Below are 115343 nucleotides of genomic sequence, written 5' to 3' on the forward strand. Positions count from 1 at the left end.
TGGCCTCCGGCATGAATCATCTTTTGCAGCTCCCAGGTATAGGAGCGATGCGCAATGACCGGTGTCACGCGATGCGTGAGATCGCAGGCGTCGAACAGGTCGTGAATATTGGGCTTGCGAGCAACCGCGGTCTTGAGGTCGATGGTGGTCAAGTGGCCGCGCTTTTGATCCTCCAGAATCGCAGCGATGTAGGCGCTGCTCTTGCCATGATAGAAACCGATTTCGAGGATGTTCTCGGCCTGGTTCGCGATGATCAACTCCTTGAGGGCCGCAGCTTGCGCCTCGCGCATATAGGGAACAGACGCGAACTTCTCGGTCACGAGATCAAATTTGGACATTGACGGGAAATCCTTTGGCCAGCATCGAGGAAACAAGCGCGGGAGTCTCGCACATCGGCTTGCACTCGGCCAGTTTTCGTCCGGGGCGATCGCCGCAAAGCGACCGGTTTCTTCACAAGCGATCCGAGTGTGAAAAGCGCGCCGACTTCACAAGCTCTCAGTCCAACTCCGCCTCGAACAGCGACGACGCGCCTTTGGCCACGCCGCTTGGATGGCGCAGCCGCTGTAGGATTTTGCGCCGGTCGGCCCCGGATAGGCCGGCTTCTCCGGCCCGAAGCCAATACCACCGCGCTTGCACATCGCGCACGAGCACGAGCGCGTCGGGCTCCACCTGCTCTGGCGGCAGCGGGCTTACGAGGCCGAGCGCGGCCTGGCGCATGCAGCCGGTGACGCGGGCCTGTGCTCTGGCATCGAGCTGCGCAAAGCCCCTGAGGTCTGCGAGCAGGATACCCGACGACTGCTCCAGCGCGCTACATAGGGTGGCGACCGCGGCGGCGCCATCCGCGCCCGCCTCAAAGCCCGAGGCAACGAAACGGATCGACGGCAGGTCCGCCGAGGCGGTGGCTGGGGTGGGGTCGGCCTGCAACAGGATCGCCTGCAAGTCCAAGGCAAGGCCGCACCCGGGCTTGGCGCGCGTGAGCAGGTAGAAGCGCTCGCCTCGCCGCAGCATCGGCGAGCCGTTGCCGCCATGCAGATGGGCCGCGGCAAACGGCAGGGCTTCGGGCAGCGGCGGCGGCGAGCAGGGGCGGCGACCCTCCACCGCTGCGACCAGCAGCCGATACGCATTGATGTGCGGCGAAAACCGACTGAAGACCGTCACCGCCCGGAAGACATCGGTGGCGGTACCCAAGAGCTGTCGCAACAAAGCGGCATAGACCGCAAGCGTGGCCCAATCTCCACCGTCCAGCAGCAGGCCGCGCACGATGGTGAACAAAATGAAAGCGAGCGCCACGGCGCCGCCTGTCTGCATGGTCAGCGCGCTCAGCTCCAGCGCCCAAAAGCGGTTGTGCTGGGCATCCTGGTAGCGCACGGCGATGGGCAGCTTGTAGAAGCGATCAATGTCCTTCGCGAGCGCGGCATCCGGCGCGGTGCCGGGGGCCGATTGGTCAACGCGCGCGGCGAGACCCTGCAGCTTGCGCGAGAAGTCCACACGCGTTTGGTCCACGACGTTGGAGGCATGTGCCGCAAATAGGCTCGACGGGTATTGCGCGGCCACGAGCAGGAAGCCCAGCAGCACAACCAGCGACGTGACCCAGGGGTCAAGCCACAGCAGCAGCACGAAGGCCACCGCAAACAGCATCAGCGCCGGAAAGGCGTTGGCGATAAAGCGCATGGTCCAGCCGCAGCTGCGGGGGTACTCGATGTAGTAGGGACGAAGACCGGCTTCCCCGATGAGCGCGGCGATCTCCGGCGCACACGCATCCGGCAGGCGCCCCGTTAAGCGCAGCGCCGTGCGCGTGCTTTCCTCCTGATAGCGCTGATACATGCGCAGTGCGGCCGTGCGCGCGACGTACTGACTCACGGCAATGGTCGCAAGGCCCACCAATACCGTCGCGATGAAGACACCGAGCAGCAGCACCGACTCGCGCGGATGCAAGCTGACACCGGGCAACGCGATGGCCTGGTTCTGCTCCAGGAGCCGGACATAGAGGAAAATGGCGCCGAGCAGCGCGGCATTACCGCCAAGAAACATGAGCGTTGCCAGTACGATACGGCGCCACTCGGTAGCGGCGACACGCAGGCTCTCACGCAAGAGCCAACTGAAACCGCGCAAATAGCGGCTTGCCTGGCGCGGCAGTCGGCGCGGATCCAGCATCCGTCTCACCCCCACGCGAGTGCCTTGAGGCGCGTCGCCAGCGCGGCGGCGACCACCTCCATGGCGTGCACTGAGGGCAGGCGGGATGCGCTCGGACCACAGGCGTGGCGCACGCTCACGGCCTGCATCGCGGCAATGTAGGGCTCGCCCATAGGGACCACCGCGACGTCGCCGGGCGCCGCCTCGTCCGCCAGCTCCCCGATGCCCCCCGACTCGGGCGTTGCGATCACCGGCGCGCCGCAGGCGAGGGCCTCCAGGGCGACGTTCGGCATGCCCTCGAAGCGCGACGCGAGCAGCACCGCATCGGCACGCGCGTACCAGGCCCAGGGGTTATCGACAAACCCGGCAAAGTGGACGCGCCCGGCAACGCCGAGGGCTTCCGCCTGGCGCATGAGGCCCTCGCGCCCCGGGCCGTCACCGAGTACGATCAGACGGTCGCCGGGGTGCATGTGCGGCCAACACGCGAGCAGGCGGTCGAAGCCCTTCTGCGGCACGAGCCGGCCGCTCGCGACGAAGCACCGCGCCTCGCCCACGCAGACGTCATCTGTGAGCCCGCCCGGTGCGGGCAACGGCTGCGCGCGCGCATGCCGCCGCAGCGCCGACACGTCCACGGGGTTCGGCAGCAGCATCAGACGCCGCTCGCACACGCGATAGTGCGCCCGCAGCTCCTCGGCCATACGCCGGGACGATGCGATGACGAGATCGCAGCGCCCGTACGCGAAGCGCATCCAGCGGGACAAGCCGGCGCCGGCATAGGCGAGCGAGGGCAGATTTGCCTCGCGCGCGACGAGGCGCGGGCGCCGCCGGAACGGCAAGAGGAGCCCCGCCAGTGCCGCGGTGACATAGTCCAAGGAGCTGAACAGGATGTCCGGACGCTCGCACAGAATGTGCCGGGCCAGCGCGGGCAATGCCTGGCGCAGGCGGCGTCGATGCAGGACCTTGACGCTTAGCGACCTCGGCACTGCGGGCGCGAGCGGTCCGTTGCCATCGACGACCACAAGGCTGCTCGCGATGCCCTGCGCCGCCAGTGCCTCCGCCAAGAGCAGCGTGACGCGCTCGGCGCCGCCGCCGGCAAACGAGGGCAGGACACAGAGGCAGCGCAGCGGCTCAAGTCTGCGCATCGCCTTGGGCACCCCGGTAATTCTCGACGGTCTCCGCCATGACCGCTTCCCACTGCGCCGCCACCACCGGCAGCGCCATGCGCCCGGCGAGCTCGACCGCCGCGGCGGCGAGCCGCGCCCGCAGCGGGGCATCGGTGCACAGCCGCCGAATCGCGCCCGCCAGCGCATCGACATCGTCGGTGGCGACAACCAGCCCCGTCTCGCCATCGCGAATCAGCTCCAGTGGTCCCGGCGATGCATCCGAAACGATGGCGGGGAGGCCAGCGCCGAGCGCCTCAAGCAACGCATTGGGCATGCCTTCGAAACGCGACGGCAGAACAAACACGGATGCGCGGTACAAGAATGGGAAGGGGTCCTGCCGATGACCGTGAAAGTGCACGCGACCGACAAGGTCGAGACTGCGCGCCCGCTCGGCCAGCCGCTCGCGCAGCGGGCCGTCGCCGACCAGATCCAGCTGCCAGTCCGGCAGCGCGCCGGCGACGCGCGCGAAGGCCTCCAGAAGCAGGTCGACACCCTTCTGCTCCACGAGCCGCGCCACCAGCACCAGGCGCGGTTCCCCGACGGGAACGCCCTCGGGACGAGGGGGGACGGCGAGCGGGTTGTGAACGCGGCGCAGCTTCCCGGCCGGCACCCATTCTGCCAGCGTGTCGAGGGCGCCCGCGCTGTTCGCGCTCACCATATCGGCGCGCGCGTAGATCAGCGTGCGCAGCCGTTGCCACGGCTGCCCTAGGTGCTGCACGGCGGGGTCATTGCGCTCGGAGATGAGCACCGGCACGCCGAGCCCCTCCGCCGCCAGCACGGCCTGGATGTTGGTGGCGCCGAGAAAGCTCACGATGACGCGCGGCCGCAGCGCCCTGAAGCGCAGCCGCAGCCAGCGTACCTCGCGTTTGCCGCGCACGAAGCGCTCTGCGAGGCGCGGGCTCGCGGCGGTCACGGCCGTGACCACGCCCTGGCGCAGGGCGCGGAATCCGCGCAGCAGCGGCCCTCCCAGCATCGGCTTCCAGGAAGCCTGAACGGCGCTGAGGCGCGACAGCGAGCGCTCGATGCGCCGATTCGCGCGCCGCAGCACGCCGGCGCCGGCCTCATCGGGCTGGGCCCGCGCGTAGTCCTCGCGCAGCACGCTGGTATGCAGCGCGTAGGTGTCAGGGGTTGGGAAGAGCGTGAGCAGGCCGATGCGCCATCCCGCGGCCGCCCAGTGATTCAGCAGCAGCACCACGACGCGCTGCGTGCCGCCCGCACCGAGGTGGGGCACGACGAACAGCGCATCGAGCAGCGCCGGCGCCGGCTCGCCCGCCGCCGCGAGCCGTACTGACGCCGCTCCCGGGCCGTCGTTTGCCGAGGCCAGAGTCACGCCGGCAGACAGATCGGCGAGGGGCGAGCCGCCGCCCGGTGCTCCGTTCGCAGGCGCCGGGCTCAAGGGCGTTCGGGCTCCGCCGCGGCACTCGCAAGCCGGTCGTACAGCGCCGCGACCGGAAGCAGCAGCTGGGGCCAGGTCCGCTCGCGCTGCACCCAATCGCGCCCGGCGGACGCCAACCGGCGCACGAGCGCAGGCTCGTCCAGCAGGTGTCGCAGCACGTCGCACAGCGAAGCGGCGTCGCCCTTGCGGCAGAGGAGACCGGTGACGTCGTGTTGCACCATCTCGGCCAGGGCGGCGACATCGGACGCGACGACTGCCTTCTCCATGGCCATCGCCTCCAGCGGCTTCAGCGGCGAGACGAACTCGCAAACCTCCGCAGGCGTGCGCGGGTAACAGCAGACATCCATGACCGAGTAGTAGCGCGCAACATCTTGGTGCGGCACACGCCCGGGCAGCTGAACGACATTCTGGAGGCCGAGGGCGCCCACCTGCGCCCGCAACTCAGGCATGGCCTCCCCGTCGCCCACGAGGAGTACCCGAAAGCGATCGTCGCCGTCCCGGCGCAGCTCCGCCGCGGCCGTGACGAGGTCGTCGAGACCTTCGTACGCCGCGAAGGAGCCGATGAATCCGAACACCACGCGACCGGCCAAGCCGTGGCGCTCGGTCAGCTCCGGGTCTCGCGGCAACGGGGTAAACCCGCCCATGTCGACCCCATTGGGCAGCACAGAGATGCGCCCCGCGTCAACGCCCGCGAGGATCATGCTGCGTCGCACCGCCCCGGTAATGGCCAAAGCATGGTCTGAGAGCCCCGCGGCCGACGCCTCCAGCCGATGCGACAGGCGGTACTGATCGGAATGCTCATACTCCGGCCGCTTGGACGCCTGCGTCATGTGCCAGAGGCCGCGCATCTCGTAGACACACGGCACGCCGATGCGCCGCGCGGCCACCGCGCCGGCGAGGCCCACCAGATAGTTCGACGCGCTGTGAATGACCGCCGGGCGAAACACCTTCGCCTGGGTCACGAGAACGTCGGCGGCCTTGGCAACGTAGGCGCGCGGGTCAAGCTGCCGGGAACCCACCGCGTCGGGCATGAAGCAATAGCGCACGCCGTCCACATCGGACCACTCGTCGATCCTGCCGTCGCCATCATAGTCAAAACGATCCACCGGGTAGCCCGCGCGGGCGAAACCCGCGACGTCGTAACCCAGCGCCTTGAGCTGGCGCAGAATGTAGTGGGTACGCACGCAATAGCCGCTGCTATGCAAGGGCAGACTCTGGCTCACGACATACATGATCCGGCGCGGATGTGCTGGGGCGAGCCTGGACCCTTGGGGGGACTGGGCAGCGAAACCTTGTCGCAGGAGCAGAGCCTCCGCACGCAGGCGCGAGCGAAGCTCCACCATCTCGGGCGGATCGTCTCCCTGACCCTCAAGCAGCGCGAGGGGCGCCTTGATCCGGCCCGCGCGCTGACCCGCCTTGGCCAGGTCCAGTCGGGCTGTGATGGTGTCCGCTTGTGAGAGGCATTCCTCGCCAAAGGCCAGGCCCGCCGGAGCGTCCAAGCGGGAGACCTCCCTCAAGGTGATGCGGAACAGCCGCGCCGCCTTTGTCTCGGTGAGCAGCGGGTCTCGCGCACGCAGCACGATCCTGCTTGCCGCCACCATCGCCGCAATCCCGTGCTGGTCAAGCGCCTCTTGCACCAGCGTGACAACGGCAGCGTATTCGGACCCTGCCGCACACACAGCCAGGCGTTCGACAAGCTCCGGCGGCGCCGCAGCACCATCACGCTTAGCCTGCCACGAGCCGCGCGCGGCACGGGTAGCATTGCTCAAGGTGCCGGCGATGCCGCGGCTGGCATGTCCGAAGGGAGACGTTCGCATGGTATCGCAGCCTTTCTCCGCCGGCCGACGGACCCGAACGCGCGCACCGCCTGGCGGTTGGACGAGGATGCGTGCGGGCTCGCGTGGCCGATGTCTGAATACGTGGCTCGGCGGCGGTGCTCGCCGAACGCAGCGGTTCGGTCCGTGCCGGCAAGCGGCGCGAGGCACGGAGGGCGCGGGCGGAGACGCGTTTCCGGATGCTTACCCCCTGGCCCCCGTGGCCGACGGGATTGTATCGTATCGGGTGCGCGATCGCAGATCAGGCTGGTTCTGATCAGCGCAATTTGCTACACCCGCAGGCGGTCGTGTTGAATGCGCCGCACCGCCCGGAACCCAACGGGCCGCCGCAGCGGCCCGGCGCGGGTCGCGGCCTCGCGATCCCAGAACCTCGGAGACAAGCAGCAGCCGATGAACCTCGACGACGTCTGGATCATGGTGCCCGCGCGCGGCGGCTCCCGAGGACTCCCACGCAAGAACGCGCGCCTCCTCGGCGGCAAGCCGCTCCTGTGGTGGGTGCTAGACGCGGCCCTCGGCGCCGTGGCGGGCGAACGGATCGTGGTCGTCACCGATGACGACGAGATCGACGCCCTCGCCTGCGCCAAGGGCGTACGCGTCGTCCGGGAGCCCGAGACCACGGGCCGGGCAACGCTCGACGACGTCGCGCTGCGGACCGCCGCGGACCTCTTCGCGTTTGGCGCCAAGGCAACAGACATCCTGCTCACGCTGCAGCCAACATGCCCATTCGTGCGTAGCGCGCGCATCGGCGAGGCCGCCCTGGCCCTGGAGAACGGTGCGGGCTCCGTCGTCACCGTTGCCGATGACCGGCATCTGGGCTGGCGCCTCGGCGCGGACGGGCAGCCGACGCCGGACTATGCGGCCCGCGTCAACCGCCAGCAGCTGCCGGCGCAGTACCGCGAGACCGGGGCCGTGATCGGCTGTCGCCTCGGTGCGCTCCAGCAACAAGGCACGCGCATCTTGCCGCCGATCCGCCTTCTCGGGCTGGACAAGGCCGAGGCCCTCGATATCGACGACTTCCATGACTGGGCCATCGCGCGCGAGATCGCTTCGCGCCGCCGCATCCTCATCCGCGCCGACGCCGGCGTGACGCTCGGTATGGGGCATGCCTACCGAGCGCTGGCGTTGGCGCAGGAACTCGCGCGCCATGCCATCACGCTCGCTACGGCGCGGGCGGGGCGCCTCGGCCATGCGCTGCTGTCGCAGTATCCCTTTGAGGTCGTCGAGGTGGATGGGGATGCCGACTTCATCGCGCTGGCGGCGGAGCGTCGCCCCGACCTGATCGTGCTCGATCAGCTCGATACCACCGCGGCGTACGTACAGGCACTTCAGGCTAAGGAGCGGCACGTCGTCACCTTCGAAGACCAAGGGACGGGCGCGCTGCGGGCAGACCTGCTGGTGTCGGACCTGTACGAGAACCTGGCGGTACCGGGCGAGCGCCAGCTCTCGGGCATCGAAAACGCGATCCTCGCGCCGAGCTTCGAGACGCTGCGCGAGCCCGCGCCCTTTCGCGAAGACGTCGCGTCCATCCTGGTCGTGTTCGGGGGCACCGACCCGTCGAACCTCACGCACAAGGCGCTTGCCGCGCTGGCCGCAGCGCAGTTCGCGGGCGAGGTGCATGTCATCGCGGGGCCGGGCAACCGACAGGCGGGCGCACTCGACACGCATGGGCTGCGGGCCAGGGTTCACAGCGGCGTCAAGTACATGCCAGGCCTCTTCCGACAGGTGGACCTCGCGCTCTCGAGCGCCGGTCGCACGATCACCGAGCTGCTCTGCTGCGGCATTCCGGTGCTGTGCATGTGCCAAAACGACAAAGAGCTGACGCACACCCACGCCTCGGCCCGCCACGGCGTCATCAACTTGGGTCTGGGCTCGCTTGTGGACGTCCAGACACTCGCGGCGCACATACAGCGGCTCTGCACCGCATCGGGGCTCCGGCAGCTGCTGCGCGAGCGCGCGATCCACGAGACCCGATCACGAGCGAATGCCGCCGTGATCGGCCGGATCATGCAGCGCATTGGCTGGGCCGAGCCAGGCGCCTGCGGCTGACCCCGGGGCTCGACAGGGTGTCAGCTACAGGCTGTCGAGGAAGCGCCTCATATCCACAAACCGCTCGCGCATCCGTTCGATGCTGTGGGCGATGACCTCCCCGCGCGTGTCGAAAACGCTCTCCACTGCGGCGATAGCCGGTGCGACATCGGCCCCGGACAGGGTGACGCTCGGCGCCCCGAGCGCAATGGCCTGGGCGATGCCGCGCGCATCCTCATTGAGGAGCACCGACGCCTTGCGAACAGACAGGCAATGCAGGTGCGCATGCACGCGGTAACCTACGTGCAGATCCGCACCGCCGTAGAGGCGGCGCATCTTGGCCGCGCTGCCGGCAAGGCTAGCAACCCTCCAGCCCCGGCGCAGGGCGCGGGCCGCGAGCAACAGGTTTGCGCGCCCCGTTTCCCGACCGCGCGCCGTGTAGGCCGGGACCAGCCCGTGGTGGAAGCTCAAGCTGCGCGTCGCCCGCGGAAAACGCGCCGTCAGCCAGTCCAGCAGCGGCGCCGTGGCCGGGCTTGGCCGGGCTGGCATGCTCAGCACCACGGACCGCGGCGACGCGCAAAAGGCATAAGGTGATTCAAGATGCGCGAGGTCGTACCAGACCGGGCAGCCCGTCATGCAGACGTTGGTCGCACCCGCGCGGGCGAGCACGTCGACGGTGAGCGGATCGCGCGCGCTCGAGAACGGGATACGCGCATGCATCGCGCGCACGAAGTCCAGCGCCTCGTCGTTGAACCGGAAGGCGTCGACATCGGCCTTGATATTGGCCTTCCAGCCGAGCCCGTAGGGGATCACCGGCGGTTTGACGCGTCCGACCTCAAGCGGATAGATCCCGGGGTAAATATGCTTCTGGTATGCCGGGCCGCCGGTCAGAAGGACCGCCCGCGCGCGGTTGAAGAGCGTGTAGTGGTCAGCGGTGATGCTGGAGCGGTCGACATTGACGATATCGTCGTCCACATAAGTGCGCAGCAGGCTCCGCGCGCACTCCCCGATGAGGTGGTCGCCCGCGTTGCGATAGGCCCCGGTGATAGTGACGATCACAGCAGGTCCGCCCAGTCGAGCGGCACGCCGGCGGCAACGGCGTGGCGTAGCCGGCGCCCGACAACCCTGTCCCAATGCTGGATCTCGATGCCGAGGTTGGATCGCAGCGCCACGAGATCCTCCTCACGGAGCGCTTGACCCGCGGCGAGCCCGGCGGCGGCGACGATGCGCCGCCTGGCGTTGGCGATGGCGAGCGACTCCGCAGCGAGCTCGCGCGATCCGCCGTCGCCGTAGAGCTCTCGCAGTTGCGAGAGCCGCGCGACAAAGCGCGCCAAGTCGGTCGCGTTCATGGCGTGATAGTGGTCGTTGCCGGACGCCGTCTTGTCGTCGGTGAAGTGCTTTTCCAGCACCAGAGCCCCGAGCACCGCGGCGAGCTCGAGCGCCGGCATGGCGCCGTCCGCGCCCAGCTTGACATGATCCGAATAGCCCATCGCACAGTCGTCGCCGAAGAGCCGCGCTAGCCTCGGGATCTGGCCTAGCTGCGCGCGCTGCGGGGGCGTCGGATAGTTCAGCACGCAGTGCAGCAGGGCGCACCGCGGCGCGCCGTGCGCGCGCAGCTCCTGCACCGCAACGGCAATCTCATCGGGGCGCGACGCCCCCACGGACAGCAGCACCGGTTTCTGCTGCCGGGCCACCTTGCGCAGCAGCGGGATGTTCGTGAGGTCCGCCGACGCGACCTTGAGCGCCGGCCCGAGCGGCGCCAAGAGGTCCACGGCACCGAGGTCGAACGGCGTCGACAGGAAATCGATGCCGCAATCCCGGCAGTGCTCCGCGAGGTGGCAATAATCTGCATCGTCGAAGCTGTCCCAGCGTCGAAACAGCTCGAACTGGCTATCGGCGGGCTCCTCGGAGCGATCCCAATAGGCCGGACTGTTGTCGCGCGTGGCCAAGAGCTCGGCCTTGTAGGTTTGAAACTTGGCAGCGTGGCCCCCGGCCTGCGCCACCGCTTCGATCATCCGCTTGGCGCGGTCGAGGTCGCCTTCGTGATTGACCCCGATCTCGGCCACGATATACGGACGCAGATAGCCGGCGGTGAGCCCGCCGATGGTGAAGCCTGGCTCATGCATGGATGGACTCGTTTCGGTATTGGAGCTGCGCTCGTTGCTATTGCCATGCTCGCAATCGTGCGGCGTGCGATGACGGGAACGCTGGCGCAGTCCGATTGCGGCCGCAATGGCCAATGAATCGGCATCTCCTGAGGATGTACCGATGGATTGGCCTTCCTGGCCGTAACTCGGACGGAGCCGGAGCGCGGGAAACGCCGAGTCCTTTCGCATTCCCCTGATGTACCCCGGAATGCCGCGAGGTGCCATCAATGCCGCACGAGAGGCGAGACCGGCTCAGCGTAATAGTAGCTTGGGTCTGCTGCGGCGGGCGCATCGTCGAGGCGTTCCGCCAGCTCCGCAGCGGTGCACACCTGGATCGCGTCGCCACGCTCGACCACCGGCAGCATGTACTCGCTGCCCGGCAGTTCCACGACGACGGTTCTGGTGCCGAGACAGATACCCTCTAGCAACGTAGTCGAGAACGCCCCGACCTGGACGTCCGCCCTCGCCAATAGGTCAAAGATGACGGGCTCACGATGCGATAGGCGGAAGTTCGGCGGTTGCTCGCCGAGCTCGGCCACGAGGCGTTCATACTCGGCCAGCTCCTCGCTCGGGTGCAGGCGAAACAGTATCTTGCGGTCCGGGCGCAGCCGGGCCGTTTCCAAGGCCACACGCACGAGCACCTTGCCGATCACGCCCTGTGAGGTAAAGAGCACGAGACCCTGCTCCCGATCCGCCGACACCGCCCGCACGCGCGCTCGAACATAGGGCGCACCGATAATGCGCGTGCGCGTGGCGCGCGGCAGCGGCGTCGCGTCCGCCCAATACTGGCCGAAGCACCAAAGCTCGTCGGCCATGTAGGGCACCCGCTCCGTGCCGGGCCAGCTATAGCCCAGGTGCAGATGCGAGATGAAGCCATGCTGGAGCTCCACCGTGCGGGCGCCGGCACCCTGTGCGGCGGCCAGCACGGCGCAGTTCGCCGTGCCGTAGCCGTTGGTCAGAAAAATCGTCCGCACCGGATTCTGCTCGAATACCGCTGACATGCCCCGCTCTACCGCGCGAAAGGTCAGGAGTGCCTGGCGGCAACGCTGCGGCAGGTTGCCGATGTCCACGCCGAGCATCTCCCAGAAGCGTTCGCGAATGTCCGCGCAGAGGAGCAGATCCAGATAGCCGAGCTCGCCGTCCTGAGCTTGTCGCAGGTGTTTTAGGAAATGTGGCTGCAACGCGCGCAGGTCTAGCGCGCCTGGCACGGGGCGCTCGCTGGGGGTGCGATCAATGAGCAGCGCCCGTGGACCGAGCTCTGTTCGCAAGGCCTCGGTATATGGCTCGGACCCGTTCATTTGCCGAGTGGCCATCAAGACGGCATGGTCCGGCCGCGGCGCAGGTTGCCGCAGCTGTCGGGACAGCCAGCCTCGTTGCCTCTTGGCGGCCCGCGTGGTCACTGACTGCCACAGGCGCACGGCCTCGGCCCTGCGCTGCTCGTCGGGGGGCGCGAGGCGAGCGAGGTTCGGATGCGGTGCATCGAAGGTGCCGACGGCTTGCGTGATGGCGTAGTACAGGGCCATCCTCAGCAGCCGCCACGGATATACCCCTCGGACCTGCCAGTCCACGAGTCCCAGGGTGGACTCGATCTCCCAGAACGCGTCGCAGATGTCGGTCACGGTCGGCGCAGCGCCGGCTCTAACCGCTGCCCCCGGCCCCGTCTCTAGCGAGCCGAGGTGAAACCCCGCGGCGCAGCGATGGGTTACGGCGGCCTGAATCACCGCGCTCGCGAGTCGGGGGTCGTTTGGGAAAGCCGCCGAGGCCTTGTAGAGGAGCCGCGCCGCAGCCTCATGCGCGCCGAGCGCCGAAAGTGCCGCCCCCGCATGCCGGTAGTCATCGGCTGCGGCTTGGTCTGGGTAGGCGTCGAGGTAGCGCTGCCAACGGTCTGCGGCCTTCGGCCAGTCCTCTGCACTGCTCGCGGCGCGAGCGAGCTCGCGCAGCAGGGACGGCTGGGGTCCGAAGCGATCGAGGGCCATGGTCAGCAGGGCTTCGCGGGCGGCGTGCTCGCTGCTTGCGCGAACCGATTGCAGCAGCGCCCGCAGCACCCCAGCGGCCGGCACGGCGGCGGAGGCTGCGAGCGCCTGCTGCCAGCGCTCGCGCGCCATGGCCTGTTCGCCTCTCAGCGCCGCCAGCAGCGCGTACTCGCAGAGCAGTTGCACATCCTCGGGGTGCTGGGCCAGCGCGGACGCCAGTGTCGCCTCGGCCCCGAGGAGATCCCCGATCTCGCGCCGACACCGCGCAAGGCTCACGCTGACGCTCGCGGGCGCCGCGCAACCGACCAAGTCCAGTAGGCGCTGCCAGCGCGATTGCGCAAGCGCCCAATCGCCGGCGGCGGCGGCTGTCTCCGCCCCGGCGGCGAAGAGCTCCGACGCCTCCGGGAAGGCAGCCACTGCCCGAGCATGTGAGGATTCGGCCGCATCGAGTCGGCCCGCACGCCGCAGCGCGTTGATCAGCTCCGCATGATCACGCGCGCTCGGCGCACGCGCATCGCTCCAGCCGTCGCAAAGCACCCGCCAGCGCTTGGCGGCGGCCTCCCACTGCCTCCGCCGCATGGCCAGCCGCGCGTGCTCACGGCGCAAGGGCGCCGAGCGCGGAAACGCTCGCACGGCAGCGTCGAGGAGCGCTTCGGCCTCCTCGACGCGTCCGTCTTGCTCGCACGCCTTCGCGCACTGGCGCAATGCGTGCAGACGATCCTCGGCCACGGCGCCGTCCGCGAGGCGCTGCCAGCGTGCAGCAGCCAATGCCCACTCGGCCTGCGACGCCGCAAGCTCGGCCGCCGCCTTAAGGCTCGCGGCGTGCGTCGGGAAGCGTTCCAGGGCCTGCTCGACAGCAGCCGCGGCCAGGGCCTTCTCGCCGCTGTCGCCGAGCGCTTCGGCAAGCCGCACGAGCTCGGCAGCGTCGTGCGCTTCGCCGCGGCCCGCGCCTGCACGCCAGGCCGCGAGGGCCGCCTTCCAATCGCCTTCGGCAATGGCGTGCTTGGCCAGTTTGAGCGGGTCGGCCCCTTGTAAGTCTGTCATAGGTTTCGGAGTTGCCGAGTCTGCGGATTCAGGCGGCTGCGCCGGCGGTCAACAGACGCTGGCCACACTCGGGGAGCCTGGTCTGCCTCGCGCTGCGGAGCCCGGCCCCGCTTTACCGGGATTGTGGAAACAGCCCTCCTGGCAATGCATAAGCCAAAGTGGGACGCTTTCTAGATGCCGGCCAAGACAGCGTTCGGAGCCCTCAGAGCGCAGCCTCAGGTCCGTTGCCTGCCGTATAGTAATGGATTCGCCGACGCCTCACGCCGCCACAGAACGATGTCTGCAAGCTCCGCTCCCGCCGCGGCTCACGGTCTATGACAACCGCTGCATCGACCAGCAGCGCCGGGCTTGGGCCGAGGGTGCTGCACATCATCACCGACCTCGATATCGGCGGCGCGGAGCATATGCTCGTGACGCTGGTGTCAGCGCTCGCGCAGCAAGGCCTCTCGGCGACGGTGCTATCTCTGATGCGCGGCGGCGCTCTGGCCCAGACGCTCAGGCGCGAGCGGTTCGATGTACACGAGATCGGCATGCAGCCCGGCCGGCCTGACCCGCGTGCACTGCTGCGCCTGGCCCGGCATACGCGTGACCTACATCCTGACCTGATTCAAACCTGGATGTACCACGCGGACCTGCTCGGCGGGCTAGCGGCTCGCATGGCCACGCGGGTGCCGATCGTCTGGGGACTCCACAACACCGACCTGGACCCGCAACGCACCAAGCGTTCCACCCACTGGGTGGTGCGCGCCTGTGCCGCATTGTCGCATGCCGTGCCGGCGCGCATCGTCTCCTGCTCCGACACGGGCGCGGCGCTGCACGCGCGCCTGGGTTACGCGCCCGACAAGCTCCTGTCGATTCCGAACGGCTTCGACACCGAGGCCCTGCGGCCGAATCGGGCCTATCGCCTTGAGGTGCGCGCCGAGCTGGGCCTTCGATCCGACGCCGTGCTCGTGGGTCAAGTCGCACGCTTCGATCCGCAGAAGGACCACCGCAGCTTCATCCGCGCGGCCGGACGGCTGGCGCGGGAACGCGCGGATGTCGACTTCGTGCTCGTCGGCAAGGGCTGCGAGCCTGGCAACCGCGAGCTGGTGCGATGGATCGGCGATTCCGGCGCCGCGCATCGCTTTCATCTGCTTGGCCTGCGCCAGGATGCGCGCAGGCTGCTCGCGGCTTTCGACGTCGCCGCCCTCTCCTCGGCCTACGGAGAAGCCTTTCCGCTCGTGCTCGGCGAGGCCATGGCCTGCGGGGTTCCTTGCGTCGCCACCGACGTCGGCGATGCCGCCCGAATCATCGGCGACACTGGCCACAGCGTCCCCCCGGGCGACCCCGCGGCGCTTGCGGACGCCCTGCTGGCGCTGTTGAGGCTGCCCGCGCCCGCCCGCGCCGCGCTTGGCGAGGTCGCGCGGGCGCGCATCGTCGGCGAGTTCTCGCTGCCGGCGGTGGCTGCACGCTACGCCAGGCTCTATCGCTACCTGATGGAGACGCGCAGCCATGCCTGAGGCACCTCGGCCCGCTGTGCCGAGGCACGGCGCTGTGCTGCTCCACGTCACCGTGGACTGGTACTTCTGCCTGCATTGGCTGCCGCTCGCGCGCGCCGTGCTGGCCGCGGGCTACGACGTGGCGTTGATGACGTCCACCACGGACCCGAAACTGGTGCGGCGGATCGAAGCCGCGGGCCTTAGGCTGCATGCGATCCCGCTGTCGCGCCAGGGCATGCGCCCGCGGGAGGAATGGCGCTCGCTCCGGGCGATTCTGCGCGTGCTGCGCGTGGAACGGCCGGTGCTGCTCCATGGGATCGCGCAGAAGCCGGTGCTCTACGGCGCGCTCGCCACACGGCTCGGACGCGCACCGGCGCTGGTGGCGACCCTCGCCGGCATGGGCTATGTGTTCACGGCCACGAGCCCGCGGGCGCGTCTGTTGCGGGCGGGGCTCGTGCTCGCCTATCGCGCGCTCCTCGGGCAGCCGCGCGTGCGTGTCATCGTGCAGAACCCGGACGATCAGGCGGAGCTGCGGCGCAACGCCGGCGTCGACGCCGCGCTCATCCGCGGTGCCGGTGTGGACCTCGCGCGCTTCACGCCGGCACCGCCGCCGCCCGGCCCCGTCACCGTCGTGCTCGCCTCGCGCATGCTCTGGGATAAGGGCTTGCAGGAGTTTGTCGACGCGGCGGCGGTGCTGCGCGCACGCGGCGTGCCGCTGCGCATGGCGCTGGTCGGCAAGCCGGACCCGAGCAATCCCTCGGCCGTGCCGGAGGCGCAGCTTCGTCAGTGGCACGACAGCGGCGCCGTGGAATGGTGGGGGCACCGCGCGGACATGCCGGCGGTGCTCGCCGCGGCGCACATCGTCTGCCTGCCGTCCTACCGCGAGGGGCTGCCGACCATCCTCATCGAGGCCGCCGCGGCGGGGCTGCCGCTGGTGGCCACCGACGTGCCGGGCTGCCGCGAGGTGGTGCGCGACGGTGAGAACGGCCTGCTGGTGCCGCCGCGCGATGCCGCCGCGCTGGCGGATGCGCTGGCGCGGCTCGCCGGCGATGCGGCGCTGCGGTCCGACTATGGCCGCGCGTCCCGGCGCCTCGCGGAGGCGGAGCTCGGCATCGGGCGGGTGGCGGAGGAGACGCTCGCGGTCTACCGCGAGCTGCTCGGTGCGGTCAGCGTCGGTTAGGCTCGAGCACGTTCACCTATTTCGACTCGAGGCGTGCCGTAATGCCTTTGAGAGCAATGAACAGGGTTTGCGCCCCCGCAACCACGTTGAGACGGGAAAACCCATGGTGCTCATAGAATGCGACGGCACCCTCGTCCTTGGCATCGACGATCAGCGCGAACGCGGCGATGTCCGACTCGATCACCCTGCGGGCGGCATCCACCAGCAGGGCCGAGCCGAGCCCCTGGCCTCGGAAGTCCTGGTCAACGGCCAGTCGGCCGATCCGAACGGCGGGGATGGTCGGATAAGCTGGCAGCTTGCGTGTGATGTCGGCGGGCAGATCCGGCAACGGGATATGACAGGCCGAGAGGGTGTAGTACGCGCAGATTCGGTCGGAATCGCCGCAGATGGCGACGTAGCACGCGGTCAGGCGGCGACGTATGTCCTGGGAGACCTGGCGGTGGAAGTAACGGTCGAGCACCTTGACCCCGCAGCAGAACAGGCCGCGATGACGGTTCCCTAAAGGCTCGATTCGGAACGAAGAATCCTTCAAACTGGCCGTGTCATGCGCTTATGACGGTCAATCGCCCGCTCCATGGCCGGCGCCAGCGGTGGCGGGTTGATCAGCGCCTGGGCGAAGCGCAGTTGGTCGGCATCAGACAAGGCGATTGCGTCTGTCTGCGCAACCGTCTTCTCTGCGGCTACGCACGCGGCGGACACCACGAAGTCCGAAAGTGAACGTCCCTCGATCTCCGCCGCTCGCTTGAGGAGGTCGAGAACGCCCGGGCTGACCCATGCCTCCACTCTTGCGTGTTTAGCCATCATCAAACCCTTCTTGACCTGATCGCGACTCGATCGATTTTTGGCGATCTCCGTCGAAGTTTGCAAGTCGCCGACGTTGGGCAACGGCGCCACAGCGAATGATCGCCGGCAATGCGCTGGTGAAGGTCTGCCGCGGCACCCAGCCGAGCGTCTCGCGGAGCCGATCCGCCCGGTAGCAGGCGGACCCGGCGAGGCGCTGCCAGGCGGCGGTGTTGAGCGGCATCGGCCGCCCCGTGAGCGCCTCCAGCCCGTCGCCCACCCGCGCACCGAGGCGCAGCAGCCACTTAGGGAGCGTCCAGCGCGGCACCGGCCGGCCGAGGGCCGTGGCGATGGCGACGAGAAGCCCGCGGGTCGAGTACTGCACGCCGTCGGCGACGATGAAGGTGCCGCCGGCCGCGGCGGGCAGGTCCATGGCCAAGCGGGCCGCGGCGAGCAGGTCATCCAGCCCGACCATGGAGCGGCGGTTGCCGAGCTCCGGCAGCGGCGGAAACCGGCCCCGGTCCACCGCATCGATGAGCCGCGCGAGATTGCCCTTCACGCCGGGGCCGTAGACCAGGCACGGGCGCAGACAACAGGCATGCAGGCCATGCTCCGCGCCGGCGCGCAGCACCAGTGCTTCCGCCTCGCGCTTGGTGCGCCCGTAGGCATCCGCCGGCCAGGCGTCCCAGGTCTCATCGACGCAGCGCTCGCCGGGGTCGGCCGCGGCCTTGACGCTGCTGACGTAGACGAAGCCGCGCACGCCGGCGGCGACGGCGGCATCGAGCAGCGCTGCCGTGCCGGCAACGTTCACGCGCTCGTAGACGCTGTCCGGGATGCCGGCGATGTCCTGCACGTGCGCGATGCCGGCCAGGTGAAAGACGCCGTCGATGCCGTGCATGAGCCCGGGCGGCAGCGGGTCGGTGCCCAGCTCGCAGGCATGCGCCTCGTCCCAGGGGCCGTCGGCAGGCCGGCGCAGCAGCGCGCGCACGCGGTGGCCGTCCGCTTGCAGCCGCCGGCACAGCGCCGTGCCGACGAAGCCGCCGGCGCCGGTGACCAGATAGCGTGAACCGCTCATGCCGCGGTGCGCGCGGACAGCCCGCCGAGCCGAGCGCGCGCGCTGTCGAACAGCTCGCGCAGACAACGCAGCCCGATCCAGGCCTGCAAGAACAAGAATCCCTCGGCCGCGAAGCGCAGCCGCGTGAGCCCCATGGGCCCCGGCACGAACACCGTGTAGGCGGAAAAGAGCATGATGATCCACAAGAAGGCGTTTCCGGCGCGCAGGATCGCGACGGCGCCCACCAGCGCGAGCCCGAGCAGCAGCGCCCGCACCGCCACCTCGGCCAGCACGAGCCAATCCTGCCCGGCCAGGAAGGTCATGATCTTGCGCGCAAAGCTCGCCTCGTCGATGGTCGAAAAACGCACCCGCTCGGCCTGGTGGCCGTAGGCGGCGTAGGCATCGAGCAGGCCCGGGCCGAGCAGCGTCTTCAGCATGCCGATGGCCCAGCGCTGGGCGTAAGCCTCGGGCTGAGCCTTGAGCTGGTCCAGCGCCGCCGCCTGCGCGACCTTGAGCCGCTCGACGGCGTTGAGCGGTGCGCCGCGCTCGATCTGCGCGGTGGCGACGGCCTGCTCGGCCAGCGCCGCCGCCTGCCGCTGGCCCTCTTGAAACGGCAACCCCCGCGTCACCTCCCAGACATAGGGCAGGTGATAGTGCACGAACATGTTGCTCGCCTGGCCGGAGAGCGTCGGCGTGCCGAACAGGAGCACATTGCGCCCGAGCCAGGGGCTCAACGTCAGCGTCGCGACCAGCATCAGCAGGCCTGCCCGCAGGAAGGCCACCCGCCGAAACCGCCCGGCGACGATGAGCACCGGCGCAAATACCACCGGCAGCAGAAAGGCCGCCGGGCGCACCCAGGCGGCGGCGCCGAGCAAGAGCCCCGCCAGGATCAGCCAGGACCAGCGTTGGGAGCGCACATGCGCACCGAGCGCGAACAGCGCCGGCACCATGAGCGCGAGATTCAGCGTGTCGCTCAGGATCAGCTTCGGGTAGGCGAGGCCACCGGGCTCGATCAAGAGAAAGATCACCACGGCCCGCGCCAGCCCGCCGTCCAAGAGCGCGCGGGTGCCGACGAAAAACACCGCCACCGCGAGCAGGTACAAGAGCTCCTGCCCGACGAGGGGCCAGAAGGTGCCGGGCACGCCCTGCGCCAGAAAGGCCGCGAGATAGGCCGGATAGCCCGGCGTGCGGAAGACCTCCGGCGTGTAGACCTCGAGGTCCGCTGAGAACCACCCGGGCCCCGCGAGCGCTGCGGCCAATTGCAGGTAGAGCGGCGAGTCCGGCTGCAACGGCTCGCCGCCGACGGCCCAGAGCAGCAGCACCAAGAGCAGCCGCAGCCCCAAGAGCGCCAGCACGGCTAGGCCGAAGGCGCGCTCGCCGCCGGGCCGAAGCGGCCACGGCGCCGCGGCGCAGACACCGCTCATCCAGGCGTCCCGGGCGGCATCGCCGGCTCCGCTTCCGCCTCCGCCGCGACCTCGCGGAACGACAGGTGCCGTGAGGCCAGGTACAGCGCGCCGACCGCGGTCACCGGGATCCAGTGCCCGAGCAGGAACAGCACACTCGCCGCGAGCGCCGCCTCCCGCTCGATGCCGAAGGGCGTCAGCGCGAGCACGAACGCCGCCTGCATGGGGCCGACGAAGCCGGGCGCGCTCGGCAGCGCCACCGCGAAGGCGGTGATGCCGATGGTGACCATGGCCACCGGCAGCGCGACGGCGCCGGCGTAGGCGTAGATCGCGAGCCAGGCCAGCGCCACCGCGAGCAGCCAGCGGCCGATGGAATAGCCGATCAGGAGCGCCGCCAGCGCCGGCGTGCGCATTGCGGACAAGCCCTGCTCGAACTGCGCGAGGTAGATGCTGCCGCGTTGGCCGAGCCGCGCCGGCAGCCGCAGCGCGAGCCGGCGCCAGAGCGCGTCGATCTGCCGCGGCGCCAGCATGAAGGCCGCCAGCACCAGCGCGAGCCCGAGCACCGCCGCCGCGGCGAGCCAGGCGCTGGTGCGGAAGGCGGCCGGCGCCGCCGGCAGGAGCGCCAGCGCTGCGACGTAGATGACCAGGATGCCGATGAGATCGAGCAGCCGCTCCAGCGCCAGGTTCATCAGCACGCCGCTCTTCGCGAGCCCGGCGTCCTTCGCGAGCAGGTAGGCGCGGATCAGCTCGCCGACGCGCAGCGGCAGCAGGTTGTTGGCCGCGAAGCCGATCATCATCGACGGCAGGAGCTGCTGCGGCGAGAAGCGCCCGAAGGGCCGGAGCATCCAGGCCCAGCGCTGGGCGTTGCTCGCGAAGAACACCGCGAGCACGGCGAGGAACGGCAGCATCACCCACAGCGCGCCGCCCGCGAGCGTGCGCCACAGCGCGCCGAGATCAGCGCCCCACAGCGCATAGGTCAGCGTCGCCGCGGTCACGGCAGCGGCGACGCCGAGGCTCGCGGCGCGCTTCATGCCGGCAACCGGACGGTCTCGGTGCCGTAGATGCGGCGCAGGCAGTCGGCGGCGGAGGCGATGTCCTCGTCTGTTTCGATGTGGCGGAACTCGGCGTTACGCCCGACGCAGTGCAGGTTCGCGTAGCGCCCGAACAGCGCCTGCGCCTGGTCGCGGGCGGCCTCGAAGCCGCGGTCGTAGACCGGATAGCCGCAGCCCTCCTCCAGCACCAGGCTGTCCAGGATGTCCTCACGGCGAATCAGCCCGTAGCGGGTCAGCGCGGCGATGACGTCCGCCTCGGCATGGTCCGAGTCCATGGTCACCTCGGCGCACAGCACGCTGTGGTCGCAGGGCGGTAGGTGCGGGTGGAAGTGCTTGAACTCCGCCATGCGGTTGATGACGACGTCGCCGTCGCCGAAGTAGACCCATTGATAGGGCATGACCTCGGGCTTGGCGATGTCCAGATAGACGAGCTGGATGCGCTTGAAGCGGAGCTTGAGCTCCGCGCCCAGCATCCGCCCCAGCACCGTCGCCGGGAGGGTCGAGAAGACGCGGTCGCAGTCGAAGCGCTGTGCCGCGCCGTCGCGCCGGTAGTGCACCGCGGTGATGCGCCCGTCGCCGAGCTCGAGGCCCGTCACCGGCGCGCCGAGCAGCACCTCGCCGCGGATCTGCGCCTGCATCGCGTCGAGAATCGCCTGATAGCCGCCGCGCTCCGGATACCAGAAGGTGCTGAAGAAGGTCTTGGACTGGCGCTTCAGCACGTCGAGCAAGCCGGAGGAGCGGAGCTTCTCGCGCCCCCAAGTGACCGAGATCTCGGCCGGCGGCACACCGAACATCTTCTTCGTGTAGGGCTCGAAAAAGAAGTCGTACAGCCCGCGGCCGTAGCGGTTCAGCGCCAAGCTCTCGAAGGAGGTCTCCGGCAGCTTGGGCCGGTTCAGAAAGCCCCAGACCAGCGCAAAGGCCGTGCGCGGCGGGAAGCGCAGCATCAGCTCGATGGGGTTGATTGGGTCTTGGATCTGCTTGTCGCGCATGAGGATGCGGCTCACGCGCCGATGCTCGCGCAACGGCACCAGCGCCTGGACCGCGGACAGCACCTCCAAGTCGCTCGTGTGCAGCCGATGCGGGGCGATGTCGCAGGGGATGCCGCGCCAGTCGAAGGTGCGCGCGAGGCCACCGATGCGCGGCGCCGCCTCGAAGACGGTTACCTGCTTGCCGGCCTGCGACAGCAGCCAACCGAGGGCGAGGCCGGAGGCGCCGGCGCCGAGGATGGCGATGCGTTCATTCGCGGCGCCCGAGTCGCCTCCGTGCAGGGTGTCGATGTTCAATCCGATGTAGCTCCAAACGCCAATTCAATGTCTGCCGCCATCCGCGGCCGGGATCGGTGGCGTATTCTCGCATGTTGGCCAGGTGGCGATGGCCTTGACTATTGTTCCGGACAGTCGGTTGCGTTGCGCGCGGGCGCAGGGCTTGGCCCGGAGTCGGTCAGGCCAGGATGGCCTGACTACGCGGTCGGCGAGGGCGCTACCAGCGCCGCGGTACGAAACCCGCCGGATTCTGGACCTCCATCAGCTCATCGCCCACCGCGAGCACCAGAAAGCCGAGCTTGGTCGCGTAGCGGACGACGCTCTGCTCGGCGGCCAGCGTCGCCAGAATGCCGACCACGGGAACCTCGCGGTAGTCCGGAAAAAACTCGCGCAGCTCTTCAATGTCCGTGATCATCTGGTCCACGTCGGCACTGCGCAGCGTCGCCTTGGTGCTGTTCAGACAGACCAGGCTCGGCGTCACGGCAATGGCGTCGAATTCCTTGGAGCGACCATTCGGCAGCCTGCGCTTGCGCCGCACCGAAAGATCGTCGATGCGCTCCATCAGCGTCTCCTCGATGATTTGCGGCAGGCTCGGCACCACCAGATCCTCGACGATGGTGCCGAGGCGGTTGGCCATATCGCCCCACTTCTTGTTGAGCTCGCGGTGCTCGCGACGGGTCTCGTCCTTGAACGCGCTCATCTCGTCTTTGAAGTCGCTCATCTCGTCCTTGAAGTCCTTCATCTCGTCCTTGAAGTCCTTCATCTCGTCCTTGAACTCGCTCATCTCGTCCTTGAAGTCCTTCATCTCGTCCTTGAACTCGCTCATCTCCTGCTTGAAATCGCTCATCTCCTGCTTGAAATCGCGCATCTCACGGCTCAAGCGTGCCAGCTCCTCCTGCGTACGAGCGGACTGGAACGCCAGCTCGCGCATGGCGTCTTCCAGGGTCGCGACCCTGGGCTCTAGGGTGGTAGAAGCGGCCATGATTCGTCTCCTTCAGGCCAGGATGGCCTGACTACGTTGGTCGGCGAGGGCGCTACCAGCGCCGCGGTACGAAACCCGCCGGATTCTGGACTTCCATCAGCTCATCGCCCACCGCGAGCACCAGAAAGCCGAGCTTGGTCGCGTAGCGGACAACGCTCTGCTCGGCGGCCAGCGTCGCCAGGATGCCGACCACAGGAACCCCTCGGTAGTCCGGAAAAAATTCGCGCAGCTCCTCAATCTCCTTGACCAATTGGTCGACGTCGGCGCTGCGCAGCGTCGCCTTGGTGCTGTTCAGACAGACCAGGCTCTGCGTCACGGCAATAGCGTCGAATTCCTTGGAGCGACCATTCGGCAGCCTGCGCTTGCGCCGAACCGAAAGATCGTCGATGCGCTCCATCAGCGTCTCCTCGATGATCTGCGGCAGGCTTGGCACCACCAGATCCTCGACGATGGTGCCGAGGCGGTTGGCCATGTCGCCCCACTTCTTGTTCAGCTCGCGGTGCTCGCGACGGGTCTCGTCCTTGAAGTCCTTCATCTCGTCCTTGAACTCGCTCATCTCCTGCTTGAAATCGCGCATCTCGCGGCTCAAGCGTGCCAGTTCCTCCTGCGTACGAGCGGACTGGAACGCCAGCTCGCGCATGGCGTCTTCCAGGGTCGCGACCCTGGGCTCTAGGGTGGTAGAAGCGGCCATGATTCGCCTCCTTCAGGCCAGGATGGCCTGACTACGTTGGTCGGCGAGGGCGCTACCAGCGCCGCGGCACGAAACCCGCCGGGTTCTGGACCTCCATCAGCTCATCGCCCACCGCGAGCACGAGAAACCCGAGCTTGGTCGCGTAGCGGACAACGCTCTGCTCGGCGGCCAGCGTCGCCAGAATGCCGACCACAGGAACCCCTCGGTAGTCCGGAAAAAATTCGCGCAGCTCCTCGATCTCCTTGACCAATTGGTCGACGTCGGCGCTGCGCAGCGTCGCCTTGGTGCTGTTCAGACAGACCAGGCTCGGCGTCACGGCAATGGCGTCGAATTCCTTGGAGCGACCATTCGGCAGCCTGCGCTTGCGCCGCACCGAGAGGTCGTCGATGCCCTCCATGAACGTCTCCTCAATGATGCGCGGCAGGCTCGGCACCACCAGATCCTCGACAATGGTGCCGAGGCGATTGGCCATGTCGCCCCACTTCTTGTTCAGCTCGCGGTGCTCGCGACGGGTCTCGTCTTTGAAGTCGCTCATCTCGTCCTTGAAATCGCTCATCTCGTTCTTAAACTCCTTCATTTCGTCCTTGAACTCACTCATCTCCTGCTTGAAATCGCGCATCTCGCGGCTCAAGCGTGCCAGCTCCTCCTGCGTACGAGCGGACTGGAACGCCAGCTCGCGCATGGCGTCTTCCAGGGTCGCGACCCTGGGCTCGAGGGTGGTAGAAGCGGCCATGACTCGTCTCCTTCAGCTATCGGCACCTTGCCGGGAGGTTCGGAAATCCATGCGGAGCCCTAGGGAGGCAGAGCCTCAGACCGACCAGGGCACGGCGCCTCGTGTTGCGCAGCCCGCTCGTCGGGGCATGGAAACAAGGGCCAAGGGCCGAGGCGGGCTCCCTTTGCCCTCGGCCCTCGGCCCTTTTGCCTGCAAGCGCCTTGTCGTCGAGAAACTTGACTCATCTGCAAGCATTCGGCGCCGTCAAGCAATCTAGTACCGAGCGATGCTTTCCGCAGCGATCGATCGCCGGCGATCAATCCTCGACGATGGGTACCTTCCGCGCCCGATCCAGCGCGACCAGCCCCGCGAGCAGCGGCTTCAGGTCAGTGAGGCGCACCGAGTTGGGCCCATCGCTGGCGGCGTTGTCCGGGTCGTCGTGCACCTCCATGAACAGCGCTGCGACGCCGACGCCGACGGCGGCGCGCGCGATCACGGGCACGTACTCGCGCTTACCGCCGGAGGCGTTGCCGAGCGCGCCCGGCATCTGCACCGCGTGGGTCGCGTCCATGACCACCGGATAGCCGGTCTTGGCCATCTCGTAGAGGCTGCGCGGGTCGACCACGAGGTTGCCGTAGCCGAAGGTCACGCCCCGCTCCACCAAGGTCAGCTTGGTGCAGCCGGTGGACTCGAGCTTGGCGACGATGTTGGCCATGTCCCAGGGCGCCAGGAACTGGCCCTTCTTCACGTTCACGGTGCGGCCCAAGGCCGCCGCCGCGGCGCCGACGGCGAGGACGAAGTCCGTCTGCCGGCACAGGAAGGCCGGTATCTGCAGCATATCCACGACCTCGGCCACCGGCCGGCATTGGTCCTCGGTATGCACGTCCGTCAGCACCGGACAGCCAACGGTTTCGCGGATCTCGGCCAGGATCGCGAGCCCCTGGTCCAACCCGACGCCGCGCCGGCCGCCGAGACTGGAGCGATTCGCCTTGTCGAACGAGGCCTTGAACACGTAGGGGATACCAAGCTCGGCGCAGACGCCCGAGACCTCCCGGGCCAGCATCAGCGCGTGCTCGCGCGACTCGATCTGGCAGGGGCCGGATTGCAGCACGAACGGCAGGTCGTTGCCGAGGGTGACGCCTGCGGCGACGCAGATGTGCTTGAGCGGCTCGGTCATTGGGGGCATCGGTTGGGAACAAACGGTAACGCGTGGATGCTACAGGTCGCAGCAAGACCGGACAATGCTAGGCTTGGCTTGTCAAGGCAAGCAGCAGCCGCCACTGCAACGGCTCTATCCGAGGATCCGCGCCATGAGCACCGCCGTCGCGCCACCCGCCGAACCGACGACTACCCAAGACCAGCGCATCCTGCTGGAAGGCGTCCCCTGGGCGCGTTACGAGCAGTTGTCCGCCTGCTTCGAGGGCTCGCGCGCGCTGCGCCTGACCTATATCGACGGGAGCCTGGAAATCATGTCGCCAGTGGGACCGACTCACGCGAACTGGAAGCAGACGCTGTGCTACCTGCTGCAGGCCTTCCTGGACGTCAACGGCATCCGCTTCTACGGCCGCGGCGGCTTCACGCTGACGCAGCCGGGCCGCGCCGGCGGCGAGCCGGATGCGTCCTATTGCATCGGCACCGACAAGCCGGTGCCGGACCTCGTCATCGAGGTGGTGGACACCAGCGACGCGCTAAGCAAGCTGCCGCTGTACCAGTCGCTCGGCATTGCCGAGGTCTGGCTCTGGCGCCGGGAGCGGCTGGAGCTTCACGTGCTGGACCAGGCGGAACAGCCCAGCCAGTGCAGCTATCGGCTCAGCGCCGCCAGCCGGCTGCTGCCGGACCTCGACCCCGACCTGCTCGCCCGGCACGTGCGCATGCCGGACCAATACGATGCCGTGCGGGCGTTCCGGCGCGCCATCGGCGGATAAGGTGCACGCGCCAAGGGCCAAGGGCCAAGGGCCAAGGGCGGAGGATGACTCCTTGGCCCTCGGCCCTCGGCCCTCGGCCCTCGGCCCTCGGCCCTAAATAAACCGCCCCTCCGCTAGCCAAGATAAGTCGGCACCACGGTATCGATGTCCGTCGGGTGTATGCCGAGCTGCAACAGCCCGTTGTGCTCTTCGCACACGCTCGGCGTCTGCATCGAGAGGTAGTTGTCGAGGGTGATGGGCGCACCGGGCAGCCGGCCCAGCAGGTCGGCCATGAGCCGTGAGCGCTTGTCGTCCAGGCCCAGGATCCAAACGCGCTTGCCGAGCCGGCGCGCCGTGTACTCCAGCAGCTCCTTCAGCGTGAAGACGCGCGGCCCGCACAGGTCGTAGCGCGCGCCGTGCGTGCGCGGATCGGTGCTGCTGCGCACCATCGCCTGCACCACGTCATCGACCCAGACCGGCGCGAAACGGGCATTCGGGCAGGCCAGCGGCAGCAGGCCGGGCGCCATGCCCAGGAGCCCGGCAAAGCGGTTGAAGAAGCTGTCGCCGCGGCCGAAGATCACCGATGGGCGAAAGCTCGTCACCGCGAGCGCGGCGCCGTGGGCGACGTCCTCGCCCTCGCCTTTCGAGCGCAGGTAGGCGCTGCCGCCCTCCGCCGCGCTCGCGTGCAGCGCGCTCATGTGCAACAGCCGCGGCACGGACGCGGCCTCGGCGCCGGCGACGATGCGCCGCACCAGGCCTACGTGCACGGCCTCGAAGCCGGTGCCGCCCGACTCGTTCAGGATGCCGGCCAGGTTCACCACCAGCGCGCAGCCGGCGAACAGCGACGCGAAGTCCTCGCCGTCTTCCAGCAGACGCAGCTCCACGTCCGGGTAGAGCTTGAGGTCCCGGTGCCGATGCGCGCGCCGGGTCGGCACGATGCAGTGATAGCCGGCCGCGCGGAGGCGGCTCAACAGGTGACGGCCGACAAAGCCGGTTCCGCCGATGATGCAGGCTCGCTGTCGCTTCATGGATTGCAGGTCCGGTGCTTTAGGTCGTTCTTTGGAGCCCGGCTGGGCGTCGACGCTGGTCTGCGACGGCTGGAGCGCGGGGTCGTGCGGCGCGCTGCCGAGGCTTGCCAGGCCGCGCCGGCCGATGCGCGCGGCGCGCTATTATGCCGCAAGCGTCCGCTCTGCTCGCGCGCAGACCGCGGGCGGCATGATGCGAAAGCCGGTCGCGGCGTGCCGGTCACCGCCACCCGCCTGACCGGACCGCCCATTGGAGCCCGCCCTTGGAGCCCTTCGCCGCCCTCGCCTATGCCGCCGTCGGCGCCTGCGCCGGCCTACTCGCGGGGCTGCTCGGCATCGGCGGCGGCATCGTCATCGTGCCGGCCCTGTTGGTGCTGCTGCCGGCCTTCGGCGCGGACAGCGCCTGGACGGCGCATCAGGCGGTGGCGACGTCGCTCGCCGTCGTCGCCGCCGCGGGCGCGGCCTCGGCGCGCTCGCACCATCGCCGCGGCGCGGTGCGCTGGTGGCTGTGGGCGCGCCTGGTGCCGGGCCTGCTCGGCGGCGCGGCGGCGGGCGCAGTGATCGCCGGCTGGCTGCCGGGGCTCTGGCTGCAACGGCTCTTTGCGGTGTTTCTGCTCTACAGCGGCGTGCGGCTGTGGCGAGCATCGACGGCTGCGACGTCGGCACGGCCGCTGCCGGGCCCGGCCGCCACCACGGCCACGGGTGGTGCCATCGGCGCGTTGTCGGCGGTGCTCGGCATCGGCGGCGGCACCCTGCTGGTGCCTTACATGGCTCGCCACGGCGTCTCGATGCACCAAGCCGTCGGCACCTCCAGCGCCTGCGGTGTGCCGCTGGCGCTGGCCGGGACGCTTGCCTTTGTCGTGACCGGCTGGGACCGCGCCGGGTTGCCGGCCCACAGCCTCGGCTTCGTGCTCTGGCCCGCGGCGCTCGCCATTGCGGTCACCGCGGTGCCCTTTGCGACCATTGGGGCACGACTCGCGCACCGGCTGCCGACCGCAACGCTGCGGCGCGTATTCGCGGTGGTGCTGTTGGTGGTGGGGGTGCGGCTCGCCGTGTCTTGACGCGCGCCCGGCGGCGGTCAGCGGTTGTTGCCGGTCGCAGACGGTGCGCTTGCGGGCGTCGACGGCGCCTTGAAGGCCGCGTCGTCGACGCCCGCATCGTCGAGCCACAGGCGCCGATACAGGTAGACTTGGCCCGCCGGATCCCGCAGCACGAGCCGGCCCTGGTGCTGCGCAAACTCGTAGGGCCTGGCGATGTCGTGCTCGGGGTCGTACAGCGCGACGCGGTCGCCGCGCTGCTGGATCAAGCCCTCGATATAGTCTCCGCGGCCGGAATAGAGCCGAAACCGATGTGCCTGCACGATCAACAGCCCGCCGTTGGGGCCTTCCCAGATACCCTCCAGACTGGTGCGCTGCCAGCCCGGCAGGGTGGGCAACTGCGCGCCGGGCAACTGCTGCATCCAGGCCCCCATGTCGGGCATGCCGCTGGGCATGCCGCCCGGGGGCATCTGCCCCATGCCGAAGGGCATGGCGCCCGGCGCGGGCATGGGTGCAGAGGCGCCGTCGCCGAACATGCCCATGGCCTCCATCATGCGCGCCATGGCCTCGGCGAACACCCGCACACCGTCGGACGCGTCGGCCGCCGTCAGCGGCGCCGGGCAGAGCCCGAGCAGCGGCGCAACAAGGAGCGGCGCAACAAGGAGATAAACCGGCAAGGGGGGGCGGCGCGATGGCTTCGGGCGGCGCATGGTGTCAGTTGACGGGGCTCGGGGGTCCTTGGCCGGCGGGCCACCGGCGGCCGCCGATGCCGCTGCCTCCGGATCGAATCCCCGAAGCATACCAGAGCGGCCGGCGCGCCCGGCGCGAGCGCAGACAGTTGTGCACGCCGATAGCCCGGGCACCGCACGCCCGCACCCGGGACTGAGGCCGCAGCATGCTCCCGCCTGACAGCGACAATCCGCGCCCGACCTGGCGCCCGAGCCTGTCTGCGTTTCTCGCGGCGATGCGCGAGCCGCCAAGCTGGACCTTCGACGTAGACGGCTTCGGCGTCGGCATCGACAACGTCCACGTCGACGTGTACCTGAGCCCGCGCTTTCGGGAGCTCGCGGCCATCACCGTACGCAAGCTCTTCGCCCAGGAGATGGCCGAGGCCGTGGGCCAGACCCCGGCGCAGCGGATGGATCCAGAGGACCTCGAGCGCTTCCGCCGCCACTACGCGAACCTGTTCGAGCAGACGCTCGAACGCCACGGCTCCTCGCAGTCGGCGGAGCTGCTCGCGCTGTTGCAGCTCGCGCTGATGCGCCTGTTGTTGGAGCTGACGGTGCGCGAGCACCAGAACCAGCTCGCCGAGTGCCAGCGTGCCGGCCAGCAGTCGCTCGCGGCCGGCACCGGCCGCAGCCTGGCTCTGCACGAGAAGCTGGTGCTGCTCAAACGCCACGGCGCCGCCATCAACCGCCGCGTGCTGCGGCTGCTGTTCCGCCAACTGCGCAAGCTCGAGTCCGGCCGCCTGGGCAAGCTGCGGGCCGCGGTCAGCACCGATGCCTGGCCGCTGCCCACGCAGGCGCTGTTCAACCCGGTGCTGCTCGCCACGAACCCCGGCGACGCCGCCGAGCTGTCGCAGGACTACCTCATCGCGGCCGTTGGCGACGGCGGCGACGACAACTGGTTCAGGCTCGCAAACCAAGCGCTGTTGTCCACCTTCGCCGAGTACCTGCCGGAGTATGCGCGCCGTCAGGTGCGCCAGGAGCTTGCCCCGCAGCAGCTCACCGAGCGCCTGGGCGAACGCCGCGACCAGGGTGTGCTGCGCGGCTACCTCGCCACCGAGCTGTTGCTCAGCGGCTTCATGGCACCGGAGGAATATCAGGAGGCGCGAGCCTGCTGGCTCGACGAGCCCGCCAACATCCGCCGCTTGCTGCAGGTGCCCGAGCGCGACGCCGAGGCCGGCGACTCCGCGCTGCTGCTGGCGCCGGTGCAATGGAGCTCCAGCCGCTGGCTCGGCTTTCGCCGGGAGCTGCGTGCGCGCCTGCACCGGCGCCTGCTGCACGCGGGCTTTGTCGACCGTATCGTGCTCTGCTACTGGTTGCCGGCCCTGCGCACCCAGCTCGGCGCGACGCTGCCGCTGACGCTGGTGGCCGACCACTGCGCCGGCAACCTGTCCCGGCGCCGGCTCACCGAGCGCCTGGCCGCGCTGGAGAACGACACCGACCGCGGCGCCGCGCTGCGCCTATTGGAGCGTTGCCAAAGCGCACTCAAAAAGCTGGCCCCGGAGGAGCGCGCGGGCTACCTAGACCGCTTCGTCGGCGACTTCACGGTGCTTCGGCGCGACCTCAAGCTCGCCTACAAGACCTACCAGGCGATGGACCGGCTGCGGCTCGCCGAGAGCGCCGACGAGGTCACGCTCTCGCGCGCCAACGGCAGCCTGTGGGAGCTGGTCTCCCGCGCCGAGACCCTGCCGCAGGTGCGGCGCATGCATGCGCACGCCATCGTCAAGGCCGACATCCGCGGCTCCACGCGCATCACCGATGAGCTGGTGCGCCGCGGGCTCAACCCGGCCTCGCACTTCAGCCTGAACCTGTTCGACCCGGTGAACCGGCTGCTGCCGGAGTTGGGCGCCGAAAAGCTCTTCGTCGAGGGCGACGCGGTGATCCTGGCGCTCTACGACTTCGAGACCGACGCCGCCGACGAGGGCGCCTCGGCGCAGCCCGTGGCGCGCGCCTGCGGCCTTGCGCGGAGCATCCTGCGGGTGGTGGCGATGCAGAACGTGCTGAACCGCCGCCACGGCCTGCCGGAGCTGGAGCTGGGCTTGGGCGTCGCCTACTCGCCGCGGGAGCCGCATTTTCTGTACGACGACGGCCGGCGCATCATGATCTCCAGCGCCATCAATACGGCGGATCGCCTCTCCGGCTGCTCGGCGCCGCTGCGCAGCACCGGCCTCACCCCGACCGGCAGCGGCCACCGGGCAATGCTGGTGCGCCCGGTGGGCGCCGCGGCGATGGCGGCGGGCGGCGATGAGCTGCTCGCCTACAACGTCAACGGGATACTGCTGGAGCAATCCGCTTTTTTCCAACTGCAGCGGGAGCTGCGCATGCGCCAGACGCGGCTCGCCGTGCCCGGCGACGAGAACGGCATCTACTTTGTTGCCCGCTATAACGACCTCACCGGGCGCAGCCGCCGCCTCGCGGTGCGCTGCGCGCGGGTGCCGACCTGGGACGGCACCGGCCTCGGCGAGCCGGACACCGAGCACCGGCACTATTTCGAGGTCATCGCCGATGAGTCGGTGATGGGCAGGCTGCGCGGGGAGTTCGGCTGAACCAAGGCCCGGCGCTCACTCATCCGCTAGCGTCGGCGGCTCCGGCGCCGACACCGGCGCGAGCAACGCACCCAGCCGAAAGCCATCGAGCCCCAGTCGCCGGGCGTAGATGACGCGGTAGGTCAGCACGCGGCGCACGTAGTCGCGGGTCTCGCGGTACGGGATCTCGCTCAGCCAGAGGTCCGCGGCCACGGGCGCATCCGGCAGCCAGCGCGACACGGCACCGGGGCCGGCGTTGTAGGCCGCGGTGGCGAGCACCTGGTTGCCGCCGAAGCGCTCGCGCATCAGGGCCAGGTAGCGGGTGCCGAGCGCGATATTGAGCGCGGGGTCGATGAGGTCCATGCGCCCCGGCGCCGACAGCCCGGCGGCGCGGGCCATGTCGCGGGCGGTGCCGGGCATGAGCTGCATCAGGCCCACGGCCCCGGCGTGGGAGGCGACATCGGCATCGAAGGCGCTTTCCTGGCGGATCACGGCATAGACCCACTCCGGCGGCAGCCCGTGCGCCTCGGCACGCTCGCCGACCAGCTCGGTGTAGAGGAGCGGGAAGCGCAGGTCGATGTCGTCCCAGTAATCGCTGCGCGCGAGCGTGAAGATGGACTCGGTGACGAGCCCGAGCCGCTGGCCGACCAGTGCCGCGCTGCGTAGCGCTGCCGGATCATCGGTGCGGGTCAGCTCGCGCCATTCGCGGCTCACATCAGCGCTGCGCCCTAAGGCCTGAAGCTCGCGGATGCGCCGGGCGGTGTCCGATGCCATCAGGCGCTTGATCTCGGCCGGGTCCGCCGGCGTCGGCTGCGCGCGCAGCGCAGGCGGGCGGCCCAAGAGCTCCGCGGCGCGAAAGCCCCACAGATCCCGCTCTGCCGCCGCGCGGTCCAGCGCGTGCGCGGCGCCCACCAGGTCGCCGCGCTTGCCGAGCGCGCGGGCGAGCCAGTACTGCCATTCGCCGCGCTCGCGCTCCTCGGGCGGCAGCGCCTCCACCCACTCGGTGATCTCCGGCCAGGCGCGCAGCCGCAGCGCCGCGCGCAGTCGCTCGCGCTGCAGATCCAGGTTCTCGGGCAACGAGCGCAGCTCGCGCAGATACACGAGCCCGCTGCGCTCGCCGGCGCGCGCGAGCCCGGCACCGATGGCCGTGACGGCGCGATCCTTGGCCGGCGGCGGCACCAGCTCGCGCGCCTTGAGCACCGCCCAGTCGGCGGCGGCGAGCCGCGGGTCGTCGGCGGCCAGGCGCTCGATGCCGGCGATGAGCGCCGCCACGCGCTGTTGCGGGTCGTCCGGCAGCTCGGCATCCTTGAGGCGCTTCGGGTCCCGGTACAGCGCGAGCTGCTGATCCAGCCAGCGTTGCTGGCGCGCCGGCAGATAACGGCGCTGGAAGCCGGCCACGCCGGGATTGCGCCGTGCCAGCGCAAGACCCACCCGCCGCCAGACGAGGTCCGGCGTCAGGCCGCCCGCGGCATGCCAGCGGGCGAACACCGGGTCGCAGGCATCCGGCAGCGAGGCGCCGGTGAGGTACAGCTCGTCGAGCCCGACGAAGGCCTCCTGCTCCCGCCCGAGTGCGAGCAGCCCCTGGCGGTAGCGACAGGCCCGCTCGGCCGAGCCGTTGTCCGCATAGTTGCGGACATAGCCGGCCATGTCGCCGTCGGCAAGGAGCCGGTTGAGCCAGAGCAGGCGCAGCGTCTCGCCCGGCGCGGTGCCGGCGTGCTCGGCAATGAACTGCTCCACTGCGGCGGCGTTATCCGCGCGCAGGCCGCGCTTGAGCGCCGCGAGCCGGAGGTAGGGCCAAAGCGCATAGTCGCGCAGCCCAGCGTCGAGCGCGGCGAAGGTCTCCCGGTCGCCGGCGGCAAGTGCGCGCTCGGCGGCGACGAAGTCCAGGCGCTGCTGCGCGAGCGTCGCCGCAAGGCCATCCTGCGGCAGCAGCGCGGCGCCGAGGAGCCCGGCAAGCAGGAGGCCGAGCGCCCGCAGCCGCGCGGCCCGGCGGAGGATCAGACGAGCATGCGCCCGCGGGCGCGAAGGGATACGCAAAAAGTTACGCAGAAAGTTACGCAGAAAGTTACGCAAAGGGATACGCACAGTGATAGCAGTCGATGCCATAGCGGATGATTGCCGAGCGCTGCCCGCGCCGCGGCCCTGGCAGAGGCTCAGAACTGCCGCCATTATCGGCCGCACACCCCCGGAACGCAGCGCCGACTTGCGCCGCGTCCAAGACGAACCAGGAGCATGCATGCCGAGAACACCCACCGCCGCCGACCTGGAGCACCTCGCCGAGCTGTTGCGCGAGGCGGCGCAGAACGAGATCCTGCCGCGCTTTCGCAGCACGGCCGGCACCGCGAAGGCCGACGGCAGCCTGGTCACCGACGCCGACCTCGGCGTGCAGCGTCGGCTCACCGCCGCGCTCGCCGCGCGCTGGCCCGAGGTCGCACTGCTCGGCGAGGAGATGGACGCGGCGGAGCAGGCGCGCCTGCTCGCCGCCGGCGGGCCGCTCTGGTGTCTGGACCCGCTGGACGGCACCACCAACTTCGCCTGTGGCTTTCCGGGCTTCTGTATCTCGCTGGCGCTGCTGCGCGACGGCCGCACCGAGCTGGCCGTGATCCTGGACCCGCTGCGCGACGAGTGCTTTACCGCCGCCCGCGGCCAGGGCGCGTGGCTCGACGGTGCGCCGCTGGTGCCCTATGCGCCCGGTCCGGCGCTCGGGGACTGCGTCGCCGTCATCGACTTCAAGCGCATCCCGCCGGCGCGGGTGCCGACGCTGTTCGGCGCGGGCGGCTTCCGCTCGCAGCGCAATCTGGGTGCCGTGGCGCTGGAATGGTGCTGGCTCGCCGCCGGGCGCTTCCAGCTCTACCTGCACGGCGGGCAGAAGCTGTGGGACTACGCCGCCGGGCGGCTCGTGGCCGCGGAGGCGGGCTGCGCGTCGGGGCTGTTTGCGCCCGGCGGCGACGCGCCGGTCACGGGGCTCGATCTCGGCAAGCGGCTGGCCCTCGCCGCCGCCGATGAGGCGCTGTTCGCGCGCTGGCGGGCGTTTGTCAAGCTACCGCTCCTGGAGCCTTAGATTCCTTGATGGCGCCGAACGTTTGCTCAGACCAACCAGGGCACGGAGCATCTTCTTGCGCCGCCCGCTCGCCCACTCATTGGCGCATTGAACAAGGGCCAAGGGCCAAGGGCCGAGGGGGGGGCTCCCTTGGCCCTTGGCCCTCGGCCCTCGGCCCTTCAAGCGCCGCGTCGTCGTGAAACTTGACTTATCTGCCCTGCCTCGTAGGGTGTCCTGGTAACGGCGGGCTACGCCGACGCTACTCCGCCCGCGTCAAGGCCGCAGTAAAGTCCCGATACATATAGTCGTCGACGATCTTGACCTCGGCGCCGAGATCCGCCGCCCAGGCCTCGACCTCCTCAGGCGTGCGGTAGTTGAAGGTCCCCGAGCGGTCGTCGCCGTGCAGCACATTGAACACGAAGCCGCGCCGGGCGGCGCCGAAGCAGCGCTCGATGGCCGTGCGCGTCTCGTCTTGGGTCAGGTTGTTCAGCGCGCCGCTGCAGACGTACCAGTCGGCCTCCGGCAGCGGGTCCGCGAGCACGTCGCCATGGAGGATCTCCGCCCCGGTGCGCGCGCGCGCCACCTCCACCATGCGCTCGTGCAGATCGATGCCGACATAGCGGCCGATCTCGTCGCCGTGCTCGCGCAGATACAGCAGGAAATCGCCGAAGCCGCAGCCCAGGTCCACCATGCTCAGTCCGTGCAGGTTCTCCGGCAGCATCTCCCGCAGCACCCGAAAGCGGGTCTGCTGCGAGCCCGCGGAGTTGTAGTGCAGGCCCTCGGCGGTCTCGCCATAGCAATTGAGGACGTAGTCGTAGAAGTCGTGGACACTGATGCGGGGCATGTTTCGTGGACCGATGCGGCGGTAACGGTTGGTGTGGGTAGAATGGGGCGCTGATCATAGCGCCCGCGCCGCCGACCCGCAGCAGTCCAGGTCATTGACACCGACGATCTCACCGCACGGACCGACATGAGCCGGCACCGGCGCGCTGCCGAGCACTGCCAGCGAGGCAGAGACTCAGATTAACCAGGGCATGGAGCGGCGTTTTGCGCAGCCCGCTCGTTGGGGCATTGAAGCAAGGGCCGAGGGCCGAGGAGGGCTCCCTCGGCCCTTCGCCAAGGTGTCGTCCTAAAACTTGACTCACCTGCAAGCAGTTAGCTCCGTCTAGCAATCTAATGGAGACCGTGACCGACCTCGCCGACCTCGACCCGCCGCGCCGCCCGGTACGGAGCTTCGTGCTCCGCGAGGGCCGGCTCACGGCCGGGCAGCAGCGGGCCTTCGCCACCCTGTGGCCGCACTTCGGCGTGGACTGGGCGCCGGGTACGCCGCTCGACCCGGCAGCGCTGTTCGACGTGCGACGGCCGGTGGTGCTCGAGATCGGCTTCGGCAACGGCGAGTCCCTGGCGGCACAGGCGGCGGCGGAGCCCGACCGCGGCTTTCTGGGGCTGGAGGTGCATCGCCCCGGCGTCGGGCACCTGCTGCTGGAGATCGAGCGGCTGGGGCTGACCAACCTGCGCGTCCTGCGCGCGGACGCGACGGCGCTGTTGCGCCGCCCGCCGGGGACACAGGCAGGCCTACCGGACGGCTCACTCGCCCGCGTGCAGCTCTTCTTCCCGGACCCCTGGCCGAAGACGCGCCACCACAAGCGGCGCATCGTGCAGCCGGACTTCATGCGCGACATAGCTCGGGTGCTGGCACCGAGCGGCCTGTTCCACGCGGCGACCGACTGGGCGCCCTACGCCGAGCATATGCGCGCCGTTATCGAGGCCCTGCCGGAGCTGTTCGAGAACACCGCGGGCGCTGGCCGGTTCGCACCGCGCCCGGCGCGCCGCCCGCTCACCAAGTTCGAGCGCCGCGGCGAGCGCCTGGGACACGCTGTGCTCGATCTTCTCTACCGGCGCCGCTGACGCGACGCCGCACCCGCAGCCGCCGTCTCCAACCGCCATGTCCGCGCTTCGCCTCAGAACCCTGCGCCTGCGCCTGCTTGCGCCGGTGGACCTCGTGGTGGAAGCGGGCGAGCTCGTGTTCGTGTCGGGGCCGTCGGGCTCCGGCAAGAGCCTCTTGCTGCGCGCCATCGCGGACCTGGACCCGAACGACGGCGAGGCCTGGTGCAATGAGACGGCGCGCTCGTCGGTGCCGGCGCCGACCTGGCGACGCCGGGTCGGGCTCTTGCCGGCGGAGTCCGGCTGGTGGGCGGATCGGGTCGGTGCGCACTTTCCACCCGGTCTGCCCGAGGACGGCGACGCGCCGCGGCTGCTCGCGCGCCTGGGCTTCGACGACCCCGAGGTGCTGGACTGGGAGGTCCGGCGGCTCTCCACCGGCGAACGGCAGCGGCTCGCGCTGGCGCGACTCATCGCGAACCAGCCAGAGGTGCTGCTCTTGGACGAGGCTACGGCGAACCTGGACCCCGAGAACCGCGACCGCGTCGAGGCCATCATCGCCGACTACCGCGCCGAGCAGGCCGCCGCGGTGCTCTGGGTGAGCCACGACCCGGAGCAACGCGAGCGCATGAACGGCCGCCGGCTCGTGATCCGGGACGGCCGGCTGGAGCCGGAGACGGACGCGGACGGCCTGCTACCGTGAGCCTCGTCTCGCTCAACCCGTTCGACCTCGTGCTCGCCGCCCTGCTGGTGCTGCTGGTAGCCGCGCTGTCCTGGCGGCTGCGGCTCGGCGTCGAGCGGCGCATCCTCATCGCCGCCGCCCGCAGCACGGTGCAGCTCGTGCTGCTCGGGCTGGTGCTGAAGGTGCTGTTCGACACCACGCATCCCGGACTCATCGCGCTGCTCACGCTCGTGATGCTGTCCGTGGCGGGCTGGGAGGTCATGGCGCGGCAGACGCGGCGCTACCGCGGGCTCTGGGGCTACGGCATCGGTGCCCTGTCGATGTTCCTGTCGTCCTTCGGCGTCACGGTGCTCGCGCTCACGGTCATCATTCGCGTCGAGCCCTGGTATCAGCCGCAGTACCTGATCCCGCTGCTCGGCATGCTGCTCGGCAACACCATGACCGGCGTCGCCGTCGCCCTCGATGGCCTCACCCGCCAGGCGCATGACAACCGCATCAGCATCGAGGCGCGGCTCCTGCTCGGCGCGACCTGGGGCGAAGCCATCGCCGACATCCGCCGCGACGCCCTGCGCTCCGGGCTGATCCCCATTGTCAACGCCATGGCCGCCGCCGGCATCGTCAGCCTGCCCGGCATGATGACGGGCCAGATCCTCGCCGGCAGCCCGCCCATGGAGGCGGCCAAGTACCAGCTCCTGATCATGTTCCTGATCACGGCCGGCACCGGGCTCGGCAGCGTCGTCGGCGTCTGGATCGGCTCGCGCCGGCTGTTCGACAAGCGCGCGCGGCTGCGGCTGGATCGGCTGGCGCCGGGGCGGCACTGAGCGCCCCGCCGCCGGACGCACTGGATTTCCGCCTGGCGCGCGGCAGTCGTCATAATCGGGGCTCCACACGGACCCAACGGCTGCCCCCAGCCGGGAGCCGCCATGATCGAGCGACCAAGCGCCGACTTCTTCAACCTCTACCGCCAAGGCCTGATCCGCGCCGCCGTCTGCGTGCCGGAGGTGCGCGTCGCGGAGCCTCGGTTCAACGCGCGCGCGACCATCGCGCTGGCGCACCAAGCGCATGCCGAGGGCGCCGTCATCGCGCTGTTCCCGGAGCTTGGGCTCTCGGCCTACAGCAACGACGACCTGTTCCACCAGCAGGCGCTGCTTGATGCAGGCTTTGCGGCGCTGGCCGACGTGGTGGAGGCGAGCCGCAGCCTGCGCCCGCTGCTCGCGGTGGGCCTGCCGCTCGCCGTGGACGGGCGGCTGTTCAACTGCGCCGTCGCGGTGCACGCGGGCCGGGTGCTGGCCGCCGTGCCGAAGACCTACCTGCCGAACTACCGGGAGTTCTACGAGAAGCGCCAGTTCGCCGCCGCCGATGCGGCCGTCTCGACGGAGATCGAGCTGCTCGGCGCGCGCGTGCCCTTCGGCAACGACGTGCTGCTCGCGGGCGCGAACCTGCCGCATCTCACGCTGCATCTGGAGCTCTGCGAGGACCTGTGGGCGCCCATCCCGCCCAGCACCTATGCGGCGCTCGCCGGCGCCACGGTGCTGCTGAACCTGTCCGCCAGCAACATCACCATCGGCAAGGCGGCCTACCGCAACGATCTGATCGCCGCGCAGGCGGGCAAGTGCATCGCGGCCTACCTCTATTCCGCCGCCGGACCGGGGGAATCCACGACCGATCTGGCCTGGGACGGGCATGCGGTGATCTTTGAGCAGGACCGGCTGCTGGCGGAGTCCGAGCGCTTCCCGACCGGCGGCCAGCTCGTGCTCGCGGACATCGACTTGGAGCTGCTCAACGCCGAGCGGCTGCGCATGACGAGCTTCCACGACAACGCCGCCGCCCATCGCGAGCGGCTGCGGGCGCTGCGGCGGGTGGGCTTCGACTTGGATCTGCCGGTCGGGGACTTGGGGCTGAAGCGCCGCATCCAGCGCTTCCCGTACGTGCCGGCGGCGGCGTCGGCGCGCGATGCGCTCTGCTACGAGGCCTACAACATCCAGGTGCACGGGCTCGCGAAACGGCTCGCGGCAACGGGCATCGCGCGCATCGTCATCGGCGTCTCGGGCGGGCTCGACTCCACGCAGGCGCTGTTGGTGGCCGCGCGCACCATGGACCGGCTCGGGCTGCCGCGCACCAACATCCTCGCCTACAGCATGCCCGGCTTCGCCACCGGCAGCGAGACCCGCGCCAACGCCTGGGCACTGATGCGCTCGCTCGGCGTCAGCGCCGCGGAGATCGACATCCGCCCGTCCTGCGAGCAGATGCTCAACGACCTGGGCCACCCGTACGCGGCCGGCGAGCCGGTCTTCGACGTCACCTTCGAGAACGTGCAGGCCGGCGAGCGCACCAGCCACCTGTTCCGGCTCGCGAACCACCACGACGCCCTGGTGCTTGGCACCGGAGACCTATCCGAGATCGCGCTTGGCTGGTCCACCTACGGCGTCGGCGACCAGATGTCGCACTACAACGTCAACGCATCGGTGCCGAAGACGCTGATCCAGTACCTGATCCGCTGGCTCATCGCGACGGGGCCGTTCGACGCCGCCACCAACCGGACGCTGCAAGCCATCCTCGACACCGAGATCTCCCCGGAGCTGGTGCCCGCGGGCGCGGCGGGCGCCGACCAGCCCGGCCTGCAAAGCACCGAGGCCAAGATCGGCCCCTATGAGCTCCAGGACTTCAACGCCTTCCACATCACCCGCTACGGGCAGCGCCCGAGCAAGGTCGCCTTCCTCGCCTGGCACGCCTGGCGCGACCGCAACCATGGCGACTGGCCGGACAACCTGCCACCCGAGCGCCGCAACGCATACGACCTGCCGACCATCAAGCACTGGCTCGGCGTCTTCTGCCGGCGCTTCTTCGGCATGAGCCAATTCAAGCGCACCTGCATGCCGAACGGCCCCAAGGTCGGCGCCGGATCACTCAGCCCGCGCGGCGACTGGCGCGCGCCGAGCGACGCCGAAGCCGCGGTTTGGCTGGATGAGCTTGAGCGCAACGTGCCGGATGGCTAGCCGCCCGGGTACGCCGAGTGCAGTCGGACCGCGCGGCGGCCGCGCGGCGGGTGATCCGCCCAGCTCCGGGCGAGGTCGGCGAAGCAGGCGCCGGCGCTCAAACTCGTCGAGCACCTGACGCGCTGCACCAGAAGCACTTCCAGATCGCGTTCTTGCCTTGGCGTTCTTGCCTTGCCGTTCTTGCCTTGCCGTTCTTACCTTGCCGTTCTTACCTTGGCGTTCTCCCGTTGGCGCCTTTGCGTCTTTGCGCGAGCTTTCTGTTCATCTTGCTCGCGCCCTGACGTCCTATGTTTCACGGACATAGGTCCGCAGAATACGCTTCTTCTCGGACTCGGCGAAACGCGCCAGAACCTGTCGCATCAGAGGTTGATAGCCGATGCCATTGAGCTTGGCAATGAGCTTGAAATCGTCGATCAGCGACTTCTGCAGCCGGATGGAGATCGGTTGAAGCGCGAGCGCCTCGTCAATCTTTGCATCTTCCATGTCGTCGGCCGCTGCTGCAAAATTCGCATCGGTGCCGAGCTCGCCGGTTTCCCATGCGTCCTCAGTTCCCGGAATTTTCGCTTCGGTAACCATCATTATGGCCTCATACTTAAGCTTGCATAACGCCATCTAACAGCCGGAAAACGGCTCAGCCGCCGAACCTGCCGTATATTCGCTTCTCCGTGTCGTTCGGGTCATACGCGGTCTTCACAACGATCGCGAGCTAGCCCTGTTCATTTTTCTTGGGGACAAATACGACCTTAAGCTCACGGCCGTAGGGCCGTAGTGAGTCTGAGCGATAAACCACCGGGTTGGCGGATCTGTCCGATGCTCTTCCCGCATGTCCAGAAGGTACTTTCCGGATCGGTTGTCGAAACACTGCAGGATCTCTTCTTCGGTTACGGGCGGGATCTTGTTCGCAAGCTTTTCCCGAACACGTGTGGAAATTATTAATCCCATGCTACCTGCACCATATCCCGGAGACGCTGCGTCGCGGCTTCGACGGCTCACGCACGCTCACTGTATATACAAAGTTGCGATGTGACAAGGCTGGCAGGGCGAAGCGTGTCCGCGCGGCGCGCCGATAGTCCGCGTCGGGCGTCACGGGCCTGCGGTAGGCGTTGTTTCGATTGAAAAAAATAGACCGGACGTTGCAGACGATGGTCGGGGCCGGCACGGCGTCCACCAGCGATTGCAGGAAGGCGCGGTCGTCGCGCAGCGCCTGCTCGGCCCGCGCCGCCGCCACGAGCTGGCACACGCGATGGCGCAGCACGGCCCAGTGCACGGGCTTGGTGATGTACTCGTTGGCGCCGACGGCGAAGGCGCGGTCCACCGATGCCTCGTCGTTGAAGCCGGTGATCATGATGATGGGCAGGTTGGCACCGGCCGGCAGGTCGCGGATGGCCTGGCAGGCGGCGAAGCCGTCCATCTGCGGCATGGCGGCATCGAGCAGCACGATGTCCGGGCGCTCGGCGCGCACGGACCCGACGCCGGCGGCGCCGTCGGCACAGAGGCGGGTCGCGAAGCCGAGCTTCTCGATGAAGCGCGCGATGGTGAGCCGCAGCACCGGGTCGTCGTCGATGATGAGCGCCGTGCGCGCGTCGGCGGCGCTGCCGCGGGGCACGCGGTCGCCAGCGGCGGGAGGCGGCGCCGCGGCGTCCGCGTCCGCCGCATCAGGCCCGCTCATGCGCCCGCCCCGGACCGGCGCCGCGGCGCGCTCGCCGGCGCGTCCAGCAAGGCCTCCAGCGCCGCGCCGGCGCGCACGGCCTCCGTTTCGATCTGCGCCAGCGCCGCCGGTGCATCGCTCAGGTCGCAGGCCGCCGCGGCGTGCTCCAGCCGGCGCGCGGCGTCGGTGAGCCGCCGCGCGCCGAAGTTGGAGATGGAGCCGGCCAGCGTGTGGGCGACCATGCGCACCTGCTCAACGTCGCCGGCCACGACCGCAGCGCCAAGGCTCTGCACGCGCTGCGGCAGGTCTTCAAGCACCGCGGCGACGACCTCGTCGATGTCGCCGAGTGCATCGCGCAGCCCGTCGATGACGGCCGGGTCCAGCGCCGGCTCGTCGGCGGGCGGCTCGACCGGGGGCAGGTCTGCAGCCGCGCCGGCGCCGAGTTGCCCGGGCGCCTTGCCGTCCGCCTGCCACCAGTGCGCCAATGCCTCGCACAGCGCCGGCATGCGCACGGGCTTCGACAGGTAATCGTCCATGCCGGCGGCGAGGCAGCGCTCGCGCTCGGCCGGGATGGCGTGCGCCGTGAGCGCCACCACGACCTGGTGCCGATCCGGCCCCTCGCGGGCGCGCAGCTCGCGGGTGGCCGTGAGCCCGTCCATCTCGGGCATCTCGCAGTCCATCAGCACGACGTCGAAGCGCTCCGGGCCTTCCAGGCGCTTCAGCGCCTCGCGGCCGTTGTCGGCGAGCTCCACGGTGCAGCCGATCCGCTCCAAGAGCCGGCTGATGACCTCCTGATTGACGGCGTTGTCCTCCACCGCGAGGACGCGGCAGCCGACGAAGGGCGCCGCTTCCGGCGCTGCCGGCGCGCGCGGCGGGTCGCCGACGGTGGCGCCGCCGCAGAGCCGCAGCATCGCGTCCAGCACCTGCTGGCGGCGCAGCGGCTTCAGGAGCCGGATGGCGCCAGCGGCGAGCGCGCCGGCGTCGGCGTTGTCGTCCAACGAGGTCTGCAGGATGACCTTTGCGGTGGCCAGCGCCGGCTCCGCGCGCAGATCGGCCAGCACCGCGAGCCCGTCGATGTCCGGCATCATGCGGTCCAGCAGCAACAGCGCGTAGGGCTCCCCGGACGCGGCGGCCTCGCGGCAGCAGGCCAAGGCGCGCGCGCCGCCCTCGGCCTCGTCCGCGCGCATGCCCCAGGCGGCGCAAAGGCTCTGGAGATAGGTGCGGTTGGTGGCGTTGTCGTCCACGACCAGCACGCGCATGCCGGCGAGCACCTCCATGCCGGTGTTGATCCAGGGCGCGGTGGCCGGGTCGTCGTGGCAGGGCAGGCCGAGCTCGAAGCGGAACTGGCTGCCGCGCCCGGGCGCCGACTCCACGCCGAGCGCGCCGCCCATCATGGCGACGATCTGCCGGGAGATGGCGAGCCCCAAGCCGGTGCCGCCGAAGCGCCGGGTGGTGGAGCCGTCGGCCTGGGCAAAGGCATCGAAGATGTGCCGCTGCGCGTCGGGGTCGATGCCGATGCCGGTGTCGCGCACGCAGAAGCGCACGCGCGCGGCGGCGGCGTCGCGCCACTCCAGCACGGCCTGGAGGCAGACCTCGCCGCGCTCGGTGAACTTGATGGCGTTGCCGAGCAGGTTCACCAGCACCTGGCGCAGCCGGGTCGGATCGCCGCTGACGCGGTTCGGCACGTCGGTGCCGACGTAGCAGATCAGCTCCAGCCCCTTCTCGGCGGCCTTGCCGGCGAGCATCTGCGCGGTCTCTTCCACCAGGTCGGGCAGCGCAAAAACCGTCTCCTCCAGCTCCAACCGGCCGGCGTCGATCTTGGAGAAGTCCAACACGTCGCCGATGACGGCGAGCAGTGTCTCCGCGGAGGTGCCGGCCAGCTCGACGAAATGGCGCTGCTCGCGCTCCAGCCGGCCGGCGCGCAGCAGATCCAGCATGCCGAGCACGCCGTTCAGCGGTGTGCGAATCTCATGGCTCATGCTGGCTAGGAACTGGCTCTTGGCCCGCGCCGAGGCCATGGCCTCGTCGCGCGCGCGTTCCAGCTCCGCGGCCTGGTCCGCCATGACGGTCACATCCTGCACCAGCACCATCGGCTCGCCGCTGTGCACGGCCATGCGGTAGATCTGGAAGGCGCGCTCGCCGCCGTCGGCGCACGCGAGGCGGCGCGGCATCGCCGCCTGCTCGGCGTCCAGCGCCGGGTCGAAGGCGCCGAGGCCGCCGCAGTCGGCGGCGAAGCCGGCCATGATGTCGTTGAACGCGACCCAGCCGTCGTCGCTCGCGGACATGACGCCGATGCCGAGCGTCTCGGTGGCGGCGTAGAGCACGTCGAGCTCCTTTGCCTGCCGCTTGGCCCGCAGCGTGCGCATGATCGAGCCGATGCGCATGAGAAAAATGTTGATCGGGTCGTCCTTCCAGATCAGATCGATGGCGCCCGCGTGCAGCGCGTCCTCGATGACCTCCTTGCGCTGGGAGTGCATCACCAGCGTCATGTCGCGGGTGCGCGGGTCGCGGGTCAGCGCCCGGCACAGCTCGTCGCCGTTGCCGCCGGGCATGAAGAAGTCGATGACCGCGAGCTCCGGCTGCTCGCGGCGGGCGATGGCGAGCGCTTCGTCCATGGAGCTCGCCACCAGCACCTCGTAACCGTTGGCGGCGAGCAGATCGCGGTACTTGGCCCGCACCGTGGGCGAGTCGTCCACGAACAGAATCGAGCCGCCGAGCTGCTCGCGCGTGCCGAGCAATTGCCGCGAGCGCCAGTCGCCGAGACCGCCCATCTCGGTGTAGGTGGTCAGGAACTTGCGCATCCGATACGGCAGGAGCGTCAGGTCTTCCTTGAGCTGGATGTCGTTGTTGGGGCGCGCGCTGGCCAGCGCATAGGCGCGCTCGTCCGGGCTCTCGGTGAAGATCATCACCGCAAGGGAGTCGAAGGCGCGCTCCGCGCCGATGCGCTCCAGCAGCTCCGCGCCGCCCATGCCGGGCAGCAGCCAGTCCAGCAGCAGGCCGTCGAAGGGCGCCTTCGCGGCGATGGCCTCGCGCAGCAGCCGCTCGCCGGCCTCGGCGCTGGTGGCGTGCGCGCAGCCGATGCCCACACCGGCGAGCGCCCGCGCGCAGACCGCCGCCATGGTCGGCGAGTCCTCGATGATCAGCACCTTAAAGCCCGTCTGACCCATCACCTGGCCCCCTGTTGACTCAGCCATCGGCGCGCCGCCCGAGCAGACGCAAGGACGGGTGCGCCGGATCCAGCAGCGCGACGCGCCGGAGATACTGCGCGGCGAGGTCCCGGAGCCCCTTCTTGTGCAGCAGCACGGCCATGAGCCCGAGCGCATCGGCCTGCACCTGCCGGCTGCCCGCGGCCCCTGCCACCAGGGATTCGAGCGCCTCCAGGGCCTCGATGTCCTCGCCGCAGTCCGCGAGCAACCGGGCCTTGCCGAGCAGGGCCTCGGGCAGGTCAGGGCTGCGCCTGAGCACCTGCTCGAAGCCGAGCAGGGCCTCGGTGAAGCGCTTCGCGGCGTAGTCGGCTTCGGCCTGGCGGAGCTGGCGCTGCCGGCCGGCGTCGGACGCTTGTGCGCCGGCCGTGCGGCCCGGTTCGCGACGGCTCGGCGGCGCCGTCAGCCGGCTGCTCGGCGCCGGCCTCGGCGGGGTCCGGCCGGATGGTGGGATCGGTGCTGCCGGGGGCGGCGGGCTGGCCGATAACCCGCCCGCCGAGTCCGCCCGCTCGGCGCCATGCCCCGCATCCGCGCCCGCCGAGCGCCGCGGCCGAAAGCCGACCCGCCCGTCCAGCTCTTGCATCTCGAAGCGCTGCCGCGGCAGGTTCCATTCCGCATGGTCCACGAACAGCCAGCCGTCCTCGGCCAGCAGCCGGCCGATGACCGCGAGCGCCCGGTCCACGTTGGCAGCGTCGAAATAGATGAGCAGGTTCTCGCAGAACACGACATCGAAGGGGCCGCGCAACAGCCGCTCGGCATCGCGCAGCAGATTCACGCGCCGGAAGCCGACCCGCCCCACGATGCCGGGGTCGAGGCACAGCGCCTGCCCGGCGCAGGGCCGGAACCAGCGCTTGGCCCGCGCGGGGTCGGTGCGCCTGAGCGCGAGCGGGCCGAACACCCCGGCGCTGGCCGACTCGATGCAACCGTGCGCGATGTCGCCGCCGACGATCTCCACCAGCGTGGGCGGCAGGCCCGCCTCCTCGCACAGGATGGCGAGGCTGTAGGGCTCCTCGCCGCGGGCGCAGGGCAGCGACAGCACCCGCACGCGCCGGCCCGGCGCGCGCCGCAGCCGCTCCGGGATGATGCGCTCCACCACGAGCTGCATCTGCTCGCGGGCGCGGAAGAAATAGGATTCGTGGGTGGTGATCTCGTCGATGAAGCCCTGCGCGCCGATGGCGCCGCTCAGGAGTCGGGCGCGGAGCGTCTCCGGCGGGAGGCGCAATTGCTCGGCCTGGATGCGCAGCGCGAGATCCACCGGCGCCGCGTTGTCGTCGGTGATCAAGAGCCCGGTCACCTCGCGAATCCAGTGCCGCAGCTCCGCCGAGACCAGCGAGCGATTGGCGCCGATGCCGTAGTCCTCACGCGTGCTCATGGCCGGCTCCCGGCCCAGGCGCCGATCAGCCGCGCGAGGTCCACCAGGCCATGCCCGTAGCCGAGCAGCTTGCGGCGCAGCACGGCGCCCGGCATGCCGTCCACCGCCGCGCTCGCCGGGTCCTGCACCAAGAGCTTGGCGCCGACCTGCGCGAGCGCCGCCATGCCGTCGGCGCCGTCGTCGCCCAGGCCGGTGAGCACCACGCCGCAGGCGGCGCTGCCTGCCACCTCGGCGAGGCTCGCGAGCATGCGGTTGATGTTCGGATAGTAGACGGCCGCCCCGCTCGGCTCGTACGCGAGCCGCCAGCCCGGGCGCAGCAGCAGGTTGCTGCGCCCGCCGCGGGCCAGATACACGTGCCCGGCGGCGGGCACCGCGCCGCTCTCGGCGACGCTGACGGGGCGCTCCGACTCGCGCGCGAGCCAGTCCGCCAGGCCGGGCGTGAACTCGGCCTCGATGTGCTGGCTCACCAGCACCGGCGCCGCCAGCGTCCGCGGCAGCGCCGCCAGCAGCGTCGCGAGCGCGCTCGGCCCGCCGGTGGAGCAGCCGATGCCGACGATGCGCGTCGGCCGCGCCTCGCCGCCGGGCGCCGGCGCCGGGGCCGAGGCGCCGCGCTCGCCGCCCGCGCGGGCGGGCTCGGCGGCACCGGCGGCGGCGCGGAGCGGCAGCCCGAGCACGGTGCGCATCTTGCCGAGCAGCCCGCGGCCGGCGACGAGCAGGGCCTCGCGGCCGATGCGCTCGCCGGGGCGGGCGTCGATGCTCGGGGTGCGGCAGTAGTCCAGCGCGCCGGCCTTCAGCGCATCGAACAGGTAGCCGGTGTTGCGGCGGATGGTGGCGGTGCAGATCAGGATGCGCGTCGGCCGCAGCGCCAGCACGCGGCGCGTCACCTCCACGCCGTTGATGTCCGGCATGTGCATGTCGAGCAGCACCAGGTCCGGGCGCAGCCGCGCCGCCTGCTCGACGCCGACGAGGCCGGAGGCGGCCTGGCCCACCAGCCGGAAGTCCGGCGCCGCCTGCACCACCGCAATGATCACCGCGCGCGCCACCGGCGAGTCGTTGATGACCAGCACCCCGGCCTGCTCCGCTGCCTGCTTGCCCATGCCGTTCACCGCCTCAGGCTCGCGCCCGCGTCTCGGCCGCGCCGTGCTCGGCCAGCAGCTCCGCGACCATGCCCAGCATCACGTCGGTGTCGAACTGGGACTTGGTCACGTAGCGGTTGGCACCCGCCTCCAGGGCCTTGTCCCTGTCCTCGGCGCGGTCCTTGTAGGACACCACGACGATGGGCAGCGCGCGGAAGCGGTCCATGCCGCGCAGCGTGCGGATCAGCTCGATGCCGTTCATGCGCGGCATGTCGATGTCCGTGATCAGCATGCGGTAGTCGCCGCCGCGGGCCTTGTTCAGGCCGTCCATGCCGTTCACGGCGGTGGTGACCCGATAGCCGGCCTGCTCCAGAAAGTGTCGCTCCACCTCGCGCACCGTCGCCGAGTCCTCCACCACCAGCAGGTGCGGCTCCTGCTCCGGCGGCTCCGGCGGCGCCAGGCCAGCGGCCGGATACCGGGCCGGCAGCGGCGCCTGCGCGGAAACCCGACCCGCCTGGCCGGCGTGCTCGTGCATCTGCTCCAGGAGGTCCGGCACGTCCAGAATCAGCGCGAGGCCGCCGTCGTTGAGCAGCGCCGGCGCGGCGACGCGGCGCACCTTGCCCAGGCGCTCGTCGAGCGGCCGGCTCACCAGGTCCAGCTCGTCGGTGACCTCGTCCACGGCCAGCGCGTAACGGCTGTCCGCCTCGCCGAGCACGATCAGGTGCTTGCGCGCCAGGTCCGCGTGCACCGGCGCGAGCCCGAGCATGGCGCCGAGCTGAAACAGCGGCAGCGTCTCCGCGCCGATGCGCACGGCCATGCGGCCCTGCACCTCGCGCAGCCGGTCGGGGTGCAGGCGCTCCACCCTGGCTACGTCGTGCATCGGCAGGGCGCAGCGCTGCACGCCGAACAGCGGATGACGGCCGGCCACCACGAGCAGGCAGCGGGTCAGGGCCAGGCTGAGCGGCACGCGCAGCTCGAACACGGTGCCGCGCCCCGTCTCGCTGTGCACGCCCACCTGGCCGCCGGTGCCGTCGAGCACGGTCTTGACGATGTCGAGCCCGAAGCCGCGCCCGGACGTGGTGCTCACCTGCTCCGCGGTGCTCAAGCCCGGCAGGAACAGGAACTGCATCCGCTCCTCCAGGTCCATGGCCGCCCACAGCTCCGCGGTGGTGTGCCCGCCGTCGATGACGCGGCGCTTGAGCCTGTCCTGGTCGATACCGGCGCCGTCGTCGGCGACGCGGATGCGCATCATGGAGCCGAGTTGGCGCGCCTCGATGTAGAGCCGCCCGGCGGCGGGCTTGCCGGCGGCGGCGCGCACCGCTGCGGTCTCGATGCCGTGGTCGATGGCGTTGCGCACCAGATGCAGCAGCGGGCTCCTGATCTGCTCCAGCACGGCGCGGTCGATGCGGTTCTCGGTGCCGTCCAGGCGCAGCTCCACCTGCTTGCCGAGCTCCCGGCCCAGGTCCCGCACCATGCGCGGATAGTCGTCCAGCAGGTCGCTGAGCGGCACCAGGCGCGCCTGCGTCACCTCGCTCGCGAGACCGTCCACCAGATGCTGGAGGCGGCCGTCGAGGCGGTCCTGCCCCTCGGTGAGGGCATCCAGGCCGCCGCCGACCTCAGCGAGCAGCGGCAGGCGCTCGCGTAAGAGCTCCAGCAGCGCATCGCGTCCGCCGCCGTCGGCCACGACCCGATTGAGCTGCTGCGTGGTGCGCCCGAGCAGCCGCTTCAGCGCGACGATCTGCCCGCGCTGGGCGTTGAGCGCGCCCACCGCGACGGTAAGCTCGCCGGAGAGGCGCTGCAGCCGGTCGAGCTGCTCGTAGGCGACGCTGGTGCGCGCGCGGTTGGGGCGCTGCTCGGGGCTGACGCGCGTGTCGGAGACGGCGCCGGAGCTGGGCTGCGACGCGGCGGCGGGCTGCGGGCTGCGGGCATCCGCCGGGGCGAGCTCGGGGCTTGGCGCGACCGGCCGCGGGGGCGGCGCGGGGCCGATTGCAGCCTCCTGCGCGGCGTGCGGCGCGCCGGCCGGCGGCGGCGGGCAGTCGCCGGCGGTCGCGCCGGCGCCGAGCGCCGCGAGATGCTCCAGCAGCCCGGTGCAGGCGGGCAGCGGCCGGTCTGCCAGCAACGCGTCGAGCAGCACGCGCACCCAGCCCAGCGCGCAGTCGGCAGCGCGGCGCTGCGACGCGCCGGCCGGGGCCGCGTCGTCGGCGCCGTCCGCATGGAACAGCGCCTCCACCGCGCCGGCGACGCGCCGAATCGGATCGCAGCCGATGGCCCGCGCGGCGCCCTTCAGCGTGTGGAAGACCCGGCGCAGATCGCCGCCGGCCGAGTCGGGCTTGGCGAGCAATGCGGCGGCTTCATCGAGATGCGTCTCGGCCTCGGCGCGGAAGATGGCGATGAGATCAAGCCCGTCGCCCAAGTCGAAGCCCGGGTCTGCGGGCTCGGCGCCTGCGGCTGTCGTCTCCGGCGCCGCCGGCGGGCCGGCGCGATAGGCTGCGACCCGCGTCGCGAAGTCGCCGGGGTCCGGCAGCGGCTGCCCCGCGAGGCGGGCGGCGACCGTGTCGCGAAACAGGTCCACGGCGGCGAGGCTGAGATCCACCAGCGCCGGCCGCGGCTCGGCGCGGCCGTCGAGCACGTCGTGGTAGACGTCCTCCAGCAGGTGCGCGACGGTCTTTTCCTGCTCGAAGCCGATGGCTCGCGCCGCGCCCTTCAGCGTGTGGAAGACGCGCATCAGGGCCTCGGTGTCCGCGCGCCGCGGGGCGGCCAGCTCCAGCGCGAGCGCCAGGCGCGTGGCCTCCTTGAGGTTGGTGTCCACCTCGTCGCGAAAGATCTCGACCAGCTCGCTCACGGCGTGTCGCCTCGGGGTGCGCCGCAGGCCGGCTGCTCCAGGAGTCCGTTGAAATCGGCCTGTCCGGCGCGCGGCGTCAGGCCCAGGGCGGCGAGCTCGTCGGCGCCGAGCAGGCGCTGGAGCGCCAGCTCCTGGATCAGCTCGCCGTCGAGCTGCCACAGCGGCCCGCGGCCGTGCCTGCCGGCGCCGGCGCCGGGCGTCGCCTCGCGCCGCGCGGCGGCGTCCAGCACGACGATGCCGAGCACCGCGTCCACGGCGATGCCGAGGTCCGCGCCGTCGCCGCCGTCGGCGCCCTGCGCGTCCAGCCTGACCCGCAGGATGCGATTGCCGCGCACAAAGCCGGCGCGCGGCGGCAGGCCTAGCCCAAGTTTAACTGGTATGCCCGCAATCCCTTCCAGTTCATAGAGTTGCTTTGAAGAAAATCAGCGAGTGGCACTACAAGCGCGAGATTCTTCATGTTCGGCGACTCAGACGAGCATCTTGCGTACTCCGCCCGGACTGGGGTCGATGCCAAGGGCCTGGTAGATGCGGTACTGCTCGGGCTCGGCCTGCGTGGTCTTTCGCACATGCAGTGCACGGCCGTCGGGGCGGCGGAAGGTCGCGGTCACACGTACCTGGCCGTTGAGGGTCTCGCGCAGGCGCTTCCAGCTCTCGTGGATGCCCTGCATGGACAGGCGCCGACGGATCAGCTGCACGAGCTGATAGGCGAGCACGGTGATGAACAGATGCCCGTCGGCGCGCGCTTCCTTGTGGTGGAAGATCGGGCGCAGTCCCAGCTCCGATTTGAACGAGCGGAACACCGCCTCGAGGTCGGTGAGCATGATGTAGGTCCGCCACAGTTGCTCGCCGTCCCAGCCGAGCTCATTGGTGCGCAGGCAGTAGACCCCGGGATGGGTGTCCATGGTCCCCGCTACGGGCCGGCGCTCCCAGCGGATCGCCTGCGCCGTCTCGCCGCCGGCATCGGCGACGATCTCGATGTGGTAGTGCTGTCCGGCGCCGCGGCTGCGCTCCTTCAGGCGGCCGATGCGCTCCCAGAGCTTGTCGATCCGCTTGGTGGTGCGCGGGCGGCTCAGGCCCTCGTGCAGGGCTTGCAGCGCGGCCTCGAAGCGCTGGGCGAACCGCGCGCTGATGCCTGCCTCTTTGCGTGCGCGCGACTCGGAGTAACAGTACAGGCGCACCTCCCCGGCATCGGTATCCTCGACCCGCTGCACGGCGACACGCTCACCGCCGGCCGTGAGCAGATCCATTGCGTCGCTCGCGTCGAATTGGCGCCGGCGCTCGCGGCTGACCACCAGATAGCGGTAGCCCTGCGCGCCCAGCCAAGCGACGTTCTCTTCGGTGGCGATACCGCGATCCATCACCACCAAGGCCCCGGCCGGCGCCCCCAACCCCCGCAGCATCTCCTCCAAGGTGTCGCCTTCGACCACGTTGCCGTCGAACACCTGCGAGCGGCGCACGAAGCCGCTGCCGTCGAGCACCAGCCCCAAGGTCAGCAGCGGACAGTCGCTGCGTTTCTCCTTGGAGTGGCCGCGCCGGGCCTTGCGGTCGCTCGGCGCCTCGCCCTCGAAGTAGGTATTGGTCAAGTCATACAGCGTCACCGTCCAGTCGAGCCCGAACAGCTCGCTCACGCGGGCGAACACGGCCTTCTCCAGCGCCGCGCGATGGCGCATGAGCACATCGCCGGCCCGGTAGAGCTGCATGAGGCTCATGGCCTCGAAGTCCACATCGAGCAGCTCGCCCAAGGCGCTGCGCGCGCACAACCACCGTTGCGTGGCCAGCTCCGAGCCCGGCGCGGCCATGCGCCCCACGATCACGCCCACGACGGCGGCGCGTTGCGGCGCGGTCAGTCCCAGCCGTTCCAGCAGGGCGACGAAGTCCACCTGTGCCAGCGCCCACAGCCCGAGCGCCTCCACCCCCACGGTGCGCGGGCGCGCGAGCGTCAGGGAATCGATCTCGACGCTGTGCACCTCGGCACTCGGCTGCGCGCCCGGCGCCGGCTCGGCGCTCGGCGCCTGCGCGCGCGCCAACAACTGCGCCGCCAGGCGTTGCGCCTCGCGCTCGATCAGCAGCGAGCCGCAGCCGCCGAGCAGGACCTCTTGGCCGCTCTGGATCTCCTCCAGGCGCGCGCACAACGTTGGCCAATCCGCCTGCGGTATCGCGAAATGCCGGCCCAGGTTCAACAACGTGACTTGCCGGACCTTCCCCCCCACGCGCTGCGAGCGCACCAATCGATACGTGTAGTAGCGCTCGCCCGTGGCGGTGTTGCGCGTGTGGGTGCGGCGGATATACATGCCCCAAACGCTAGACCACGGCACGCCGCAAGGCAACCGGCCCCTTTGAATGTTATGGCACTACTTCGCCTGCCGAGGCACCTGTGTACAAAGGGATCGGGCACTTACCGGCCAGAAACGGCGAATATCAATGGGGCCAGGTTAAATATGGGCTAGGCGCGCGCCGAGGTCGATCACCGGCAGCGCGATGCCGCGCCGGTTCAGGAGCCCGAGCAGGAACGGCGGCGCCGCCGGCACCGGGCGCAGCGTCGCCGGCATCAGCACCTCCGTCAGGCCCGCGAGCGGCGCCAGGTAGGCGCTGCCGCCCGCGTTGAAGACCAGGGCCTCCATGGGCCGCCTCAGACGCGGAACACGGACACGGCACTCGCGAGCTGCGTCGCCATCGCGTTCAGCTCATAGGTCACGGAGCGGGTCTGGCTCGCGGCCTTGGCCACCATGTTGGCGGATGAGAGCATCTCGGTGGCGGTGCTCTGGACCATGCGCGAGGCGTCCGACTGGCCGCGCAGGCTCTCCAGGATCATGTCCATCTGCTCGCGGATGCGCTCCATGCCACGGTTGATGCTGGCGAGCGCGTCGATGGATTCGCGCACCAGGCCGACGCCGTGGCGGATCTCCTCGGAGGACTTGTCCATGGCCAGCGCCGAGGACTCGGTGGCGCGCTGGATGTCGCGCACCATGCCGTTGATGTTGCCGGCGGAGTCGATGGAGCGGTCCGACAGGCGCCGGATCTCGTTGGCGACCACCGAGAAGCCCTTGCCCATCTCGCCCGCCTTGTTGGCCTCGATGGAGGCGTTCAGCGACAACAGCGTGGTCTGGTCCGCGACCATGGAGATGGTGGCCACCGCCTCGTTGATGTCGTCCATCTTGTCGTTCAGCGCCTTGATGCGCTCGGCGGTCTGCTCCGTGGACAGCGCGATGGCGTCCATGGACGACAGGATGCGGGTGGAGGACTGGTCGGACTCGTTCAGCGTGTGCGCAATGTCGCCGACGCTGCCGCCGACGCTCTCCGACGAGGACAACAGCGTCGCCGCGCTCTGGGACATCTCGTTCAGCGACGCGGTGAGCTCGTTGACGGCGCTCGCCTGCTGCGCGGCGGAGCTCGCCTGCTCGGTGCTGGCCGCCTGGATCTCGTTAATGGATGAGGACAGTTGCACGCTCGCGCGCTGGATGCGCTGCACCAGCGCGAGCAGGTTGCGCCGCATGTGCTCGAAGGTGGCGGCGAGCTCGCCGAGCTCGTCGCGGCTGTCACTGCGCACCGGGCGCGTCAGGTTGCCGCGGGCGATCTCGCGGGTCGCGGCCACCAGCAGCTCCACGTTGCGGACGATGGGCCGCGGCACCGTCACCAGCACCAGCAGGCCCACCGCGGTGCCGATGGCGGCAGTGATGCCCACCAGCCAGCGCGCGCCCGCGCCGAGCGCGCGCAACGCCTGGCTCTCGTGGTGGATGTCCCGCCAGGCGTCGGCGGCGAGCTGCTCGGCGTGGGCGAGGAGCCCTTCGCCGCGACTCATGAGCGCGCGGGCCTGCTCGGCCAGGGCGGCGGCCTCGGCGGCGGCCGCCGCCCGGTCGGCCTCGGCACGTTGGCCGGCTTCGCGCAGCAGCGCGCCGTAGGCGAGCAGTTGCTGGCGCACCGTGGAGAGCCCGTCGCGCACGCTGCGGGTATCGGCCTCGCGCCCGAGCGCCTGTGCCTGCGCCAGCACCTCGGTCAGGCTGCCGCGGGCGGCCTCGGCCAGCGCAACGTCGTCCTCGGCGAGGAAGCGCTGCACGTCCTGTGCGATGCGCCAGAGCGCGCGCTCCAGCTCAGCCAGCCGGAGCCCGAGATCGATGTCGTCAGCAGCAGCGGTTGTACCCGCGCGCTGCCAGTGCGCGGCGCCGAGCGCGGCGAGCGCCTCCAACGCCGGGGCGAGCCGCGCCGCCAGCGCATCGCCCCGGGCCGTCTCGGCGGCCTGCGCAGCGGCGCGCCGTGCCGCGGCGGCATCCAAGACCGCGACCTTGGCCTCCACATCGGCGGCGTAGGCGTCGAGCAGCTCCGCCATCGCCGCATGGCCGGCGGCGAGGTCGCCCGCCGAGGTCTCGATCTCCGCCGCCCGGGTTTCAAGATCGCGCAACGCCTGCCGCGCGGCCTCCAGGCGCCGCTGCAGGCGCGCCTCGCTGCCGCTATCGCCCCGCTCCAAGGCCTGCTCGGTCTCATACAGGCGGTGGATCGCCGTGACCAGGTTCCCGGTGGCATGCGCGGCGTTCGCGTGGGCGCGCAGCTCCTCGATGCCGTTGGCGGCGATGTCGCGCAGCGTCAGCACCGACACCAGGCCGAGCAGCAGGATCACCGCCGTCAAGAGTCCCAGGCTCAAGAGCAGCTTGAGCCGGATGCTAAGCCCGCGCCGGGCGCGTGTCGCGCCGTCTGGGTCGCGCTCGAACAGGCCCCCGTTGAAGCCGCCCTCGTCGCGGTTGGCGGGCCTCGCCGGCGCCTGTTGCTCGGCATCGAAGGGGATGCCGCTCTGCACGCCGTCGGGCTCGGGCACGACGAAGTCGTCGCCTTGGTCTCTGTCGGGGTATTTCGGCTGGACGCTGTGCGATTCGCTGCTCATGGCGGCTCCTGTGCGGCCTGAATCGGCGCCCCGGTGCGTAGCCGGGCCGCCCTTGTCGTGCGGGGCCATCGGCTGGGGCCGATGTGCCCGGCTGCTGCTGTCGAGTGAGGCGCAGTGTCTGCCGGACCTGCGCAGCGCACCGTGCGCGGTGCCTCAGAAGCAGGCATCGGCGCCGGCACGCCTGAGGCCGCCGACGTCGAGCAGGGTCAGGGCGCCGCCCGCGTGCTCGCCGATGCCGACACGGCGGATCAGCGCCGCGGTGTCGTCGCCGCCCCGGGCCTCGAAGGCTTCCGGCGCCAGCGGCTCGATGGACTCGACCTGATCCACCGGCAGCGCGGTGCGCCGATCGCGGGTGTCGCGGATCACCAGGCTGCGGTTCTGCGGGCCGAGCCGATGGCTCGCGCGGGTGCCGAGGGCGGCGGCCGTGTCGAGCATCGGCACGATCTCGCCGCGGATGTTGACGAGACCGAGCACCAGCGGGCTCGCGTGGTCGAGCCCGATGCCCACCTCCACCTGCGCAACCTCGTCCAAGTCGGCGAGCGGCACCGCGAAGCGCTCGCCGCCGACCCGAAAGATCACATGCGCAGTGCCGGCGCCGGTGTCGGCAAGCTCGGTGTCGGTCCGCGCGTACTGCTCCGCCCAGTGCCGGAGCTCGGCAGCGGTCAGCGGACGCTGCACTGCCGCGGTAGCCGACGGCAGCGCGGTGCTCGCGGCAGGGTCGGGGGCCGACGCGACAGAGGAATGCGGCGGGATGGAAGGGGGCGGAGCGGAGTCGGGCACCGAAAAAGCCTAGCTGCACATCAGGGGTTTCCCCAACCAGTATAGACGTACCAACGGGGTACGGTTACTCGGCTGCGGCCGCCCGACGCAAGCAGCAGGGCGACGAGTCGTGCCCGGCGCTTGAGGCATTCAGCACGCGCAGCAAGAGGCGCAGGGTCTCCGCGGGGGGTTGCTGATCCGCTCGTCACGGCGAGGCACCCCCAACTTCAGGGACTGCGCGACGCGCGTCCGTGCCGGCGCGGACTGGGAGCGCCGGCTTTTAGCCGACTTCGCGCGCCGGGGGCTCGATGCCCCCGGCGCGCGACCTGCGGCGCTGGAGCCGGGCGGTCGCCCGTGCCGCTCAGCTCGGCGGGCGTCCCCGCATCTGCCCGCATACCAACCGGGACGGCGCCGCCGCGGCATTGAGCCGCGGCGGCGCCGAGCCGGCTGGAAAGCCGGCGATCCCAGTCGGCCGCGCGGCGGCGAGCAGGTGAGTGTCCAGGGTGGCGGGACGGGCCAGCTTTGCAGGTCTTGGACGCGGCGCGGGAGCGCCGGCGTCGCGCAGCAGAAAATTGGGCTGGACACCGTGCCGGCCCGCACTGGGAGCGCCGGCTTTCAGCCGGCTTCGCGCGCCGGGGGCTCGATGCCCCCGGCGCGCGACCTGCGGCGCTGGACCCGGGCGGTCGCCCATGCCGCGCCACTGGGCGGGCGTCCCCGCATCTGCCCGCGTACCCACCCAGACGGCGCCGCCGCGGCATCGAGCCGCGGCGGCGCCGAGCCGGCTGGAAAGCCGGCGATCCCAGTCGGCCGCGCGGCGGCATCACGCTGCCCGCAACAGAAACGCGACTTTCACGGTGTCGTAGGGAAACTCGATCTGCCCAATGCGCTGTTTCAGCCCGGCGTAGGCGTCCTTGCCGGCCTCGCCCAGGGTACCCCGCGGGCGAGCAGGTGGGCGGAGACGGCGATGGCGATGGGAGTTGGGTGGCGTCGAGCATGATGGCGGGGTCCGTGCGTCGGGCGAGCCCGACGACGCTTCTCCCCGCGCGCGTCAGCCGTGCGGGTCGGTGGCGGCACCGGCCGCGGCGGACTCGGGCCAGAAATCCGGCGCCAGCACTTGGCTCTGCGTGAATGGGCATCGCTCCGGGAAGGCGTCCTCGTCGAAGGGCGTCTCCTTCACGGCCTGCTGCACGGCGCTGAACCAACTGGCCTCGAACGCCTCGTCGAGCTGGGACTTGAGCCCCGGGTTCTTCCGGAGCAGGCGGGCAATGCGGTAGCGCTGTTCCTTGACGGTCGCGCGCCAGCTTTTGCCTTGCCGCTCGGGCTGGTGGCGCCACTTCAATAGATGGGCAATGAGGACGGCCAAGCGGCTTTCGAGCTCGCGCTCCTGGCTTGCGCCCATGTCCATCAGCTCCTCGATCAGGTGCTCGGTGTCGAGCTCATCCAGGCGACGCTCGCTCAGCAGGGCGGCCTGCTCGCGGGTCCAGCTATAGAAGTCTGCATCGTGCAGGGGCGTGCTCATGTGCTTGGGCTCTGCCTTGGGTTGCAGGACATTCTAAGCGTCATGCACGGTGGAGGCGACTGTAGACGGCGGCGATGGGATGTGGCGGCGGCGGGATGGACGCCGGCTCTGCGGGGGAGCCTGGGCTTGTGGAAGAGCCGGCTGAAGCCGGCGTACCAAGCAGCGGCCGGCTGAAGCCGGCGTACCCGGGGGCGGCCGGCTGACGCCGGCGTACCCGGGCGCGGGGCTCAGCAGACGGCGGCGAGCGGGGGTGTGGGCACGTCGCGGGTGTCTTCGTGGCCGCAAAGCAGCTCGCGCTCGAAGGCGGGCCAGTCGACGCGGGCCCCCAAGTGCTCGGCCACCAGGCGCATGTCCTGCTCGGCGTTGCCCAAGCAACTGGTGCCGCCGGGGGACGGGGTCATGTTGAAAACGATGCCGTGGCCGTCAATGATCTTGACCTCGCCCATCTTGAGCTCACGGGTGCGCCGGTCGATGAGCTGCGGGCGCACGCCGCCGAAGCCGTGGGCGTATTCGATATCTCCGGCCGTGAGGTCCGGCACGATCTTGCGAATCTCGCGCACGAAGAGCCGGCGGTTCAGCCACGGCACCTCGTAGAGGAAGTTGCGCAGCACGTAGTTGCGGATGTCCCGGACCTTCATGAGGTCCCAGAGCGTTGCGATGACGTCGCGGTCCAGGTTCAGCACCTGGAAGAAGTCGCGGATGGTGGCCGGGTTGTAGCGCTCCAGCATCGGCAGCATCAGCGCGGTAGGCCCGAAGCGGGTCTTGCCGTCGGTGGCGATGTCGCGGTCGCCATGCACGGCTGCGAAGGGCAGCTTCGGGTTCTGGACGGTGTAGACCTTCCCCTCCAGGGCCTCGGGTGCGAAGTAGAAGGACCCGGCCATGGGCAGGCAGGAGTATTCCGACCCGAACCCCATCTTCTGCGCCATCAACAGCGAGTGCCCGCCGGCGCAGACGACGACGGCGCGCGCGAGCATCGGGCCGCGGCTGGTCTGCAACACGTAGAGGCCGCCGTCCTTCTCGATGCCAGACACCTCGGTGCCGTAGAGTTGGCTGACGAGCCGGTCGCTGCTGCGGTCCATACGGACGCACTGCGCCGCGAAGGACTCCGCGAGCGCCTGGAAGTCCACGGCGCAGTAGTCGTCCGGCGTGCCGGTGGCGACGATCTCGTCCCTGCGCCAGGTACCGTCCACCAGCGCGACGTTCGGCTCGATGTCCGCGATGTCGCGGCGCTCCAACAGCCGCATGCGCGGGTACAGACTGCGGAAGGCCTGGAAGCGCCCGCGCAGGTAACCACATTCGCGCGCGCCGACGCCGAGCACCATTTTTGGCATCGTGAAAATGATGCGCTCGCGCTCGCGCGCCGGCAGCTTGGTGGCGTAGTTGACGATCATTGAGGCGGTGCGCTTCACCGCCGCGGCCTTCTCCAGGCTGTAGTTGGTCTCGATGTCGCCGCAGTGGATGGTCTGGCTGTTGTTGTGGGCGTGCGAGTTGACCTGCGCCGGGCGCTCGCGGCGCTCCAGCAGCAACAGGCGTTTCAGGTCCGTGAACCGCGCCAGCTCGTAGAGCAGGGCGGTGCCGGTGACGCCGCCGCCGACGATGATGCAGTCGTAGTGGGTGGATGCTGTCATGGCGCTTAAGGCTCCCCGGGCTAGCGCCGCTGCTCCGTGCCGATCACGGGCTTGCTGCGCTGCAACATTCCCTGCACGTTACCCGAGAGGTACCACACTAAAACAGCAAATTATTTCTTTTTTATGTATTGACTGAACTGATCATAGGCGCGTGTACACCTTGATTTGCGGGTAAGTCAAGCTTGACGACGACAGGTCGGGGAAAGGGCCAAGGGCAGAGGGAGCCCGCCTCGGCCCTCGGCCCTGCGCGAAGCGCTGCCCGCCCGTGCTGGTCTGAGGCTCCGCTGCGCTAGGTGCCGCCGCGCAGCGCGGCGCGATAGGCGCGGATGGCGTCGTAGGCGGTGGGCTGATCGAGAAAGGTGGCAAGCTGCGCCAAGTCGATGCCGGGCAGCACCAGGCTTGCCGCCACCGGCTCGTAGCGCGGTGCATCGGGCCCGTCGGTGCGCAGGCTGTAGGGGGTCAGGACGTCGCGCTTCCAGTACCAGACCTCGGCCACATCCAGTTTGCGATAGATCTCCAGCTTGTCGATGCCGCCGGAGGTCCAGACCACCTCGATGGCGAGATGCGGCCGGGAGGCGTCCTCCGCGCCGAAGATGTAGCACTCGTCCGGCTCCACTGCGCGCTCGTCCGGCTCGGACTCCAGCGTCCAGCCGCCCAAGGGCCGGAACGGGATCTCGTGCTCCAGGCAATAGGTCTCGACAAGGCGGCCGATCACGGACTTGATCGACTCGTGGCTGCGCGAAGGGCTCATGATCTCGACTTCTCCTTTGAGATACGCCAGTCGGGGCGCCGAGTGCTCCCCGCGCATCGCGAGCAGCCGCTGCCAATCGGCCCAGTCGATGTCGTGCAGGCGCACGATGTTGTCCGGCGCCAGGCGCGGGTCCTTGGGCTCTGTACGGATGGCAAGGTCGTTCATGATGTGTCCTGCATTGCAGCCAACGCGCCGGAGCATAAATCTGTCGCCCAAGCATAGCCCCAGGGACGGCGCGGACCAACCCGGCCGCCGGCGCTGGCGCCGCCCGGCCGCCGCGTCTCCCAACACGGGCCAGATGTCTGATAGTCTGGCCGATTTCCAGCGCCCTAGAGCCGCGCCTGCTGCACCGGCGCCGCCGAGGAACCCTCAAGCCGTGACCGATTACAAGCACACCCTGAACCTGCCCAACACCGGCTTTCCGATGAAGGCCAACCTGGCCCAGCGCGAGCCCGAGATGCTCAAGCGCTGGCAGCAGGCCGATGTCTACGCCCTGGTGCGCGCCGCCCGCGCCGGCGCCGAGCGCTTCGTGCTCCACGACGGCCCGCCCTACGCCAACGGCGAGATCCACATCGGCCACGCCGTAAACAAGGTCCTGAAGGACATCATCGTCAAGGCGCGCACGCTCGATGGGCTGGACGCGCCCTACGTGCCGGGCTGGGACTGCCACGGGCTGCCCATCGAGCTGCAAGTCGAGAAGAAAAAGGGCAAGCCGGGCCAGAAGATCAGCGCGGCGCAGTTCCGCCAGGCCTGCCGGGACTACGCCGGGCGGCAAGTGGACGGGCAGCGCGAGGACTTCAAGCGCCTGGGCGTCCTCGGCGACTGGGAGCGGCCCTATCTGACCATGGACTACCGCTTCGAGGCGGACATCGTGCGCGCGCTCGCTCGCATCTTCGAGCGCGGCCACGTCCACAAGGGCTCAAAGCCCGTGCATTGGTGCATCGACTGCGGCTCGGCGCTGGCGGAGGCGGAGGTCGAGTACGCGGACAAGGAGTCCATGGCCATCGACGTGCGCTTTGCGGTGCTGGACGAGGAGGCACTGCTGGCGCGCTGCCACTCGGTGCCGGAGGGTCACGGCGACGGGCCCATGTCCGTAGTGATCTGGACCACGACGCCCTGGACCCTGCCCGCCAACCAAGCCGTCGCACTGAACCCGGAGCTGGAATACGCGCTGGTCCAAACCGATGGGCAGGGCAGCATGGAGCATGGCCGCGAGCGGCTCTTGGTCGCCGAAGGCCTGCTCAAGGACACCATGGATCGCTGGGGCATCGAGCACTATCGCGTCATCGCCTACGGCCGCGGCGACGCCTTCGAAGGCTTAAAGCTCCAGCACCCGTTCTACGACCGCGAGGTGCCCGTGATCCTGGGCGAGCACGTGACGCTGGAGGCCGGCACCGGCGCCGTCCATACCGCCCCTGGTCATGGCCTGGAGGACTACGTGGTCGGCAGCCGCTACGACCTCGCCGTGGACAACCCGGTGGGCGGCGACGGGCGCTTCCTGCCGGACACGCCGCTGTTCGCCGGCGAGTCGGTCTGGGACGCCAACCAGCGGGTGGTGGACACGCTCAAGGCCCGCGGCGCGCTGCTGCTCGGCGCGCGATTTACGCACAGCTACCCGCACTGCTGGCGGCACAAGACGCCGATCATCTTCCGCGCCACGCCGCAGTGGTTCATCAGCATGGACCAGCAGGGGCTGCGCGCGGCGGCGCTGCGCGAGATCGGTGGCGTGCGCTGGATGCCGGACTGGGGCGCGTCGCGCATCGACGGCATGGTGCGCAACCGCCCGGACTGGTGCATCTCGCGCCAGCGCACCTGGGGCGTGCCGATCCCGCTCCTCGTGCACAAAGAGACCGGCGAGTTACATCCCGAGAGCGCCGAGCTGATGGAGACGGTCGCCGCACGCATCGAGCAGCAGGGCGTCGAGGCCTGGTTCGAGCTGCACCCGGCGGACCTGCTCGGCGAGGCCGAGGGCGCGATGTATGAGAAGGTGCACGACACCCTCGATGTCTGGTTCGACTCCGGCGTGACGCACGCCTGCGTGCTGGAGCGCAACGACGCCGAGCACGGCTGGCCGGGCTTAAGCGCCCCGGCGGACCTGTACCTGGAGGGCTCCGATCAGCACCGCGGCTGGTTCCAGTCGAGCCTCTTGACCTCGGTGGCCATGCACGAGCGCGCGCCCTACCGGCAAGTGCTCACCCACGGCTTCACCGTGGACCAGCAGGGCCGCAAGATGTCCAAGTCCTTGGGCAACGTGGTCAAGCCCCAGGACGTGATGAAGACGCTGGGGGCCGACATCATCCGGCTCTGGGTCGCGGCTACCGACTACCGCACCGAAATGGCCGTCTCGGACGAGATCCTCAAGCGCACCGCCGATGCCTACCGGCGCATCCGCAACACCGCGCGCTTCCTGCTCGCGAACCTGCACGGCTTCGACCCGGCGGAGCACCTGGTGGCACCCGCCGACATGATCGAGCTCGACCGCTGGGCCGTGGACCGCGCCTTTGCGCTCCAGCAGCAGATCATCGCGGCCTATCAGGACTATCAGTTCCATCTGATCTACCACCGCATCCACAACTTCTGCGTCGTGGACCTGGGTGGCTTCTATCTGGACGTTATCAAGGACCGCCAGTACACGACCAAGGCGGACAGCCTGCCGCGGCGCTCCTGCCAGAGCGCGATGTACCACATCGTCGAGGCCATGAGCCGCTGGCTCGCCCCCATCCTGAGCTTTACGGCGGACGAGATCTGGCAGCACATCCCCGGCGCGCGCGACCCGCATGTGTTCACGGCCACCTGGTACGAGGGCCTGTTCGCGCTCGACGCGGACGACGCGTTCGATCGGGACTTCTGGCAGCAGGTGCTCGCCGCCCGCACCGCCGTGGCCAGGCACTTGGAGGCCGCCCGCACGGACGGGGTCATCGGTGCCGCGCTGGACGCGGAGCTGGACCTCTACTGCGCACCGGCGCTCGCGGACATCCTCGGGCGGCTTGGCGATGAGCTCCGCTTCGTGTTGATCACCTCGGCGGCCCGCGTGCACCCGCTCGCGCGGCGCCCGCAGAGCGCCGCCGACACCGAGCTTGCCGGCCTCGCCGTGCAGGTGAGCGCGAGCCCGCATGCCAAGTGCGCCCGCTGCTGGCATCACCGCGCCGATGTCGGCACCCACGCCGAGCACCCCGAGCTGTGCGGGCGCTGCGTCGACAACGTGGACGGCGGCGGCGAGGTGCGGCGCTTCGCGTAGCTGCTCGGCGCACCGCCGAGCGCTGCCGCCGGCACCCCGACGCGCGCGCGGCCGGCGGCGCCCGCCCTGAATCACGCTCGCCGCCCCCATCCGTCGCACCCGTTGCACGCCTTGCCAGCATCGGCCTCGCGCTGCGATCACGCCATCGACCGGCCGTCGAATGACCGACCGGTTATTCATCAGCATTCGGTTATCTCGCCAACAACGCGTTCGGGAAATCGTATTGGGGTTTCCCGCTCTATCCTCGGGCAGTCATTGCAAGCCCGCAGGCCGCGCGATTGAAGCCGCTGAGGAGTCTCCGGGATCATTGCCGGCAGGAGCTCCATCAGTATTTACTAAACTAATTGATTAACGGAACGACAGAATAGGCGAAACGGATCAAGCCGATCGGAAATAAAACCCAAGCTCGCCTTGACTCCGGTCAATAGATCTATATCCTCATCAGCCACGCTTATCTGGACAAAACCGGACAGACAGGGCCGGCAGGTTACGGAAAACACTGAGCAGGAATCATGCGTTCGCTGCACAAGCAGCAGCTTGACCGACAAGCCGAGTTGCTGGTCAATGCCCGTTCGCTCCCCTGACCTCAGACCAGTCACCACGCGTCTAACGGACGACAAGCAACGGTTCCGCCGGACAGGTGCCGGCAAGACCGCCGCGGCGGGCGCGTGCCCGATCGGCGGCGCAGCAAAACGGCGGCGCCAAGCGCTCGCTGATAAGCCAAACGAAAGGTGGAGTGATTTCATGTCCGAAGTGAATAAGAGCAGGCGCGATTTTCTCGCCTTCAGCGGCCGGGCCGGCATGGCGACACTGGTCGCCCAGGCCGTCGGCATCAATCTCGGCATCGTCGATGTCGTCCGCGCCGAAAGCGGCGGCAAGCTCGACCCCTTCCGCTTCGCCATCATCAGCGATGCGCACCTCTACAGCATGGACAATCACAAGTTCGATCAGCAATTGATCGACGCCGTGAACAAGGTCAATGCGATGAGCCCGAAGCCGGACTTTGTCCTATTCGGCGGTGACGTGGCGCAAAACGGCACCGAGGACCAGCTCGTGAAGGGCAAGGAGATCCTGTCCAAGCTGGAGATGCCGATGCACATCATCCCCGGCGAGCATGACTGGTATCTCGACATGGGCGACGCCTGGCGCGGCCTGTTCGGTGACGAGACCTGGTCCTTCAACCACAAGGGCGTTCACTTCATCGGCCTCAATTCCATCCTGGTTCGGGACTTCTGGACCGAGGCCGGACTCTCGCCGAAGGAGCGCATGACCGTGATGGAGATGCTGGAGAGCCCCATCCCCGGCCCCTGGGGCGTGCACGAGCAGCAGTTGGAGTGGCTCGCCAACGACGTCAAGGACCTGGGGCCCGGCACGCCGATCGTCATCTTCACCCACTCGCCGCTGTGGGATTACTACCCGCGCTGGAACTTCCAGACCTCCGACGCGCCGGAGATCCGCGAGATTCTGTCGAAGTTCGACAACGTCATGTCCTACCACGGGCATGTTCACCAGACGCTCTACAACCGCATCGGCAACATGTCGTCGGTGGCGGCCATGAGCACCTCCTGGCCCTGGCCCTACCCGCCCGTCGAGCTGGCCTTCCCCGAGACCCGCATGAACCGCGCCGACCCGTCCATCGCCACCGATGGCCAGGGCGTGCAGATCATCGACCTCAACAACGAGTTCCAGGGCCTCGTGCAATACAAGCCCTTCGAGGATTCCCTGACACCGTTCATGCAGGACGGCTTCACGGTCTGATCGCGACGCCCCGCCCCCGACACCCGGGGGTACCGGCCGACACAAAGCGTCACGCCGGCGGCAGCAGCCGCGGGTTCGTGGGCGGCTACGCGCACGGGCAACGCTGTCGGTCGGCCATCACTTACTCGAGGAGCTAGTCCAATGACAACCAGCACTGCAATCCGCCGCGCCGTCGGCATCGGCGGTGTTGCCGCGGCGGCCATCGTGGCCAGCGGCGTCTTCGCCCGCGCCCCGTTCACCGAAGAGGAGCTTGCCCAGCAGATGGACGCGCTCTATGAGTCCGTCCAGCTTGGCTACGACATGTGGCACGGCACCAAGCCCAGCATGGCCACCAACGGCCTCGCCTGCGGCAACTGTCACCCGGACACCGCGGCCTCCAACCCGCAGACCTTCCCGAAGTACATGACCATGTACGGCAAGGTGGTGCAGTGGCCGGAGATGGTGAACTGGTGCATCGAGAACCCGCAGCTCGGTGAGCGCATCGACCCCGCCTCCGACGACATGACCGCATTGGCGGCCTACGCCATGTACCTGCACCGCGGCATCCCGATCCAGCCCGGTCTCGCATCCCAGCAGACCTCTGGCGTCGTGGTCGAGCACGGCACCGGCTTTAAGCGCGAGCCCACCGGCCTAGGGGTCGATTCACGCGACCACACGCCGACACCCAACTGATCGGCCCCGGGGCGACGGAGCGCCCCGCCCGACAGAACCAGCCCAGATCCATGACCGCAACCGGTGCCCCCTTGATGCGTGCCCTGCTGCCCCTTGCCCTGACCCTCTGCCTCGCGCCCCAGACCGGCGTGCACGCGGAGCAGCGCTGCGACACCAGCAGGTTCCCGCTGTCCGCGCCCACCGAGCGCTTCACCGACAACGGCGACGGCACCGTGACCGACACCGCCTCGGGGCTCATGTGGATGCGTTGTGCGCTGGGTCAGACCTGGACGGGCGAGACCTGCACCGGCGCGGCCGAGACCTTCGCTTGGCCCGGCCTCGCGGGCGCCGCCACCGCGATCAACGACGGCGGCGAGCACTTTTTCAGCGACTGGCGCGTGCCGGGGCTCCGCGACCTCGCGATGATCGCCGAGCGCGAATGCCAGGACCCGCGCATTAATCTGACAGTCTTCCCGAACACGCCGCCCGCCTTCTACTGGACCGGCACGGAGCGCAAGGGCGACCCGGACGACCGCGCCTACGCGCTCAGCTTCGGCCCCGAGGGCGTCGAGCCCCACGCCAAGGACATGGCCCACCTGCTACGCCTCGTGCGCACGGCGCAATGAGCCCGGCCACCGCCAACCACGCGGCCACCGGGCCGGGCGGGCTTGAGCGCCGCGGCTTCATCGCCTGCGGTATCTGGCTCGCGCTCGCCGGTTGCGGCCTCATCAGCCGGGCCGAGGCCAGTCTGGCGCCGCCGGTGGACAGCGTCGGCGCGGCGCTGGCGGCCATCGCCGGCAAGGGTGCGGCGTCCGATAACGCCGAGGCATCCGATAACGCCGTGGCATCCGATCTGGTTCAAATCAAGCTGCCCCAGCTCATCGAAGACGGCGCCGTCGTGCCCGTGACCGTCGGCACGCAATTGACCGGCGTGCGCGAGCTCTACGTGCTCGCCGACATGAACCCGATGCCCATTGCCGCGCAGTTCCGGCTCGGCGCCGGCGTGGCGCCGCGCATGGCGCTGCGCGTCAAGCTCGCCGGCAGCGGTCGCGTCTACGCCGCGGTGCGCACGGACGCGGGGTTGTTCTGGACCGCTGCCGACGCCGTCGTTGCCGTCGGCGGGTGTAGCTGAGGGGTTGCGGGCTTCAAGCTCGCACCATCGGAAGATGACCACGGACATCCGCATCCGCAGCCGGCGCCGCGACGGCGGCATCGACGTGACGGTGCTGCTGCGCCACCCGATGGAGTCGGGGCTGCGCAAGGACGCGGCGGGTCGGCCGCTGCCGGCGCACTTCATCACGGACGCGACCGTTAGCGTGGACGACCGGGTCGTGCTGGAGGCGACGCTAGGCATCGCGGTGTCGCGCGACCCGCTGCTGACCTTCCGGTTGGAGCTGGACCTGCCCGCCGACGCGCGCATTGCCGTGCGCTGGCGCGACAACCTCGGCACGGAGCAGCAGGCCGAGACCCGCATCGGCTGATGCGATGCGCGAGACCGAATTCCGGAGCCCCCGGCATGCACCGCCGGCGCATCCGGCCCATGCGCGACGCCGACCGCCTGCCGCGGGGCGTCGCCAGCACCAAAGCGATAAGCCAAATCGAGGAGTAGCACTGATGACCCCCAACAGCCGTCGCACCTTTCTGTTCCAGCTCGCCGCCGGCGCCGCGACGCTCGGCCTCGGCCGCTTCGCGCTGGCCGAAGAGGCCAAGCCCGCGCTCGACCCGAACGACGCCTATGCCAAAGCCATGGGCTTTGTCGTCAACACAGCCGACGCCGATGCCGCGAAGTTCCCGAAGCACAGCACCGACCAGTCCTGCGTTAACTGCCAGCTTTACTCCGGGGCGGACGGCGCCGAGCTCGGCCCCTGCTCCTTCTTCGGCGGTCGCCAGGTGCCGCCGACAGGCTGGTGCCGCAACCACAAGCCGAAGGGCGCGCCCGCCTGAGGCCCGCCCAAGCGCACCGCTCCCGGCTCCCCGACAGCGTTCGGACCCGGGCGCGGCGCGATCGAGCAAAGGAGTCGAGCCCACGGCGTCATGCCGTGGCCTGCGACGGCCGCTGCGGCAGGCGCGCCCACGGCAGGGACAGGATGCCGGCAGCCGTCAGATTCACTGGCAGCCTGAACGGTGCACCGAACGCGCACGAATTCAGGCTCACGGAAGGGGCGTAGGCGGGCGCCCGCTGCACACATTCAACACTCCCGCCGGATCGCGCCCGATGGCGCAACCGACCATTTGGAGGCTTCCCAATGCGGCGTCATGCAGGCTTCGCTGCCCGTCCGGCTGTCCCCGGCGACCCACCCGAATCATCACCCCGCGGCGCCGACCGCCGCGAGAGCGCCGCCCCGCGCCAGGCCGTCTGGATGCGGCTCCTGGCGGCGGGCATCGCCTTCGGCATCGTGCTGCTCGCGGGCTGCGAGCGCCCGGACAGCGTGCAATGGGGCCATCGCGGCTCGTCGATGATCCAGCTCTTCACGCCGAGTCGCGTGCGCGCGCTCGCGGACATCAACGCGATCCCGGAGCCGGAGCCGGATGATCCCTACGACCCGACCTTCCCGATGGCGACCGAGATCCACGAGAACGTCCAGGTGCTGACGGACCTGAATGCGCTCGAGCTCGCTCGGCTGATGAACGCGATGGTCACCTGGATCGCCCCCGAGGAGGGCTGTGCTTACTGTCACAACCCGGAGAACCTCGCCGACGACAGCAAGTACACCAAGCACGTGTCGCGACAAATGCTGAAGATGACGCGGGACATCAACGCAAACTGGTCGTCGCACGTTGCCGAGACCGGCGTCACCTGCTGGACCTGCCACCGCGGCCAGCCGGTGCCGTCCGACGTCTGGTTCACCGCCGCCGAGCCAAGGCGCCCGTCCGCCAATATCAGCGGCGCCAAGGCCGGCCAGAACACCGCCGGCATCCGCAACAACGGCAACACCTCGCTGCCGTTCGACCCGCTCACGGCCTTTCTGACCGACGACACCGAGATCGGCGTGCAGGGCTCTCAGGCGCTGCCCTACGGTAACCGCCAGTCCACCAAACAAACCGAGTGGACCTATGCGCTGATGATGTACATGTCCAACTCCCTCGGCGTGAACTGCACCTACTGCCACAACACCCGCGCCATGGGGGAATGGGACCAGAGCACGCCGCAGCGCGTCACCGCCTGGCACGGCATCCGCATGGTCCGCGCTATGAACCAGGAGCACCTGCAGCCGCTCCTGCCCCTGTATCCGGAGCATCGCCTGGGCCCCACCGGCGATGCACCCAAGGCCGCCTGCGCCACCTGCCACAAGGGCACGTACAAGCCCCTATACGGCGAGAGCATGCTGGCCGACTATCCGTCGCTGCAGGGCGTCTTGCCCGGCCGGTTCAGCCCGGACCCCACCGAAGGCGGGCTGATCCGCATCTCCACGGCACCCGAGGGCGCGACCATCGCCACCATGGAAGAGCGCACGCGCATGGCCGAGGCGATGCTGGCCATGGCCGCGGGCGCACCGGCTGCCGGGGCCGAGGCCGCACCGGCCGTCGCCCAAGCAGACGCGGCGGCAGCAGCCGCGGGCGCCGACACGGCGCAGCAGCTCGCTTCGGCCGACACAACCGACCCGGCGGAGGGCGCACCGGCCGACGCCGAGGACGCGGACGAGAGCGCCGAGGCAGAGGCCGTCGAGCCAACTATTGCGGACGTGCAGAAGGCCCACGCCAAGGCCATGACTCGGGCCGAGGGGCGCCTGCGCGCACTGCAGGCGCGCCTCGACCAGGAGCGCACGGCGCTGAACCAGCAGCTAGTGGTGGTCCGCAGGCAGCGTGACGCGGCGAAGGCCCCGCCCGCGGGCGGAGAGGCCGTCGCCACGCTCGCGCCGCTGACGCAAGGCGCAGCGGGCACGGCCGCGCCGAGCGCCATGCCGCTGCTGGCGCAGTCCGCGCGCACCGTGTCGACCGATGACATGACGGTCGGCGAGCTCGACCGGGCGCTCGGCGCGGTGCTCGGGCTGGTTGAGAAGCTCGGCGCCGTGCGCGCCCAACTGGACGCCGCGGCGGCACCGTCCGCAACGCTGCCGGCCGCCGCGCCAAGCGCACCGGACGCAACGCTGCTGCCCACCCCGAGCCAACCCGGCGATGCGGGCCATGGTGCGCAGCCGGGCGACCGGATCGAGCCGCAGCCGCCGACCAAGATCGAGGCCACCGCCAGGGGCTCCGGCGTTCAGCCCATGCCGCTGTACGCGCGCGTCGATCAGTCCCGAGTCGCGGCGGCCGCAGGGCGCGAGATCAACGCCATCGAGGCGCGCCTGGAGCAGCAGATCGGCGCCCTGGAGCAGCAGCTCGCGGTGGTCCGTGCCGAGCGTGACGCCGCGCTGCGGGCACTCACCGAAGCCGGCGCAGGCGCCGATGGCCCCACGCAGTCCGTAGACGCAGCCACGGGTCCCGAGCGGGATGCGGCCCTCGCCGCCGCGGAGTCGTCGCTGCGCACGATGAACGAGCGCCTCGAGCAGCAGACGCAGGCGCTGAGCGAGGAGATCGCGATCATCCGTGCGGAGCGCGACGCGGGGCACGCGGCGCTCGCCGCCGCCGAGGCGGAGCTGACCGCCATGGGCGCGCGGCTTGCGCAGCAGACCCATGCGCTGAACCAGCAACTGCACGTCGTGCGAAACCAGCGCGACGAGGCCGGGGAAGCGTTGCTGACCCGGGTGCCGGGCGACGCGCATCGCAAGGCGCTCGCCGCCGCCGAGGCCGAGCTCACCGCCATGGGCGCGCGGCTCGCGCAGCAGACCCATGCGCTGAACCAGCAGTTGCACGTGGTGCGCGACCAGCGCGACGACGCCGAGGGCGCCCTGCTGACCCGGGTGCCGGGCGACGAGCACCGCAAGGCGCTGGCCGCCGCCGAGGCCGAGCTGACCGCCATGGGCGCGCGGCTCGCGCAGCAGACCCATGCCCTGAACCAGCAACTGGAGGTGGTCCGCGGCCAGCGCGATGACGCCGAGCAGGAGGTGCTCGCGCGCATCCCCGGCAGCGAGCACCGCAGCGCGTTGGCCGCTGCCGAGTCCGCGCTCGCCGCCATGGGCGCGCGCCTGGAACAGCAGACCCACGCGCTCGGCCAGCAGCTCAGGCTGGTCCGCACACAGCGCGACGAGGCCCGGGAAGAGGTGCTGGCGCGCGTGCCGGCGAAGGAGCACACGGCCGCCATCGCCGCGCTGGAGGCACGCATCGATGCAATGCAGGCGCGGCTGGACCAGCAGACGCACGCGCTGAAGCAGCAGCTCGTCGTCGTCCGCGGGCAGCGCGACGGCAGCGCCGAGGACCCCGCCGCGCCCGCGGGCACGCGCGCGGCGCCGACGCCGCCTGCATCCCCGGCGGGGCCGGCCGCGGCAAGCGAGGCGCTGGCCGAGAGCGCCGCCGCCGTCGGCGGCGAGGTCACGGACACCGGCATCCGCGTCAACCTAGGCGGCGATCGACTCAGCTTCGCGAGCGGCAGCGCCACGCTGCCGACCGGCGAGTTGCCGGACCTGGACCGAACCGCCGAGCTGCTTGTGAGCCGGCCGGAGCTCACCGCCCGCATCGAAGGCCACACCGACAGCGTCGGCAGCGCCGCGCTGAACCTGTCCCTGTCGCAACAGCGCGCCGAAGCGGTGCGCGCGGCGCTGGTGGCACGCGGCATCGACCCGGCAAGGCTCACCGCCGTTGGCATCGGCCCCGACCGGCCCATCGCCGACAACGGCACGCCGCAGGGCCGCAGCCGGAACCGCCGCGTCGAGATCCTGCTGTCCTCCCAAGAGCAGGTTGCGGCGCAGACGGAGAATCAGGACAACTGACCTGAGCGCCCCGCCCCCGGGTACGCCGACTTCAGTCGGCTCCCTCCGGGGTCGGCGGACAACGGTCAGCCGGCCCCCCTCCTGGTGCAGCAGTCCGCAAATCCCGAGACCGTTTGCCCTCGTTGTGGTTGTCGTTGTCGTCATCGTTGTCGCCAGCAAGAGTCCACGGTAGACGATTACGACTACTACTACGACTACGACTACGACTACGACAACGACCCGAGACGCTTTCGGTTCTCTCGGGATTTCCGCGCCGAAGCACTAGCGGCTCTGCCGCTATCGCTATCGACGGTGAGCGATATCACACGACTCCCGAGTCGCAGGGCCGCCCTCCTCGGCCCTCGGCCCTCGGCCCTCTAAGCAGGCCTATTCCCCGCAGCGAACTTCGACCCGACGATTCAGCGAGCGGCCGGCCTCGTCGTCGTTGCTGGCGATGGGCGCCGCCTCTCCGCGCCCGACGGCGCTCAGGCGTGGCGCGGCAATGCCCCGCTCCACCAGCGCCGCCACCACCGCGGCGGCGCGCCGTTCGGACAAGGCCCGGTTGTAGGCGTCGCTGCCCTCACCGGAGGTGTGGCCCTCGATGGCGATGCGCGCGGCACCGGCCGAGCGCAGGCCATCCGCGAGCGCATCGAGCACCGGCGCGGACTCCGGGCGCAGCACATCCGAGTCGTAGTCGAAGCGCAGCGCATGGATGACGGCACCGCAGCCGAGCGCCGGCGGCGCAGGCGCCGCGCAGCGGGTGCCGGCATCCGTCACCGGCTCGCCGTCGTAGCGCCGAAACGGCGCCCCGTTGCTGGAGCGCACGCCGGCAAGGGCGCCATCGTGAACCATGAGCACGAACAGGCTCTCGATGCCGTCGTCCGGCGAGATGCCCCGGGCCCGCAGCACATTGCCGTCTACGGTACCTGCCAGATCACCGTTGGCGTCATAGCAGCCGGACACCACGGCGCCGTCCTGCGCGAGCGTCAGCTTGACCCCTTTGCCCTTCCACGCACCGCTGAAGGCGTCCGAGAGCGGCACCGACTCCTGCTCGCCGTTGCCGATGATCTCGCTGAATTCATAGAACATCGCGTCGCGCTGCACGTCGATGCCGCCGCCGAGCCGGAGCTTGACCCAGCGCACCGCGCGCGGCTCGGTCATCGTCAGCTCCGTGACCTCACCCTTGCCCGCGTGCGTCGCGAGGCTCGCGCTGCCGAGCGGCGCGAAGGGCCCATCCGGCCCCTCCGCGCTGCCGAGCACCTCGACCTCCCGCACAAAGGTCTGCGAAGGGCTCGGCGTCTCCAGCACGTTCGGCACCGCGAGCCGATCGAACGTCGTCGCCGCCGGCAGCCGATACACGAATTCCACCCGAGCATCCGCCGGCGCCCGGCTCGCGAAGACGAAGCCCTGCACATCGCCGTCGATCATCGCCAGCGCATGATCGTCGCGCACCTTGTAGGCCTCGCCGCCGAGGATCTGCACCGGCAGCGCACCCTGCGCAAAGCTGAGCAGGTCGGTGCGCGGATCGTCCGCGGCGCGAACGGCGCCTACCGCGCCGACGGCGAGCGGAATGCTGGCAAGCAGGCAGGCGATGTGCTGGGACTGTACGTGCATAGGGCGTCTCTCCGGCGCGGGTGCATACCTGCGTACCCTGACTTACCGGGCGCGCCGGCACAAGTAGCGTCGAGCGATCCGCGCACGCGGCTGGGCGAGCCGGACGGCGTCACCGACCTGCGCTTCGATCTGGTGCTCAAGGACCGCAGACGCCCGAACGGCGTATCAGTCGATGATCTCAGAGGCTGTGAAAAAACCGGCAGCCGAAAGAATCCGTCTCCGTAAGTCCCGGATTTATAAATGGAAATTTTCTGAGATGCCGGCGAGAAAAGGGTTTTTTCACAAACTCTCAGCTCGGGAGAGATCGAGGCGCTCTCGATGATCGGCGCCTTGATCATGGCGCGGGCCGGGCTCGACCTGGTGCTGGTGGACGAGCCGGAGCTGCACCTGCACCCCGCCTGGCATCGCGCGAAAATGGGGACAGACCACGTTTTCAATCGTCTGGCCAAAGGTACAACCCGAAAAACGTGGTCTGTCCCTGAGGTGTCCCCACAAAATCGCCTCCCACCCAACTGTTTATCCGGACAGTAGCGCATCGTGATGACTCGCGACCCATTGATCCGGCGGCCCGATGGCATCGGCGAGCGTCGCGACGGCCGCCTGACAGTGCGCCAACGTCAGCAGCAGCCTGGCGGAGGAAAATGGGGACAATTTTCGGGGCTCACCACCTTCAGGGCCGGCTTCACCCGTTACCTTTGCACCTCGCCTGCTTTCGTGCCTACGCATCGACGTGTCCGTTGCCGTCCACGCCGCAAGGCTCGATACTGGGCTCGCGGCTCACGATTACCCAGGCGGGACTTCCACCCGCTAGAACACGCGGCCTTGCCAGGCCGCACTGTCCCCTATTGTTCCTGTCCCCTATTGTTCCTGGCGCGGTGCCAGGGCCGCCAGTGCCCCCGCCTCTTGCTGCCGCCGCCAGGTCGTCAGGTGCGAGGAGTACAGCCCTTCCCGGCGCAGCAGGGCGCCGAGATCGCCCGGCTCGCAGCGATCGGCTTGCCGCAGGATCTCCAGCTTGTACTTGGCGCCGAAGCGCCGACGCTGCGCGCGCTCCACCACCTCCGGGTCCGGGGTGGACGCGGGCGCCCGCGACGCGGCCGCGGAGCCGACTTCGGTCGCCCTACGGGCTCCCTGCGTCGGCTCCGCGGCCGCGTCGCGCTGGGTCTCGTTCTGCGTGTCGGTCATTGGTGATTCTCCTTCCCGCCGCTACAGTAAATCGGCCAGGGGGAAATGTCTCACCTACATTGGCACAGAGGCCTGGCCGCGGAGGTGCTCGCCGATCAGTGCCCGCCGGAGCCGCTGCGTGCCGCCGCCTATCGCGCCGCGTTGGCGCTCGCGCGCACGCCGGACGACGTCGCGCAGCGCCGCGCCCTCGGGGCGGCGCACCCCGGGCTGCTCGCGGCGTTTCTCGGCCAGCAATAGACCCGCTGCCCCAGTGACCCCGCTGCCCGCGCCGGAAGCGAAGCGACGGCCCAGCAACGGGCGGTCGCAGCGGAGCCGCTTGCTAGGCGATTCATTGGTTTTGGGGCAGAAGCATGGTCTTTCCCCCGATTGTTAATGCTGACGGCATTTGCGTCCGGTGCGACTTCGCTAGCCTCCCGAGTGGGCGCCGCGTGGGATGGCAGCGCTGCGCATAACGATCAAGCCTGTCGATTGTTATATTTTGTTATGCTGCGCGCATGGACGTGACATGGACACCCAAGGCTCTGAAGCAGCTCAAGAAGTTGAACAACAAGCCGACGCAGTCGCGCATCCTGAGTGCCACCGCAGCGCTGGAGCGGTTCCCGGATGCCGCCAACGTGAAGGCGCTCACCGATCACCAGTACGGCTATCGGCTGCGGGTCGGCAACTATCGGGTGTTCTTCAACGTGCTGGCCGCCGTCAGCATCGTCAGCATCGAAGAGGTGAAGAAGCGCAATGAACGCACCTACTGAGTACCAGACCATTTTCCACGATGGACGGCCGGCGTATGTGCTGGTCCCGGTGGTGGACTGGGAGCGCATCAAACCCCTGTTGTCTGCGGCCCGTGCCGCCGACGGCATCCCGCAGGCCGTGGTCGAGGCCCACGTGTTGGGCGACGTGCCGCTGATCCGCGCCTGGCGCGAGCATCTCGGGCTGACGCAACAGGCCGTTGCCGATGCCGCCGGCATGGCGCAGCCCGCGTTGGCGCGGCTGGAGCGCGGCGAAGGCAACCCTCGGCCGGCAACGCTGGCGCGGTTGGCCGCGGCCATGGGCATCAACGCCGCGCAGTTCGCGGAGGAGAGGGAATAGGCGCGCGGTCCACCTGCACCAGCCGCATCGCCGGCATCGACCCCGGGGGCCACCGCATCAGCTCGACGGCGACGCCTCCGACGGCCCACCGCTACCGGCCTCAGCCCGTGGGCCGCATTCCTGCAAGCTGATCCGCGTCGTTCAGGTTCGCGAAGGGCCGATCGGCGTCATCGAAGCGCGCCGCCGCGACCCGCAGCCCCGCGAGCCAGCCGTGCACGCTGCGCCCGCCGGCGGCGAGTTAGGCGTCGAGGCTCCGGGCGAGGCGCGCCGGCAGCAGCGCGTGCGGAAGGGGCTGGCGCTCGGCATCGGCGGCCATGGCGAGCGGCCCTTGGAGGCCTTCGAGGCGATCGGCGACGACGCGCTCCGCGAGCGCGGCGGACTGCTCCGCATTGCCGTTGACGCCTCAAGTCGGTACGACAAGCCGCAGGGTTGCGGCACTGCGCCGACGCCGTACCTGACTGACGTCGAACCCGATCCGCTTCTGGCAGAACGAGTGGGCGCATCCGGATTCGGTCAGGAGCTGCAAGCATCGCTCCCGGTGCGCGATGTCGGACCCGCCCCTCGCACTTCGACCCGGGCCTTGGCCGACAGCTCGCGGCCGATCGCTCGCGATGATTGGTGGTACGTCCCCTATTTCTCCCCGTCCCCTATTTCTCCCCCGTCCCTTACTTCTCCCCGGGGATACTGGCCTAGATCATCGTGCGCAGCCGCGAGGTTTTTTCGACGCCTATTGAGCGGGGTCAGCTAAATGGTGACCCTGGCCCCTAGGGCCCTGCGCGTGCCCCACGCGAGCAAATTAAGTAAACTGTCCCGGGAACTCGTCCCCGGAACTCGAGTCCCCGGAACTCGAACTCGCAGTTTGGCGCCGGAGCTGGGCCGCTTGTTCTGCGTGTTCTATACGTACTCGAAGACTGGGGTCTCAATGACTCGGTCAGGACTCTTTCCACCCTTGATGAGTCTTTGAATGTGCTCGACCGTATCCGGCGAGAAGTACTCCTCTCCGGTCTCCTGGCAAACACGCGCCGGTACGTGTCGGACCATGTAGAGTTTCCCATCGTACTCAAGCGTGTAGGTCACCGTCGTCTCGACCATGGTTTCTTTCATGGATGCCTCTACATTCTCAGCTTATACTGATGCGATCATCAAACCACCGATCCCGGCCTGGCTCATAGATCGTGATGACCTTCAGTACTGGACGATTAGGGTAACTGCAGAGCACATGAAGCGCACGCCCCGAACTGGCGTAGCCGAGAACGAGGCAGCTCGGACCATACTTGTCATCAGGGTAATCCTCGACAATCTCGACCTTACCCAATAAGGCTTCTTCAAACTCGTTTACGCTGATGTCGCGACGAATGCTCTGATCCAACGCATGTCGGGAGAACTCGTAACACCGAGATCGGATCTTCTCTTGGATATCGTTAACGATCATCCCCGGAATCTACTTACCATGGCCGCTCAGCGCGAGCCTTTGCTGCCCAACGTCAACGTCGGCCTGCGCATGCTGTTGCGCCGCCCGCGTCAGCGGCGGCGAGGCACCATGCGGTCGGGCGGAGCCAATTGTTGGGCTTGATTGTGCTGGAAGTACGGAGCCGAGGCAACAAGTTACCGACCTTGCCAGGATGCTTGATTGCAAGACGTGACCCCGAGCTCCTTATTATTCAACGTCACGGGAAGTAAGCCGGCGCCTTGCCGTCGCTTAGGCAGATGTTTGCTTTGTTTGCCGCCTGGTTTCCCGGCGGTGCCGCAATATCTCTGCCATGCGACGGTTCGGCTCCCGGCTCCTCGCTGAACCGGACTTGGAGTGTTACACCATCCGGCTCCCGGCCCGAGCCTTTCGCCGTGGAACAGGGGGCGAGTCCAGCGCCCTGTCGACTCCGCGCGTGCGGCTTCCGCCGCAGCGCCGAGTGTGTCGCGCACCGCCACAGGGCGGGCACGCCGACGGCGTGAAACGCGCGAGCAGGGTTGTCACGGACAGAGTCCTCTCGGTGTAGGGCCGTGTTTCACCCGCGCATTATCTCGGGCCGCCACCCGCAATGCTGACCACGCATGACCGGGCGTCACAGCTCGTATGGGTGGCTCCGACTTCCACGCATCACCGCCCGTGTCCTCGCTTTTACGCTTGTTCGCGGGTGCCCGCTTCCCGCGGACCGATGCGCGGATCTCCCTGGTTACCGCGTGTTCTCGATCCCAATATCCACACGGTCAGGCTCGACACGGCCTCGGACCCCGGGGAGTATCCGTGCCGCTCGCCATGACGCGACACGGGTTGTTGCCTGCCGGGGGACAAACCCGTCGGCACTCCCGACTGTTCTTTTCGGGGCTCAACACCTTAAGGGTCGGCTTCACCCGTTACCTTTGCACCTCGCCTGCTTTCGTGCCTACGCAACGACGCGCCTGTTACCAGTCACGCCGCAAGGCTCGATACTGGGCTCGCGGCTCACGATTACTCAGGCGGGATTCACACTCGCTAGATCACGCGGCCTTGCCAGGCCGCACTGTCCCCGGAACTCGACCACTCGGTTTTCGGCTGCCGCAGGCCGAGGACCGCGCTCGGCTCGAATTCGGGCCAAACGGCGCGCGATCCCCGCTTCGGCCTGCCGCCGTCGCCGCAACGGCGACGAAGACAGCCGGTGGTGCGCCGGCCGCGGGTCCCCGCGGCCGGCGCACCACCGGCTTCATGGAAGATGTTTTCTATGCCCTCCCCGTGATTCCTCGACCCCGGGCTCGTCCAACGACCGGTTCAGATCGCGGCTCGCTTCGCTCGCGCGATCTAACCTTATTCGTTGGGCGTCTGTGCATTGGTTGCTCGCCGTTGTTGAACTCGGCCCATTATCCAATCGTCGTTGCGTTTAGGCGTTCGGCCGCCGACACCTCGGACATCAGTGCGGCAAGCCGCCCCACCCCGATTGGTCGCTGGCCATTCTTCTGCATCTTGCCAGCATGCTGCCAAGCTAGTGCGCCTGGGCCGTTGTAGATTTCAGAAACGGCGCCGTCTCCAGCAAGTTTCAGCACGATGAGATGCTCCGGCGCCGACCGAATGCCGACGACCGTCGCCTGGGTCGCCTTGATTTGAACCAAGCGCCCATCAGCCGCTGTTGCGTCGTGACCCTGAGCGGAGGCCGGAAGCAAATCGAGACCGTAACGGTGGGCAGCAAGAACCTCGCCAATGCTGCCAACCAAATGACCGTCGGGCGTAAACTTCCGCCCAGGAAAAAGCGCTTCGAGTTCCTGGACGATGCCGTAGAGCGAGCCCACGAGCCGCGGTATCTGGTCAATTGAGCTCACATCTCCCCCGCGTTGCGTTACTCCGCACGCCCAACGTCAAGGCTGGCGCGCCGCCCGTTGCCGCGCCGGAAGCGAAGCGACGGCGCGGCAACGGACGGTCGCAGCCGAGCCACTTGTTGGGCGATTCATTGGTTACGGGGAAAGAAACGTGGTCTGTCCCCTATTGTCTTTTTCAGGCTCCCGGCCCGAGCCTTTCGCCGTGGCACAGGGGAGCGAGTCCAGCGCCCTGTCGACTCCGCGCGTGCGGCTTCCGCCGCAGCGCCGAGTGTGTCGCGCACCGCCACAAGGGCGGGCACGCCAACGGCGTGAAACGCGCGAGCAAGGTTGTCACGGACAGAATCCTCTCGGTGTAGGGCCGTGTTTCACCCGCGCATTATCTCGGGCCGCCACCCGCAATGCTGACCACGCATTGCCGGGCGTCACAGCTCGTATGGGTGGCTCCGACTTCCACGCATCACTGCCCGCGTCCTCGCTTTTACACTTGTTCGCGGGTGCCCGCTTCCCGCGGACCGATGCGCGGATCTCCCTGGTTACCGCGTGTTCTCGATGTCAGGCTCGATACGGCCTCGGACCCCGGGGAGCACCCGTGCCGCTCGCCATGACGCGACACGGGTTGTTGCCTGCCGGGGGGACAAACCCGTCGGCACTCCCGACTGTTCTTTTCGGGGCTCAACACCTTAAGGGTCGGCTTCACCCGTTACCTTTGCACCTCGCCTGCGCATCAGCCGAAGCATCGACGCGCCTGTTACCAGTCACGCAGCAAGGCTCGATACTGGGCTCGCGGCTCACGATTACCCAGGCGGGATTCACACCCGCTAGATCACGCGGCCTTGCCAGGCCGCACTGTCCCCGGAACTCGACCACTCGGTTTTCGGCTGCCGCAGGCCGAGGACCGCGCTCGGCTCGAATTCGGGCCAAACGGCGCGCGATCCCCGCTTCGGCCTGCCGCCGGCGCCGCAACGGCGACGAAGAAAGCCGGTGGTGCGCCGGCCGCAGGTCCCCGCGGCCGGCGCACCACCGGCTGCATGGAAGATGTTTTCTATGCCCTCCCCGTGATTCCTCGACCCCGGGCTCGTCCAACGACCGGTTCAGATCGCGGCTCGCTTCGCTCGCGCGATCTAACCTTATTCGTTGGGCGTCTGTGCATTGGTTGCTCGCCGTTGTTGAACTCGGCCCATTATCCAATCGTCGTTGCGCTTAGGCGTTCGGCCGCCGACACCTCGGACATCAGTGCGGCAAGCCGCCCCACCCCGATTGGTCGCTGGCCATTCTTCTGCATCTTGCCAGCATGCTGCCAAGCTAGTGCGCCTGGGCCGTTGTAGATTTCAGAAACGGCGCCGTCTCCAGCAAGTTTCAGCACGATGAGATGCTCCGGCGCCGACCGAATGCCGACGACCGTCGCCTGGGTCGCCTTGATTTGAACCAAGCGCCCATCAGCCGCTGTTGCGTCGTGACCCTGAGCGGAGGCCGGAAGCAAATCGAGACCGTAACGGTGGGCAGCAAGAACCTCGCCAATGCTGCCAACCAAATGACCGTCGGGCGTAAACTTCCGCCCAGGAAAAAGCGCTTCGAGTTCCTGGACGATGCCGTAGAGCGAGCCCACGAGCCGCGGTATCTCGTCAATTGAGCTCACATCTCCCCCGCGTTGCGTTACTCCGCACGCCCAACGTCAAGGCTGGCGCGCCGCCCGTTGCCGCGCCGGAAGCGAAGCGACGGCGCGGCAACGGACGGTCGCAGCCGAGCCACTTGTTGGGCGATTCATTGGTTACGGGGAAAGAAACGTGGTCTGTCCCCTATTGTCTTAGTCTGTCCCCTATTGTCTTAACTGCGGCGACGCGCGAAGCGCCCGCCGCGGTTTGGCGTCGGGCTTGCGGGTTTGTTGGGCAAGCAGTACGGCGGTAAATCTATGAATTGTATGCGCTGTTGTACACAAATACATTAATCGTAGGGGTGATATACGGGTGCACGCGAGCGTATCGTGTCAGCGGCCACCTTCGACGACTCCTCTAGCGGCTCGTCTTGGCTCAGGTAGTTCAGTACATCTTCTGCTCGGGTCGAGGTGAAGCCGCGCTTGAAGTCATCCCAGTCATGACAGCTAGTGGTGTTTGCCAAATTGAACAGGATTCTCTCATGCAGTGGAAGGTCGCGGATCTTTCGCTCAACGGTGTCTTGCAACTCCGATATGGTGAATTCGCATAAGCCATGGTCACTGCCGTGATAGTTGATGACGCCCAAGAATTCCCAAGCATTGGTGATGCCCTCCTCGGGGTCGGGAGGTTCCGCCATTTTCCACTCTCTTACGACAGACTTGAAAAGCTTGTCGAAGATCGGCCGACGAGCGGAGGTCGCTAGTTCACCCATAACCTCAATCAAACAGTCAACTTGTTGCTCGTACGTGTATTCTGAGTCGTCCTCAGACTTATCATCGAAAAGTGATCTTTGTTCGAAGTCATGCATAGCTATACTCTAGCGCCGCGGGAATACCGGACGCACGTGGAGACGGGAAAAGACTGGCGCCGCGGCGGTTGTGCTCTGCTCGCAAAACGGGTACCAAAAAATTGCAGCCGTGCTAGCCACTAAAAGTCTTTCTGATCAGTTGGCGAATTTCCTCGCTTGACAACTTCTATAGAGACGCTTTGACGGTACTTAACCAACACCTGCTCCAATTCCGCAGTAACTTCAGTGGTTCTGACATAGATCTTAGTCGATTTCTTTCTGTTCGCCGTGCGAGCAGATACTACAGGCAGGACCGCTGCGAGAAGCGAGACTAAGTTTGCAGCAAGCGCGACATATGCTGTCACATTCTCGAGTGAACTCGCGTCGTCCAGACATACGCGACCATAGGTCACGTCGGCGTGTTCTAGTTTCTCGATCTCATCCAACAGTGCGTAGTCGTCACTCCAGACAGCCATTTCATGCATAGATGCTTTCTCCTAAATGCCCAACGTGTAATGGACAGAATCAGAAATATCAGACTATCCACAATGTGCCTCTCCCGAGCTAGAGACACTGTAACCAGTCGGTAAACTCAACCCTCGCTGGCGACCCGCTGGCATCCTCCACTCCCTGATCCTGTCCTACGAGGATGAAGCTAGTCTATGTCCGAGTCCGCGACAACCACCCAGCAGAGAATCGATGCCTTCTGGACCACATTTTTGACGCTGGTCAAAAAATTGGAGGGCGCGTGGGATTGGGGGAGCCCTGGTACTTGCTGCGCGCGGAGGGTTTGCTGAAGGCCATGCGGCCTCGGCGGCTGGCGGAGCTGACGCCAGCGGCCATCGACGGCTAACCTCGCCGCGCAGGGCCGCAACACCGGCCAGAGGCCGCGGCAGTTAGAGCCGATCGTCGATGCTATACAGATGCGCGCCCCAAGCTCGGCAACGCCGCCGGCCCACCGCCACTGGTATCAGCCTGCGGCCCGGATTCCCGCAAGCTGCTCCGTGTCGTTCAGGTTCGCGAAGGGCCGGTCGGCGTCGTCGAAGCGCGCCACTGCCACGCGCAGCCCCGTGAGCCAGCCGTGCACGCTGCGCCCGCCAGCGGCGAGGTAGGCATCTAGGTTCGGGGCGAGGTGCGCGGGCAGCAGCGCGTGCAGGGGGTGCTCGCGCTGGCTGTCTGCGGCGATGGCGAGGTCCGCCGCCGGGTCGGCGGCGAGCGCGGCGGCGAGCCGCGCACCGAGATCGACGGGGAGCCGCGGCGTATCGCAGGGGCAGGTCAGGAGCCAGGGCGTCTCGATGACGGCGAGTGCCGCCGCGATGCCCGCGAGCGGCCCTTGGAAGCCGTCGAGGCGATCGGCGACGATGTGCTCCGCGAGCGCGGCGTACTGCTCGGCATTGCGGTTGGCGCTGATCCAGAGCCGGCCCACCTGCGGGCGCAGCCGCTCTGCCGTCCAGTCCACCAGCGCGCGGCCGTCGAGCGTGACCAGGCCCTTATCGCGCCCGCCCATGCGCCGCCCCGCCCCACCGGCGAGGATCAGCCCGGTCAGCTCATCAAGATGCATCGGAGCCTCCCGGAGGGCCAAGGGCCGAGGGCCGAGGACCAAGGACCGAGGACCAAGGTTGCGCGAGCCCGCCGAACCGCCGCCTGACCCCCTAGCTCCCAGCCCCTAGCACCTAGCCCCTTCCCCTAAGGTGCAAGGCGCTCGACACGCCACCCATCCGCGTCGCGGCTGTAGCGGAAACGATCGTGCAGCCGGCTGTCGCGCCCTTGCCAAAACTCGATGCTCTCGGGCACCACGCGGTAGCCGCCCCAGAAGTGCGGCAGCGGGATCTCGCCGTCGCCGAAGCGGCGCTTCATCTCCGCGACCTTCTCCTCCAGCAGCGAGCGCGAGCTGATCACCTGGCTCTGCGGCGACGACCAGGCACCGATGCGGCTGCCGCGGGGTCGGGTCATGAAGTAGCGGAGCGACTCCGCCGTCGGGATGCGGGCCGCGCGCCCCAGGATCTTCACCTGCCGGGCGAGCGCCACCCACGGGAACAGCAGCGCGACGCGGCCGTTCGCGTCCATCTCCTTCGCCTTGCGGCTGTCGTAGTTGGTGAAGAAGACGAAGCCGTCGGCGTCGTAGAGCTTGAGCAGCACGGTGCGCAGGCTCGGCTGGCCGTCGGCATCGACGGTGGCGAGCGACAGGGCGTTCGGCTCCGGCAGGCGGGCGTCGATGGCCTGCTGGTACCAGCACTGGAACTGTCGAATGGGGTCGGCATCCAGTCGCTCGCGGTCCAGTCCCTCGGCCATGAAGCGGGCACGCAGCGCGGCCGGGTCGGCGTCGGTTTCGATGGGGCTGGTGAGGTAGGGGGTGCTGTTGTCGGGGGCGGTCATGGGTGGTCACCATGCGGCGGTCTGGGCCAAGAGATGGCGACCGTGCCGGGCCGGTAAAAGGCGCTCGTCGATAACGACACTCCGGTGTCCGAACGTCCGCAACGGAGCGCCTTCGGCTGGTGCACTGCCGTTCGCTCACCGCGCCGATCCGTGTCGGCCGGGAGGCCGACACTCCCGCCAAGCGCGCGTTGGCCCGCGTGCCGGCGGGGCCACTGTCGTTATCGTCAGTTACGACACCCCTGAGGACAGCGACGACGACGGAGCGCGGCCACGGGATCTGCGCCGCGAGGCACTCGGGGGACACCGATTGAGTGGGCATCCTGCCCAAACATCGTACGGAGCCGGAAGACGCGGTCTCCCGGCTCCTCCATTTTCAGTGCCTTAACGGCACTGACAATGGCCGGGCATCCTGCCCGGCGGGAAACGCCGAATACTTCGGCGTTTGCCTAGGCCCCTTTCGAGAGCATCTCGTCGATCTCGGCGACGGCGGCGGCCCAGTCCGCCTCCTCGCCGCCAGCCGCGAACCCGCGCTTCTCGGCGCGGTAGTAAGCCGCCTCCTCGATCATCCGATAGCGCTGCTCCGGCGTCACGTCACCGACCGGCTTCAGCAGCACGGCGCGATCAGGCAGCGGGGCACGGGTTGCAGACTCTGGGGCCGGCGCCTGCTTCGGGGCGGCCTTTTTCGCCGGCGCCTTCTTGGCGGCGGTCTTCTTGGTCGGCGGTGCCGCCGGCTCCGCCGACGGTGCGGACAGGACCTTCTTGGCAACCACCTTCTTGGTCACCGGCGCGGATGATCCAACGGCCGCCGCCGCCGCGGTTTTCTTGGTCACGGTCTTCTTGGTTACGGTCTTCTTGTCCTCAGCCATCGTCGTTACTCGCCTCAGGTTTTGGGATAGAGCTTGAAGCCGCAACCGCCGCGCGCCCGATGGCGCCGCCTGCACTGCCGCCGGCCGTTCGCCCGAAGCATACACGACGAATCTCGCAAGCCGAATACCATAGTCGGGGAATTGGGCGAGACAGTCGCACGGACGAAGCAGAGCCTCTTTATGGGTAGATAAACCGGGACCCGGCGGGATATCAACAGGGTCACATCACGGCCAGCCGGCAGGCACCCGCGAGCAGCCGGACCGGGGCATGGCCGCTCAGCCCCGCGCCTACTCTTCGCGCAGCGCCTGCGCCGGCGCGGCGCGGGCGGCCCGTAGCGCCGGGTAGAGCCCGGCGACGATGGCCGCAAACCAGGCCAGCAGCACGCCGGAGACGAGTGTGCCCGGCGCGATCTGCATCGGCATGGTCCAGCCGAAGGAGCGCAGGTTGATCACTTGAATCAGCAGGTCCCCCATGACCACGCCGAGCGGCATGGCCAAGAGCCCGGCGGCGATGCCCATCAGCGAAGTTTGCAACAGGATCAGCAGCCTGAGCTGCCCGCGGGTCATGCCGGTGGCGCGCAGCACCGCATAGTCCTTCGCGCGCTCCAGCTCCAAGGCCATCAGCGCGCTCAGGATGCCGACGAAGGCGACGCCGATGGCGAGCAGCCGCAGCACCTCGGTGATGGTGAAGGTGCGATCGAAGATGTCCATGGACAGCTCGCGGATGCCGCGGTTGGTCTGCACGGCGGCGGGGGGCGAGAGCCCGGCGGCGAGGGCCTCCACGCGCGCCTCGACGGACTCGGCATCCGCATCGCTCGCAAGCACGACGCCCATGGACGACACGCCCGGATCATCCCACAGCACCGCATACACCGGCTTCGGCAGGATCACGGTGCCGCTGTCGCTGCCGTAGTCCTGGAACACGGCGCCGATCTCGAAGGTGCGCCAGCCCGCGCCGGTGAAGAGCTCGATGCGATCGCCCGCGGACTTCTGCTGCCGATAGGCATAGGGCTCCGAGACCAGCGCCAGCTCGCCCGCCTGCCAGCGCGGCCAGAGGTCGTCCGCCGTGTCCCCGCTGAAACGGAAGCCGCGCGGACGCCCGGTGCTGGACGTGAGCGCGAGCAAGGTCATCTGCCCGTCGCGAGTCTCCACCCGACGGCCGCGGCCCTGGCTCACGGCGGCGACGCCGGGCAGGGCCAGCAGCTCGTCGGCCAGTGCGGGCGGCAGCGAGGCGGGGTTGCCGGCGCCGCCTTCCGCGTCCGTGGCGATGTAGATGTCGGAGGTTAGCGTGTGCGCAAGCCAGTCCGACACGCTCGCGCGGAAGCTGCCGATCATGATGCCGACCCCGACGGTGGCCGCCACCGCCACGGCCAGCGCCGCCACGGCGAGGCCGGAGCGCGTGATGCTGGCCGTGATGCCGCGTGCCGCGAGCCGCCCGACGCTGCCGAACAAGGCGCCGAACAGCGGCGTCGTGGCCCAGGCGAGCAGGCGCACCACCAGCGGCATGCACAGGCTGGCGCCGACGATGACCAGGAACAGCGCGGCGAAGCCCCAGGTCATGGAGCGCCCGGACAGCGGAATCAGCAGCAGCCCGAGCCCGATCACCAGCCCACCCCCGGCGGCGAGCCAGGGCAGCAGCCGCTGCCCGCGCTGCTCCACCAGGGTGCGGCGGATCACGTCGCGCGGCTGCGAGCGCGCCGCCTCCAGCGCCGGCCCCAGCCCGGCGAGCAGCGTGACGCCGATGCCGAGTCCGACCCCTTTGGCCAGCGACAGCCAGTCCAGGTGCAGGCTGCGCACGCTGAGCTGGAAGTAGATGTCGTTGATGGTGCGCGTCACCAACTGCACCAGCCCGGCGCCGACGGCGATGCCGGCGAGCACGCCGAGCAGCGCGCCGATGGCCGCGAGCAGCAGCGTCTCAAGCAGCACCAGCGCAAAGAGCTGCCCGCGCGTGACCCCCTGCATGCGCAGCGTGCCGAGCAGCGGTCGGCGCTGCAGCACCGCGAAGGTCATGGTGTTGTAGACGATGAAGCCGCCGACCAGCATCGCCAGCAGGCTCATGGCGGTGAGGTTGGTGTGAAAGGCGCGGGTCATCTGCGCCAGCGCGTTGGTGCGCTGCGCCGTCGTTTGGAGCCGGAGCCCCGTCGGCAGCGCCGCGGCGACGCGCGCGGCTTCGGTGTCGGTGAGGATCAGATCGATCCGCTCCACCTGCCCGATGCTGCCCGTCACCTCCTGCGCCGTGGCGATGTCCGCGAGCGCGAGGCCCGCGAGGCCACGGCCGTCTGCGTCCGCCAGCACGGCGGCGACCTGCATGCTGCGCGTGCCGCTGCCGATCTCGGCCTGCACGGTGTCGCCGGCCGCGACGCCCAGCGCGCGGGCGTCCGCCGCGGCGAGCACCAGCGTGCCGGACTCGCCTAGCAGCCGCACCAGCGCCGTCGCGAGCCCGGCGGCGGCCTCGGCATCGGCGGCGCCGCCGGCCCCAGCCAGCAGCCCGGGGCGCATCGGCGCCGCGGCGATGAGATCGAGCCCGAGCAGGGTCAGGCTGCGCTCGCCGATGCGGATCGGCGCCTCGATCACCGGTGTCGCGAGGGACAGTCGCTGCTCAATGCGCAAGTCCACATAGGTCTGGTCGCTGATGCCGCCGGTGGCCGCCTGGATCTGGTGCGTCGCCGGCCCCGCCACCTGCTCCACCGAGAGCCGAAAGCCGCGCCGAGCGCTCTCGTTGGCGAGGTCCACGGCGATGACCACCGCCACGCCGAGGGCGATGCCGATGATCGAGAGCCAGGTCTGCCACGGGTGCCGCGTGAGATAACGGCGGCTCGCGGCGATCAGCGCGGGCGGGAGGCGAAACGCATCCACGAGCGCCGCGGTGCCGCCGGACAGGCTCACCACGACAGCGCCTCCGTGCGCTCGGTGAGCCGGCCGCCGTCCACCGCGAAGACGCGGTCGGCGATGGCCGAGACCTCGCGGCTGTGGGTGACCAGGATCAGCGTGTGGCCCTCGTCGCGGAACAGGTGCGACAGCAGCTCCAGCACGCGGTGGCCGGTCTGCGCGTCCAGGTTGCCGGTGGGCTCGTCCGCGAGCACCAGCGCCGGGTCGTGGATGATGGCCCGGGCGATGGCGACGCGCTGCTGCTCGCCGCCGGAGAGCTGGTCTGGGAAGGCGCCCTCGCGCCCGTCCAGGCCCACCTTGCCGAGCAGCGCGGCGATGCGCTCGCGCCGGCGCGCCGCCGGCACGCCGTTCAGCTCCAGCGGCAGCGCCAGGTTTTCGGCGACCGTGAGCGTCGGGATCAGATTGAAGAACTGGTAGATGAAGCCGATGTGCCGCCGCCTGAGCAGCGTCAGCGCCGGCTCGCCCATGGTCACGACGCTCTGCCCCGCGATGCGCACATCGCCGGTGTCCGGGCGGTCGATGCCGGCGAGCAGGTTCAACAGCGTGGACTTGCCGGAGCCGGAGCGCCCGAGCAGCGCGATGCATTCGCCGGGCGCCACCTTGAAGGCGACATCCTCCAGCACGACACGGCGCGCCCGGCCCTCGGCGTAAGACTTGCCGAGCCCCTCGACGGCGAGCGCGGGAACGGTTGCGTCATCCATGGGCGGCTGTGCAGACCAAGGCGGGTTGGGACGATGCCGGCGCGCGTCGCGTCGGCGGCTCAGGGCGTCAGGTGATGCGCCCGCGGCGCTTTGGCAAGTCAGGTGCCGTCCGTGCTGCCGAGGGCGGCATCCCGCGCCACCGGGTCGGCGTAGCCGGTCAGGTCCGGCGGCGGCGGCAGGCGCTCGGCGAGGGCGTCCGGCACCTCGCCGCGGCCGGCCTGATAGAGCGCGCCGGACTCCAGCATGATCAGCGCCATCACGGTCAGCAACAGCGGCACGACGCCAATGCGCGCCCAGATGGCCGCGCCCATATCCTGCGACGCCGCCTTATGGCGCTCCATCTCCTGCATCGCCGGCGGCAGGTCCGCGATGCGGGCGGCGAGCGCCGCGGTGTCGCCGTCGCCGCCGAAGAAGGCGAGGCTCACCACGGCCGCGCTGACCGCATAGGCAATCAGCAGCACCCGCCAGCGCCCGGCCGTCAGCCGCCAATGCGCGGCGGCGAACCAGGCGTCCTGCTCGGCCGCCCGCCGCGCGCGCAGCCAGGTGTAGACCATCACCGCCAGCGATGCCGCCAAGGGCACCGCCACGGCCGGCCACTTGAGCCGGGCCAGCAGCGAATCCGGCTCTGCCATGGAGCCCGCGAGCAGGACCACGCCGATCAAGAGGTTAAACAGCACCAGGTTGATCATGGCCAGCTCGTGCGGCGCGCGACCGCGGCGACGTTGGACCTCATCGACGGCGTAGAACATGGGGCATCGGCTTTTGGGCAGGATTTGCCGAGGCATTGTCCGTGAGCACCCGGCGGGCGGCAACCGAGTCTGGCGAGCTTCACGCTTGCCCGCGCCCGCGGGCGCCAACATACTGCGGCCGGGCACAGCAAGATCGAGGGGACGGCGCAATGGCAGACGGCATTTTGGTGGGTAAGGGCGAGCAGCCGGTGCTGATCCGCCCGCGCATGGCGAACCGGCACGGCCTCGTCGCCGGTGCCACCGGCACGGGCAAGACAGTGACCTTACAGCGGCTCGCGGAGCGCTTCAGCCGCATCGGCGTGCCGGTGTTCGTCGCGGACGTGAAGGGCGACCTCATCGGCATCAGTCAGCCCGGCGGCGACAACAAGCGCGTGACAGCGCGCGTGGCGGAGCTGGACCTCGTGGCCGAGGAGGGCTTCAGCTACGACGGCTGCCCCGTCGTGTGCTGGGACCTCTACGGCGAGCAGGGCCACCCCGTGCGCACCACCATCAGCGAGATGGGGCCGCTGCTCTTGTCACGCCTGCTGGAGCTCAACGACGTGCAGGAGGGCGTGCTCAACGTCTGCTTCCGCGTTGCCGACGACAACGGGCTCCTGCTGCTCGATCTCAAGGACCTGCGCGCGATGCTGAACCACATCGCCGACAACGCGGCGTCGCTGCGGACCACCTTCGGCAATGTGTCTGCCGCCTCCGTCGGTGCCATTCAGCGCCGGCTGCTGACGCTGGAGGAGCAGGGCGGGGATCTGCTGTTCGGCGAGCCGGCGCTCGACCTCGCGGATCTGATGCGCGTGGATGCGAACGGCCAAGGCTCGGTCAACGTACTGGCCGCGGACAAACTCATCCGCAGCCCCCAGCTCTACGCCACCTTTCTGCTGTGGCTTTTATCAGAGCTGTTCGAGCAACTGCCGGAGCTCGGCGACCCGGACAAGCCCGTGCTCGTGTTCTTCTTCGACGAGGCGCATCTGCTCTTCAACGGCGCGCCGAAGGTGCTGGTGGACAAGGTCGAGCAGGTGGTGCGGCTGATCCGCTCCAAAGGGGTCGGCGTGTACTTCGTCACGCAGAACCCGCTGGACGTGCCGGACAGCGTGCTCGGCCAGCTCGGCAACCGCGTGCAGCACGCGCTGCGGGCCTTCACGCCGCGGGATCAGAAGGCCGTGCGCGCGGCGGCGCAGACCTTCCGGCAGAACCCGGCGCTCGACACCGAGGCCGCCATCACGGCGCTCGGCGTCGGCGAGGCGCTCGCCTCCACGCTGGACGACGACGGCATCCCGAGCATCGTGGAGCAGGTCAAGGTGGCGCCGCCCGGCAGCCGCCTTGGGCCCATCAGCCCGGCCGAGCGCCAGGCGTTGCTGCGTGCCTCGCCGGTGGCCGGCGTCTACGAGCAGACCGTAGACCGCGACTCCGCCTACGAGACGCTCAAGCTCATGGCCGAGCAGGCGGCACTCGCCGCCGAAGCGGCGGACTTGATGCCGCCGATGCCGACCACCCGCGCCCCGAGCCGCAACGCGCAGACGCCGCTCGAGGCCTTTGCCGTCAGCGCCATGCGCTCGCTCGGCACGCACATCGGCCGGCAGATCGCCCGCGGCACCCTGGGCTCGCTGCTCGGCGGGGCGCGGCGGCGGTGATCGGAGCCCTGATCGAGTGCGACGGCGGGTACAGCATTGGCTGCGACTTCAGTTGCATCCCCAAGACGCTCTCCCTACTGAACCAAGCCGCTGCATAAAAAGGCATCACGACACACGGTAAGCCGATCACACAACAACGGACCCACAGGACAAGCAGCATGACGATGTCCATCCTCGACACATGCACACCGCGTAAGGACCTGCTCGCAGGGACCTTCAACCCCGAGATCTTCACCGCCAACCTGATGCAGGCCATCGGCCACTACCGGGGCGAGACCGATGTGATCGAGAACATCTACACGGACCCCGTCGCCTTTTTTGGCGAAGGCACCTACCCCACGGAAGGCATGCGCCAGGTGTTGCGCAACATCTTCGGCCGCCTCAAGGGCAGTGACGCCAGTTACCCCGCCATCCAGCGCCTGGAGACTGCCTTCGGGGGCGGCAAGACCCACACCCTGATCGGGGCCACCCATCTCGCCTACCGCGGCACCGAGGTTGCCGAGGCCGCCCGCGAGCTGATCGACCCCGCCCTGCTCTTGAACGCAGGCGAGACCACCGTGGTCGGCATCGCCGGCGACCGGGTCACGATCCACGAGACCAAAGGCTCGCGTCTGATCCCCTACACCCTCTGGGGCGAGATCGCCTTCCAGATCGGCGGCGAGGACCTCTACCGCGAGATCGGCGCCACCGCGACCTCCTTCGGCTCCCCCGGAGACGAATACTTCGACCTGGCCCTCAAGGGCCGGCGCGTCCTCATCATGCTCGACGAGCTGGCGGCCTACGCCGCCCGCGTCGAAGCGGCTCGGCCCGGCGGTCGCTCCAGCGTCGCCACCTTCCTGATGTCCCTGTTCCAGTACGCCAAGGACCACACCGGCATCGCCGTGGTCCTGACCCTGGCCAGCCAGAAGGACGCCTTCGCCCGCCAGACCGCGATGCTCGCGGAGATCATCTCCCAGGCCAAGGGCGAGGAGGTCAGCAAGACCGAGGCCCTGGACATTGCCCGCCGCGCCGACGTCGAGGTCCGCAGCGTCGTCGCCCGCGACGTCACCACCGTGACCCCGGTCCGCGGCCAGGAGATCTCGCGCGTGCTCGCACGCCGCCTATTCAGGCGCATCGACCAGGACGCCGCGGCCCGCACCGCCGACACCTACATGGACATGTACCGGCGCACCGCGACCCTGCTGCCCGAGGCCGCGCGCCAGGAGACCTTCCGCGAGCGCATGGTCACCCACTACCCCTTTCACCCGACCCTAGTCGACTACCTCACCGGCAAGCTCTCAACGGTCGAGACCTTCCAGGGCACCCGCGGTGTCCTGCGCGTCCTCGCCCTGACCGTCTCCCACCTCTGGAGAAAGCATGCCGCGGTCCCGGCGATCCATACCTGCCACCTGGACCTGAGGGATCATCGCCTCTCCGACGAGCTAATCAGCCGCACCGAGAGCGCCGAGCTGCTGCCCATCGTCACCGCCGACGTGGGCGGCGCCGACAGCAGCGAGCTCGGTTCCCGCGACAGCAACGCAGCCCTGATGGACAAGCACAACCCCCATCCCGAGGGCTTTCCGCTCTACGAGGACACCTGGAAGACCGTCTTCCTGCACAGCCTGGCCGGATTCGGCGACGGCCTCGCCTCCAACGTCTTCGGCATCAGCAAGCAGGATGCCCTGTTCGCAACCGCCTTCCCCGGCATGACCCCGCCCCAGGTCGAGACCGCCCTGGATGCCATCCGCTCCAACGCCTACTACCTGCGCTTCTCCGAGACCGAGGGCCGCTACTACGCCAGCACCGGCGTCTCCATCAACCGCGTGCTCGCCGACATCCGCCGCGGCCTGCGCGGTTCGGATCGCATCGAAGAGCTGCTGGGCCAGACCTCCCGCAAGGTCGTGACCGCCGGGCAGCACCACTTCGAGGTCATCCCCGAGGTGACGGTCCCAGAGCGCATCCCGGACAAGACCGGCAAGCCCACCCTGGCCCTGATCGCCCTGGATGCCGACAGCATCCGGCCCGAGGAGCTGATCACCCAGGCCGGTCCCAACCGGCCGCGCATCGAGCAGAACCTGGTCCTGCTTCTGATCCCGGACACCGTCAGAGTCACGGGGGACCAGCGTTCCGGCGACGACATGCTCGACAACCAGGAGACCCGCGCCCTTGAGCTGCGCGACCGTCTCCAGAGCATCGCCGTCGATGTGCTCGCCCGCCGCATCCTCAAGCAGGACCCGGCCGCCTTCGGCCTCGCCGAGTCGGCGCTGAGCGACCAGACCTTCAGCCGCGACACCAAGGAGCGCGAGCAGGCCCTGATCACCGTCGTCACCCAGGCCTATCGCAACCTCTGGTTTCCGGGGGGTGGTGGGGCAGGCGGGGGCGGCAAGATCATCCGCCGCGAGATCAGCACCGCCGGCGGCGAAGGCGGCGTGTCCGTCATCGAGCGCATCAAGGAGGTCCTGCTCAACGACGGCGAGCTGGTCACCTTGGATCTGGCCGGCACCACCACCGCCGGCGCCTCCGCGGCCAAGCTCTTCTTCACCAACCAGGACTACCGCACCCTGGCGGAGCTGCGCGCCGACTTCGCCCGCCGCCGCGATTGGCCCCTGCTTGAGGAGTCCAGCGTCTTCGACACCCTGATCCGTGCCGGCGTCAACCACGGCGCCTGGTGCCTGTTCCGCATGGGTGAGGCCGAGTCCGAGAAGCCCGCCGAGTTTCACTCCCGCGACACCGGCGAGATCCCCTACCAGGTCAATCTCACCGACCCCGGCTGGAGCATCGTCACGCCCCAGGGCGCCAAGAAGCGCAACTGGACCGAATCCGACAAGCCCGACCCCACCCGCATCCGCCAAATGGGTCCAGGACGAGATCAACGGCTCCGGCTACTGCTCCGTGGCCGAGATCGCCTCCAAGGTCGAGCAGGCGCATGGAAGCGTCCCGACCCAGGAGATCTGCAAGGCCGTCGACGAGCTGATCAAGGCCGGACACTTCTATGTCCACACCGCCGACAAGAACCCGGACCAGGAGCCCGACGCCCTGCGGGGTGCCAGCGACTGGGTCATGGAAACCGTCGGCCCCGAGTACAAGGTCGTCACCAAGCCAGAGGCCAGCAAGCGCGGATGGGTCACCAAGCCGCCGACGGGTATCCAGATCGGCGGCGACGAGGGCCGCAAGAAGGTGCTGCCGCTGCTTAAATCTCTCGCCCAGATCTACAAGAGCGGCGGCAAGTCCACCATCGACTACCTGGAGGTCAGCGGCCTCAAGCTCCCCCAGGGCGGCATCTTCAACATCCAGCTCCAGACCCTGGCGCCAGAGGACATCCGCACCCTCGACGAGCTGTTCGACATCGCCCTCGACCTGACCGACCAGCAACAGGCCGAGGTCCAGATCGTCATCAGTGCACCGCAACCCGACTGCAAGCTGGTCGAGCGTCTCCGGTCGTGAAGAGTTTTCACCACAGAGAACACAGAGGGCACAGAGTTGGAGACGATGTCTATTACGAGAGCGATGCGTGCCCAGGATCGCACCCAGGCAGCTTTCAGACCTTCAGACGTCCAGGAATCGATACAAGCAAAATCTTTTCCCCTGTGCGCTCTGTGTCCTCTGTGGTGAGCAAATGCAATGGAAAAGGATCCACTGAGCGGGGCTGTGATTGGTGCTGCGATCGAGGTCCATCGACACCTTGGCCCTGGACTGCTGGAATCGACCTACGAAGCATGCCTCGCATATGAGTTGCAGCAACGAGGTATCGGATTCCAACTCCAAGTGCCGCTCCCAGTTCGCTACAAGGGTGTCAGCCTGGAGTGCGGCTATCGGATCGACGCGATGGTCGAAGGCCGCCTGCTTCTGGAGCTGAAGGCCGTCGAGCGGATCTTGCCGATCCACGCCGCGCAGATTCTCACCTACATGCGCCTGGCCTCGGTCGATACCGGGTTGCTGATCAACTTCAACGTGACGCGTCTCATCGATGGCGTCCAACGGTTCAAACTTTGAAGAAATTTTTCACCACAGAGGACACAGAGAGCACAGAGGAAAAGAATCTTTATCTCTTTATCTCTTTATCTCTTTATCTCTTTATCTCTTTATCTCTTTATCTCTTTATCTCTTTATCTCTTTATCTCTTTATCTCTGTGTCCTCTGTGTCCTCTGTGTCCTCTGTGTCCTCTGTGTCCTCTGTATCCTCTGTGTCCTCTGTGTCCTCTGTGTCCTCTGTGGTTAATCTCCCATGCCAAAGAAAAAGCTCGACCTGAAGCAGTACCACAAGGAGCGCCTGGCCAAGCTCAACGCCAAGGCCCCCTTCGTGCTGCGCATCACCGAGTGGAAGGACAAGCCCATCCCGGTCCTGGTGATCAAGGAACGGCAGTTCCGCGACGACGAAGGGGACGCGCGGGATGCGGAAGGCCAGCGACGCAAGGCCCGGCCGGTCCAGATCGAGCGCGGCAGCCTCTACGGCGAGCCCCAGCACCGCTGCCTACCCGTGCTGCGGCGCATCTTGGAGCCGGTCACAGACACTGCCGGCATCCCCTTGGAGCTTGATCGCTACATGACTGCCGAGGGCCTGCGCCTGCGCGCCAAACTGCCGCTGAACGAGGAGGCCGGCGCCAAGCTCGGCCTGATCTTCCGCCTCCAGGACCGACTCAAGGACTTGGAACGGGTAGAGCTGATCGCCTACCGGGTCGCCCAGTTCACCCGCGAAGAGGCCGCCTACTGGCTCTCCCGGACCTCCAGCTTCGGTCCCAGCGCCAACCGCTGGGCTCTCTCCGGGCTGCGCATCATGCTCGGGGGGCATCCGAAGGACCCGGATATCGGGACCATGCTGGAGATGTTCAGATCGAGATAAGAGAAGAAGACGCCCCAGCGAGCCCGCTACGGCAATGGGGGCAGCTCGCCGCCGGGCGAGTCCCGGAGGCTGAGATAGTCCAGCGGAAACAGACGATGGGTGCACAGCAGGCTCATTGATGCCTCTTCTTCGTCCTGAACCCGATAGTCGACCACCGAAACCCCATCGGACTTCTCGTAGGCCGCTGCGATCTCACCGAACGCCTTCAGGAGCGCCTGGCGTTCCTCCTCTTCCAAGCCTTCTGCGACAAGCCCAACGAAGTCGATCTCGTAGACCTCGTCGTCACCCACCTCGTCCCAGGAGTTGAGGCTCACGTAGAGTCCGAGAAGGTGGGTGCCCGTCTTCTTCAGACGGTCCTCCAGCTTTCCTTGTGCCTTGCGGGTGCGATGGTTGAACGCGTCGGGAAAGGCCGTGCGCACGATCCGGTTGACGATCCAGCGTTGCAGAACCCGCACCGATGGCTCGGGCACGATGAGAGACAGGTCGGGATCGACACCCGCCAAAACATGTCTCGGCAGCAGCACCCGCCCGTTGGAGTGGATGCGGTACCAATGCTCCGTCCCATCCGAAGTGAAGGGAAGGTGCAGCTCCCGGGGATTCTTGCCCGCGGTCAGGTTTCCGTTTGGCAGGGCATCCGGAGCCAGCAGCTCGCACAGATAGGCCTCCGCGACCGGCTCGGATGCGTAGCAGTGATGCACCAGGTCGCAGCTTTGCGAGACCACCAGGAGCCGAGCATCTTTCGCCAGCTCCGGTGAGCCCGCCCCCAGCGACATCGCACGGAGCACCGACTGCACGTCCGGGGTGCTGACGAAGGACCATTGTCGCCAGCCTCGCTGCTTGATCGACGCCGGCTCTCCGCGCTCCTGCTCCTCGACGCTAAATGTCGCCTTGGGGCAAAGCAGCTTACGAATGCGATGCAGGAATGGCATGCGTCAGCGCATTCTCGTACCGATCCTTTTCGCTCAGCGGTGCGAGCCTCGCCCTTCGCGCCTGGCGCTGGCCCTCCTCTTCCGCGGCCCTCTTCGCCAAAGCTTCCAGGTGCGACTGGATCAGGGAACGATCTCCGGGCTCCTCACCCAGCAGATCCAGCAAGGATCGTCCCTCGGCAGTCTTCGCGCGCAGCAGGCGCCCGAGGGGACGGTTGGTCAGCGACCGCCAATCCAGGCACACCCGCCGCAGCCCCAGCAAACGATCGTAATTTGCGTCGCTCACCTGCCCGCCACCGATCCAGTCATAGACCGCCTGGCGCGAGACCCCAGCGATAGAGGCGAGATCGGTGATGCTGACGCCCAGGGTGGCCTTGATCTCCGCAATCAGATCGGCCCCCGCAAGCACATCCGCGGCTTCTGCCTTGGCCTGCGTGCCGATTCGCTCGAACAGCCCTTCCCAGGACTCGGCCGCAACCGCAGCCGTCCGATCTTCGCTGACCAGGCTGTCTAATGATCCGCCGGTACCAACCAGGGACTTGATCGCCATCGTTGGTGTCATGCCGGCAGTCGTGGCCAGTGTTGCGAGCATCGTGGCGACGATCCAGCCCGGCGGAGTCGAGGGAGAAGGCACCGACGCACCGGCGCCGGTCGCGGAGTAGCCAACATCCTCCGAGCCCAAGGACCAAGACTGCCAGGGAGATGGGGCACCGCATATCGACACCATTGCGCTCATCGCCAGTCCTCCAGTGCGAAATCGGAGACGGTCTCGCGGAATGCCTCCGAGAGGATTCCATGGAGATCGTTGAACCGATCCATGGCCCCTTCAATCGAAAACGCCTCGGATTTCTCGACGAAGTGGTCGTAATCCAGGATCCCGACCGGCTTGTTCGCGTCGAAGGCCTGCGCGGAAACCAGGTCTTGCGGGACCAGGTTCGGTGGCAGCACCCCTTCGGGGTTCAAACCGATGCGCACGACCAACCGGCCACCGACATCGGTCTCCATGATCAGGTTGGTGAACGACCTCGGCCGGTGGGCACCGATGTGCTCCAGTCCGACCCCGCGCAACCCCTCCTTGAGATAGTCGGCGAGGGTATGGTCGGCGCCGGCCTGAAAGGCATCGACATAGCGCAGCCCCAGCCGCTCGCTCGCCGCGATGCCCACGACATCCTGCACGATCTCCAGGCCCTGCCGCAGATCCGCGAAGAACGCCTCGTGGGTGTCGTAGGCGGTCGTATGGAAGGCGACGGAGCCCGTCTGGACCAAGAAGCCCGTGCGGCGATCGATCCGATCGAAGGCCCACTGCCGCGTCACCCGGGCCTCCGTCCCGCCAGGCCCAAACTCGAGCTCCCGGACCTCGTTCGGCCGGTAGAGCGAGTAACCGGCCTTGCGCATGCGCTCCTGGATCTCGGGGACATAGTCGGCCATCTTGAGGACCGCCCCGATCCGCACCTGGGCCACGACATATACGAGGGGGGATTTTGCGAGCTTCTCCATGGGTGTTTCTGTTGTACTATTTGGTCTGGTTGACACTCTACTTGACAAAGTATGGGCCAACCGGGACCGGAAGCAAACTTTTTCGAGGAGGCCAGATGGGCGACGGCGAGGATCTCAGACTGATCGAGGCGGGATTCCCCTGCCACCAGGTCGGCGCGGAAACCCAACGGGAACAAAGCGTCGGACTTCAGCCGCCGGTGAACCGCTTGCATGTCTGGTGGGCAAGGCGACCGCTGACCCCGAGCCGGGCCGCCATCGTCGCCTCGCTCGATCCGGCTGGAACCGACCCGGACACCTTCATCCGCCAGCTCGGCATCGAGCGCGTCCAGGCGCTGGTGCACGGCGAGCCCTGGACCATCACCGACAAGCTGTTGGATCGCATCGAGTCTCGAAATTGCGCTGAGGTCTTGCCGTTGGATGCGGTTGTTCTGCGTGCGCTGGATCGAGAGCAAGCCCGACGAGACAACAACCGGGCGCTGATTGATGAGTTGAGAGGAAAAAGCGCTGACTTGGCGGCCGACCCCGTCCTGGAGCGGTGGAGTCGAGAGAACAAGCCCTTGCCCATGCCGTGGCCCAACGAAGGCGATGCGCTTCCTGTTATTCGCGTTCCGGCCGATCCCGCCTGGGCAAACGAGCGCATTGCCTTCGAAGACGCAAACAAGATCCGGACACCAGAGGACAAATATCTCTACCCACGCGCCTATTCCCACATTGTGCCCTGGAAACCGTCTGGGCTAACGGTCTTGAAGACGCAAACAAGATCCGGACACCAGAGGACAAATATCTCTACCCACGCGCCTATTCCCACATTGTGCCCTGGAAACCGTCTGGGCTAACGGTCTTGGACCCGACAGCAGGCGGTGGCTCGATTCCCTTCGAGGCGTTGCGCGTCGGCCACCGGGGGCTCGCGAACGAGCTGAATCCAGTTGCGGCCGTCATCCTCTACGCAACCCTCGACTACCCCGCTCGCTTCGGCGGCTCTCTGGAAGGACAAATCGCAGACTGGGGAAACAGGCTCCTAGCCGATATGCGCTCGGAAATTGCCCCCCTGTTTCCCGCGTCGAAGATTCCCGAGCCGCACTACACGAATGTTGCGAAGCTCAACCTCACGGACCCTGATGAGCGACGGCTTCTCAGCTACGAAGCGCTCGATGGCTTCCTCTATGCCCGCCAAGTCACCTGCCCCCACTGCGGCGGCGACGCGCCGCTGCTGAACACCTGCTGGTTGTCGAAGGCGGCAAAGGATACCTGGGGCGTGCGCATCGTCCCGGAGGGCGGCCAGGTCCGGTTCGAGACCTATCAGGTTAAGGGCGGCCGTGGTCCAAACGGCGAGGACCCTGACACGGCCACGGTCAACCGGGGCACCGGACAGTGTGTCCACTGCAAGCAGGCCATCGACGGCGACGAGATCAAGCGGCAAGCCCGCGGCGAGTCGGCGCACGGCACCTGGAAAGACCGCCTCTACGCGGTAGTCGCCGTCCGCTTCGAGCCGCAGTTGGACTCGCGTGGGCAGCCACTGCGCTACAGCTCCGGCGCCAGAAAGGGCGAGATCAAGACGACAAAGGTTCGCTATTTCCGCGCGCCGAACGAGCGCGATCTGGATGCACTCGCCGAGGCTGAACGACAGCTAGCCGAACGCTGGGATGCTTGGGATGCCGCGGGGCTGATCCCGACTGAGCGATTCCCTGAGGGAAATGACATGCGGCCGGCAATATACGGAATGCCCCGCTGGTGCGACTTGTTTACGCCCCGCCAGCTCCTGGGACACCTCACCCTTGTCGAACGTCTGAACCAGATCAAGCCCGAAATCATCGCGGAGCTTGGCGAGGCGAGAGGCCGGGCAGTCGTGACCTATCTCCAGTTCGTCATCGACAAGGGCGTCGATTACAACAGCCGTCAGACACGCTGGCACTTCAGCCGCGGCGCCGTGGTTGGGACCTTCGGGCGGCACGACTTTTCGCTCAAGTGGACCTTCGGCGAGATGATCTTCAGTGGACCCGATTCCGGTGCCGCTTGGGGATTGTCCCAGATCGTCGATGCTTACAAGGGTCTCGCTGAGCTGACCGAGCCCGCTTTCGACACAACCGGTGGCGAGCCACCGGTGACGATCATAAACGGCACGGCGAGCCATCTACCTGATGTCGATGACGCATCCGTCGACCTGGTCTGCATGGACCCGCCCTACTACAACAACGTCCAGTACGCAGAGCTATCCGACTATTTCTACGTCTGGCAACGCCGCACCCTGCGCGACCTGTACCCAGGTCTCTTCGGCCGCAGGCTGACGGACAAGAAATCGGAGGCCGTCGCCAATCCGGCTCGCGATGGCAATGCAGCCGCGGCCAAGAACGAGTACGAGCGGCGGATGGGCGAGATCTTTCGGGAATGCCGCCGAGTGCTCAAGGCCAGCGGCATCTTTACGCTGATGTTCACGCACAAGACTCAGGACGCCTGGGAGACCCTGACGCGATCGCTGATCGAATCCGGTTGGGTCATCACCGCCAGCTTCCCGGTGGAGTCCGAGGGCGAGAACTCGATGCACCAGCGGGACATGGCCGCCGCGGCCAGCTCGATCTACCTCGCCTGCCGCAAGCGCAACACCGATGCTTCAGGCCCGGCCGTCTGGAAAGGCTTCGGCGGCCAGGGCGTCCGCTATGACATCGAGCGCGCCGTGCAGTCCGGTCTCGATGACTTCGCACCGCTCAAGCTGAACCCGGTCGATGAGATGGTCGCCAGCTACGGCAAGGCGCTCCAGGTACTCTCCAGTCACTGGCCGGTGCAGGACGGCGACGAGGTCGTCAGCCCCATGCGGGCGATGAACGAGGCCAGCCGTGTCGTGGCCCAGAGCCGGGTCAGCCGCATCACCAAGGGCAAGGTCCAGGTCGGGGATCTCGACAGCGAGACCGCCATGGCCCTGACCATCTTCGGCATCTGGGAGTGCGGGGAGGTAGCCTACGACGACATCCTGCTGCTGTCGAAATCGCTCGGCATCGCCCTGGTCAACAAGACCAGCACCTCGGGCACCACGGGCTACAAGGTCGCCGACCGCGAGATCGGCGTGAACACCGAGACTGCGGGGACGGGCCGCGGATCGAAGGCCGATCTGGTCCACGCCCCCCTGGTCCGCAAGGGCGGGAAGCTGCGCCTGGCGCTGCCGGAAGAACGGCAACCGGCCCGGCTCGCCAACCCGCAGACCGACTGGGACCGCCTCCACGGCCTGATCATGGCCTACCGCGAGGGCGACACCCCGGTGGCCCGGGCCTATCTGCAAGGGCATGCCACCGAGCACTCGGACCGGATCATCGACCTCCTGGAGGTCTGGGCCGCGGCGGCCCGGCACCCGGACCGCCAACGCGAGGCCCGCACCATGCTCTACGGTCTGGGCAAACAGCTCGGCTGAGGAAAATTTTCACCACAGAGAGCACAGAGGACACAGAGAAATGCTCCTTGATTTTGTTTTCTCCCATTCGTCTCTGTGCTCTCTGTGTCCTCTGTGGTGATGAACATGGAAGACCTACCGGGCTTGCTGGACGCGCTGATTCAGTCCTGGGAGAACGAGGTCCTGGAATTCAAGCGTGCAGGAGACGGCTACAGCACCAACGATATTGGAAAGTACTTCTCGGCGCTCGCGAACGAGGCCAACCTGCGCAACCGGGAGCGCGCCTGGTTGGTTTTCGGCGTCGACAACCGCAGTCGCGAAGTGGTCGGAACCGACTACCGCCCGGAGCCCGAGCGTCTGCAAGGGCTCAAGATGCAGCTCTCCGAGGGCGCGGACCCGAGCGTCACCCTGCGGGATATTCATGAGCTTCGTCATGAACGCGGTCGAGTGCTGCTCTTCGAGATTCCTGCCGCGCCGCTCGGTATGCCAATTGCCTGGAAGGGTCACTACTACGCGCGATCCGGCGAGAGTCTGACGCATCTCGGGCTGGATAAGCTCGACGAAATCCGCAGCCAGGTTGGCGCGGGTGACTGGTCCGCGCAGCTGGTTGCCGACGCAACGGCGGACCACTTGGATGCCTCCGCGTTATCGCGCGCCAGAGACTCCTTCGCCAAGAAACACGCCAATCGCTTCGACGCCGACGAGGTCATGCGTTGGCCTTTGGAGACGTTTCTGGATCGGGCGAAGCTGACCCGAGACGGTCAGATAACGCGGACCACCTTACTCTTGCTGGGCAAGCCGGAATCTGCCCACTTGCTGTCTCCCCATCCCGCCCAGATGACGTGGAAACTCGAAGGCCCGGAACGGGCGTATGAGCATTTCGGGTTGCCGTTCTTGCTGAACAGCAGCGCCCTCTACCAGAAAATCCGCAACATTCAGATTCGAATTCTGCCGGAGAATGAGCTGCTTGCGACGGAATTGGCCAAGTATGACCAGAAGATCGTGCTTGAGGCACTACACAACTGCATTGCCCATCAGGATTACGGTCGCTGTGGGCGCATTGTGGTCACCGAGTATCCGGATCGGATCGTGCTGGAGAACGAAGGGAGCTTCTTCGAAGGGCGTCCGGAAGACTATCTGACCGGTACCAAGACCCCGCGGCGCTATCGCAACCCCTTCCTGGCCCAGGCGATGGCCGAGCTCAACATGATCGACACTATGGGCTACGGCATCTACGCCATGCACCTCGCCCAGGCGAGACGGTACTTTCCAATGCCGGACTACGACCTGAGCGAGCCGCAGGCAGTGAAGATGACGATCCACGGGCGTATCGTCGACCCGGCCTACAGCCGACTACTGCTGCAGAAGACCGATCTGTCGCTGGTCGAGATCCTCGCCCTGGATCGGGTGCAGAAAAAGCTGCCCCTGGACGACGTGATGGTCAAGCAACTGCGCCGTGCTGGTCTGATCGAGGGCAGGAGACCCAACCTGCACGTCTCCGCATTCGTCGCGAAAGCGACCGCGACCCAGGCGGACTACATCCGCACCCGAGGGCAGGACGATGACTTCTACAAGAAACTGATTCTCGACTTCCTGGCCAAGTTCGGCAGCGCCAGCCGCAAGGATGTGGACCAACTCTTGTGGGGAAAGCTCAGCGACGCCTTGGACGAGGATCAAAAGCGCAACAAGATCAGCAATCTGCTCAACAACCTGAGCAGGGGCGGTGAGATCTGGAATGCCGGATCACGTAAAGCGCCGACGTGGAGGATTGCAGAAAAGGATGCAGAATAAATTCGCCACCATGCAGAATAAATGCAGGATAATGGCGTGTAACATGCCGATTTACCTATACTTTTCTTCCTTCCTTGGTTTGGCTGTTTCCTGTCGTTCCCGGTGAGACATCGCGCAAGATGGAAGCGAGAATCCCAACAGCCGCCGCCATCGATCAAGCCACAGTCGAGGCCGTTCGCCTGTTTGCCGAGCGGATCACGGCCAAGTCCGACGTGCTGGACATGATGCTGTTCGGCAGTCGCGCCCGCGGCGATCACGCCCGCGACAGCGACGCCGATGTCGCCGTGCTGCTGCGCGGAGATCACCAGCGCCTGCTGCCCACCAAGCTCGCGATGGCCGACGAGGCCTTCGACGTCCTGCTGGAGACCGGTATTCGCATCCAGCCCCTGCCCATCTGGGAATACGAGTGGGCCGACCCGGACCACTACATCAATCCCCGCCTGCCGAAGAACATCGCCCGCGAGGGCCTGCGTGCAACGACAGACTAGCCCCGCGGCATGCTCCGGTGCAGCTTGGTCGCATCGATGCGCCGGTCGATGTGCTCGATGAGCCGGTCGTAGGCCGGGCTCGACGGCGTGCCGATGGTGCGCACCAGCACGGCCTCCTGCATGCCCTCGGGCAGGCCCTCCGGGCTCGGCATGATGTCCGCCTCGGTGAGGCCGGCGCGGGCCATGCGGCGCAGGTGCAGAGCGCTGTCCGCGGAGCCCGTCGCCAGCTCGGCCAAGCGGATGCCCGCGCGGTTGGCGAGCATGTCCGGAAAGCTGAAACCGCTGCCGCCGTCGGCGTCGGACAACTCCTTCGCGAGGCCCACCAGGTGCGAGAGCCCGCTGCCGCCCTTCGCGGCGGTGGCCGCGGAGATGCTGAAGTGCTGTGCCAGGTCGTAGCGGCCGCGCAGCAGCACCGTGCGCCGCTCCGGCACCGCCCCCGCCGCCGGCGCGGGCAGTCGGCGGTTGTTGACGTAGGCGGCAAGCACCAGCAGGGCCGCGGTGTTGTCGGCCACCGGGTCCGGCCTGCCGTCGGCGCCGTCGATGCCGGTGGGCTCGGCGAGCAGGCCGGACAACAGCGTCGCCAGGTTCAGGTGCCCGGCCCGGTGCTGGCGCGCGACGATGGCCGCGAGCTGCGTCTGGCGCGCGCCGAGGCGGCGCTGCTCGGTGTCGCCGAGCAGCGCCACCGCGGCCTCCCTGGCGCCGTCTTTGAGCCGATAGAGCACCTGCACCTGATCCGGCCGAAAGTCCACGCGCAGTAACTGCCCGGCGGGGGCCAGCTCGTTCAGGCCGCGGTGCAGGAGTCCGTCCACCAGCGTTGCCGGCAGCGGCAGCCCGCCGAGCTGCGCCGACGCGACGGCCGGGATGCCGGCGGTCTCGCGCAGCTCGACGGACAGGTTTGAGAAGCCGAGCCCGTGCCCCATCGGGAAGCTTGCGTAGAGCGCCGCGCCGCCGTGCCCCGCGCGCAGCCGCGCATGGCCGCCCAGGCGGCGGGCGGCGACGTCGGCGAGGGCATCGAGCTTCGGCGCCGTCAGGGTCGCGGACTTGACGCCGGGTTGCTTGAGGGCGCTACCACGCACCAGGTGCGCCAGATCGCGCAGCTCCGTCGGCGCCAGCTCGGCGTCCACAGCCACCAGCGGCGTCGGCTCCGCCACCAGCAGCACGAGCCCGGCGCCGACGAGGGCGATGAAGGTCAGGAGGCCGAACAGGGCGCGCACGACTGCGAGCATCAGCCTGGCCTCCGCGCGCCGGCTGCGACCGGCGGTCCGCTGGTCGGCACGGTGACGGCGCCGAGGGCCAAGGGCTGGCGGGTCATGGTCTAACCTCAGGCTGTGACATCTGTCGTCAGCTCCATTCAACATGTGGACCATCAATGGCCCGTTAATCGACCATCAAACGTGGAGGTGCGCCATGACGGACATCGAAAAAGCCCTGGGCGATGACGCCCGCGACCTGCTTGAGCATCGCTGTGAAGGCATCCCGCAGGACATGCTGCACCTGCCGGGGCCGGACTTCATCGACCGGGTGCTGGCCGCTTCCGACCGGCGCCCGGGCGTGCTGCGCAATCTCCAGGCCATCTTCGACCATGGCCGCCTGGCCGGCACCGGCTACCTGTCTATTCTGCCCGTGGATCAGGGCGTCGAGCACAGCGCCGGTGCGTCTTTCGCGCCGAACCCGCTCTATTTGGACCCGGCCAACCTCGTCGAGCTCGCCATCGCCGGCGGCTGCAACGCGGTGGCCTCCACGCTCGGCGTGCTCGGCAGTGTCGCGCGGCGCTATGCCCACAAGATCCCGTTCATTGTGAAGCTGAACCACAACGAGCTGCTGAGCTACCCGAGCTTCTACGACCAGACGCCCTTTGCCGACGTGGAGCAGGCCTTCGAGATGGGCGCCGCCGCTGTCGGGGCGACCATCTACTTCGGCTCGCAGGAGTCGCGCCGGCAGATCGAGGAGGTGACCGAGGCCTTCCGGCGCGCGCACGAGCTCGGCATGGCGACGGTGCTATGGGCGTACCTGCGCAACAGCGCCTTCAAGCACGAGGGCACGGACTATCACACCGCCGCGGACCTGACCGGCCAGGCGAATCACTTGGCCGTCACCATCGAGGCGGACATCGTCAAGCAGAAGCAGGCGAGCGTGGACGGCGGCTTCACGGCCATCGGTTTCGGCAAGACCAGCCCGCTGATGTATGAGAAGCTTATCGGCACGCACCCCATCGACCGCGTGCGCTATCAGGTGGCGAATTGCTATCTCGGCCGCATCGGCATGATCAACTCCGGCGGCGCATCCAGCGGCGACTCGGACCTCGCCGCCGCGGTGCGCACGGCCGTCATCAACAAGCGCGCCGGCGGCATGGGGCTGATCACGGGCCGCAAGGCCTTCCAGCGGCCGATGCCGGAGGGCGTTCGGCTGCTCAACGCCGTCCAGGATGTCTACTTGTCGAATGCCATCAGTATCGCCTGAGTCCGAGCCGGTGCCCGAGCTCCCCGCGCGCCGGTCACGCGAGCCCACGCCCCTCGATGCCGGCACATTCGACGCCGTGCAGGGCCGCGGCGCCGTCGATTACCTGCTCCGCACCCAACAGCAGAATCAGGTGCAATTGCTGCTGCTGGCGGACCAGAAGGCCAACATCGTGTTGACCGTGACGCTGTTGATCTCGACCGTCGGGGCGGGCTCGCTGCTCGGCGGGAGCCCGCATCCGGTGCTGGCGGTGCTGGTGGCGGGCGCGGTGCTGGCCGCGGCTCCGGCGCTGGCGGCGCTGATGCCGAGCCTCGGCGCGCGCAAACGCGCGCCGCCCGCAACTGCGTCAACGGCCGAGGTCGGAGCGCCCCGGCAACCGAACCTGCTGTTCTTTGCCGAGGTGGCGGAGCTGGACCCGGTTGCCTACCGGGCATCGATGGCGCGGCTCATGAGCGCGGATGCGCGGCTCTACGACGCCATCACCGCCGACCTGCACGCCACGGCGCAAGTGCTGCGGCGCAAGTACCTGTGGCTCCGGCGGAGCTATCTGGTGCTGCTGCTGACGCTGATCGCCTGTGCGCTGGTGGGACTGGCGACGGTGCTGCGTCCATGGTCGGGCGGTTGGCCGGCCCCTTAGGAACCGGACCGGGGCGCAGAGCGAGGGCAGAGGGCAGAGGGCCGAGGATGCTCTCCTCGGCCCTCGGCCCTCTGCCCTTTGGTTCACTCGCGGCAACCAGCGGGCGGCGCAAGACGACGGTCCGTGCCCTCCGCCCCGCCGGGCTCTTATTCGCCGAACAATTCGTCGAAGAAGGCCTGCATCCGCGCCCAGGAGCGGGCGTCGGCCTGGGCGTCGTATTGCAGGTTCTCGATCCCGTAGTCGCCGACGTTCGGGTTCGTAAAGGCGTGACGGGCGCCGCCGTAGATGTCCATTTCCCAGTTCGCTTCGGCCTCCTCCAGCTTGTTCTGGAAGTTGGTCAACACCTCCGGCGCGACGAAGCTGTCTGCCTGGCCGTGTAACACCAGGATCTTAGGCCCGATCTGACCCTTGATCTCTTCCGGGGCCGCCGGCAGCGAGCCGTGGAAGCTCACCACGCCGAGCACGGGCGCGCCGCCGTAGGCCATGTGCAGCACCGTGCCGCCGCCGAAGCAGTAGCCGACGGCGGCGGTCTTGTCCGCGGCCACCAGCTCACTGGCCTTGAGCTGATCCAGGCCGAGCCCCGCGCGCGCTCGCCACAGCTCCACGTCAGCGGTGATCTCCTGCATCCAGTCGCGCGCCTGGTCGGGCTTGTCCGTGACCTGGTTGTTACCGTACATGTCGGCGGCGAAGGCGACGTACCCAAGCTCCGCCAGCATGCGGGCGCGCGCTTTGGCGTAGTCGTTCAGGCCCCACCACTCGTGGATGACCAGCACGCCGGGGCGCTTGCCCTCGATGCTGTCGTCCCAGTACAGGTGGCCGGTGAGGGGCACGTCCTCGTCCATGTACTCGACGGCCTTGGTCTGCACCTCGGCAAAAAGCGTGGCCGGCACGATGGCGGCAAGCAGCAGCACGGAAGCGGCGATGTTGCGCATGGGTGTCTCTGTCTCCGGTTGCGGGTAGGCAATTCAAGCGGGTTGCGCCTGGCGCGAGGGCCGAGGGCCAAGGGCCGAGGCGGACCGCCTTGGCCCTCGGCCCTCGCCCCTTTTTCCCTCGGCCGGCGACGGCGCACCGAGCCCATCACATAGCCATATCGAGATCGTCCTGCACCGCAGCGACGCCGGCCTTCGCGCACTCCTCGTCGGTCTCGCCGGCTGGCGCGCCGCTGACGCCGACGCCGCCGATGAGCGAGCCGCCGCTGGAGACGGTCACGCCGCCGGCGGACATGACCAGGAAGTCCTGCCGGCCGATGGGGGTGTCCGCGCGCTCGGTCATGGCCGAGGTGTCGGCGTTGAAGTTCACGGCCGTGTAGGCCTTCTTGAAGCTGATGGGCACGGTGATGGGCGCGGCGATGGTGTCGCGCAGTTGCACCTGCACCACGCCGTCGCGGTCCACCACCGTCACGCCGATCTGGATGCCCTGCTCGCGGCAGGCATCAATGGTCGCCTGCGCGATCTTCTGGGCGGTATCGAGCGTCAGGCGCTTCACGGAGACCGTCAGCGCGTCCTCGGCGACGGCGGGAAGCGCAGCGGCGCCGGCCAGCAGCGCGGCGGTGAGTGCGGTGGTCTTGGTTGCGGCGCGGGTGGCGTGCAAGCGCATGGAGGCTCCTCAGTCTCGGTTGACGTGGTTGGTGGTGATTCTTTGCAGCCGGGAAGGCGCAGCGGGCCTAGATTGCTTGACGGCGGCGAATGTGTGCAGATGAGTCAAGTTTCACGAGAACACCTGGGGAAGGGCCGAGGGCCGAGGGCAAAGGGAGCCCGCCTCGGCCCTTGGCCCTTGGCCCTTGTTTCCATGCCCCGACGAGCGGGCTGCGCAAGACGAGGCGCCGTGCCCTGGTCGGTCTGAGGCTCTGCCTCCCTAGCCCCTAGCCCCTAGCCCCTAGCCCCCAGCCCCCGGCCCATACCGCTCCACGACGTAGTCATCCACCATCTGCTTGAAGCGCGCCGCGATGTCGGCGCCCTTCAACGTGGTGACCTTCTGGCCGTCGATGTAAACCGGCGCCGAGGGCAGCTCGCCGGTGCCGGGGAGGCTGATGCCGATGTTGGCGTGCTTGCTCTCGCCGGGACCGTTGACGACGCAGCCCATGACGGCCACCTGCATGGTCTCGACGCCGGGATGGGTGTCGCGCCAGACGGGCATCTGCTCGCGCAGATAGGTCTGGATATCCTCCGCCAGCTCCTGAAACACAGTGCTGGTGGTGCGCCCGCAGCCGGGGCAGGCGGCGACCATGGGCGCGAAGGGCCGTAGCCCCATGGTCTGCAGGATCTCCTGCGCGACGATGATCTCGCGCGTGCGCGACTCGCCCGGCGCCGGCGTCAGCGACACGCGGATCGTGTCGCCGATGCCCTCCTGCAACAGCACGGCGAGCGCCGCGGTGCTGGCGACGATGCCCTTGGAGCCCATGCCGGCCTCGGTGAGCCCCAGGTGCAGACAATGGTCGGTGCGCTCGGCGAGCATGCGGTAGACGGCGATCAGGTCCTGCACACCGCTCATCTTGCAGGACAGGATGATGTGGCCCTTGGGCAGCCCCAGCTCCTCGGCGCGCAGCGCGCTGCCGACGGCGGACTCCACCATGGCCTCGCGCATCACCACCTCCGCCTCCTTCGGCGCCGCGGACCTGGCGTTGGCGTCCATCATGCGCACCACCAGCTCCGGATCCAGGCTGCCCCAGTTGACGCCGATGCGCACCGGGCGATCGTAGCGGCAGGCGATCTCGACCATGGTCGCGAACTGGCTGTCGCGCTTCTCGCCGCGGCCGACGTTGCCGGGGTTGATGCGGTACTTGGCGAGCGCCTCGGCGCAGGCCGGATAGTCCGACAGCAGCCGATGGCCGTTGAAGTGGAAGTCGCCGATGAGCGGCACCCCGACGCCCAAGGCGTCGAGCCGCTCGCGAATCGTCGGCACGGCCGCTGCCGCGGATTCGTTGTTGACCGTGATGCGGACAAACTCCGAGCCGGCCCGCGCCAGGTCCGCGCATTGCGTCACGGTGGACTTGATGTCCGCGGTGTCCGTGTTGGTCATGGACTGCACGCGGATCGGCGCGTCGCCGCCGACCTGGATGCCGCCGATGGTGACCGGCACGGTGCGCCGGCGCTGGATTGCGTCTGTGGGTCTGCTGCTCATGTTGCTGACCTTAGGTGTGGCTGTGGACCCTGGCCCGGCTGCCGCGGAACGGCCCCGCGCGGTGCGATGCTCAAGATGGTTCCGCCCGGGCCGATGGCAACGCAACGCGCAGCCCGTGGACAAGGGCGAGGTAGTCGGGGTGATCCGGCCCGAGGAGCCCGTGGCGGATCAGGAAGTCGATAATGACGAGGTTGCAATTGAGCTTGAAGTCATCCGTGGAGTCGACGATCCGCATCACCTCGTGCGCCGGCAGCAGGCGGAAGGACTCGACCTCGTCGTCGTTGCAGCGCGGCGCTATGTCGTCCGGCAGCTCCAGGTCGTAGCAGTAGATGGTGTCCGGCTTGAGCCCGCGGTCCGAATCCCGACAGTAGGACACGACGCCGACGGGGCGGGCGCGGTTGGCGATGTCGGCCGGGAGCGATGCCTCCTCCCAGCACTCCTTGCGCAGGTTCTCTTGCAGAGAAATGCCCCAGGGCAGGCCGCCGGCGACGATGTGATCAAGCTTGCCCGGCTCCACGCGCCGGCTCTCGGAGCGCCGGCCGATCCACAGGTATAGGCCGTCCGCGCGGCGCACGTAGCCGTTCACGTGCTGGCCGAAGGCGCGGATGCCGAAGTACGGCGCCACGGCGCGGTCCATGAGGAAGCGCGCCTGGTCGCGCGCGTTCAGCACCGGGTAGCGCTCGCCGTGCAGGTGGCTCACGAGATCGCGCCGGTCGAGGTCCACGCTGAGGGCGGCGAAGGCGTCGCTTCGCGCCTCGAAGCCGTCGGGGGCGGTTTGCCAGTGCAGCGCGTCAGCCACGAGCACGAAGTCGCCGCCGACGGCCGTGAGTGCCTCTGCAAAGGCACGCCGCACGTGGCCCACCGCCTCGCCCGCGACGACGAAGGGCTGGAAGTCCGCCGACCGCCAGTGGTTGCAGGCTTGGATGTGGTCCAGGAAGCTCAAGGTTGATCGGCTATATGGTGGGTTAAGGAGTGCGGAGTGCGAAGTGCGAAGTGCGAAGTGCGAAGTGCGAAGTGCGAAGTGCGAAGTGCGAAGTACGAAGTGCGAAGTGCGAAGTGCGGTGCGCACTGTGCACTACTAACGAGGCTTCGCCTCAGACCGACGAGTCGTGCTCATCGCTATCGCTATCGGGATCGGGATCGATTGGCACGCGCTCCGATCTCGATTTCGATAGCGATCCCGACGCGCCTGGTCAGTGCGACGTCCCGTCGAAACTTGACTCGTCTGCAAACATTCGGCGCCCCCAAGCAATCTAGCCCGACCGCCGTAAGGTGGAGAGCCGGACCAGTCATCCCGCCAGGACCGTGCACACCACCCGCCGGTCGTTGCGCGGCCCGTCGAACTCGCAGAAGAAGATGTTCTGCCAAGTGGACAGCCCGAGCTGGCCGTCGACGAGAGGGATACTCTCGGAGGGGCCCACCAGCCCGGCCTTGAGATGCGCGTCGCCGTTGCCGTCCTGGGCGTCGTGGCGCCAGACGCCGCGCGGAATCAACTGGCGCAGCAACTCCACCACGTCCGTCTGCACGCTGTCGTCCCAGTTCTCCTGGATCATGACGGCCGCGGTGGCGCCCTGCGCGTAGACGTTGACGAGGCCGTTCTCGACGCCGCTCTTGGCGACGACGGCGCGCACCTGCGGTGTGATGTCCACGAGCACCTCGCGGGCGCGGGTGACGAGGCGGATGGTTTCCATTTGGAAGCTTGTTCGGAAGCTTGTTCGGAAGCTTGAAGGGTGAAGGGTGAAGGGTGAAGCTTGAAGCTTGAAATGCGGAAGTCGCCGATCAGGCTATCGACCTCGACCTAGGCGAAACCCGCGCTCAGCGCTCTTCCGCTTTGACGGTCTCCCACAGCCGCTCCATGTCGGCGCGGTGCTCCGGCGCCGGGGTCTTGCCGGCGGCGCCCAAGCAGACCTCCACGCGCATGAAGCGGCGCTCGAAGCGGTGGTTGGCGGCGCGCAGTGCCTGCTCGGCGTCCACGCCCAAATGCCGGGCGAGGTTGACGCAAGAGAACAACAGGTCACCGACCTCGTGCACGCGCTCCAGCGGGTCAGCGTGGGCGCTGAACGTCTCCTCGCACTCGGCGAGCTCTTCGCGCACCTTGTCGGCGACGCCGTCCAGGGAATCCCAGTCGAAGCCGACGCGCGCGGCACGCTTCTGCAGCTTTTCCGCCCGCACCAGCGCCGGCAGGGCCTGGGCCACGCCCTCGATGACGCTGGTGCGCAGCCGCTTGCCCTTGGCCTCACGCTCGGCGGCCTTCATGGCCTCCCAGTTCTCGCGGACTTCTTGCTCGCTCGCGACGGCGGCGTTCTCGAACACGTGGGGGTGGCGGCGAATCATCTTGCCGGTGATGGAGGCAACCACATCGCCGAAGTCGAAGGCATCGCGTTCCTGCGCCATGCGGGCATAGATGGCCACCTGGAAGAGCAGGTCGCCCAGCTCCTCGCAGAGCTCCGCCATGTCGTCGTTTTCGATGGCCTCGGCGACCTCGTAGGCCTCCTCCAGCGTGTAGGGCAGGATGGTCCGCGGGGTCTGTTTGAGGTCCCAGGGGCAGCCGTGCTCCGGGTCGCGCAGCCGCGCGACCACGGCCAGCAGTGCCTCGATGGTGCGCGGGTCCAGGCGGCGGGCATCGGGTGCCGGCTCGCCCGTCTTCGGAAATTGGTCGGTCATGACGGCAATGCGGATGGCGTTTGGCGCGCGGAGTCGGGTCGGGTGGCAGGGGCGCTGTGGCGCGTCGGCCGATCAGGGCCGCACCAGCGTATTGAACAGCAGGCCGAGCAGGACCGCGCCGATGCTGCCCCATTTCCAGTAGCCGATGGGGATGCCGACGAGCTCGCCGCGGCGCGTGCGGCTCGGGTCCTTCAGGATTTCCCATAGGTGTGGGCCGGCCAGGAACCACGGGATGAACCCGAACATGACGGGGAGCCCGATCCAGAGCGGCAGCGGCTGGTTCAGGTACACGAGCACCAGCAGCGCGGGCCAGGCCACCAGATAGCCCGCCGTGAGCTTGGCATCCAGCGACTTGTCGCGGGTGCGCAGGAACGCGAACAGGGCGCCGATGCCCCACAGCGTCGCGATGGCGATCAGGACCAGGCGCATCGGTGCCTACCCTGGGCCGACGCGGCGCGCACGGCGCATCATTCCAGCACCACCGTCTCCGGCTCCGGCGCCGGCTCCTGCTTGATCTTGCGTATCGTGATGTGCGGGCTCACGGCGATATCGACGAACTTGGCGCAGTCCCCGGGCTGGGCCGTGAAGCGGTTCATGTCCTCGCCGATGGCGCAGCGACCCGGATCGGTGACGCCGATGTAGTCGATCTCGTCGCAGCGAATCTGCGTGAAGGTCGCCTCGCGGTACTGGCGCTCGGTGGGCTTCACCTCGGTGAAGTTGCGCGTGATGGCGTCGAACTTCACGTTGCCGTTGATGTACGCCGTGAGCCGGATGGACAGGTTTGTGACCTTGATGTCCAGATTGTTGGTCAGCGTCATGCCGAGCATGCAGGCGTCCGGGAATTCCTTCTTCATGTGCACACTGATGACCACCGCCTTGCGGCCGGTGCTGGTCACGGCCTCGCTGCGCGAGACCTTTGGCGCGTTCGGGTTCTCGGGCGGCGTGCGGTCGATGCCGACGGTGCGCATGAAATCGTCCGTCGCACAACCGCCGGCCGCCAGCGCGGCCAGCAGCACAACGGCATGGATCGGCTGCTTGAACATAGACATCTCGGCTTGATGGCGCGGACAACGGAGGCTGCGGCAGGCAAGGATACAGCATCGCGGCCCCCGGCCCCACGCGGGGCGGTGCGCATGCAGCGCGGGCCCGGTGTTGGTCCGACATGGTAACGAACGCGATGGATCGCGGTCCACGGGCCGCCGGAACCATCCTCGGCCGTTAGTTCAACGCGGGGGTTGCGCAACACGGCGCACCCAACGCTTGTCGGGCCGTCGGCTCCGCGTCGCCGCTGGGCGTCAAAATGTCAGGAAATTTGACAGATTTCTAGGGGATGACCCTAGTCCAATCTAAGGGGCTTTCTTAAATCAGTCTGTTACTGAAGACGGCGCGCGTCTTGCCTGTAGCCGGGCGAATAGGTCTCGACACAAGGAACTGTAAAGAAATGTCTGTCCGCCTGCGGATGATACCCATCGCCCTGTTGGCCGCCGCCGCGGGCCTCGACGCACCGGCCGCGCTCGCAACCGTTGCAACCGGCGACGGCGCGAGCGTTGTGCGCCCGGCGCCTGGCGTCGTCGATGCCACAGCGCACAAGCACCGCGCCACGAACCCCGATGTGGTTGTCGATCCCACGAGCGCGCGGTACGGGCGTGCCGGCGCGCTGACAGCCAAGGCGACGCTGAACGCGAGCGACGTCCCGCCGGGGCTCGGGGTTACGACTGCCGCGCCGACGCCGCGCGGGCGCGACGACGACGGCGTGGTGATCGGCGCGGGACTCCGGCATATCGGCATGAGCCGGAACGCCGAGTCCGCGGGCGAGCATGCGCGCGCGCTGCCGGAGCACTCGCCCACCTCGGCGTCCGGCCCGACCACCGTGGCGTTGCTGGGCATCGGGCTCGCCGTGCTTGGGCTGCGACAGCGGCGGGCGCGGGCGCGGGCGCGCCGGGCCGGCGCAGGCCGGCGACCCGGGGTCATGCGCGTGCGCCGGCTCCGGCGCGGTCGGATTTGCGCAGCAGATCGAGCCGGTGCGGCTTCATGAAGTGCGCGCCCTCCGGTGTCAGGTGTGCCTCGAAGGCGGCGCGAATCTCGGCACGTCGCGCCGCATCGATCTCGAGCGCCGTGTGCGTCACGTCGAGGAACCGCGCTGCGAAGCTGTCCCAGTCCGGATAGGCGCCCGGCACTTCAATGAACACCTCCGCCTCGGCAACGAACAGCCCGGCATCGACGGCGCGACAGAGCGCATCGAAGGCGGCCTGCCGCACCTCCCGCTCGTCGTTGATCAAGGCCATCAGGTCGTTGAACGGGCCAGCATAGACCGGCTCCGAGAACAGCGCCGCGCCGCCCGGCTTGAGCACGCGGTGGATTTCACCGAGCGCCTGGTCCATCCCGGCCATGGGCACGTGGTGCAGGGACTTGAACATGAGCACCGCGTCGAAGGACGCGTCCGGCGCGTCGATGGCCTCGGCCCCGCCCAGCACGAATCGCACGCCCGGCAGGTCGCCCAAGCCAAGGTTTTTTTCGTGCTGAATCCGGTCCACCTCGGTGGCGATCACCACCGCCGCGCCGAGCCGCTCCACCAGCGCGCGGGTGCTGTGCGCGGCGCCGCAGCCGAGCTCCAGCACTTGTGCACCACGGATGTCGAGGAGCTCACCGACGGCGTCGATCTCGGTGGCGGTGCGGTAGCGGCCTAGGGCGTTGAGCTGCATGGGAAAAGGGTGAAGGGGAGGCGGAGAAAGTTTGAAGGGGGAAGGGTGAAGTTTGAAAGGGGGAGGCGGAGAAAGTTTGAAGGGTGAAGGGTGAAGTTTGAAAGGGGGAGGCGGAGAAAGGGTGAAGGGGGAAGGGTGAAGTTTGAAAGGGGGAGGCGGAGAAAGGGTGAAGGGTGAAGCTTGAAACGGGGGAGGTGGAAAGTTTGACGGGGCAAGGTTGCAGCGCCCGCCGTGCGGACAAGCCCGCTGGCCGTTAGCCGGCCGCGGGACTTGTGCGCTGGTTGGCGGGCGCCGCCGCTCAGCAGCCGGACGGCAGGCCGGCCAGGGCCATCGCCACCTCGGCGTCGTCATACACCAGGTCCTGCAACTTGCCGGCGTTGTAGTCGATGTACGCCTGCATGTCGAAGTGGCCGTGGCCGCAGAGGTTGAACAGGATGGCCTTGGACTCGCCGGTTTCCCGGCACTTCTCGGCCTCGTGGAGCGCGGCCTTCACGGCGTGGTTCGCCTCCGGGGCGGGCAGGATGCCCTCGGCCTTCGCAAACTCGATGCCGGCCGCGAAGCACTCAAGCTGGTTGTAGCTGCGCGGTGCGATGTGGCCGAGCTTGGCCAGGTGGCTGATCTGCGGCGCCATGCCGTGGTAGCGCAGCCCGCCCGCGTGGAAGCCGGGCGGCACGAAGCTGGAACCCAGCGTGTACATTTTCACCAGCGGCGTCAGGTGGGCGGTGTCGCCGAAGTCGTAGGCGAAGGCACCCTTGGTCAGGGTCGGGCAGGCGGACGGCTCCACGGCGATAAACTCGGTGTCGAGCCCGCGCTGCCACTTCT

The 115343-nt window shown here is 68.6% G+C and carries 98 protein-coding genes and 2 pseudogenes (2 of these 100 cut by a window edge); 35 read left to right on the forward strand and 65 right to left on the reverse strand.

From position 1 onward, the window contains the following. From ML01_RS01820 to ML01_RS01840, 5 genes are all read right to left on the reverse strand, one after another. Positions 1–320: the 5' portion of an O-methyltransferase gene (locus ML01_RS01820; RefSeq protein WP_162267945.1), read on the reverse strand. Its footprint begins 310 nt before the window's first position; the window shows 320 of its 630 coding nt (coding positions 1–320); it begins with the start codon at positions 318–320; its stop codon lies off the left edge, out of view. Between the two features lie 175 nt (positions 321–495). Then, positions 496–2031: a hypothetical protein gene (locus tag ML01_RS01825; protein ID WP_216819091.1), complete on the reverse strand. Its 1536-nt coding sequence runs from the start codon at positions 2029–2031 to the stop codon at positions 496–498. A 128-nt stretch (positions 2032–2159) separates the two neighbouring features. Further along, on the reverse strand, positions 2160–3275 hold the full coding sequence (locus tag ML01_RS01830; protein ID WP_058553686.1) for a glycosyltransferase: 1116 nt from the start codon (positions 3273–3275) through the stop codon (positions 2160–2162). Continuing rightward, complete coding sequence (locus ML01_RS01835) at positions 3262–4692, reverse strand: glycosyltransferase (protein WP_058553687.1); 1431 nt, start codon at positions 4690–4692, stop codon at positions 3262–3264. Before ML01_RS01835 ends, ML01_RS01830 begins: the two co-directional genes overlap by 14 nt. After that, the gene (locus ML01_RS01840; RefSeq protein WP_082673854.1) at positions 4689–6509 is read right to left on the reverse strand and encodes a glycosyltransferase; all 1821 of its coding nucleotides are present in this window, start codon (positions 6507–6509) and stop codon (positions 4689–4691) included. Before ML01_RS01840 ends, ML01_RS01835 begins: the two co-directional genes overlap by 4 nt. A 408-nt stretch (positions 6510–6917) precedes the next feature. On the opposite strand from ML01_RS01840, the gene ML01_RS01845 reads away from it, so the two are divergent. Beyond that, the gene (locus ML01_RS01845; RefSeq protein WP_058553689.1) at positions 6918–8573 is read left to right on the forward strand and encodes a cytidylyltransferase domain-containing protein; all 1656 of its coding nucleotides are present in this window, start codon (positions 6918–6920) and stop codon (positions 8571–8573) included. A gap of 24 nt (positions 8574–8597) precedes the next feature. On the opposite strand, the gene ML01_RS01850 is transcribed toward ML01_RS01845, so the two are convergent. The 3 genes from ML01_RS01850 to ML01_RS01860 all read right to left on the reverse strand — a co-directional run bounded on the left by ML01_RS01850 (position 8598) and on the right by ML01_RS01860 (position 13716). Next, entirely contained in the window at positions 8598–9611 is a 1014-nt protein-coding gene (locus ML01_RS01850) for a polysaccharide pyruvyl transferase family protein (RefSeq protein ID WP_058553690.1), read from the reverse strand. Further along, on the reverse strand, positions 9608–10678 hold the full coding sequence (locus ML01_RS01855) for an N-acetylneuraminate synthase family protein (RefSeq protein WP_058553691.1): 1071 nt from the start codon (positions 10676–10678) through the stop codon (positions 9608–9610). The genes ML01_RS01850 and ML01_RS01855 overlap by 4 nt, the downstream gene beginning before the upstream one ends. Positions 10679–10923: 245 nt before the next feature. Beyond that, positions 10924–13716, reverse strand: a complete 2793-nt coding sequence (locus ML01_RS01860) for a tetratricopeptide repeat protein (RefSeq protein WP_058553692.1) — start codon at positions 13714–13716, stop codon at positions 10924–10926. Between the two features lie 314 nt (positions 13717–14030). On the opposite strand from ML01_RS01860, the gene ML01_RS01865 reads away from it, so the two are divergent. Together ML01_RS01865 and ML01_RS01870 are read left to right on the forward strand one after the other, a co-directional pair. Next, positions 14031–15215 (forward strand): glycosyltransferase, encoded by a 1185-nt coding sequence (locus tag ML01_RS01865; protein ID WP_082673857.1) that lies wholly within the window; start codon positions 14031–14033, stop codon positions 15213–15215. Further along, positions 15208–16374, forward strand: coding sequence for a glycosyltransferase family 4 protein (locus ML01_RS01870; RefSeq protein ID WP_058553694.1), 1167 nt, complete (start codon positions 15208–15210; stop codon positions 16372–16374). Before ML01_RS01865 ends, ML01_RS01870 begins: the two co-directional genes overlap by 8 nt. Positions 16375–16390: 16 nt before the next feature. On the opposite strand, the gene ML01_RS01875 is transcribed toward ML01_RS01870, so the two are convergent. From ML01_RS01875 to kdsA, 10 genes are all read right to left on the reverse strand, one after another. Then, positions 16391–16906 (reverse strand): GNAT family N-acetyltransferase, encoded by a 516-nt coding sequence (locus ML01_RS01875; protein WP_058553695.1) that lies wholly within the window; start codon positions 16904–16906, stop codon positions 16391–16393. Continuing rightward, positions 16903–17178 (reverse strand): DUF1778 domain-containing protein, encoded by a 276-nt coding sequence (locus ML01_RS01880; RefSeq protein WP_082673859.1) that lies wholly within the window; start codon positions 17176–17178, stop codon positions 16903–16905. The genes ML01_RS01875 and ML01_RS01880 overlap by 4 nt, the downstream gene beginning before the upstream one ends. Beyond that, positions 17168–18229, reverse strand: coding sequence for an NAD-dependent epimerase/dehydratase family protein (locus tag ML01_RS01885; RefSeq protein WP_058553697.1), 1062 nt, complete (start codon positions 18227–18229; stop codon positions 17168–17170). The genes ML01_RS01880 and ML01_RS01885 overlap by 11 nt, the downstream gene beginning before the upstream one ends. Continuing rightward, a complete protein-coding gene (locus tag ML01_RS01890) occupies positions 18226–19632 on the reverse strand; it encodes a hypothetical protein (RefSeq protein ID WP_058553698.1) in 1407 nt (468 codons plus the stop codon). The genes ML01_RS01885 and ML01_RS01890 overlap by 4 nt, the downstream gene beginning before the upstream one ends. Then, on the reverse strand, positions 19629–20642 hold the full coding sequence (locus ML01_RS01895; protein WP_058553699.1) for a lysylphosphatidylglycerol synthase transmembrane domain-containing protein: 1014 nt from the start codon (positions 20640–20642) through the stop codon (positions 19629–19631). The genes ML01_RS01890 and ML01_RS01895 overlap by 4 nt, the downstream gene beginning before the upstream one ends. Continuing rightward, positions 20639–21946, reverse strand: coding sequence for an FAD-dependent oxidoreductase (locus tag ML01_RS01900; protein ID WP_058553700.1), 1308 nt, complete (start codon positions 21944–21946; stop codon positions 20639–20641). Before ML01_RS01900 ends, ML01_RS01895 begins: the two co-directional genes overlap by 4 nt. 196 nt (positions 21947–22142) lie before the next feature. Further along, a complete protein-coding gene (locus ML01_RS01905) occupies positions 22143–22907 on the reverse strand; it encodes a hypothetical protein (RefSeq protein ID WP_156427507.1) in 765 nt (254 codons plus the stop codon). Between the two features lie 52 nt (positions 22908–22959). Further along, complete coding sequence (locus ML01_RS01910) at positions 22960–23598, reverse strand: hypothetical protein (protein WP_156427508.1); 639 nt, start codon at positions 23596–23598, stop codon at positions 22960–22962. 52 nt (positions 23599–23650) lie between these two features. Continuing rightward, on the reverse strand, positions 23651–24331 hold the full coding sequence (locus tag ML01_RS01915; protein WP_058553703.1) for a hypothetical protein: 681 nt from the start codon (positions 24329–24331) through the stop codon (positions 23651–23653). A gap of 295 nt (positions 24332–24626) precedes the next feature. Then, the gene (kdsA, locus tag ML01_RS01920; protein ID WP_058553704.1) at positions 24627–25496 is read right to left on the reverse strand and encodes a 3-deoxy-8-phosphooctulonate synthase; all 870 of its coding nucleotides are present in this window, start codon (positions 25494–25496) and stop codon (positions 24627–24629) included. A 124-nt stretch (positions 25497–25620) separates the two neighbouring features. Between kdsA and ML01_RS01925 the strand changes: the two genes are divergently transcribed. Continuing rightward, complete coding sequence (locus tag ML01_RS01925; protein WP_058553705.1) at positions 25621–26235, forward strand: Uma2 family endonuclease; 615 nt, start codon at positions 25621–25623, stop codon at positions 26233–26235. Between the two features lie 113 nt (positions 26236–26348). On the opposite strand, the gene ML01_RS01930 is transcribed toward ML01_RS01925, so the two are convergent. Further along, a complete protein-coding gene (locus ML01_RS01930) occupies positions 26349–27242 on the reverse strand; it encodes a complex I NDUFA9 subunit family protein (RefSeq protein WP_058553706.1) in 894 nt (297 codons plus the stop codon). Between the two features lie 260 nt (positions 27243–27502). Between ML01_RS01930 and ML01_RS01935 the strand changes: the two genes are divergently transcribed. Beyond that, positions 27503–28300, forward strand: a complete 798-nt coding sequence (locus ML01_RS01935; protein ID WP_058553707.1) for a sulfite exporter TauE/SafE family protein — start codon at positions 27503–27505, stop codon at positions 28298–28300. A 17-nt stretch (positions 28301–28317) separates the two neighbouring features. On the opposite strand, the gene ML01_RS01940 is transcribed toward ML01_RS01935, so the two are convergent. After that, positions 28318–28953, reverse strand: a complete 636-nt coding sequence (locus ML01_RS01940) for a hypothetical protein (protein ID WP_058553708.1) — start codon at positions 28951–28953, stop codon at positions 28318–28320. Positions 28954–29171: 218 nt separating this feature from the next. Here ML01_RS01940 and ML01_RS01945 point away from each other — a divergent pair, with 218 nt between their 5' ends. After that, positions 29172–31547: a hypothetical protein gene (locus tag ML01_RS01945; protein WP_058553709.1), complete on the forward strand. Its 2376-nt coding sequence runs from the start codon at positions 29172–29174 to the stop codon at positions 31545–31547. Positions 31548–31562: 15 nt separating this feature from the next. Here the strand turns inward: ML01_RS01945 and ML01_RS01950 are convergent, their stop codons facing one another. Continuing rightward, positions 31563–33563 carry a lytic transglycosylase domain-containing protein gene (locus ML01_RS01950; RefSeq protein WP_058553710.1) on the reverse strand — a complete coding sequence of 667 codons (2001 nt, stop codon included), beginning with the start codon at positions 33561–33563 and terminating at the stop codon, positions 31563–31565. 199 nt (positions 33564–33762) lie between these two features. Between ML01_RS01950 and ML01_RS01955 the strand changes: the two genes are divergently transcribed. Then, positions 33763–34587 carry an inositol monophosphatase family protein gene (locus ML01_RS01955; RefSeq protein WP_058553711.1) on the forward strand — a complete coding sequence of 275 codons (825 nt, stop codon included), beginning with the start codon at positions 33763–33765 and terminating at the stop codon, positions 34585–34587. 238 nt (positions 34588–34825) lie between these two features. Here the strand turns inward: ML01_RS01955 and ML01_RS01960 are convergent, their stop codons facing one another. Then, a complete protein-coding gene (locus ML01_RS01960) occupies positions 34826–35410 on the reverse strand; it encodes a class I SAM-dependent methyltransferase (protein WP_058553712.1) in 585 nt (194 codons plus the stop codon). A 332-nt stretch (positions 35411–35742) separates the two neighbouring features. On the opposite strand from ML01_RS01960, the gene trmB reads away from it, so the two are divergent. From trmB to ML01_RS01980, 4 genes are all read left to right on the forward strand, one after another. Beyond that, a complete protein-coding gene (gene trmB, locus ML01_RS01965; protein WP_058553713.1) occupies positions 35743–36474 on the forward strand; it encodes a tRNA (guanosine(46)-N7)-methyltransferase TrmB in 732 nt (243 codons plus the stop codon). A 37-nt stretch (positions 36475–36511) separates the two neighbouring features. Further along, positions 36512–37150, forward strand: a complete 639-nt coding sequence (locus ML01_RS01970) for an ATP-binding cassette domain-containing protein (protein ID WP_058553714.1) — start codon at positions 36512–36514, stop codon at positions 37148–37150. After that, positions 37147–37950, forward strand: coding sequence for an iron export ABC transporter permease subunit FetB (gene fetB, locus ML01_RS01975; RefSeq protein WP_058553715.1), 804 nt, complete (start codon positions 37147–37149; stop codon positions 37948–37950). Before ML01_RS01970 ends, fetB begins: the two co-directional genes overlap by 4 nt. 102 nt (positions 37951–38052) lie before the next feature. Beyond that, positions 38053–40125, forward strand: a complete 2073-nt coding sequence (locus ML01_RS01980) for an NAD(+) synthase (RefSeq protein ID WP_058553716.1) — start codon at positions 38053–38055, stop codon at positions 40123–40125. Positions 40126–40410: 285 nt separating this feature from the next. Here ML01_RS01980 and ML01_RS01985 read toward each other — a convergent pair whose 3' ends face one another. The 14 genes from ML01_RS01985 to ML01_RS02050 all read right to left on the reverse strand — a co-directional run bounded on the left by ML01_RS01985 (position 40411) and on the right by ML01_RS02050 (position 59961). Then, positions 40411–40704: a hypothetical protein gene (locus ML01_RS01985; RefSeq protein ID WP_058553717.1), complete on the reverse strand. Its 294-nt coding sequence runs from the start codon at positions 40702–40704 to the stop codon at positions 40411–40413. Between the two features lie 364 nt (positions 40705–41068). Beyond that, a complete protein-coding gene (locus ML01_RS01990) occupies positions 41069–41794 on the reverse strand; it encodes a PleD family two-component system response regulator (RefSeq protein ID WP_058553718.1) in 726 nt (241 codons plus the stop codon). Continuing rightward, the gene (locus tag ML01_RS01995; RefSeq protein ID WP_162267946.1) at positions 41791–44967 is read right to left on the reverse strand and encodes a response regulator; all 3177 of its coding nucleotides are present in this window, start codon (positions 44965–44967) and stop codon (positions 41791–41793) included. The genes ML01_RS01990 and ML01_RS01995 overlap by 4 nt, the downstream gene beginning before the upstream one ends. Next, positions 44960–46348, reverse strand: coding sequence for a CheR family methyltransferase (locus ML01_RS02000; RefSeq protein ID WP_058553720.1), 1389 nt, complete (start codon positions 46346–46348; stop codon positions 44960–44962). The genes ML01_RS01995 and ML01_RS02000 overlap by 8 nt, the downstream gene beginning before the upstream one ends. Continuing rightward, on the reverse strand, positions 46345–47445 hold the full coding sequence (locus ML01_RS02005; protein ID WP_058553721.1) for a chemotaxis protein CheB: 1101 nt from the start codon (positions 47443–47445) through the stop codon (positions 46345–46347). Before ML01_RS02005 ends, ML01_RS02000 begins: the two co-directional genes overlap by 4 nt. 13 nt (positions 47446–47458) lie before the next feature. Further along, positions 47459–50266: an Hpt domain-containing protein gene (locus tag ML01_RS02010; RefSeq protein ID WP_058553722.1), complete on the reverse strand. Its 2808-nt coding sequence runs from the start codon at positions 50264–50266 to the stop codon at positions 47459–47461. Continuing rightward, positions 50263–50601, reverse strand: coding sequence for a hypothetical protein (locus ML01_RS29485; RefSeq protein WP_058553723.1), 339 nt, complete (start codon positions 50599–50601; stop codon positions 50263–50265). Before ML01_RS29485 ends, ML01_RS02010 begins: the two co-directional genes overlap by 4 nt. A gap of 132 nt (positions 50602–50733) precedes the next feature. Further along, complete coding sequence (locus ML01_RS02020) at positions 50734–52557, reverse strand: IS1634 family transposase (RefSeq protein ID WP_058553724.1); 1824 nt, start codon at positions 52555–52557, stop codon at positions 50734–50736. Positions 52558–52698: 141 nt separating this feature from the next. After that, entirely contained in the window at positions 52699–52887 is a 189-nt protein-coding gene (locus ML01_RS02025; protein ID WP_058553725.1) for a chemotaxis protein CheW, read from the reverse strand. A gap of 8 nt (positions 52888–52895) precedes the next feature. Further along, on the reverse strand, positions 52896–55139 hold the full coding sequence (locus ML01_RS02030; protein ID WP_058553726.1) for a methyl-accepting chemotaxis protein: 2244 nt from the start codon (positions 55137–55139) through the stop codon (positions 52896–52898). A gap of 153 nt (positions 55140–55292) precedes the next feature. After that, positions 55293–55817, reverse strand: coding sequence for a chemotaxis protein CheW (locus ML01_RS02035; RefSeq protein WP_058553727.1), 525 nt, complete (start codon positions 55815–55817; stop codon positions 55293–55295). Between the two features lie 1129 nt (positions 55818–56946). Beyond that, on the reverse strand, positions 56947–57417 hold the full coding sequence (locus tag ML01_RS02040; protein WP_058553728.1) for a DUF29 domain-containing protein: 471 nt from the start codon (positions 57415–57417) through the stop codon (positions 56947–56949). 227 nt (positions 57418–57644) lie between these two features. Continuing rightward, positions 57645–59045: an FAD-dependent oxidoreductase gene (locus ML01_RS02045; protein WP_058553729.1), complete on the reverse strand. Its 1401-nt coding sequence runs from the start codon at positions 59043–59045 to the stop codon at positions 57645–57647. 289 nt (positions 59046–59334) lie between these two features. Beyond that, the gene (locus ML01_RS02050) at positions 59335–59961 is read right to left on the reverse strand and encodes a Uma2 family endonuclease (RefSeq protein WP_058553730.1); all 627 of its coding nucleotides are present in this window, start codon (positions 59959–59961) and stop codon (positions 59335–59337) included. Positions 59962–60172: 211 nt separating this feature from the next. On the opposite strand from ML01_RS02050, the gene ileS reads away from it, so the two are divergent. The 8 genes from ileS (at position 60173) to pufC (ending at position 71250) form a co-directional block, all read left to right on the forward strand. Further along, positions 60173–63034, forward strand: coding sequence for an isoleucine--tRNA ligase (gene ileS, locus ML01_RS02055; RefSeq protein ID WP_058553731.1), 2862 nt, complete (start codon positions 60173–60175; stop codon positions 63032–63034). A 744-nt stretch (positions 63035–63778) separates the two neighbouring features. Beyond that, positions 63779–64792: a metallophosphoesterase gene (locus ML01_RS02060; protein WP_058553732.1), complete on the forward strand. Its 1014-nt coding sequence runs from the start codon at positions 63779–63781 to the stop codon at positions 64790–64792. Positions 64793–64933: 141 nt separating this feature from the next. Beyond that, the gene (locus tag ML01_RS02065) at positions 64934–65464 is read left to right on the forward strand and encodes a c-type cytochrome (protein WP_058553733.1); all 531 of its coding nucleotides are present in this window, start codon (positions 64934–64936) and stop codon (positions 65462–65464) included. Positions 65465–65514: 50 nt separating this feature from the next. Then, entirely contained in the window at positions 65515–66069 is a 555-nt protein-coding gene (locus ML01_RS02070; RefSeq protein ID WP_058553734.1) for a DUF1566 domain-containing protein, read from the forward strand. Continuing rightward, positions 66066–66575 carry a thiosulfate oxidation carrier protein SoxY gene (locus tag ML01_RS02075; RefSeq protein WP_058553735.1) on the forward strand — a complete coding sequence of 170 codons (510 nt, stop codon included), beginning with the start codon at positions 66066–66068 and terminating at the stop codon, positions 66573–66575. Before ML01_RS02070 ends, ML01_RS02075 begins: the two co-directional genes overlap by 4 nt. A gap of 34 nt (positions 66576–66609) precedes the next feature. Further along, complete coding sequence (gene soxZ / locus ML01_RS02080; protein WP_058553736.1) at positions 66610–66924, forward strand: thiosulfate oxidation carrier complex protein SoxZ; 315 nt, start codon at positions 66610–66612, stop codon at positions 66922–66924. A 133-nt stretch (positions 66925–67057) separates the two neighbouring features. Then, positions 67058–67387: a high-potential iron-sulfur protein gene (locus ML01_RS02085; RefSeq protein WP_058553737.1), complete on the forward strand. Its 330-nt coding sequence runs from the start codon at positions 67058–67060 to the stop codon at positions 67385–67387. 302 nt (positions 67388–67689) lie between these two features. Next, positions 67690–71250 (forward strand): photosynthetic reaction center cytochrome PufC, encoded by a 3561-nt coding sequence (pufC, locus tag ML01_RS26760; protein WP_156427512.1) that lies wholly within the window; start codon positions 67690–67692, stop codon positions 71248–71250. Positions 71251–71616: 366 nt separating this feature from the next. Here pufC and ML01_RS02095 read toward each other — a convergent pair whose 3' ends face one another. Further along, entirely contained in the window at positions 71617–72843 is a 1227-nt protein-coding gene (locus tag ML01_RS02095; RefSeq protein WP_058553738.1) for an OmpA family protein, read from the reverse strand. Positions 72844–73137: 294 nt separating this feature from the next. Here ML01_RS02095 and ML01_RS31230 point away from each other — a divergent pair. Then, a pseudogene (locus ML01_RS31230) lies at positions 73138–73374 on the forward strand (hypothetical protein); the annotation flags it as partial. Here ML01_RS31230 and ML01_RS30965 read toward each other — a convergent pair. Beyond that, positions 73360–73494 carry a hypothetical protein gene (locus ML01_RS30965; protein WP_256363608.1) on the reverse strand — a complete coding sequence of 45 codons (135 nt, stop codon included), beginning with the start codon at positions 73492–73494 and terminating at the stop codon, positions 73360–73362. The pseudogene ML01_RS31230 and the gene ML01_RS30965 sit on opposite strands and share 15 nt — an antisense overlap. Positions 73495–73710: 216 nt before the next feature. Continuing rightward, a pseudogene (locus ML01_RS02100) lies at positions 73711–73917 on the reverse strand (IS3 family transposase); the annotation flags it as partial. A 153-nt stretch (positions 73918–74070) separates the two neighbouring features. Between ML01_RS02100 and ML01_RS28305 the strand changes: the two are divergent. From ML01_RS28305 to ML01_RS02110, 3 genes are all read left to right on the forward strand, one after another. Next, positions 74071–74262 (forward strand): hypothetical protein, encoded by a 192-nt coding sequence (locus ML01_RS28305; protein WP_156427513.1) that lies wholly within the window; start codon positions 74071–74073, stop codon positions 74260–74262. 257 nt (positions 74263–74519) lie between these two features. Continuing rightward, positions 74520–74774, forward strand: a complete 255-nt coding sequence (locus tag ML01_RS02105) for a type II toxin-antitoxin system RelE/ParE family toxin (protein WP_058553740.1) — start codon at positions 74520–74522, stop codon at positions 74772–74774. After that, positions 74758–75111: a helix-turn-helix domain-containing protein gene (locus ML01_RS02110; RefSeq protein WP_058553741.1), complete on the forward strand. Its 354-nt coding sequence runs from the start codon at positions 74758–74760 to the stop codon at positions 75109–75111. The genes ML01_RS02105 and ML01_RS02110 overlap by 17 nt, the downstream gene beginning before the upstream one ends. An 894-nt stretch (positions 75112–76005) precedes the next feature. Here ML01_RS02110 and ML01_RS02115 read toward each other — a convergent pair. The 12 genes from ML01_RS02115 to ML01_RS02160 form a co-directional block, all read right to left on the reverse strand. After that, on the reverse strand, positions 76006–76215 hold the full coding sequence (locus tag ML01_RS02115) for a type II toxin-antitoxin system MqsA family antitoxin (protein WP_058553742.1): 210 nt from the start codon (positions 76213–76215) through the stop codon (positions 76006–76008). A gap of 16 nt (positions 76216–76231) precedes the next feature. Continuing rightward, positions 76232–76543: a DUF4258 domain-containing protein gene (locus ML01_RS26770; RefSeq protein ID WP_256363609.1), complete on the reverse strand. Its 312-nt coding sequence runs from the start codon at positions 76541–76543 to the stop codon at positions 76232–76234. Between the two features lie 1400 nt (positions 76544–77943). Beyond that, complete coding sequence (locus ML01_RS02120) at positions 77944–78369, reverse strand: hypothetical protein (protein ID WP_254045106.1); 426 nt, start codon at positions 78367–78369, stop codon at positions 77944–77946. Positions 78370–79576: 1207 nt separating this feature from the next. Then, entirely contained in the window at positions 79577–80002 is a 426-nt protein-coding gene (locus tag ML01_RS02125; RefSeq protein ID WP_254045107.1) for a hypothetical protein, read from the reverse strand. Between the two features lie 335 nt (positions 80003–80337). After that, positions 80338–80856 carry a hypothetical protein gene (locus ML01_RS02130; RefSeq protein ID WP_058553743.1) on the reverse strand — a complete coding sequence of 173 codons (519 nt, stop codon included), beginning with the start codon at positions 80854–80856 and terminating at the stop codon, positions 80338–80340. A gap of 119 nt (positions 80857–80975) precedes the next feature. Continuing rightward, positions 80976–81320 carry a hypothetical protein gene (locus tag ML01_RS28310; protein ID WP_156427514.1) on the reverse strand — a complete coding sequence of 115 codons (345 nt, stop codon included), beginning with the start codon at positions 81318–81320 and terminating at the stop codon, positions 80976–80978. 485 nt (positions 81321–81805) lie between these two features. Next, entirely contained in the window at positions 81806–82396 is a 591-nt protein-coding gene (gene mobA / locus ML01_RS02135; RefSeq protein WP_058553744.1) for a molybdenum cofactor guanylyltransferase MobA, read from the reverse strand. A 125-nt stretch (positions 82397–82521) separates the two neighbouring features. Continuing rightward, on the reverse strand, positions 82522–83211 hold the full coding sequence (pdxH, locus tag ML01_RS02140; RefSeq protein ID WP_082673869.1) for a pyridoxamine 5'-phosphate oxidase: 690 nt from the start codon (positions 83209–83211) through the stop codon (positions 82522–82524). 446 nt (positions 83212–83657) lie between these two features. Next, positions 83658–84077 (reverse strand): DUF2934 domain-containing protein, encoded by a 420-nt coding sequence (locus ML01_RS02145; RefSeq protein WP_058553745.1) that lies wholly within the window; start codon positions 84075–84077, stop codon positions 83658–83660. 288 nt (positions 84078–84365) lie between these two features. Further along, positions 84366–86966 carry an FtsX-like permease family protein gene (locus ML01_RS02150; RefSeq protein ID WP_058553746.1) on the reverse strand — a complete coding sequence of 867 codons (2601 nt, stop codon included), beginning with the start codon at positions 86964–86966 and terminating at the stop codon, positions 84366–84368. Further along, the gene (locus ML01_RS02155; protein ID WP_058553747.1) at positions 86960–87667 is read right to left on the reverse strand and encodes an ABC transporter ATP-binding protein; all 708 of its coding nucleotides are present in this window, start codon (positions 87665–87667) and stop codon (positions 86960–86962) included. Before ML01_RS02155 ends, ML01_RS02150 begins: the two co-directional genes overlap by 7 nt. 98 nt (positions 87668–87765) lie before the next feature. Further along, the gene (locus ML01_RS02160; RefSeq protein WP_058553748.1) at positions 87766–88416 is read right to left on the reverse strand and encodes a hypothetical protein; all 651 of its coding nucleotides are present in this window, start codon (positions 88414–88416) and stop codon (positions 87766–87768) included. A 149-nt stretch (positions 88417–88565) separates the two neighbouring features. Between ML01_RS02160 and ML01_RS02165 the strand changes: the two genes are divergently transcribed. The 5 genes from ML01_RS02165 to ML01_RS02185 all read left to right on the forward strand — a co-directional run bounded on the left by ML01_RS02165 (position 88566) and on the right by ML01_RS02185 (position 94860). After that, positions 88566–90041, forward strand: coding sequence for a helicase HerA-like domain-containing protein (locus ML01_RS02165; protein ID WP_058553749.1), 1476 nt, complete (start codon positions 88566–88568; stop codon positions 90039–90041). A gap of 158 nt (positions 90042–90199) precedes the next feature. Further along, positions 90200–93214 (forward strand): ATP-binding protein, encoded by a 3015-nt coding sequence (locus ML01_RS02170; RefSeq protein ID WP_082673870.1) that lies wholly within the window; start codon positions 90200–90202, stop codon positions 93212–93214. Next, positions 93198–93464, forward strand: coding sequence for a hypothetical protein (locus tag ML01_RS02175; RefSeq protein WP_058553751.1), 267 nt, complete (start codon positions 93198–93200; stop codon positions 93462–93464). Before ML01_RS02170 ends, ML01_RS02175 begins: the two co-directional genes overlap by 17 nt. A gap of 177 nt (positions 93465–93641) precedes the next feature. Continuing rightward, complete coding sequence (locus ML01_RS02180) at positions 93642–94013, forward strand: GxxExxY protein (RefSeq protein WP_058553752.1); 372 nt, start codon at positions 93642–93644, stop codon at positions 94011–94013. A 232-nt stretch (positions 94014–94245) separates the two neighbouring features. Then, positions 94246–94860: a hypothetical protein gene (locus ML01_RS02185; RefSeq protein WP_058553753.1), complete on the forward strand. Its 615-nt coding sequence runs from the start codon at positions 94246–94248 to the stop codon at positions 94858–94860. Between the two features lie 26 nt (positions 94861–94886). On the opposite strand, the gene ML01_RS02190 is transcribed toward ML01_RS02185, so the two are convergent. Genes ML01_RS02190 through ML01_RS02200 form a run of 3 tightly spaced genes read right to left on the reverse strand, consistent with a single transcriptional unit; the run spans position 94887 to position 97283 of the window. Then, positions 94887–95789: a hypothetical protein gene (locus ML01_RS02190; RefSeq protein WP_058553754.1), complete on the reverse strand. Its 903-nt coding sequence runs from the start codon at positions 95787–95789 to the stop codon at positions 94887–94889. Next, the gene (locus ML01_RS02195; protein ID WP_162267947.1) at positions 95764–96522 is read right to left on the reverse strand and encodes a hypothetical protein; all 759 of its coding nucleotides are present in this window, start codon (positions 96520–96522) and stop codon (positions 95764–95766) included. Before ML01_RS02195 ends, ML01_RS02190 begins: the two co-directional genes overlap by 26 nt. Beyond that, positions 96519–97283, reverse strand: a complete 765-nt coding sequence (locus tag ML01_RS02200; protein WP_058553756.1) for a TIGR04255 family protein — start codon at positions 97281–97283, stop codon at positions 96519–96521. Before ML01_RS02200 ends, ML01_RS02195 begins: the two co-directional genes overlap by 4 nt. A gap of 95 nt (positions 97284–97378) precedes the next feature. On the opposite strand from ML01_RS02200, the gene ML01_RS30075 reads away from it, so the two are divergent. The 4 genes from ML01_RS30075 to ML01_RS02215 all read left to right on the forward strand — a co-directional run bounded on the left by ML01_RS30075 (position 97379) and on the right by ML01_RS02215 (position 102941). Then, positions 97379–98119, forward strand: a complete 741-nt coding sequence (locus ML01_RS30075; RefSeq protein ID WP_216819093.1) for a DUF1156 domain-containing protein — start codon at positions 97379–97381, stop codon at positions 98117–98119. 5 nt (positions 98120–98124) lie between these two features. After that, the gene (locus ML01_RS02205) at positions 98125–100683 is read left to right on the forward strand and encodes a DUF1156 domain-containing protein (protein ID WP_216819094.1); all 2559 of its coding nucleotides are present in this window, start codon (positions 98125–98127) and stop codon (positions 100681–100683) included. Between the two features lie 105 nt (positions 100684–100788). Next, on the forward strand, positions 100789–102453 hold the full coding sequence (locus ML01_RS02210) for an RNA-binding domain-containing protein (protein WP_254045108.1): 1665 nt from the start codon (positions 100789–100791) through the stop codon (positions 102451–102453). 119 nt (positions 102454–102572) lie between these two features. Further along, positions 102573–102941, forward strand: coding sequence for a nucleotidyltransferase domain-containing protein (locus ML01_RS02215; RefSeq protein ID WP_058553758.1), 369 nt, complete (start codon positions 102573–102575; stop codon positions 102939–102941). On the opposite strand, the gene ML01_RS02220 is transcribed toward ML01_RS02215, so the two are convergent. Then, a complete protein-coding gene (locus ML01_RS02220; protein WP_058553759.1) occupies positions 102938–104167 on the reverse strand; it encodes a hypothetical protein in 1230 nt (409 codons plus the stop codon). The genes ML01_RS02215 and ML01_RS02220 overlap by 4 nt on opposite strands. Positions 104168–104348: 181 nt before the next feature. On the opposite strand from ML01_RS02220, the gene ML01_RS02225 reads away from it, so the two are divergent. Then, complete coding sequence (locus ML01_RS02225) at positions 104349–105401, forward strand: class I fructose-bisphosphate aldolase (RefSeq protein ID WP_058553760.1); 1053 nt, start codon at positions 104349–104351, stop codon at positions 105399–105401. Positions 105402–105411: 10 nt separating this feature from the next. Continuing rightward, positions 105412–106035, forward strand: coding sequence for a Pycsar system effector family protein (locus tag ML01_RS02230; RefSeq protein ID WP_058553761.1), 624 nt, complete (start codon positions 105412–105414; stop codon positions 106033–106035). A 146-nt stretch (positions 106036–106181) separates the two neighbouring features. On the opposite strand, the gene ML01_RS02235 is transcribed toward ML01_RS02230, so the two are convergent. The 8 genes from ML01_RS02235 to ML01_RS02270 form a co-directional block, all read right to left on the reverse strand. After that, positions 106182–106967 (reverse strand): dienelactone hydrolase family protein, encoded by a 786-nt coding sequence (locus tag ML01_RS02235; protein WP_058553762.1) that lies wholly within the window; start codon positions 106965–106967, stop codon positions 106182–106184. 145 nt (positions 106968–107112) lie between these two features. Beyond that, on the reverse strand, positions 107113–107631 hold the full coding sequence (locus ML01_RS02240; RefSeq protein WP_058553763.1) for a heme-binding protein: 519 nt from the start codon (positions 107629–107631) through the stop codon (positions 107113–107115). Between the two features lie 279 nt (positions 107632–107910). Beyond that, positions 107911–109155 carry a flavodoxin-dependent (E)-4-hydroxy-3-methylbut-2-enyl-diphosphate synthase gene (gene ispG / locus ML01_RS02245; RefSeq protein ID WP_058553764.1) on the reverse strand — a complete coding sequence of 415 codons (1245 nt, stop codon included), beginning with the start codon at positions 109153–109155 and terminating at the stop codon, positions 107911–107913. A 70-nt stretch (positions 109156–109225) separates the two neighbouring features. Continuing rightward, complete coding sequence (locus tag ML01_RS02250) at positions 109226–110098, reverse strand: DUF4743 domain-containing protein (protein WP_058553765.1); 873 nt, start codon at positions 110096–110098, stop codon at positions 109226–109228. 346 nt (positions 110099–110444) lie between these two features. Further along, positions 110445–110846, reverse strand: a complete 402-nt coding sequence (locus ML01_RS02255) for a secondary thiamine-phosphate synthase enzyme YjbQ (RefSeq protein WP_058553766.1) — start codon at positions 110844–110846, stop codon at positions 110445–110447. A gap of 124 nt (positions 110847–110970) precedes the next feature. Continuing rightward, complete coding sequence (mazG, locus tag ML01_RS02260) at positions 110971–111819, reverse strand: nucleoside triphosphate pyrophosphohydrolase (RefSeq protein ID WP_082673871.1); 849 nt, start codon at positions 111817–111819, stop codon at positions 110971–110973. A gap of 72 nt (positions 111820–111891) precedes the next feature. Next, a complete protein-coding gene (locus ML01_RS02265; protein ID WP_058553767.1) occupies positions 111892–112248 on the reverse strand; it encodes a hypothetical protein in 357 nt (118 codons plus the stop codon). 38 nt (positions 112249–112286) lie between these two features. Beyond that, positions 112287–112862: a hypothetical protein gene (locus ML01_RS02270; protein WP_058553768.1), complete on the reverse strand. Its 576-nt coding sequence runs from the start codon at positions 112860–112862 to the stop codon at positions 112287–112289. Positions 112863–113260: 398 nt separating this feature from the next. On the opposite strand from ML01_RS02270, the gene ML01_RS02275 reads away from it, so the two are divergent. Then, positions 113261–113854, forward strand: coding sequence for a hypothetical protein (locus ML01_RS02275; RefSeq protein ID WP_156427515.1), 594 nt, complete (start codon positions 113261–113263; stop codon positions 113852–113854). On the opposite strand, the gene ML01_RS02280 is transcribed toward ML01_RS02275, so the two are convergent. Both ML01_RS02280 and ML01_RS02285 read right to left on the reverse strand, forming a co-directional pair. After that, the gene (locus ML01_RS02280) at positions 113787–114521 is read right to left on the reverse strand and encodes a class I SAM-dependent methyltransferase (protein ID WP_058553770.1); all 735 of its coding nucleotides are present in this window, start codon (positions 114519–114521) and stop codon (positions 113787–113789) included. The genes ML01_RS02275 and ML01_RS02280 overlap by 68 nt on opposite strands. Before the next feature lie 298 nt (positions 114522–114819). Next, on the reverse strand, positions 114820–115343 hold the end of the coding sequence (locus ML01_RS02285) for a TrpB-like pyridoxal phosphate-dependent enzyme (protein WP_058553771.1). Its footprint extends 853 nt past the window's final position; 524 of the gene's 1377 nt are visible here — the last part of the coding sequence; the start codon falls outside the window, past its right edge — the gene reads right to left on this strand; the stop codon is at positions 114820–114822.

Origin of the sequence: Thiohalocapsa sp. ML1, from assembly GCF_001469165.1 — a bacterium.
Taxonomy (GTDB): domain Bacteria; phylum Pseudomonadota; class Gammaproteobacteria; order Chromatiales; family Chromatiaceae; genus Thiohalocapsa.

Excerpts from the sequence above, each read along its gene's own strand:
- ML01_RS02255 (WP_058553766.1), bottom strand. The coding sequence starts at position 110,846 with ATGGAAACCATCCGCCTCGTCACCCGCGCCCGCGAGGTGCTCGTGGAC.
- ML01_RS02170 (WP_082673870.1), top strand. The coding sequence starts at position 90,200 with ATGACGATGTCCATCCTCGACACATGCACACCGCGTAAGGACCTGCTC.
- ML01_RS02050 (WP_058553730.1), bottom strand. The coding sequence starts at position 59,961 with ATGAACGACCTTGCCATCCGTACAGAGCCCAAGGACCCGCGCCTGGCG.
- kdsA (WP_058553704.1), bottom strand. The coding sequence starts at position 25,496 with ATGCCCCCAATGACCGAGCCGCTCAAGCACATCTGCGTCGCCGCAGGC.
- ML01_RS01910 (WP_156427508.1), bottom strand. The coding sequence starts at position 23,598 with ATGGCCGCTTCTACCACCCTAGAGCCCAGGGTCGCGACCCTGGAAGAC.
- pufC (WP_156427512.1), top strand. The coding sequence starts at position 67,690 with ATGCGGCGTCATGCAGGCTTCGCTGCCCGTCCGGCTGTCCCCGGCGAC.
- ML01_RS02270 (WP_058553768.1), bottom strand. The coding sequence starts at position 112,862 with ATGTTCAAGCAGCCGATCCATGCCGTTGTGCTGCTGGCCGCGCTGGCG.
- ML01_RS02200 (WP_058553756.1), bottom strand. The coding sequence starts at position 97,283 with ATGGAGAAGCTCGCAAAATCCCCCCTCGTATATGTCGTGGCCCAGGTG.
- ML01_RS01955 (WP_058553711.1), top strand. The coding sequence starts at position 33,763 with ATGCCGAGAACACCCACCGCCGCCGACCTGGAGCACCTCGCCGAGCTG.
- ML01_RS02060 (WP_058553732.1), top strand. The coding sequence starts at position 63,779 with ATGTCCGAAGTGAATAAGAGCAGGCGCGATTTTCTCGCCTTCAGCGGC.
- ML01_RS02185 (WP_058553753.1), top strand. The coding sequence starts at position 94,246 with ATGCCAAAGAAAAAGCTCGACCTGAAGCAGTACCACAAGGAGCGCCTG.
- ML01_RS02000 (WP_058553720.1), bottom strand. The coding sequence starts at position 46,348 with ATGAGCACGCGTGAGGACTACGGCATCGGCGCCAATCGCTCGCTGGTC.
- ML01_RS01885 (WP_058553697.1), bottom strand. The coding sequence starts at position 18,229 with ATGAGCGGTTCACGCTATCTGGTCACCGGCGCCGGCGGCTTCGTCGGC.
- ML01_RS02075 (WP_058553735.1), top strand. The coding sequence starts at position 66,066 with ATGAGCCCGGCCACCGCCAACCACGCGGCCACCGGGCCGGGCGGGCTT.
- ML01_RS02110 (WP_058553741.1), top strand. The coding sequence starts at position 74,758 with ATGAACGCACCTACTGAGTACCAGACCATTTTCCACGATGGACGGCCG.
- ML01_RS01990 (WP_058553718.1), bottom strand. The coding sequence starts at position 41,794 with ATGAGCGGGCCTGATGCGGCGGACGCGGACGCCGCGGCGCCGCCTCCC.
- pdxH (WP_082673869.1), bottom strand. The coding sequence starts at position 83,211 with ATGACCGCCCCCGACAACAGCACCCCCTACCTCACCAGCCCCATCGAA.
- ML01_RS26770 (WP_256363609.1), bottom strand. The coding sequence starts at position 76,543 with ATGATCGTTAACGATATCCAAGAGAAGATCCGATCTCGGTGTTACGAG.
- ML01_RS02040 (WP_058553728.1), bottom strand. The coding sequence starts at position 57,417 with ATGAGCACGCCCCTGCACGATGCAGACTTCTATAGCTGGACCCGCGAG.
- ML01_RS02165 (WP_058553749.1), top strand. The coding sequence starts at position 88,566 with ATGGCAGACGGCATTTTGGTGGGTAAGGGCGAGCAGCCGGTGCTGATC.
- ML01_RS01930 (WP_058553706.1), bottom strand. The coding sequence starts at position 27,242 with ATGAAGCGACAGCGAGCCTGCATCATCGGCGGAACCGGCTTTGTCGGC.
- ML01_RS02145 (WP_058553745.1), bottom strand. The coding sequence starts at position 84,077 with ATGGCTGAGGACAAGAAGACCGTAACCAAGAAGACCGTGACCAAGAAA.
- ML01_RS01980 (WP_058553716.1), top strand. The coding sequence starts at position 38,053 with ATGATCGAGCGACCAAGCGCCGACTTCTTCAACCTCTACCGCCAAGGC.
- ML01_RS01825 (WP_216819091.1), bottom strand. The coding sequence starts at position 2,031 with ATGTTTCTTGGCGGTAATGCCGCGCTGCTCGGCGCCATTTTCCTCTAT.
- ML01_RS02130 (WP_058553743.1), bottom strand. The coding sequence starts at position 80,856 with ATGCATGACTTCGAACAAAGATCACTTTTCGATGATAAGTCTGAGGAC.
- ML01_RS28310 (WP_156427514.1), bottom strand. The coding sequence starts at position 81,320 with ATGCATGAAATGGCTGTCTGGAGTGACGACTACGCACTGTTGGATGAG.
- ML01_RS28305 (WP_156427513.1), top strand. The coding sequence starts at position 74,071 with ATGTCTCACCTACATTGGCACAGAGGCCTGGCCGCGGAGGTGCTCGCC.
- ML01_RS02210 (WP_254045108.1), top strand. The coding sequence starts at position 100,789 with ATGGAAGACCTACCGGGCTTGCTGGACGCGCTGATTCAGTCCTGGGAG.
- mobA (WP_058553744.1), bottom strand. The coding sequence starts at position 82,396 with ATGCATCTTGATGAGCTGACCGGGCTGATCCTCGCCGGTGGGGCGGGG.
- ML01_RS02215 (WP_058553758.1), top strand. The coding sequence starts at position 102,573 with ATGGAAGCGAGAATCCCAACAGCCGCCGCCATCGATCAAGCCACAGTC.
- ML01_RS01970 (WP_058553714.1), top strand. The coding sequence starts at position 36,512 with ATGTCCGCGCTTCGCCTCAGAACCCTGCGCCTGCGCCTGCTTGCGCCG.
- ML01_RS02235 (WP_058553762.1), bottom strand. The coding sequence starts at position 106,967 with ATGCGCAACATCGCCGCTTCCGTGCTGCTGCTTGCCGCCATCGTGCCG.
- ML01_RS01925 (WP_058553705.1), top strand. The coding sequence starts at position 25,621 with ATGAGCACCGCCGTCGCGCCACCCGCCGAACCGACGACTACCCAAGAC.
- trmB (WP_058553713.1), top strand. The coding sequence starts at position 35,743 with ATGGAGACCGTGACCGACCTCGCCGACCTCGACCCGCCGCGCCGCCCG.
- ML01_RS30075 (WP_216819093.1), top strand. The coding sequence starts at position 97,379 with ATGGGCGACGGCGAGGATCTCAGACTGATCGAGGCGGGATTCCCCTGC.
- ML01_RS01830 (WP_058553686.1), bottom strand. The coding sequence starts at position 3,275 with ATGCGCAGACTTGAGCCGCTGCGCTGCCTCTGTGTCCTGCCCTCGTTT.
- ML01_RS02220 (WP_058553759.1), bottom strand. The coding sequence starts at position 104,167 with ATGCTCGCAGTCGTGCGCGCCCTGTTCGGCCTCCTGACCTTCATCGCC.
- soxZ (WP_058553736.1), top strand. The coding sequence starts at position 66,610 with ATGACCACGGACATCCGCATCCGCAGCCGGCGCCGCGACGGCGGCATC.
- ML01_RS02155 (WP_058553747.1), bottom strand. The coding sequence starts at position 87,667 with ATGGATGACGCAACCGTTCCCGCGCTCGCCGTCGAGGGGCTCGGCAAG.
- ML01_RS02190 (WP_058553754.1), bottom strand. The coding sequence starts at position 95,789 with ATGCCATTCCTGCATCGCATTCGTAAGCTGCTTTGCCCCAAGGCGACA.
- ML01_RS01985 (WP_058553717.1), bottom strand. The coding sequence starts at position 40,704 with ATGATGGTTACCGAAGCGAAAATTCCGGGAACTGAGGACGCATGGGAA.
- ML01_RS01915 (WP_058553703.1), bottom strand. The coding sequence starts at position 24,331 with ATGGCCGCTTCTACCACCCTCGAGCCCAGGGTCGCGACCCTGGAAGAC.
- ML01_RS01995 (WP_162267946.1), bottom strand. The coding sequence starts at position 44,967 with ATGGCTGAGTCAACAGGGGGCCAGGTGATGGGTCAGACGGGCTTTAAG.
- ML01_RS02105 (WP_058553740.1), top strand. The coding sequence starts at position 74,520 with ATGGACGTGACATGGACACCCAAGGCTCTGAAGCAGCTCAAGAAGTTG.
- ML01_RS02265 (WP_058553767.1), bottom strand. The coding sequence starts at position 112,248 with ATGCGCCTGGTCCTGATCGCCATCGCGACGCTGTGGGGCATCGGCGCC.
- ML01_RS02240 (WP_058553763.1), bottom strand. The coding sequence starts at position 107,631 with ATGCGCTTGCACGCCACCCGCGCCGCAACCAAGACCACCGCACTCACC.
- ML01_RS01890 (WP_058553698.1), bottom strand. The coding sequence starts at position 19,632 with ATGAGCGGTGTCTGCGCCGCGGCGCCGTGGCCGCTTCGGCCCGGCGGC.
- ML01_RS02070 (WP_058553734.1), top strand. The coding sequence starts at position 65,515 with ATGACCGCAACCGGTGCCCCCTTGATGCGTGCCCTGCTGCCCCTTGCC.
- ML01_RS02085 (WP_058553737.1), top strand. The coding sequence starts at position 67,058 with ATGACCCCCAACAGCCGTCGCACCTTTCTGTTCCAGCTCGCCGCCGGC.
- ML01_RS01905 (WP_156427507.1), bottom strand. The coding sequence starts at position 22,907 with ATGGCCGCTTCTACCACCCTAGAGCCCAGGGTCGCGACCCTGGAAGAC.
- ML01_RS01960 (WP_058553712.1), bottom strand. The coding sequence starts at position 35,410 with ATGCCCCGCATCAGTGTCCACGACTTCTACGACTACGTCCTCAATTGC.
- ML01_RS02045 (WP_058553729.1), bottom strand. The coding sequence starts at position 59,045 with ATGACAGCATCCACCCACTACGACTGCATCATCGTCGGCGGCGGCGTC.
- ML01_RS01860 (WP_058553692.1), bottom strand. The coding sequence starts at position 13,716 with ATGACAGACTTACAAGGGGCCGACCCGCTCAAACTGGCCAAGCACGCC.
- ML01_RS01865 (WP_082673857.1), top strand. The coding sequence starts at position 14,031 with ATGACAACCGCTGCATCGACCAGCAGCGCCGGGCTTGGGCCGAGGGTG.
- mazG (WP_082673871.1), bottom strand. The coding sequence starts at position 111,819 with ATGACCGACCAATTTCCGAAGACGGGCGAGCCGGCACCCGATGCCCGC.
- ML01_RS02225 (WP_058553760.1), top strand. The coding sequence starts at position 104,349 with ATGACGGACATCGAAAAAGCCCTGGGCGATGACGCCCGCGACCTGCTT.
- ML01_RS02160 (WP_058553748.1), bottom strand. The coding sequence starts at position 88,416 with ATGTTCTACGCCGTCGATGAGGTCCAACGTCGCCGCGGTCGCGCGCCG.
- ML01_RS01895 (WP_058553699.1), bottom strand. The coding sequence starts at position 20,642 with ATGAAGCGCGCCGCGAGCCTCGGCGTCGCCGCTGCCGTGACCGCGGCG.
- ML01_RS02280 (WP_058553770.1), bottom strand. The coding sequence starts at position 114,521 with ATGCAGCTCAACGCCCTAGGCCGCTACCGCACCGCCACCGAGATCGAC.
- ML01_RS02025 (WP_058553725.1), bottom strand. The coding sequence starts at position 52,887 with ATGGAGGCCCTGGTCTTCAACGCGGGCGGCAGCGCCTACCTGGCGCCG.
- ispG (WP_058553764.1), bottom strand. The coding sequence starts at position 109,155 with ATGAGCAGCAGACCCACAGACGCAATCCAGCGCCGGCGCACCGTGCCG.
- ML01_RS01855 (WP_058553691.1), bottom strand. The coding sequence starts at position 10,678 with ATGCATGAGCCAGGCTTCACCATCGGCGGGCTCACCGCCGGCTATCTG.
- ML01_RS02180 (WP_058553752.1), top strand. The coding sequence starts at position 93,642 with ATGGAAAAGGATCCACTGAGCGGGGCTGTGATTGGTGCTGCGATCGAG.
- ML01_RS02195 (WP_162267947.1), bottom strand. The coding sequence starts at position 96,522 with ATGAGCGCAATGGTGTCGATATGCGGTGCCCCATCTCCCTGGCAGTCT.
- ML01_RS02005 (WP_058553721.1), bottom strand. The coding sequence starts at position 47,445 with ATGGGCAAGCAGGCAGCGGAGCAGGCCGGGGTGCTGGTCATCAACGAC.
- ML01_RS02115 (WP_058553742.1), bottom strand. The coding sequence starts at position 76,215 with ATGAAAGAAACCATGGTCGAGACGACGGTGACCTACACGCTTGAGTAC.
- ML01_RS02020 (WP_058553724.1), bottom strand. The coding sequence starts at position 52,557 with ATGTATATCCGCCGCACCCACACGCGCAACACCGCCACGGGCGAGCGC.
- ML01_RS02095 (WP_058553738.1), bottom strand. The coding sequence starts at position 72,843 with ATGCACGTACAGTCCCAGCACATCGCCTGCCTGCTTGCCAGCATTCCG.
- ML01_RS01845 (WP_058553689.1), top strand. The coding sequence starts at position 6,918 with ATGAACCTCGACGACGTCTGGATCATGGTGCCCGCGCGCGGCGGCTCC.
- ML01_RS02030 (WP_058553726.1), bottom strand. The coding sequence starts at position 55,139 with ATGAGCAGCGAATCGCACAGCGTCCAGCCGAAATACCCCGACAGAGAC.
- ML01_RS01945 (WP_058553709.1), top strand. The coding sequence starts at position 29,172 with ATGCTCCCGCCTGACAGCGACAATCCGCGCCCGACCTGGCGCCCGAGC.
- ML01_RS02065 (WP_058553733.1), top strand. The coding sequence starts at position 64,934 with ATGACAACCAGCACTGCAATCCGCCGCGCCGTCGGCATCGGCGGTGTT.
- ML01_RS01840 (WP_082673854.1), bottom strand. The coding sequence starts at position 6,509 with ATGCGAACGTCTCCCTTCGGACATGCCAGCCGCGGCATCGCCGGCACC.
- ML01_RS01880 (WP_082673859.1), bottom strand. The coding sequence starts at position 17,178 with ATGATGGCTAAACACGCAAGAGTGGAGGCATGGGTCAGCCCGGGCGTT.
- ML01_RS02275 (WP_156427515.1), top strand. The coding sequence starts at position 113,261 with ATGTCTGTCCGCCTGCGGATGATACCCATCGCCCTGTTGGCCGCCGCC.
- ML01_RS01870 (WP_058553694.1), top strand. The coding sequence starts at position 15,208 with ATGCCTGAGGCACCTCGGCCCGCTGTGCCGAGGCACGGCGCTGTGCTG.